This window comes from Nocardia sp. NPDC055002 (assembly GCF_053608825.1).
The window spans coordinates 689071-804413 of sequence record NZ_JBSGWE010000004.1; the positions used below are offsets into that span (position 1 = coordinate 689071).

Genomic DNA, 115343 nt, shown 5'->3' on the forward strand with positions numbered 1-115343 from the left:
AGCCGGCCGATCGTCGACTACCTGCCGCTGTCCGCGGCCGCCGCGCACCGGGTGCCGGTCGAGCGGGGTCCGGCGGCCGCGGCGGTCGAGATCCCCGAGCTCACCACCCTCGAACTGATCGAGCGCGCGGAACAGGCGACCACACAGTACGCGCACGCCGAGATATGGGCCCTGGCAGAGCGGTTGGCGGCCGAGCCGGAGCCTGGCGATCCGAGTCTGGCCGGGCGACGCGCCTCCGTGCTGGCCGGCGCGGCCTTGCGGACGACCGATCACGATCATGCCGAATCGCTGTTACGCCGGGCGGCAGAGTTATTCGCCGCGACAGGCGAGCAGGATCGCCGTCAATCCGACCTGGGCCGGCTCGGCCTGCTCCTCAGTAGACACGGCGACGTGGCGGAAGCTCTCGAGCTGCTGCGCGATTCCCTGTCGCACCTGGCGAATTCGCCGGAACCGCGGACGAGAGCGGCTGCGACGCTGAGGCTTTCCGGCGGCATGTTCGCACTGTTCGATCGCGGCGAGCTGTCCGATGGCGATGCCGCCGAGCTACCGGCGTTGCTCGACCGGGCCGCGGCCGACGCCGCCGAGGCGGGCGAGGACATCCTGCTCGGTGATGTCGCCCGGCACCGAATGTATTTGCACCAGAACAATGCTGAACTCGCCGACGCGGCAGCGGCGGGACAGGAAGCCGTCGCGGCGTATCGCCGGACCGGTCAGGCGTGGCGGGTAGCCGATGTGGCCCAGTACCTTTCCGGAATTCACCTCGACGCGGGCGATTCGACCGCGGCGCTGGAGATGATCGATGAGGCGGTTCGGCTGGTCGACGCCGACTTCCCCGACAGCGTGCGCCTCATCGTGCACGCCCGGCGCGGTGCCCTGCTCATCCACCTGAACAGGCACGAGGAGGCAGTCAGCGAGCTGTTGACCGCCATCGCGGTCGGTATCGCGGCAGGTAGTTCGCAGGTGCCGTACGTGCACTGGGATCTGGCTGTCGCCTACCGCGCCGTCGGCCAGTTGCTCGACGCCGCCGACCAGGCCGAAGAGGCGATCGCCGGGCTGGAGCGCGCCGGGGCCGTCGAGCAGGCCAGGACCTGCCGCTTCCTGCTGGTCGATCTGCATCGCCGGCTGGATGAGGACGAACAGGCACTCACCGTCCTCGACGAGATCATCGAATTCGACCGTGCCACCGGCAATCTCGGCGGCGAATCCCATGCCCTCGTCGAGACCGCCGATCTGCTCGACGTGCTCGATCGCGATGCCGAGGCCGCCGAACGCTACGCGCTGGCCGCCGAGGTCGCCGAGAGATTCGGTGATCCGGTGCGCGTCGCGTACTGCCGCTACAGCGCCGCGCTGTCGCTGCACTGGACCGGCGACTCCGCCGCCGCGATCACGGCCGTCACGGCCTCCGACGAAGCGATCGCGAAGCTCGCCACCGCCCACCCGGACACCGAACTGCTCACCTGGCACACAGCCCGGCACAACCACAACGCCGCCCGGATCCTGCGTCGCGCGCAACGCCCCGACGAGGCACTTCCGCGCGCAGACGCCGCCGCGGCGGGCTTCCGCGCCATCGAGGCAGGCGACCAGGCCATCCGTTCCGACTACGAGCGCGCCGTACTCCTCATCGAGCTGAACCGCCCCACCGAAGCCGAGAAGATCCTCACCGAGGCCGTCGCGGAATTGGCCGACGACCACGCCGCCAAGCCGATGCTGTCGGAACTGCTGGCCGAGACCCGAGCCCAGCTCGCCTGACGCGCCCCTGATCCGAAGGAACCACCCGCGATGCAACCGCTCGACCCGAACGATCCTCGGCGGATCGGCGACTACCGACTGCTGGGCGTGCTGGGTGCCGGGGGCATGGGCAAGGTGTATCTGGGCCGGAATCCGGGCGGGCGCACGGTCGCCGTGAAGGTGATCCGCCCGGATCTGATCGATGCGGAGTTCCGTGCGAGGTTCCGTCGTGAGGTCGCGGCGGCTCAGCGCGTCGGCGGCGCCTACACCGCGCCGGTGCTCGACGCCGATGTCGATGCGCGGGCGCCGTGGCTGGCCACTGGCTATGTCGCCGGGATCTCGTTGACCGACGCGGTAACCCAGTTCGGGCCGTTCGCCGAGCCCACGCTGCTGGCGTTGGCACACGGGCTCGCCGAAGCGCTCGTGGCGGTGCACGCGGCAGGCATCGTGCACCGCGACCTGAAGCCCTCGAACGTGATGCTCGCGATCGACGGCCCCAAGGTGATCGATTTCGGCATTGCCAGGGTGATCGCGGATTCCGCCCTCACCACCACCGGAAAGTTCCTCGGCTCACCGGGTTTCATGTGCCCCGAGCAGGTGAGCGGCGAAACCCTCAGTCCCGCCTGCGATGTCTTCGCCCTCGGCGGCGTCCTCACCTTCGCCGCCGCGGGTCACGGCCCCTTCGGCACGGCCGAGGTGATGCAGATGCTCTGGCGCATCGTGTACGAGGAACCCCGTCTCGAGGCTCTTCCTTCCGCCCTGCGACCGCTCGTCTCGTCCTGCTTGGCCAAAGACCCCGCTGCCAGACCGACCCCGGAACAGGTCCTTTCGGAACTGGCCCACATCGGCACTGCCGAACGAACCGGTTGGCTGCCGCCACAAGTCGTCGCGCACATCAGTACCAGCGCCGTCCGGCTGCTCGACCTGGATTTCGATCCTGCCGACCCACCCGGCGCATCGCAGCTCGATGCCGCCGCGATTTCCGCACCAGGCTGGTCGACCGGCACTTCGGTACCGAACCTGCCGGCCGCGAACCCGGCGCAGGTCTCTCCGACCGGCTCCTCGAGACCGCACGGACCGACCGTCACCAGCGGATCGCCGCCGACTCCCTATGGACAGCCCGGCGAATTCACCCCGCCGCCCTTTGTGGTCGCGCACAATTCCGCCGACACGTTCACCGGTCGCCCGCCGCCCGCGCCGGCACGTGCCACCGCGTCGCGACGAACCCGGACTCTGCTGATCGCCGCGTCCGCGATGGTGGCGGTGGCGGTGGCGGGTGGCGCCTATCTGATCGGGACCCAACTGAATGCCGGGTCCACCGGCGGCACCGGATCGAGCACCACCGCCGCCTCGACCTCCGTCGCTTCGAGCTCGACCGAGACCGCCCCCAGCTCGACCGAGACCGCACCCAGCTCGACTGCCACCGGATCGGGCGCGGCCTCCGTCCCGGCCGAGTTCGTCGGCACCTGGAAGGGCCGTGCCGCCGACGGCCCGGTCCAGTTCGACATCGAACTCACCATCGCCGCGGGTGCGGTCGGTCAGGAACTCGCGACCTCGGCCAACACCGGCGCCGTGTCCCGCGACCGCTGTGGCCGTGCGGAAACCCTCACCGAGGCCACCGCGCAGCGCCTCACCTTCCGGGCCAGACTCACCGCTGGTAGCGGATGCTTCGACGAGGGGGCTACCTCGACGGTCACTCTGCAACCCGACGGCACGCTGGCCTATCGAACCCCGGGTGTCCTCGGCGGCACCATCGCCGGCACCCTGCGGAAGGGCTGACGATGCGCTCCGACCGAACTGGAACAGGTTGCTACCGGATAGCCCGCGATGCCCGCGGCGCAGGTGCACCCGGTCGTTCGTCCAGTAGCAAACCTCTACGTGAAACGCGGTGTCGCGCCGCTGACGGGCTGCGCTGTCAATCCATACCCGCAGGTAACGTCGGTCTCGCAAACTCTCCCGTTGCGATCTGGGTCACTAATATGTCAAACTCTCGCCCACACTGTGAAGCCAGTCGGTCTCACAATGTCGGGAAAGGGAGTCGATTGAGCGGGCGGCAGGTGAGCAGAGTTGCCACCGCCTCGAAGGCTGCCCTGATGTCAGTCGAACGTGACCAGCGCCAGGGCCGCGCCGGTGAGCAGATCGACCAGCTCGTCGACGGGCGGACGCGACTCGCGCAGCAGCCATTCGTGCGCCACGCCGGTGACCGCGCCCGTGATCAGCGCGGTGGTCAGCTCGGCGTCGCCGCGCAGGCGCACCCCCACTCGCTCCAGCGCCCCCTCGATCAGTGCGGACCAGGCGTGCCTGCGGGTCCGGCGATGGGTCTCCATCCGATCGCTCACCCCGACCACCTCGATCAGCGCCACCTGCGCGCGATACGGGTCGGACCCGAGCGACTCCAGGTACGCGCCGAAGCCGGCCCGCAACGCGAGCTGCGGATCGGTCGAGCCGAGCGCGACCAGCGCGGTGCCGACCGCGGCCGCCGCGTCGTCCTGGATCCGGTCGTAGGCCGCTACCAGCACGTCTTCACGAGTTTCGAACTCCTCGTAGAACTGCCGCTTGGACAGCCCGGCTGCCGCGCACACCTCGGCGAGCGAGCACGTGGCGTAGCCACGTTCCGCGAAGATTTGCGTCGCTGCTTCCAGGAATCGCAGTCGTCGTTCGGCTTTTCGCGCGACGACCGTACGACCCCCATACCGCCTGTCCGCTGTAGTCACCTCTCCAAAGTATCTGAAACCCGGGATAACACTGACCTTTCCGGGTCGCTTCATCTATCCACCGAACAAAGGACGGCCGACCAGTGCTGAGCACCCGAGCATCGCGGACCGCATTGTCCGCCCTCGTACTAGCGGCGGGTGCGGCACTCGTGGCACCCACGCCCACGATGGCTGCCCCGCAGTCCGCCGCGACGCAGCCGAGCGTCCCCGCCATCGCCGAGAACGTCCCCTCCGAGACGCTCGCCGCGCTGGCTCCGACGATCGTAGGCGCGATCTCCGCCCCCGGCCCCATCGCCGACGGCGGACAGGCCGCGATCCTGGCCCAGGCGCGCGTGCTGCTGGCCACCCCCGGCATCCCGGCGCAGGTCAAGGCCACCCTCGAAAAGGTCATCACCTTCCTCGACGGCAGTGGCGGCGGCGGTCCCGAATTGCCGCCTTCGGACGGTCCGCGCATCGCGCAGTTCCTCTACCCGACCATCGGCAAGGGCTGCATCGGCCCGACGTCGGATTCCGTCGGCACCGCGCTGGCGGTCCCCGGCCCGGCGACGCTGCCGCCGCCCGGACCGGCCGCGGGCCAGACCGGCTTCGTCTTCACCGCGCTCGGCACGAAGACCGCCACGGTCGTGCAGAATCCGCCGATGACGGTGCAGTGGGTCAACCTCGACAACCGTCGCACCGGTACCCAGCCGCTCACCACCGAGGCGGGCATCAACGCCGACGGCCCGGCCACTCTCACCGCTATCGCCGACACCGGTCCCGGCCGGGTCGCGGCAGTGATCACCGGCTCGCTCACCACGGCCACCGCCGACGGTGACCGCACCTGCTCGTTCGCCCCGACCCTCGGTTTCTTCTCCGTCGGCTGAGTCCTCGCACCACGCAATTGGAGTTCGATCTATGAAGTTTGTCGTCCCCGGCCTGGTCAGCGGCCTGGCCGGCGCGGTCATCGGGGTGATTGCCGTACTCGGCATCACCGCGGGCGCGCAACAGAATTCGATCCCCGCGCCCGAGGAGTCCGGTGACCCGGGCTCGTCGCTGCTCGGCAACGTGCAGTACGGCTCGCGATGAGCAACGTACGCAGGCTCATCGCCTGCATCCTCGTCGGTCTCGGCGCGCTGCTGCTCGCGGCCGCGGTCATGATTCCTACCTACACGGTCGGCAAGGTCGCCAAGACCCCGCTCGACCTGCGCATCACCACGGTCGCCAAGAGCGTGCCCGGCGAGGAAAGCCTCGTGCTGGACGCGAAGTCGCTCACCGCGACCGAGGGCGCGGCCAAGGTGAACACCAATGTGCCGCTCGTTTCCCAGCGCTTCCTGACGGTCGAGGAGCCCTCCGACGCCGACGAGATGACCGTCCAGGCCGGCCAGACCCTGCGTCGCGACGACCAGGATCCCAAGGACGGCCTGCTCACCGCCTCGGTCGACCGCGTCACCATCGACCGCGTCACCGGCGCGCCGATCGACGCCTCGCCCAACGGTTCGATCGCCGTGGCTCAAGACCCCAAGTCGGGCGCCGCGATCCCCACCGAGTCGCAGCGGCGCGGCCTGCAGTACCGCTTCCCGATCGGCACCGAGAAGAAGTCGTACCCGTACTTCGACCTCAACGCCCGCGCCACCTACGACATCGATTTCATCGAGGAGTCGGAGATCAACGGCGTGCCGGTCTACCACTTCCGGCAGACCATCCCGGTGACGAACATGTGGGACGTCGTCAAGCACCCGTCCCACCAGCTCGCCCTGCCCGCCGCCAAGTGGGGCCTCGAGGGCACCGAGCCGGTCACCATGACGCGCTTCTACACCAACACCCGCGACGTGTGGGTGGAGCCGAGGACCGGCGCGGTTCTCAAGGGTGGCGAGAACCTCCACATGTACTACGGCCGTAGCGCCGGGCAGGTGGACGTCAACATCCTGAAGTCGCACCTCGTCTTCGACGAAGAGACCATCGAAGCCCAGATGGCCGTCACCCAGGAGAGCCTCGACAAGCTCGACCTGTACGGCAAGACCCTGCCGATCATCCTGGGCATCCTCGCCGCCATCTTCCTCATCGGCGGCGCGGTCCTCGGATTCCTGAGCTCGGGCTCCACCTCGGGCCGTCCGTTCGATCCCCCGACCGAGCGGATTCGTTCCTCGAACCTGTAAGCCACCTGTCCACAACTCGGCCTCCCCCGGTCCTCAACCCGGGGGAGGCCGAGCTGTTTTGCGGGCCGGTTTCCCCGGTGCGACCGCGCGGCAATCGGATTCAGGGTCGCGGTAACTGCCGAACCCGGGCCGCCTCGCGAGTGAGATGGTCGCGCTCGAGAACTGTGGTGGCCGCGCGGGCCGCCGCGGCGTACAGGGTCGCGGCCTCGTCGAGTTCGCCCGCCCGTTCGAGGAGGTAGGCCCGGGATGCGCTGTGGCGCGGTAGTTCCGGGTCGAGATCGGCGAGAGCGGCCAGGCCGGCTCGGGGGCCGTCGGCCTCGCCGACCGCGACCGCGCGATTCAGGCGCACCACCGGGCTGTCGGTGAGAAGCAGTAGTTCGTCGTACCACTCCACGATCTGTATCCAGTCCGTTTCGGCGGTGCTCGGCGCGTCCGCGTGCAGGGCCGCGATCGCGGCTTGGGCCTGGTATTCGCCGAGGCGGTCACGGGCCAGCGCGGCTTGCAGGATCGTCACGCCCTCGGCGATAAGGTGTGTGTCCCACCGGGATCGGTCCTGTTCGGCGAGCGGAATCAAGCGCCCGCCCTCGGTGCGCGACGCCCGGCGGGCGTGGTGCAGCAGCATCAGCGCGAGCAGCCCCGAGACCTCGGGTTCGCCGGTCGAGGTGGCGAGCTGGCGGGTGAGGCGGATGGCTTCGGCGGCCAGGTCGATGTCGCCGCTGTAGCCCTCGTTGAAGACGAGGTAGAGCACCCGCAGCACCGTTGCCGGATCGCTGGGACGGTCGAGCGGTAAGCCCGTGATCCGCTTCTTGGCCCGGCTGATCCGTTGCGCCATAGTCGATTCCGGAACCAGGTAGGCCGTCGCGATCTGCCGGGTCGTCAGGCCGCCGACCGCACGCAAGGTCAGCGCGACGGCCGAGCCCGGCGACAACGCGGGATGCGCGCACAGGAAATACAGCCACAGCGTGTCGTCCGTGGCGGGCACCGGGCCGGCTTCGGGCTCGGCGTCGACCGCGAATTCACGCCCACGCCGGGACGTTTCGGCGCGCGTCGCGTCGATGAATTTTCGCCAGGCGACGGCGACGAGCCAGCCTTTCGCATCGCGCGGTGGATCGTCGGGCCAGGTTTCCAGCGCCCGGATCAGCGCTTCCTGTACCGCGTCCTCCGCCGCGGCGAACTCGGCCCCGCGGCGGACGAGGATCCCGATCACCGCGGGGACGAGTTCGCGCACCAGCGCTTCGTTCATTCGGTCACCGTGGGCAATTCCGCGTAGAACGGCCGCAGTTCGAGCCACTCCTGCACCGGCTTCCCGCCCGCCCCCGGTGCCGCGGACAGCTCCCCTGCCAGCTCGAGCGCCCGGTCGTAGGTGTCGACGTCGATGATCATCCAGCCGGCGATCAGGTCCTTGGTCTCCGCGAACGGCCCGTCGGTGACCGGCGGGCGCCCCTCGCCGTCGGAGCGGACGAACGTGCCCTGCGTGGTCAGCGCCTGACTGTCGACGTACTCGCCGGTCGATTGCAGCCGTGTCGCGAAATCCTGCATGTACCGCACGTGCGCGGTCACCTCCTCGGGCGTCCACTGATCCATCGGCACGTCGTTGACGGACGCGGGAGCGCCACGGTAGTGCTTGAGCAGCAGGTACTTGGCCATGATGTTCTCCTCGGTTCGTGTGCTGTGTGGGTTGTACCCCTGGGACGGAGCCACCCACGCGTTCTCGACATCGGCCGCACAAGAATCTCGGCCGATTATTTTCGCCGTGAGTGAACGGCGCCACCTGCAGGAACAAACCGCCGGGGGTCCATGTTGAGTCAGCAAAGCTCAACTTTGGAAGGGTCGACATGACTTCAGCTCAGAACCTGCCGGTGCTGTTCCTGACCGATCCGATCGTGCTGCCGGGCATGGTCGTGCCCATCGAATTGGACGAATCCGCGCAGGCCGCCATCGACGCCGCCCAGGCGGCCAAAACCGGTTCGGTGCTGGTCGCGCCGCGCCTCGACGAGGGCTACGCGTCCTACGGCGTCGTCGCCACCATCGAACAGGTCGGCCGGATGCGCGGCGGCGCGCCCGCCGCCGTGTTGAAGGCCGAGCGCCGCGCCCGGATCGGGCACGGCGTCACCGGGCCGGGCGCCGCGCTGTGGGTGGAGGCCGAACTCGTCGAAGCGGTCGAGCCCGACGAGCGGACCACCGAGCTCGCCGCCGAGTACAAGAAGCTGGTCGTCGCCGTGCTGCAGCGGCGTGAGGCCTGGCAGATCATCGACATCGTCAACCAGCTCGACGACGTAGAGGCCATCGCCGACACCGCGGGCTACGCGCCGTACCTGTCCGATGACCAGAAGCGCGAACTGCTCGAGACCCCCGATGTCGCGGTGCGGCTGACCAAGCAGATCGACTGGATCAAGGACCACATCGCCGAGGTGGAGGTCACCGACAAGATCTCCGAGGACGTCCGCGACGGCATGGAGAAGAGTCAGCGCGAGTTCCTGCTGCGTCAGCAGCTCAACGCCATCCGCAAGGAACTCGGTGAGGACGAACCCGACGGCGCCGACGACTACCGCACCCGCGTGGAGAACGCGGACCTGCCCGAGAACGTGCGCGCCGAGGCGCTGCGCGAGGTCGGCCGGCTGGAGCGCGCCAGCGACCAGAGCCCGGAATCGGGCTGGATCCGTACCTGGCTCGACACCGTGCTCGATCTGCCGTGGACGGTGAAAACCGAGGACAGCACCGATGTCTCGGCCGCTCGTGCGGTGCTCGACGCCGATCACCACGGCCTCGACGAGGTGAAGGACCGGATGGTCGAGTACCTGGCGGTGCGAACGCGGCGGGCCGCGCGCGGTCTCGAGGTCGTGGGTGGACGCGGGTCCGGCGCGGTGCTCGTGCTGGTGGGTCCCCCCGGTGTCGGCAAGACCTCGCTGGGTGAATCGGTCGCAAAGGCTCTGGGCCGCAAGTTCGTTCGTGTCGCCCTCGGCGGCGTGCGCGACGAGGCCGAGATCCGTGGCCACCGTCGCACCTACGTCGGCGCGCTGCCGGGCCGGATCGTGCGTGCGGTGAAGGAGGCGGGTTCGATGAATCCCGTTGTCCTGCTGGACGAGATCGACAAGGTCGGCTCCGACTTCCGTGGTGATCCGGCGGCGGCCCTGCTCGAGGTCCTCGACCCCGCGCAGAACCACACCTTCCGCGACCACTACCTGGACCTGGACCTGGACCTGTCGAATGTCCTCTTCATCGCGACCGCCAACGTCATGGACACCATTCCCGGCCCCCTGCTGGACCGTATGGAGCTCATCACCGTCGACGGCTACACCGAGGCAGACAAGGTGGCGATCGCGCGCGACTTCCTGGTTCCCCGCCAGCTCGAGCGCAACGCGCTGACCGCGGAAGAGGTGTCGATCACCGACGCGGCCTTGCGCGAGATCGCGGCGAACTACACCCGGGAGGCGGGTGTGCGTCAAATGGAGCGCCTGGTGGCAAAAGCCCTGCGCAAGGCGGCGACTCGTCTGGTGACGGGCGACGCCGCGAGCGTCGGCGACGCTGCCGTGGACGCCCCGCTCGTCGACAAGGGCGCGCTGGGCGAGGGCGCGGTGCTCGGGTACGACCCCGGACTCGGCTACGACAACGTCATCGACATCGACATCGCCGCCGGTCCGCAGCCGGTCGGTCAGGTGACGAGCCTGGTGGTCGACCTCGACAACCTCACCGACTACCTCGGGCGTCCCCGCTTCACCCCGGACTCGATGGAGCGCACCTCCGTCCCGGGCGTGGCGACGGGCCTCGCGGTGACCGGTGCGGGCGGCGATGTCCTCTACATCGAGGCCAACGGCGCCGAGGGCGAGCGTTCTCTCACCCTCACCGGCCAGCTCGGTGACGTGATGAAGGAATCCGCTCAGATCGCGCTCACCTACGTCCGTTCGCACCTGGAGGAGATCGGTATCGAGCCGAAGGTCCTCGACCGCAACATCCACATCCACTTCCCCGCGGGTGCGGTCCCCAAGGACGGACCTTCGGCAGGCGTCACCATGGTCACCGCCCTGGTGTCGCTGGCCCTCGGTCGCCCGGTTCGCGGCGATGTCGGGATGACCGGCGAGGTCACCCTCAACGGCAGCGTCCTGCCGATCGGCGGGGTGAAGCAGAAGCTGCTCGCCGCTCAGCGAGCCGGCCTGAAGACCGTCTTCATCCCGGCCCGCAACGAACCGGACCTGGACGAAGTCCCGGCGGAAGTGCTGTCCGCTTTGAACGTCCGCCCCGTCGCCGACGTGGCAGACATCCTGGCCTACGCGATCGAGCCGATCGCCGAACCCGCCGCCGACGGCAAGACCTTCGCCGTCAGCGCCTGATCCCCGCCGTCAACGGGCCGTGCACAGCTGTGTACGGCCCGTTACCGTGTCCGGCTAGCGGCTGACGGTCGGCGGCAGCATCGGGCCTGCGACGGTGACCACGGCGAGTTGGTCGGTGTCGTAGTTGTCCTGGTCGTCGAGGTCGTCGTCGAGGTCATCGTCGAGGTCGTCGTCGTCGAAACCGTCCGCGTCTTCCTCGGTGGCGGGGGCGAGGTCCTTCTCGACGCGGCGGGTGGTGCCCTGGGCGACCGCGCAGAGGACAGGTTCCTCGCCCTCGGTCTCGGCGTACACGTCGCAGTGGGTGACGGCCTGGCGGCGGGTGGCGCCGAGGACGGTGGCGTGCACGCGCAGGCGCTCGCCCTGGGCGGGGCGCAGGTAGGTGATGGTGAAGCCGCCGGTGAGGACGTTGGGGCCCAGGACGGTGCCCGCGGCGAAGGTGAGGGCGTTGTCGGCGGCGTAGGCGAGTACCCCGCCGTGCACGAAGCCGAACTGCTGGCCGTGTTCGGGCTGGATGTCGATGATGAGAGTGGCTGCGCCATCACCGAATTCGGTGAGCTCGGTGCCGACCAGACGGGCGAACGGCTGCGCGGCTAGTACCTGGCGCGCCAGGTCGAGGTCGAGGGTGGAAGCTTCGGTCGGCATCGGGTGTTCCGTTCTTCGAGTTGCGTGGCCCTGCATGGTGACTATTCGGTGCCGTCGGCCCGCAGTGTCGCCCACGCGGCGGCGGCGAGCTCGGGGGCGACATCGGTTGGCGCGGTACGGATATTGCCACCAAGCCATTGGCGGGAGTATTCCTGTGCCGCACCGAGCCACAGCGCGTAGACGAGATCGAGTTCCAGGTCACGCACCGCGCCGTATCCCGCGTGCGTGCGCCACCACCGCCGGACGGCCGTGAGGAACTCCACATTGCGCTCGCTCTCCCGTACACCGGGCGGCCGCGAACCCATGAGAACCGTTGCGCGATATTGATATTCGTGCACCCACCGCAGGTGCGCACGCACCCCGGATTCGACGCCGGCGCGCGCGTCGGGACTGTCGGCGACGGCATTCCAGAAGTGTTGCTGGTAGTCGGTGAGCGCGGCCACCCAGACCTGTCGATAGAGGTCGGACTTGTCCGGAAAGTGGTGGTACAGCGCGCCGACGCTGGCATCGGCTGCGGCGCGGATATCGCTCAGGGTGGCATCGAGGACACCGCGTTCGGCGAACTGCCGCTCCGCGGCCAGCAGCAGCCGATCTCGCATCTCCATATACAGAATTTAGTTCGGTCCGGCTGGCGTGGCAAGAGTCGATGTGTCGGTGCGATGCGGTAAGACGGACCTGTGCCCCGGTGGCTCCTGCATGTGGATCTCGACCAGTTCCAGGCGGCGGTGGAATTCCGGCGTCGCCCTGAGCTGCGCGGCCGGCCGGTGATCGTCGGCGGCGAGGGTGATCCCGCGCAGCCACGCAAGGTCGTGACCTGCGCTTCTTATCCCGCGAGGGCCTACGGTGTGCGTGCGGGGATGGCGTTGAGAATGGCGCAGCGCAAGTGTCCGGAGGGTGTTTTCCTGCCGGTCGACATGGCCGCCTACGAGGTGGCCTCCGAAGAGATCATGGCGACGCTGGGCCGGGTGGCCGGCGCGGTCGAGGTCTGGGGGATGGACGAGGCGTTCGTCGCCACCGACGGCGATCCGTGGCAGCTGGCCGCCGAAATCCGTACCGCCATCATCGAACTCGGCCTCACGTGCGCGGTCGGCATCGGCGACAACAAGCTCACCGCGAAGCTGGCCACCGGTTTCGCCAAGTCCACCGGCAAGACCTCCGCCGAACCCGAGCACGACCCCGGCGCCGCCACCGGCATCTTCGAGCTCACCGCCGCCAACTGGACCGAACTCATGGGCCACCGCCCCACCGACGCGCTCTGGGGCGTCGGTGCCCGCATCGCCCACCGCCTGGCCGACCTCGACATCACCACGGTCGCCGATCTCATGTCCGCCGACCGCGCGCGCCTGGCCGCCGAGTTCGGCCCGAGCACCGGCCCCTACCTGTGGGTCCTCGGCCACGGCAAGGGTGACACCGAACTCTCCACCACCCCGCGAATCCCCGTGGGCCGCAGCAGATCCGAGACCTTCCCGCACGACCTCACCGACCCAGGGGAAATCCGCCGCGAGGTCGCCCGCATCGCCACCGAGGTCGCCGAGGAGATGCGCGAACACCACCGCGTCAGCACCCGGGTCTCGGTCACCGTCCGCACGAAAACCTTCTATACCCGCAGCAAACAGCAAAAACTCCCCACCCCCACCGACGACATCACCACCATCACCGACACCGCCCTGGCGATCATCGACCGCTTCGACCTGGACCGCCCGATCCGCCTCCTCGGCGTCCGCCTGGAACTCCTCCCACCGTGACGTGGGTCCTCCCCCGCGGGCTCGCGAACTCGTATGCTCGGGCAATGGAGTTCTCTGCGATGGTGGCTCGTGAGTCCGATGGTGGGATCGTTCTTGCCCGTGAAACGGTGGGAGACGACTTCCTCGGTAGCGGCGAGGTGACGATCAAGGTTCATTACTCGAGCGCGAACTACAAAGATCTGCTGGCGATCACGCCGCGCGGTGGGGTGGTGCGCAATTATCCGATCGTGCCGGGCATCGACCTCACCGGTGAGGTGATCGCCTCGGAGACCGATGACTTCGCCCCCGGCGACCAGGTCATCGCCCATGGCTACGACCTGGGTGTTTCCCGCAACGGCGGCTTCGCTGAGTACACCAGGGTGCCTGCCGAATGGGTGGTGAAGCTCGACGGCCTCGACACCCGCGACGCCGCCACCATCGGTACCGCGGGCTTCACCGCCGCCATGAGCGTGCAGGCCCTGCTCGACCACGGCCTGACCCCCGACGACGGCGCCGTCCTGGTCACCGGCGCGACCGGCGGTGTCGGCACCGTGGCCATCGACATCCTGTCCGGCCTCGGCTTCGAGGTGATCGCTTCCACCGGCAAGACCGACGCGAACGACCTGCTCGCCGAGCTCGGCGCCAACGAGGTGATCGGCCGGCTTCCCCTCGACCCCGACGCCAGGCCGCGCCCGCTCAACAAGGCCAACTGGGCGTCGGCGGTCGACAGCGTCGGCGGCGCCTCGCTGGCGCACGTCCTCAGCGCCATCGGTTACGGCGGGGCGGTGGCGGCCAGCGGCCTCACCGGCGGCGCCGAGCTTCCCACCACCGTGCTCCCGTTCATCCTGCGCGGCGTCAGCCTGCTCGGCATCGACTCGGTGCAGCTTCCGATCGAGAAGCGCCGCGCCCTGTGGACCGCACTGGGCAAGCAGCTTCGGCCCCAGCATCTGTCGACGATCGAGTCCTTCACGCCGATCACCGAGGTCGGCACGGTCCTGCAGTCGATCAAGGACGGCACCCACTCCGGGCGCACCGTGATCGGCGTGGCCAACGAGTTCTGAGCCCTCCAGAAGTTCGCCACACGACGACGTTACGGAGACTGTAATACTGTAACGAGCATGATGCTCCGCCCGAACGGCACCACGATCACCGACGAGTCCGCGATCGCGCTGGCCGCGTCCATTCGCGCCCGCGAGGTCAGCGTCCGCGCGGTGATCGATGCCCACATCGCTGTGCTGGAACGTTTCGCCCCCGCCACGAACGCGGTGGTGGTGGCTTGCTACGACACCGCGCGGGCACAGGCCGACGCCGCCGACGCCCACCTCGCGACCGGGCCGGAGCACCTGCCACCGCTGTTCGGCGTTCCGATCACCGTCAAGGAATCTCTGGCGGTCGCCGGCTTGCCCAACACGGCGGGCGTCGTGGCTCGTCGGCACCTGCGGCCCACCGCGAATGCCACCGTGGTGCAACGAGTTCTGGACGCGGGTGCGATCGTGCTCGGGCTGACCAACACCGCCGAGGGGTGCATGTGGCTTGAGTCGACGAACCGGGTCTACGGGCGAACCAGCAACGTGCACGACCGGGCACGGACGGCGGGCGGGTCCTCGGGCGGTGAGGGCGCCGCCGTCGGCAGCGGCGGCTCCCCGCTCGGCCTGGCCACCGATACCCTCGGCTCGATCCGGGTTCCCGCCTTCTGCAACGGCGTCTTCGGACACCGCCCGTCGACCGGCCTGCTCCCCACCACCGGCGCGTGGCCACCACCGTTCGGCGTGGCCGCCCTGTGCTCCAACGGGGTCATCGCCCTCCGCGCGGCCGACCTCATGCCCCTGCTGCGGATCATGGCCGGCCCCGACGGGACCGATCCCCTGGTCCGCGCGGCCACCCTCGGCGATCCGGCGACGACCTCGATGCGAGGTGTGCCCGTCGTGCTGCTCGACGGAACCTTCGCCCCCGGCTTCGGCCGTGAGGTGCTGGCCGCGCGCGACCGCGCCGCCGCCGCCCTCATCGAGGCAGGCGCCGAGGTCACCCGGGTACCGATGCGTTCGCTGCGGACGATCGGGCTCTTCGCCACGATCGTGCTGGCCGAGGAGACCGGGATCAGCTTCGCCGAGATCATGCGCGGCGAGGGCGCCGACATCCTCGCACCCGGACAACTCACCGCCCTGCGCGGCGACCACACCCTCGCCACCCGCCTCCTCGCGCTCGGCGAGCTGATCGCGGCCCGGCTACCCACCCGGGTGGCCCGGCGCATCACCGCCGCCGCACACCGCACGGCCGCCGAGATCACCGAGATCATCGGTGACGGTTTGCTCCTGCATCCGACACTGAGCACGGTCGCGCCGCGTCACGGCCGCACCACCGGCCGCCTGTGGCGCACGAACACGGTCGCACCGTTCAGCCTCGCCGGGCTGCCCGTCACCCAGGTGCCGCTCGGCCGCGGCACCCACGGTCTGCCACTCGGGGTACAGGTGGTCGCGGGACACAACCGCGATCACCTCTCGATCGCCGCGGCCCTCACTCTCGAGAAGGCGTTCGGCGGCTGGGTCCGCCCGCGGGGCTGACCACTCCCCTTCCGGGTGTGGTCACGTGCTCGGGAGCTACGCGATCGCCGCGCGGTATCGACGGCTCGGCCGGAAAGGACGCCGGGAACAGTTCGCCGGCGGGACGGCGTAGGTAGTCGCGCTCGGTGTAGGCCGCACGCATCCGGTCGAACAGTGACTGCGCCCGCCGGGTCATCGCAGGCAGGTCGATGCCGGGAATTACCCCGTCGCGCAACGTGATCCGCCCGGCGACCATGGAGAAATCCGCCGCGCGCCCGGTGCTGTTCATGCACAGGGTGCGGATCGGATCGTCGAGGACGCCGTCGCGCGGGTCGTCGAGGCGGAAGGCGACCAGGTCGGCGGTCGCCCCCACCGCGATCGTGCCCAGGTCCGGTCGGTGCAGCGCTTCGGCACCGCCGAGCGTCGCCGCCGAGACGTAGTCGCCGTAGGTGGCCGCGTCGAGCCGCGATGCCAGCACCTTGGCCAGGGTGACGCCGATGTCGATGCCGCGCACCAGATCCGGCGGAAAAGAGTCGGTGCCGAGGGCGATGCGCACGCCCGCTGCCCGGTACCGATCGAAGCTGTCGAGCGCCGATCCGTGTCTGGCCGAGGTGAGCGGGCAGTGCACGATCGACGCTCCCGACGCCGAAAGCGTGCCGAGATCGTCATCGGTATCGGCGTCCACGTGCGGGTTCGAGTCGATGTAGATCCCGTGGGGGATGAGCAGATTCGGCCCGAGGAGACCGGTCCGCTCGAGCACGGCCAGCGGTGACATACCGAACCGCTCGATCACGAACGCGCGTTCGTGTAGCCCTTGGAGCGCGTGCAGACGGACCAGCGCGCCGGTCGCCGCGGCCAGCGCGGAGGTCCGGTGCAGCAGATCCTCGGACAGCGTCTCGATCCGGCACGGGAGCAGTGTCCCGTGGATCAGATCGGTGTCCTGCGCCGAGGCCCACTCCAGGAACCGCGCCGCACCGTCGAACCCGTCGAGCCCGAGTTCTTCGTTCCAGTAGATGGACCGCGAGCCGTCGTCGTCGACCACGTTGACCCCGGATCGGTACGCGGGCCCGAGGTACACCCGCAGGCCGAGACGCCGTGCGGACTCGGCCATCGCCACGGCGTCGGCGTAGGTCTCCGCCCAATCGCTGTGCACCTCCGACGCGATCGGCATCGCCGTCGTCACCCCGTGCAGCAGCAGCTGGACGAACCCGTACTCACGGATGAACGCCCGCTCCTCGGCGTCGAACACCGCGCGCCGCCGCTGCGTGGCGTACTCGCGCGACCATTGCAGACCGAGGCCGAGCTCGCGCGACTGCCACGAATCCAGGATCGTGTGGTCGATGTCGGTGAGCGCGTCGAGGTCGATGAGCCCGGGCATCAAGATCGCGTCCCCGAGCTCGATCACCTCGTCGACGGTCTCCAGACCGCGCGGACCGGCGGCGACGATGCGCGAATCCTCCACCACCACTTCGCCATCGGTGAGCATCACGTGGCCACCGACGATCCCCGACGCGAGTACATGGCGTGCTCGAATACCGCGCCGCATCTCAGCTCCTCCCCCTGCCCCAACGACCGGGAATCTCGAATCCGTCCAGTGCCGTATCGACGGAAATGACACTCCCCCGATGGATTACAGTGCGCTCGGCCGGGCGGTCCATCACAGCCGAAGTCGGGCTGGCCGCGTCGACCAGGAAGAACTCGGCTGGATCACCGACCTCGAAACCTGGATGTGGCTCGCTCCGGCCGAGCGGGCGCAGACTGCGGTCGAGCACGCTCGCTCCACCCCAACTAGCGACGGCGAGAGCGTGTTCCACGTGCTCGTCGGATCCGAACCCGTTGACGAACGCGAGTTGCCAGGCGCGGTCGAGCATGTCGCCGTTGCCGTAGGGCGACCAGTAGTCCCGCTGACCGTCCATCCCGACCCCGACGCGCACACCGGCCGCGGCCAGGTCGAGCAACGGCAACGCCCAACCCTGCGCGCCCGCCGCGTGGGTGAGGGCGATGTCGAGCTCCGCCAGCTGCTCGATCGCCGCAGGCACAGCGGGCAGCCCACCGGCCAGGCACCGGGCATGGGAGATGGTCGCCAGACCGGTCATCCCGAGCGCCCGCACCCGTTCGATGATCAGCGACAGGGTGAACAGCCCCAGCTCACCCGCTTCGTGCAGGTGGATGTCGACGCCGACCTGATGCTTGTCGGCCAGCCCGAACACCGCGTCGAGATGTCGCACCGGATCGCGGTCGAGTTCGCACGGATCCATCCCGCCGACCAGGTCGGCCCCGGCCGACAGTGCCGCGTCCATGAGGTCGACGACGCCGGGTTCGAGCAGGATTCCGACCTGCGGGAACGCCACGATCTCCACATCGCACACGTCGTCGTAGCGTTCCCGCGCCGCGAGTTCGCCTTCGAGCTTGGTGAGCCCGGAATCGGCGTCCACCTGGGCGTGACTGCGAATCCTGGTGGCCCCGTTGGCCACTGCCACCGCGAGGGTGAACGAGGCGCGTTCGGCCACGGAACGTTCCGCCGACCGCCAGTGCTCGCGATCGTTCATGATCCGGCCCCACCGTCCCGGCATCCCGGTCTGGGCACGGAACGGCAGTCCGAGCCTGCTCGAGTCGAGATGCAGGTGCACATCCGACAGTGCGGGCAGGATCAACCGGCCCGCGCCGTCGACGAGCTCGCCGGCGGGCACCGGCGAACCGGTGGCCGCGGATACCGCGGCCACCGTGCCGTTCTCGATCAGCAGGTCCACCGGCGGGCCGCCCCAGGGGCGAACATCGGTGATCAACAGCGAATCACCCACGCGCTCAGTCCTTGCCGAAGGTCGCGGCGTCGACGGTGATCATCCCGTCCGCCCGCGGCTTCCAGTTCAGCGCCGGGTCCACCGCGTAGCTGGCATCGGGGGTGTAGAGGCCGAGCAGCAGCGCCTTGGAATCGTTGAGGGTGAACAGATCTCGGTAGACATCGATCCTGGCCTGTCCGGCGACGGTCCGGGTCTTGGCGACCAGGGCCTGGGTTTCCGGCAGCATCGCGTAGTCGTTCCACTGCCCGCCGAACATCGAGGCGATCGGGGCGTCGCCGTCCATGGTGGACGGCGCGTAGGTGTTGAGGTAGATGCCGGTGGCGGCCTTCTTCGTGTAGATCATCTGGGAATGGCTGCTCTGGTCGGTGCCGTGCAGGGTGATGGTGATGCCGACTTCGGCAAGGTTCGCCTGGATCGACTGGGCGATCTCGGAGCTCAGCGGGATGCGTCCGTTCGTCGCGTACTGGAAGGGGATCGGCGTGCCGTTGTAGCCCGCCGCGGCCAGCAGCTGTTTGGCCTTGGCCGTATCACGCACCGGCGCAGGATATTTCGGGTCGTAGCCGCCGACGTTCTTGGCGACCAGCTGGTTGTCGACCGTCGCGCGGCCCGCGAGCAGACTCTTGACGATGGCGTCCCGGTCGATCGACAGTGCGATCGCCTCGCGTACCCGCTGGTCGGCCAGCGGACCCGCCGTGGCGTTCATGCCGAGGAAGGTGACGCCGTTGGAGACCCGCGACTCGATGTGCACACTCTTCGAACCATCTACGGCGGCAACCTGATTAGGCGCGATCAAGGCCACATCGAGACTGCCGGACTGAACACCGTTGAGCCGGGCGTCGGCGTCGGCCACCGTCTTGAAGGTCACGGTCTCCAGTGCGGCCTTGTCGCCCCAGTAGTTCGGATTGCGCTTGACGACGTATTCGACGCCGCGCGTGTAGTGGTCGAACACGAACGGCCCCGAGCCGACCGGTGCGGCCGCGAATCCCGCGGAACCGAGCTTGGTGTAAACACTTTCGGGCACGATCGAGACGCCGGTGGTGATGGTCGGCCACGCGGAGAAGGGGGCGTTGAGGCTGAACACCACGGTATTGCCGGGACCGGCGGCGGCGGAGGTGAACATCTCCATATAGGTGGCCGGATCGCCGTTGGGTGTCGCCTTGATCTGGTTGTAGGTGAACGCGACATCGGAGGCTTTCACCGGTTCGCCGTTGTGGAACTTCGCGTCCTCCCGAATCGTGAACGTCCACTGGGTGAAATCGGCGTTGTGCTCCCACGAGGTTGCGAGCTTCGGGCCGATCACGCCTTCCGCGTCGAAGCGGGCGAGCTGGTCGAAGGTCGCGAAGTAGTAGTTGTAGCCTGCCAGCGAACCGTCGCTGATCGGGTCGGGCACGTCCGTCGGTTCGGTGACCGCGCCGACCACGAGGGTCTTCGTCGACGCGGTGTCGGTGCCCGCGGGTGCGCAGGCACTCAGGGTGACGGTGGAGAACGCGAGGATCGCGAGTCCGGTAGCCACACTGCGGGTGATCGGTCTCATGGGTTTCCTAATCTTTCGTGGAGCGGGGAAGTGGGTGCAGGCACGCCGCGACATGCCCGGCGGGGCCGAGCGGCTCGAGTTCCGGTATGCGCGTGGCGCATTCGTCGGTGGCCTGTGGGCAGCGGGTGCGGAAGGTGCAGCCGCTCGGCGGATTCGCGGCATCGGGGAGCTCGCCGCGGATCAGCGTCGAGGTGTCGCGGTGGCGTTGATGGGGGTCGGGAACGGGAGCCGAGGCGATCAGCGCGCGTGTGTACGGATGCCGGGGACTGGTGAACACGTCCTCGGTGGCGCCGATCTCGACGAGCTTGCCCAGATGCATCACCGCGACCCGGTCCGACAGGTGCCGCACGACCGAGAGATCGTGGGCGATGAACAGATACGACAGGCCGAGTTGTTCTTGTAGGTCTTGGAGCAGGTTGATCACCTGGGCCTGCACCGAGGCGTCGAGCGCGGACACCGGTTCGTCGAGCACCAGCACCTCCGGTCTCGGCGCGAGCGCCCTGGCGATCCCGAGCCGTTGCCGCTGTCCGCCGGAGAACTCGGCCGGACGCCGGTGGAGCGCGTCCGGTCCGAGCCCGACCTGGTCGAGCAGTTCGAGCACGCGGGCGCGGGAGTAGCCGCCCGCGATCCGGAGCGGTTCGGCGATGATGTCGTGCGCGCTCATCCGCGGGTCGAGGGAGGAGTACGGGTCCTGGAACACCAGCTGCACCCGGTTGCGCAGCGCCCTGCGCGCGGCCGGTCGCAGGGCGGCCAGGTCGTGGCCGAGGATGCGCACCGAACCCGCGGTCGGGGTGTTGATGCCGAAGATCGTGCGGACCAGCGTGGACTTCCCGCCACCGGATTCGCCGACCAGGCCGAAGGTTTCACCGCGTACGACCCCGAAGCTCACGCCGTCGAGGGCTCGCAGTCTGCGCTTGCCGGTGAGGCCGCGCCTGCTGGTGAAGCTCACCTCGAGGCCGTCGACCCGGATCACTTCCTCTGCGGTATCGATCACGGTCATGCCGAAATGTCCTCTCGGAGAGGGGCGGCGAGCGCGGGCGGGCAGGCGAGCGCGCGACCGTCGCCGATGGCGACGAGAGGTGGTGGGGCTGTGTCGCATTCGCGGCTCTTGCGCGCGAACTCGCAACGCGGGGCGAACCCGCACCCGGCCGGACGTTTCGTCGGTGACGGTGGCGAGCCAGGGATGGCGTAGGCGCGGCCCGCGCCCGCCTGCCCGAGCAGACTGCCCTGCAGGCCACGGGTGTACGGGTGGGCGGCGTCGTCGAAGATCTGCCACACCGTGCCGGTCTCGACCACCCGGCCCGCGTACATGATCGCCACCCGATCGGCGTACTGGGCGACCAACCCGAGATCATGGGTGATCAACACCATCGCCGCGCCGCTGCGGGCGCGAGCCTGTGCCAGCACCTCCATGAGCTGGGCCTGGATGGTCACGTCGAGCGCGGTGGTCGGCTCGTCGGCGATGAGCAACGCCGGATCGTTGGCCATCGCCATGGCGATCACCGCGCGCTGGCGCATACCGCCCGACCACTGGTGGGGATAGGCGCGCGCCCGCTCGGCCGGTTGTGGGATACCGACGGAGGCGAGGAGTTCGACTACGCGCTGCTTGCGTTTCCTTGCGTCGAGCCGCTGATGCACCGCCAGCGCGCGACCGATCTGCGTGCCGACCCGGCGCACCGGATTGAGGGTGGTCATCGGGTCCTGGAAGACCATGCCGAGTTCGGCGCCCCGCAGGCGCCGCAGGGTTTCGTCGTCGGCGCCGACGAGTTCGTCGCCGCGGAAACGCACGCTGCCCGAGAAGATCGTCAATGCCGGGGGGAGCAGGCCGAGGGCGGCGAGCATCGTCACCGACTTGCCCGATCCGGATTCGCCGACGAGACAGAGCACTTCGCCCTCCTCCAGGCGCAGGCTCACCCCGTCGACGAGCACCACACGGTCGCCCGCGGCGGTCTCGTAGCCGACGGTGAGATCGGTGATCTCCAGCAATGGGCTCATGCCACAACCTCTTTCGCGAGAGCGCCGCGACGAGCGCGTGGCGCCCGCCGAACTCGGCGCAACCCCTGGCCTTCGTCGGTGAATCGCCGGCTGGCCAGCAGGGTTCCGCCGATCACCAGCAGCAGTGCCACCGCCGGAACGATCGTCAGATAGGGCGCCTGGCGCAGGTACTTCTGTCCGTCGGTGATCATCAATCCCCAACTGGGAGTGGGTGGTTGCACGCCGAGGCCGAGATAGTCGAACGACGAGATCATGATCAGCACATTGCCGAGATCGGCGGTCGCCAGAATCAGCACAGGGACCGTGACGTGCCCGACTATGTGCTTGCGCATCACCCAGCCAGAGCGCGCGCCGAGCAGTTTCGGCGCGATCACGAAATCGCGACCGGACAGCCCGAGCGCGACCGAGCGCGCCACCCTGGCATAGCCGACCCAGAAGGTGACGCCGAGGATCGTCGCCATCAGCGCGGTACTCGGCCCGCGAATCGCCGACACCGCCATGATCACCAGCGTCATCGGGACCGCGAGCTGCACATCGGCGACACCCATCAGCACGCTGTCTGTGACACCGCGGAAGTAGCCCGACACCGTGCCGATCGTCATGCCGATCACCGCGTTGACCAGCACGATCACCAGGACCAACCCGAGCGTGATCCGTCCGGCCAGCGCCAGCCTGCTCGCCAGATCGCGACCGAGCGAATCGGTTCCGAGCGGGTAGTTCCCGGTGGTGAACGGCGCGGAGAACGCGGCCGCGAGGTCCTGCCCGTAGGGGTCGTAACCGGGGGAGAGGGGATACAGCAGGGAGAACAGCACGACTGCGAGGATCATGGCGACGCCCGCGATCGTGGCGTAGTCGCGGGGACGGATCATCGGACTCTCGCTCTCGGATCGATGACGCCGTAGAGGACGTCGATCCCGAAGTTGACGATCACGAAGATGGTCGCGATCACCACCAGCCCGGACTGGACCACCGGAAAGTCCCGGTTGAACACCGCGTCGAGCATCAATGTGCCCAAACCGGGCCAGGCGAAGACGTTTTCGACGATCACCAGACCACCGAGCAGCGTGCCGAGCGTGATTCCGGAGATGGTGAGCACCGGCAGCAGCGCGTTCGGCAGCACATCGCGCAGGAGCACCGAGGATCTGCGCTCGCCGCGCGCGTACGCGGTGCGCACGTAGTCCTGGGAGCTCTCGGCGACCAGCGAATTGTCCAGCAGCCGTGAGTAGACGACGAACTGTGCGGTGGCGATGGTGAGGGCGGGCATGATGATCGCGAGCGGGTCGGCACCGGCGAGCGAGGGCAACCAGCCGAGCGTCACCGAGAACACCAGCACCAGCAGCAGCCCGAACAGGAAGTCCGGCACCGCCAGTCGCGCCGCGCCGACACCGAGCGCTACCCCGCGCAGCGACCAGCGGCCGCTCAGGTGGATGGCGAGCACCACGGCGAAGGCGAGTGCGAGACCGATCGCGAAGCCCGCGACACCGAGTTGGAGCGAAGCGGGCAGGCGTTGCAGGACCAATGTCATCGACGAGGTGCCGGTCTGCTGGTACGAGTCACCGAAATCGCCGGACAGCACGCCGGTCACGTAGTCGAAGTACTGGGTCAGTGGCGGTTTGTCGAAGCCGAGTTCGGCTTCCAGCGCCGCGATGTCGGCCTCGCTCGCCGTTTCCGGCAGGAGAGAGGCCACGGGACTTCCGGTCGATCTGCCGAGCAGGAACGCCAGCGAGATGACGGCGAACACGGTGATCACCGCCTGGATGAGGCGGCGGATCAGATAGACGGCCAACACTGATCCTCTCTGTGTGCCGAGAATGTCATTCGGTATACAGAATTGGATTCCCGTGTATCCCCATTGTGTTCCGAAAGTTTCGGGTCCGTGAATGATTTCGATGCTGCCAACCGGCAGAAATGCCCTCGTCAAGGCTCATAGCCGACCCACGGAGCAGGCTTGGTTGCAGGTGGTCTGAGGTGGACAAAGATATTTTGGTCTACCGGATTGAATTCGGTAGGTCCGCCGCTAGACTGCGCGATCGCCGGCCGTCACCATCGGCGCGGCTTCGTAGACTGTTCGGGTGGCCCGAAACCTACGTCCGCCGGTAGAAGTCGTCGACGACACTTCGCAGACGCGACGGATATACGACGATCTGCGCCGCGCGATCATCACGGGGGAGTACCGCGAAGGCGAGAAACTGCCGGAGGCGCGCCTGGCCGCCATGCTCGGCACCTCGCGCCTGCCGGTGCGAGAAGCCCTGGCATTACTCGAATTCGACGGCATCGTCAGCGCGTTGCCGCGTCGCAGCGCGGTCGTGCGGTCCTGGGATACCACCGCGGTGGAGGAACTCTTCGATGTCCGCATCGGCTTGGAACCGCTGGCGGCCCGACTCGCCGCTGCCCGGATCAGGCAGGGGCACGACAGCTCACCCCTGCGGGCCGCGTTGCGAGAAGCGCAGGAGGCCACCGATTCTGGTGATCCGCTCCGCATCGCCGAGACGAACGCGAAGCTGCACGGCGCCATCGTGGAACTGTCCGGCAACTCGCTGCTCACTCAGCTGATGCGCACCATCCTCGCCCGGATGGCCTGGCTGTTCTTCCTCACCACCGAACGCAACACCGAGGAACAGCGCGACGAACACCAGCACCTCATCGACGCGATCTCCTCGGGCGACGAACGCCTGGCCGAATACGCCATGCTCAGCCACACCGAAGCAGGTCGCACCCCCACCCTCACGATCGTCACCGCGCTACGGCATGCCGACCATGACAATGCTCCTGGCGACGACCGCTAGCCCAGACCTTTCGCTCAGACGGTGGCAGGGGCCACCGGGTCGTCGGCGAACTGGGTTCGGTAGAGCTCGGCGTACCGGCCGTCGGCGTTGAGGAGGGTGGCGTGGGTGCCACGCTCGACGACGCGGCCGTCCTCGAGGACCAGGATCTGGTCGGCGGCGCGGATGGTGGACAGGCGGTGGGCGATGACCAGTGCGGTACGGCCGGTCAGCGCTTCGGTGAGGGCTTCCTGAACCGCGGCCTCCGAGGTGGAGTCGAGGGACGCGGTCGCCTCGTCGAGGATGACGACCCTCGGCTGCTTGAGAAGCAGGCGGGCGATGGTGAGACGTTGGCGTTCACCGCCGGAGAGTCGGTAACCGCGTTCGCCGACCACCGTGTCCAGACCGTCGGAAAGCGACTTGACCAGGTCGCCGAGCCGGGCGCGACCGAGCGCGTCCCACAGTTCGTCCTCCGTGGCCTCCGGCCGGGCCAGCAGGAGATTCGCGCGGATGGTGTCGTGGAAGAGGTGCCCGTCCTGGGTGACCAGGCCGACGGTGCGCTGGATGGATTCGGTGGTCAGGTCGCGCACGTCGGAGCCGTTGAGGCGGACCGCGCCGGAGTCGACGTCGTAGAGACGCGAAACCAGCTGGGCGATAGTCGATTTGCCCGCGCCCGAGGAACCGACCAGCGCGATGAGCTGTCCGGGTTCGGCGCGCAGCGACACCTGGTGCAGCACTTCGACACCGCCACGCCGGTCCAGCGTCGCGACATCTTCCAGCGAGGCGAGCGAGACCTTGTCGGCCGAGGGGTACCCGAAGTTCACCGCGTCCAGTTCCACCGCCACCGGGCCGTCGGGCACCGGGGCGGCGTGCGGGGCGTCCTCGATCAGCGGCTTCAGGTCGAGCACCTCGAAGACACGCTCGAAACTCACCAGCGCGGACATGATCTCCAGGCGGGCGCTCGCCAGGGCGGTGAGCGGGGTGTAGAGGCGGGTGAGCAGCAGCGAGAGGGCCACGACCGACCCCGCGTCGAGGCTGCCGGTCAGCGCGTACCAGCCGCCGAGGCCGTAGACCAGGGCGAGGGCGAGGGCGGAGACCAGGGTGAGCGAGGTGACGAACGTGGTCTGCAGCATGGCGGTGCGTACGCCGATGTCGCGCACGCGGGTGGCGCGCTCCGCGAACTCCGACGATTCCTGCTTCGGCCTGCCGAACAGCTTCACCAGGGTGGCGCCCGGCGCGGAGAAGCGCTCGGTCATCTGGGTGCTCATGGCGGCATTGAGCTGGGCCGCCTCACGCTGCATGGCGGCGAGTTTGTTGCCGGCGCGCCGGGCGGGAATCACGAACACGGGGAGAAGGACAAGGGCGAGCAGGGTGATCTGCCAGGAGATGCTGAGCATCACGGCGAGCGTGAGGACCAGGGTGACGAGGTTGGTGATCACCCCGGACAGGGTGTCGCTGAACGCGCGCTGCGCGCCGATCACATCGCTGTTCAGCCGGCTCACCAGCGCGCCGGTGCGGGTCCGGGTGAAGAACGCGACGGGCATCTTCTGCACGTGATCGAACACCGCGGTGCGCAGATCGAGGATCAGACCCTCGCCGATCCTTGCCGACAGCCAGCGGATGGCGATGCCGAGGGCCGCGTCGAGGACGGCCAGACCCGCGATGGCGAGCGCGAGCAGCACCACGGTGCGCGGCGCCGCACCGTCGACGATCCCGTTGACAACCCGCCCCGCCAGCACCGGGGTGGCCACACCGAGCACCGCCGCCACCACGCTGAGCAGCAGGAACCCGCTGATCCGGCGCCGGTGGTGCTCGGCGAAGCGCAGGATCCGCCGTGCTGTCACCATGCTGAACGGGCGCTGTTCCTCCGGTGCGTTCACGCGCCGGTACATCTGGCTGTAGGCCACTGATTCGATACTCACTGCCACTCTCCTCGAGGCTCCCCACCCATTGAACTCCTGCCCACCGACACTAAAACCTCAACAAAGGTTGACCGCAAATACTTTCCGCGCGCACCGGGTTCAGCGCACAGCGAAACCGGCGGCCGATCACCGCCGGGTGACCGGAATAGGCTGGTCGGGTGGACGACGACCGGAGCTCGGAAAAGCTGGCCGACGCACTGCGCACGCGGACCGGCTGCCCGGTCGACGCGTCGGTGCGCAGACGCGTCGAGTACTCCGCCGACGCCTCCAACTACCGCGTCCGGCCCGCCATGGTCGTGTTTCCCCGTGGCGAGGACGACGTCGCCGCCACCGTGAACTTCGCCCGGGAGAACGGGCTGCCGATCACCGCTCGCGGCGCGGGCACCTCGGTCGCGGGCAATGCCATCGGACGCGGCATCGTGCTGGATTTCAGCAGGCAGATGAATGCCGTGCGCGCGGTCGACCTCGAGGCGCGAACAGCGATCGTGCAGCCGGGGCTGGTGCTGTCGGATCTGCAACGGCGGCTGCGGCCGCACGGGTTGCGGTTCGGGCCCGATCCGTCGACGCAGGACCGGTGCACCCTAGGCGGGATGATCGGCAACAACGCGTGCGGACCGCATGCGCTGGCCTGGGGTCGCACCTCCGATACCGTGCGTGAGCTGCGCATTCTCGACGGCACAGGGGAGCGGCGGACGCTCGGTTCCGACCTGGCGGCGGTGCCCGGCTTGGCGAAGTTCACCACCTCGAATCTCGCGGTGCTGCGTACCGAACTGGGACGGTTCGATCGTCAGGCCTCCGGCTACGGTCTGGAACACCTGCTGCCGGAACGTGGTTCGTCGGCGGCGAAGGCGTTCGTCGGTTCCGAAGGGACCTGTGGACTGCTCCTGGAAGCGGAGGTCGCGCTCACGCCTGTTCCCGCCGCGACCGTGCTCACGGTGCTCGGATACCCCGATATCGCCTCGGCGGCGGACGATATCGCCGCGGTGACCAGCTGCGCGCCGATCGCGGTCGAAGGCATCGATGCCGGACTGGTCGACGTGGTCCGCGCGCATCGGGGGACGGTGCCGGAGTTGCCGCGAGGTCGCGGCTGGTTGTTCGTCGAAACGGCGGGGGCGAGCCTGGCCGAGGCGCTGGCCGCGGCCCGGCGGCTGTGCGCGGCGAGCCACGCCGATGATCACCTGATCGTCACCGATCCGGTTGCCACAGCGGCACTCTGGCGCATTCGTGCCGACGGCGCCGGTCTGGCCGGACGAACTCCCGACGGGAAGCCCGCCTGGCCCGGGTGGGAGGACGCCGCTGTCCCGCCGGAGAATCTGGGGGCGTACCTGCGCGAATTCGCCACGCTCACCGCCGAATACGACGTGGGTGGTCTGCTGTACGGACACATCGGCGACGGTTGCATCCACGTGCGCCTCGACTTCCCGATCACCGACGCACCCCGGCGTTTTCGCACCTTCCTCTTCGACGCCGCCGAACTCGTCGTGGGCCACGGTGGATCACTCTCGGGCGAACACGGTGACGGTCGCGCCAGATCCGAACTGCTCGAAGTGATGTACTCACCGGCCGCTCGCGCGGCCTTCGCGGGCTTCAAGTCCCTGTTCGATCCCGGTGACCTCCTCAACCCCGGCGTCCTCGTCGCCCCGAGCCCCGTCGACGCCGACCTGCGGGTAGCCGGGCTCGCGCCGGTCCCCTCACGGGGGTTCGCCCTTTTCGCAGACTCCGGCGATTTATCCACAGCTGTGCACAGATGTGTAGGAATCGGCAAGTGCCGCGCGGACACCGGCGGTTCCGGCGGCTTCATGTGTCCCTCGTATCTGGCCACCGCCGACGAGAAGGACACCACCCGGGCCAGGGCCAGAGTTCTCCAGGAAGTCGTCCGAGGCGAACTCGACTGGCGTGCACCGGCAGTCGAGCAATCCCTCGACCTCTGCCTCTCGTGCAAGGCCTGCGCCGCCGACTGCCCCGCGGGCGTCGACATGGCCACTTACAAATCCGAGGCGCTGTATCGGCGCTACCGCGGACGCTTACGGCCGGTGGATCACTACGTTCTCGGCCGGCTCCCGCGCTGGCTCGCCATCGCCCAGCACTTCCCACGCCTGGCCAATGCCATCGCGGCCCGTCCGCGCCTGCGCCGGGCCGGCCTGCGCCTGGCCGGAATCGACCCGCGGCGAGCAGCGCCGCGACTCGCCCCGAAGTCGTTTCGCCGATCGCTGGGCAGCGACGACCGCACAGGTCCCAGCGAGACCGCGGCTACCGAGGTCATGCTGTGGATCGACACCTTCACCGACACCTTCGACCCGGAAAACGCGGCAGCCGCGACGCAACTGATCGAGCAACTCGGCTACCGCGTGCGCATCCCCAGCCACCGGGTGTGCTGTGGCCTGACCTGGATCAGCACCGGTCAACTGGACGGCGCCCGCGCCCGGCTGCGCGCCACCGTGGACGCACTGGACACCCACGTAGCTGCCGGTGGCCTGATCGTCGGTCTCGAACCGTCCTGCACCGCCACCCTGCGCGCCGACCTCCCCGAACTGCTCCCCGGCGATCCACGAGCGAAACAGGTCGCCGCCTCGGTCCGCACCCTCGCCGAGTTCCTGCTGGAACACCCCGGCTGGCAACCACCCCGCCGACCACACGACACCGTGATCGTCCAACCGCACTGTCACCAGCACGCGGTCGGCGGCTTCGACGCCGAACGCCGAATCCTTGCCGCGATGGGCGTCACCGTCGGGGAACTGGCGGGCTGCTGCGGCCTGGCCGGCAACTTCGGCATGCAACGCGGCCACTACGACATCTCGGTCGCGGTCGCCGAGAACGCCCTGCTCCCGGCGCTGAGAAACGCCCCGGCGAACGCCGTCTTCCTGGCCGACGGCTTCTCCTGCCGCACCCAGGCCGACCAACTCGCCCATACCCCCGGCGTGCATCTGGCCAGGTACCTGCTCGATTGTTCGAGCGCACCGGCTGCCGGTTGACGCCGATCACAGGCGCACAATGGTCGGATGCGTGACCAGACCCTGGACCCGGAGCCGGCCTCGGCCTGCCTGTCCAGGACCGTCCGGTCGAGCAGGCCCTTCGACGTCGGCATCACCGTGTCGCCGCTGCGCCGCGGCGGCGGCGATCCCTGCCACCACGTCGACCCCGACGGCAGCCACTGGCACGCTTCGCGAATGCCGACCGGCGTGGTCACCTACCGGCTGACCCAGCACGGCCGTGACGGCGCCGCCGCCCGCGCCTGGGGGCCGGGAGCCGAGGAATTCCTGGCGGGTCTCGACCGCATGCTCTGCCTCGAGGAAGACCTCGACGACTTCGCCCCCGCACACCCCAAGCTGATCGAAGCCCACCGCACGGTCCCCGGTCTGCGCATGCTGAAGACCGGCCTGGTGATGGAGTCGCTCATCCCGGCCATCCTCGAACAGAAGGTGCACACGAAGTCGTCGTTCGCCGCCTGGCGCACCCTGGTCCGCGAGTTCGGGACCAGAGCCCCCGGCCCGGCGCCGACCGGCCTGATGGTGGCGCCGGACGCCGAGACCTGGCGGTTGATCCCGTCGTGGAAGTACCACCGGGCCAATGTCGGGCCGCAGCGCGCACAGACCATCGTGCGCGCGGCCAGAGTCGCCGACTCGATCGAACGCACCGCCACGCTCGACCCGGCCGAGGCCGCGCGACGTCTGCGCAGCCTGCCCGGTATCGGGGTGTGGACGGTGGCCGAGACCGCGCAACGCGCGTTCGGCGACGCTGATGCCCTCTCGGTCGGCGACTACCACCTCGCCGCCGTGGTCGGCTGGAGTCTGCTCGGCCACCCGATCGACGACGACGCGATGATCGAATACCTGCGACCGCTACAACCCCACCGCTACCGCGCGGTGCGACTGCTGGGGCTCAGCGGGCAGGCGCGCAAACCGAAGTTCGGCCCGCGCGACCCGATCACCGACCATCGCCATCACTAGCGGGTCGCGCGCGCGTCCAGGACGCAGCGGCCCGCTTCGACGAGGGTGTTGCGCGCCCGTCGGCGCACCCGGCACTCTTCGACTGTGCAGTCGAGGTGTAGTTGCATTGCGGCGTGGGCTTGTTCGGGCTCCATCGGGCCCGGATCGATGGAGCAACTCAGCAGTGCTGTGGCGACGCGCATGTTCACTTCGCTCAATTGCATGAAAACAGCACAGCACGCAAACCCCCGGCTAACGGTGAGTACACGCGCGAAAGATGGGATTTACCGCGAATTCCCAGCACGACATCCAACGGGGAGTGCAGGATTCCCCAGACTGGACGAATCCACCGCCGCAGCGGGGCATGGCGGGGGTGACGGTATGCGACGGAAGGAGTGGGGCTGTGGCAGCGAACGCATCGAACGGAACAGCGGGGCAGGCGGGCGTCTCCTCGACGTTGCCGCGCCGCCAGCTCGGTCGCTACCTGCGTGACTGGCGCACCCAGGCCGGGCTCACCATCGCCGAGGCGGCACGGCTGATGGAGTGGGGCGCCAGCACCCTCCAGCGACTGGAAAAGGGTCAGGCCGATCGCATTCGCACCATCGACATCCACGAGCTGTGCCGGATCTACGGCATTCCCGACGATCTCGCCGAAGGCTTCGCCGGTCTGGCGCAGCAGGCCGCCGTCAAGAGCTGGTGGCACGCCTACGGCGATTTGATTCCCGAAAACTTCGATATCTATGTGGGTTTGGAGGCATCGGCGCAACGGCTACGCGCCTACCAGTCCGAGCTGGTCCCCGGTCTGCTGCAGACCGCGGAATACGCTCGCGCGCTGAATCATCTGGGCTTCCCGCAGGATTCGGTCGACGAGCTCGACCGGCGAGTCGCATTGCGGCTGCAACGCCAGGCGTTGATCACCCGCAAGCATTCACCCGCCGAGATCGACGTGGTTCTGCACGAATCGGTATTGCGTAGCGTCGTCGGTGATGCAAAGGTGATGGCTGCGCAGTTGCGACACCTCGCCGACGCGAGTACCCGAAGTAATGTGGCATTGCGCATCCTGCCGTTTGCCGCCGGTGTTCCACTCGGAGTCTCTACCGGACCTTTCACGGTTCTCGAGTTCGGTACCGACAGCAAAGGGCAACCGGTCGAACCACCAGTGGTGTACGCCGAAGGCTTTACCGGTGACCTCTACCTGGAACGACGCGCGGATGTTCGAAGGTACGACCGGGCTCACGAATGCCTCCAGCGTCATGCGCTGGATATCCAACCGAGTAGACACCTGCTGCGGCAGGTCGCGAAGGAGTATGTGGCATGAGTTTCGATCTCGTCGACGCACACTGGTTCAAGAGCACCCGCAGTGGTGCGGGCAAGGATTGCGTCGAAGTTGCTTTCCTGTTCGGCGGGCACGTCGGGGTGCGCGACAGCAAGAATCCCGCCGGTCCCGCTCTGGTCTTCGACGGCGCGAGCTGGGACGCCTTCACCCGCGGCATCGACACCGGCGCGTTCGCGTGAACACCAAGCGCGACATCGACACCTCCGGTGCCACCTGGCTACGCGCGGGCACCGACGACGGCAGCGTGGAGGTCGCCATGCTGGCAGACGGGTACGTCGCGCTACGCGACAGCAAGAATCCCGGCGGTCCGGTGCTGATCTTCACCCCGAGTGAATGGACCGCCTTCACCGCGGGCGTACACGACGGCGAGTTCGATCGTCCTTGATCACGCTAGATCACAGAACGATAGATATTCGGCATAGGCCGAGGTTTGGTGCGGCGTCGGGACGGGTAACCCGGGTATATGGACCGAGGGTTGAAGAAAATGCCACCCCGGTACCGGAGGCTAGCGCCTGAGGACGGTGTGGAGCGCCTGATCGTGGTACTGCTGTTCGCGGTATCGGCGATCGGAATCTACGTACTCACCGCCTCTTTGCTGTCGGCGCTGTTCATCGGATTACTGGTCGGATTAGTCGCTGTAGGGACTGTCGCTGTCTTGTAGACAGCCGTCGCTGCGGGGTTTCGCACCCCGCAGCGACAACAGTTTCCTACCGCCGGAACAATTTATTGCCGAGCCAGACAATCGGGTCATATCGCCGATCCACGACCCGTTCTTTCAAGGGAATCAACGCGTTGTCGGTGATCTTGATGTGCTCGGGGCACACATCGGTGCAGCACTTGGTGATATTGCAATAGCCCAAACCTGCTTCCTCCTGGGCCATTTCGCGTCGGTCACGAGTGTCGAGCGGGTGCATCTCCAACTCCGTGATACGCATCAGATAACGCGGGCCCGCGAAGGAGGTCTTGTTCTCCTCGTGATCACGCACCACATGGCAGGTGTCCTGACACAGGAAGCACTCGATGCACTTGCGGAACTCCTGTGAACGCTCGACGTCGACCTGCTTCATTCGGTAGTCGCCCGGAGCGAGACCCGGCGGCGGCGCGAAAGACGGTATCTCCCTGGCCTTCTCGTAGTTGAACGAGACGTCGGTGACCAGATCCTTGATGATCGGGAACGTCCGCATCGGGGTGACGGTGATGACCTCGTCCGGGGTGAACGTCGACATCCGCGTCATACACAGCAGGCGCGGGCGCCCGTTCACCTCCGCCGAACACGAACCACACTTGCCCGCTTTGCAATTCCAGCGCACAGCGAGATCGGGGGTCTGGGTGGCCTGGAGCCGGTGGATGATGTCGAGCACCACTTCGCCCTCGTTCACCGCCACCGTGTAGTCCTCGAGGCTGCCGCCGTCGATGTCGCCGCGCCAGACCCGGAACCGGGCGTCGTATCCCATGGTTACGCCTTTCCCTCGGCTGCCGGGTGCGCAGCCAATTCTTGCTCGGTGTAGTACTTTTCGAGCTCGCTCAGTTCGAACAGGGCGAGTAGGTCATCACGCATCGGCGTCTGATCGGCCGGGGTGACGGTGACGGCGGGGATCTGCGCGTCCGAAGCCGGATCGACGGCGCAGACCAGCAGTGTGTTGCGCCAGTCCGGGTTCATGCCAGGATGATCGTCGCGGGTGTGGCCGCCGCGGCTCTCGGTACGCAACAGCGCAGCCCGCGCGACACATTCGCTCACGATCAGCATGTTGGCCAGGTCCAGCGCCAGGTGCCAGCCGGGGTTGAACGGTCGCTTACCCTCCACCGCCACGTTGGCGTAGCGGGCACGCAGCTCGCCGAGTTTGTCGATCGCCGCACGGACCTCGTGTTCCTTGCGGATGATGCCGACCAGGTCGTTCATCGTCTGCTGGAGTTCGGCGTGCAGGGTGTACGGGTTCTCGCCGGGGCCGTCCGCGGGCGAATCGAACGGCGCCAGCGCGGTTTTCGCGGCTTCTTCGATATCGGTTTCGGAGGGGGTCGGTTTGCCGGTGAGCTGCTGCACGTAGGCCGACGTGCCGAGCCCGGCCCGGCGACCGAACACCAGCAGATCCGACAGCGAGTTGCCGCCGAGCCGGTTCGAGCCGTGCATGCCACCGGAACACTCACCGGCAGCGAACAATCCGGGCACGACCGCCGCACCGGAATCGGGGTCCACCTCGATCCCGCCCATCACGTAGTGGCAGGTGGGGCCGACTTCCATCGGCTCGGCCGTGATGTCGACATCGGCCAGTTCCTTGAACTGATGGTGCATCGAGGGCAGCCTGCGCACGATCTCGTCGGCCGGCATGCGGGAGGCGATGTCGAGATACACGCCGCCGTGCTCGGTGCCGCGGCCCGCCTTCACCTCCTCGTTGATCGCCCGCGCGACCTCGTCGCGGGGGAGCAGATCGGGAGTGCGGCGCGCGGAATCGTTGTCGCGCAACCACTGATCGGCTTCTTCCTCGGTTTCTGCGTACTGGCCCTTGAAGACCGGCGGGATGTAGTCGAACATGAACCGCTTGCCGTCGGAGTTCTTCAGCACGCCGCCGTCGCCGCGCACGCCCTCGGTGACGAGGATGCCCTTCACGCTCGGAGGCCAGACCATGCCCGTGGGGTGGAACTGGAGGAACTCCATATTGATCAGCGTCGCGCCGGAGCGCAGCGCCAGCGCGTGGCCGTCGCCGGTGTACTCCCAGGAGTTCGATGTCACCGTGTAGGACTTGCCGATTCCGCCGGTGGCCAGCACGATGGCCGGTGCCTTGAACAGCACGAAGCCGCCGGATTCGCGCCAGTAGCCGAACGCGCCCGCGACAGCGCCCGCGTCGGTGAGCAATTCGGTGATCGTGCACTCGGCGAAGACCTTGATCCTGGCCTCGTAGTCGCCCGTCGCCGCGTAGTCCTCCTGCTGCAACGAGACGATCTTCTGCTGCATCGTGCGGATCAGCTCGAGGCCGGTCCGGTCACCGACATGGGCGAGGCGCGGGTAGGTGTGGCCACCGAAGTTGCGCTGGCTGATCCGGCCGTCGGGCGTCCGATCGAACAGCGCGCCATAGGTTTCCAGTTCCCACACCCGGTCGGCGGCCTCCTGGGCATGCAGTTCGGCCATGCGCCAGTTGTTGAGGAACTTGCCGCCGCGCATGGTGTCCTTGAAGTGCGTCTGCCAGTTGTCCTTCTCGTTGGCATTGCCCATCGAGGCCGCGCAGCCGCCCTCGGCCATTACGGTATGCGCCTTGCCGAACAGCGACTTACACACCACCGCCACCGAAAGCCCTTGTTCGCGTGCCTCGATCACGGCTCGCAGACCCGCGCCGCCCGCCCCGATCACCACGACGTCGTAGTCGTGCCGTTCCACGTCTGGCATTGAAATTCAAGCTCCTCGCGTTGTCGCAGCTCAGTTGACGAACCGCAGGTCCGAAATGGTGTGGCTCGCAACCAACATCACGTAGAAGTCGGTGAGCACGAGGGTGCCGAGGGTGGTCCAGGCCAGCGCCATGTGGCGGGTGTTGAGCTTGGAGATCTGGGTCCAGTACCAGTACCGCACCGGATGGGCGGAGAAGTTCTTGAGCCGCCCGCCCGCGATGTGCCTGCACGAATGACACGACAGGGTGTAGGCCCACAGCAGGATCACGTTCACCAGCAGCACGATGTTGCCGAGGCCGAAGCCGAAACTGCCACTGCTGCCGTGGAACGCGGTGATCGCGTCGTAGGTGTTGACCAGCGAGACCACCAGCGCCACGTAGAAGAAGTAGCGGTGCGCGTTCTGGATGATCAACGGCAGCCGCGACTCTCCGGTGTAGCGCGCGTGCGGCTCGGCCACCGCGCAGGCCGGGGGCGAGAACCACACCGAGCGGTAGTAGGCCTTGCGGTAGTAGTAGCAGGTCAGCCGGAAGCCGAGCAGGAACGGCAGCACCACGAAACCCAGCGGAATCCACATCGGCAGCTCGGGGAACGGGGTACCGAAGTGCGCCGATCCCGGTGCGCACGAGTCGCTCAGGCACGGCGAGTAGAACGGCGTCAGATAGTGGAACTCGGGGACCCAGTAGGCCGTCCGCACAAAGGATCTGATCGTCGCGTAGATGACGAACGCGGCGAGCCCGAGCGCGGTGAACAGCGGTGGTAGCCACCAGCGGTCGGTGCGGAGGGTGCGCGCGGAAATGCGGGCACGCGTTCTGCTGAAGACGCCGGTGCCCGCGGAGTGTGACGCGGGGGAGGCGGTCGGTGCGGCACTCACGGTGGATGCCTCGCTGATCCTCGGGTCTGCGGCAGTGATCATTACCCACCGCGATGGATTGTGATGTGGAGCACCATACGCCTGTGTTCGCGCCGCTCGCGGTGGGTCTCACCCACTCGGTTGTCACACATGCCGGTGATCTCGATCACAGCCGTGACGTCCGTGACGACCCGTCATGCCCGTGCAACAAACCTGTGGTGCCCTGTGACAGGTATTCCCCGCACCGGGGAGAGGAGCGTGACGCGTAATGAGAAGAGCCGCGATCGTGGCACCCGTCCGCACGCCCAGTGGCGTCGAGGGTGGCGCGCTGTCGGGTATGCCCGCCGAGTGGCTGGCGACCACGGTGTTGTCCGCCGTGATCGAACGCTCGGGCATCGACCCGCTACGCATCGACGATGTGGCCATGGCCTGTATCGACGGCGGCCTCTCCGACGTACCCGCGGTGGGCTCGCTCGCCGCGCGCGGTGCCGGATTACCTTTCGCAGTACCCGGTTTCGTGACCGACAAACACGGCGGCAGCGGCCTGCAGGCGGTGATCACCGCGGCGATGATGGTGCAGACCGGCGCCGCCGACGTGGTGGTCGCGGGCGGGGTGGAATGCGCGGCGACACCGGCCGGGCTGCCCGGCGGGACCGCGGGTTTGCACAATGCCGAGCGGTTGGCGCACTACTACGGGATCGACCGCAGTGCCGCCGACGAGTTCGCCGTGGCCAGTCATCGCAAGGCTGCCCGCGCCTGGCGGCAGGGTGCGTTCGCGGCCGAGGTCGTCGGGGTGGCCGCCGGTTACGGCGATCACCAGATCACCCGGGACGAGGGTGTGCGCGACGACCTGTCGACCCACACGCTGGCCGGTTTGCGCCCGCTGCTGCGCGAGGGCGTGGTGACGGTCGGGAACATGAGTTCGCATCGGCTCGGGGCGTCGGCGTGCCTGGTCGTGGCCGAGGATCGGCTCGGCGAGCTCGGGCTGACGCCGATGGCGTTTCTCGCGGGCTGGGCCGCGGCCGGGTGTGACAACGCGGGGCCGGGACTCGGGGCGGCGCCGGCGGTGTCGAAGCTGCTCGGGCGTACCGGCTGCTCGCTGGACGAGATCGATCTGCTCGAAATCAACGAGGGCTACGCGGTGGAGGTGCTCGCGCTGGCCACCGAGTGGGAACTCGACCCACTCGACCGGCTCAACGTGAACGGCTCCGACATCGCACTCGGGCACCCGGTCGGCGCCACGGGCCTGCGAATCATGACCACGATGCTGCACGAACTGGGCCGCACCGGCGGCCGCTACGGCCTGGAGGCCATCGCCCTCGGCCACGACCACGGCATCGCCGCCCTGTTCGAATCCGCCGAAATCGACGAACCGGCCGAAGTCCCCCGAGGCGCCCGCTTCCACGGCTCCCGAACCCGCAAGCTGGGCCGGCACCGAGCCGGGTAATCCCCCGTATGTCCCGCGCACCAGCGCTCCAAAAACACAGGTCGGCGCGACGACCCTGTTCGCAGGGCCGTCGCGCCGGTGATCAGGTCTTACTTTGTTCTGGGGCGCGAGTGGAACCCGAGGCCTTCGTCCTGGGCGCCCATCCATGCCGCTTCGTCGGACTTGCTGTCGGGGACGTAGATCGGCTCCGACCTGCGGGGGACGGCGAGTTCCGGCGGTGGTGCCTGCTCGAAGTCCTCGGCGTCGATGACGAGCCGCTCGAGGTCGTTCTCCAGACGACGGATGGTGGCCGCGTCGCCGTAGTTGGAGCGCAGTGCGCCTATTGATTGCCGGAGTTGGCCGACCGCGTAGCGCAGTTCCGCGATATCGCTGCGTGTCATCGTTACCTCCTGTGTATATGGCGGGCATACCGACTCGCCGGATCACGGGCACGCCCGAAAAGCCTCGGGCCGCACTGCACCGAGCCGTGTGACTCACCACACAACGTGATCTCCACCACAATAACGGATCTTTTCGGTTTACGCCCGATGTTGTCGGGGATCACAGGATTGCCATCCGGTAACTGTTGCGTTCACCCAGCGACGGCGTAGCGCGCGCGGGCGTCGATGCTCGCTCGCTCGACCAACGCGATGATCGACCGGGCGACCTCCTCCGCGCGTTCGAGGATGACGCTGTGACCCGCGCCCTCGATCCGCACCAGTTCGGCGCCCGACAGCTGCGAGGCCAGCACCACCGAGTGCGCGAACGGCACCATGAGGTCGGCCGAGCCCGACAGTACGAGGGCGGGCAGATCGCCGAAGTGGGGCAGGGTATGGGCCTCGTCGAAGTCGAGCAGCGAGCTCAGGAAGCCGGACATGGTCAGCAGCGCGGTCTCGTTGAGCACCGCCGTGGCGATGGCCGCGACGCGCGGATTCACCCGCCGGGTACCCGTGCTGGCCTCGCGGATCAGGGGCGCGAAGATCCAGCGGGACAAGCGCTTCGACGCCTGCATCACCCGCGGCGCGTGCACGACGGCGCGCTGCAGCGAGGCGACGGCGTGCCGGTTGAGCAGCCTGCCGAGGCCGGCCTCGGTGAGGCCGCCCGCGGCGCCGGCGATCAGGCCGATCCCGGCGACCCGGTGACCGATGGCCGCCGGATAGAGGCGGGCGTAGGCGAGCACCACCATCGCGCCCATCGAATGACCGACGAGCACCAGGGGCCCGGTCGGTGCGACCGCGCGCAGCACCGCGTCGAGATCGGTGGCGAGCTGGTCGATCGTGTAGGTGGTGTGATGGGCGTGCCCGGACTCGCCGTGGCCGCGGTGGTCGTAGAAGACCATGCGGGCGTCGGCGTCCCACTCCCGCAGCAGATGTTCGCGCAGGAACGACCAGGATTCGGTGTGCAGGCAGTGGCCGTGCACGAAAACCACGGTCAGGGCCGCGTCCGTGGCGCCGAAGCTGCGGACCGCGATCGGCACACCGTCATCGGCGACGACGGTGCAGCGACGGCCGTCGGTGTCGGTGATAGGGAAGGTCTTCGACATTGGAGCCTCCTCCGCCTCCGGCGGGACGCACCTCCTGCGGCGGGTCCTGCTGGTGTTTCGGAGAAGGTTTCCAGCGTGTTAGCCGGTCAACCCTCGCGTTATCCACCCGATGCGCAACCGATCCCGGGCGGGCTCATACCGTTACCCAGGAAAATCTTCGGATATCTAGTGGTTGAACTAGAAAAATGTAGATAGTTGTCGAGTAGTCGTTCGGCAGAGCTTTCTTCGACTCTCTAGGTGATTCCCTAGAAGCCCGAAGATTTTCATACGCTCCGGAGGTAGCGGCCGAAGTGGGGAACGGTGAAGCCGATGGTGCCGCGTTCGGCCGAGTAGATGAGGCCCTTCTTGATCAGGCCGTCGCGCGCGGGGGATACCGAGGCGGGTTTGCGGCCGAGCTCGGCGGCCACCGCCGACGTGGCGACCGGGGCGTCGTCGCCCGCGAGGTCGGCCATCGCGCGCATGTACTCGCGTTCGGCGGGGGTCGCGCGTTCGTAGCGGGAGCCGAAGAAGCCGACCGCGAGTTCCTCCTCGGCGGCCGGGGAGGCAACTGCGACGTCCTCGGCGGTGATCGGGCTCTCGGGTGCCTGATCCCAGGCTGCCTTGCCGTAGGCCTGCACGAAATACGGGTAGCCGTCAGCTCTTTGGTAGAGCGAATCGAGTGCGGTTTCGGTGAACTTCACGTCTTCGCGTTCGGCGGGTGCGATGAGCGCGAGGTCGGCCGATTCGCGGTCGAGGCGATCGATGCGGTGGTAGCTGAACAGTCGCTCCGAGTAGCTTTTCGAGGCCGAGAGCACCGCGGGGAGGTGGGGCAGGCCCGCGCCGACGACGATCAGCGGGGCGCCGTCCTGGCTCAGTTCGTGGCAGGCGCCGCAGATCGCGGACACGTCGGCGGGTCCGAGGTCTTGCATTTCGTCGATGAAGATGGCAATGCCGACGCCGATGTCGGAGGCAAGGGCCGCGGCCTCTTTGAACAGTTCGATCAGATCGATCTCGATATCGCCCGAGTCGGCGCGGCCGGTCACGGCGGGCACGTCGATGCCGGGCTGCCACCGTTCGCGCATGCCCTTGTCCGCGGTGGCGCGCAACGCGAAGGCCTTGAGAATGCCGAGGAAATCGTCGACCTGTTCGGCATTGCGGGCCGACATCGCGATCGCGCGCACCGCCATGTGCAGCGCCGAGGACAGCGGTCTGCGCAGATCCTGGTCGGGTCTGGCTTCGATCTTGCCGGTGCCCCAGCCGCGCGAGATGGCGGCCGAGCGGAGCTGGTTGAGCAGCACGGTCTTCCCGACTCCGCGCAGGCCGGTGAGCATCACGCTGCGTTCCGGCCGACCGCGGGCGATGCGCTCGAGCACGATGTCGAACGCCGCGAGTTGTTTGTCGCGCCCGGCCAATTCGGGCGGACGCTGGCCGGCGCCGGGTGCATACGGATTGCGCACGGGGTCCATGCCGGATAACCGTAGCGCGTGCGCACGGGAGAATCTCGGTAACTCTGGGCTGTGTCCTAGATACTGCTAGCGAACACGAGACTGTCCTTGGGTCCGAGATGGAGGGTGATGTCCGAGCAACCTGTGTCCGCCGCCGAAATGGTCGCCGCATGGCCGCTGCCGCCGGAAGCGCACCTGGCCGACGCGGTCCGGCGCAACCTGCTGGCGACGCTCGAGGCAACGCTGGAGGGGGGCTACGGCGAACTGCCGCCGGAGTCGCTCGCCCACTTGGCGCTCGGACCGATGATGATCATGCTGGGCAGGCTCGAGGTCGACCTGGCCGACGCCCGAACGCGCATCGACGAACTCGAGCGCGCCCTGCGCGAGCGGCGCACGGGGTAACGCGCCGCGCGGCGCGGACGATGAAATCGTTACTCGCGCCGACACGCCGGTGCCGTGGCCTCTGTTCTGGGCTTTTCCGGTCGCAGGAAAACAACTTGCGTGCTTCGCTGGACAGCGCTCATCACAGGCCGTAATCTTCTCGTGACTTAGTGGAGTCTGTCGGTTCGTCAGAGAAGCGGCGCCATTGGGTCACCGCCGAAAAGTCGTTGTCGCCAAGCGATTCGCGACCAGCGGCGGGAGAGTAGCAAGATCGGAGACTCGTCTCGGTGGGTAAACACAGCTTGCAGCGGGATTCTCGACTGCCGAATTCCGTCAAGGGTGCCCTCGTCATGGGCGCGGTGGCCGCTACAACCGGTGCGATGCCCGCGATTTCGCAGGCCGCCACGATCAACATTCCCGGTCTCGGTAACTTCGATCTGCCGCCAGAGCTCGAGCAGCCGGCGCAGCAGGTCGAGAAGCAGCTCCAGGCGATGGTCGCCCCGCAGGGCCAGGCCGCACCGCAGCTCCCGAGTGTCCAGTTCGACAACCCGTTCCAGCAGCAGCAGCAGACCGCGGGCAACATCGCCCTCGATGCCGCCCGTGGCAAGCTGGGCGCCCAGTACAACTGGGGTGCCGCAGGCCCGCAGAGCTTCGACTGCTCCGGCCTCGTGCAGTGGGCATACCGCCAGGCCGGTGTCGAACTGCCGCGCACCAGCTTCGAGCAGTCGCACGTCGGCGCTCCCGTCTCGTTCGACAACCTGCAGGCCGGTGACATCGTCATCACCAACGGTGGTGGCCACGTCGGTATCTACGCGGGCAACGGTCAGCTCCTCAACGCCGTGCAGTCGGGCACCCCGGTGTCCTACACCCACCTCAGCGCAGACGACGTCGTCACGGCTCGCCGTATCGTCTAAGGGGTGACCCCCCAGCACTCCGATACCCAGGCCCGCGTCGACGCGTGGACCTGGTCGGTGCGCCTGTTCAAAACACGCTCGGCCGCGGCAGAAGCCTGTCGCGCCGGGCATGTGCGCGTTAATGGGGTTACCGCGAAACCGGCGCTGACCGTCCGCCCCGGTGACGAGATCAGGATCCGCCACGCAGGGCTCGAACGCATCGTCGTGGTCGAGCGGATCATTCACAAGCGAGTCGGCCCGCCCGTCGCCGCCCAGTGCCTGATCGATCGCAGCCCCCCGCCGCCGCCGAAGGAAGTCCTCGCCACGCTGCCGCAGCGCGAGCGTGGTGCCGGGCGGCCTACGAAACGTGAACGGCGCGAAACGGATCGGCTCATGGGTCGCACCGACTAGGTGCTGGATGTAATCGGGCGTTAGCGATGAACAGCGGCGGCTCGACCGGGTCTGGTGGTCGCGGTGTGGGCGATCGCCTACGGTGGCACGTATGGGTGAGCGCACGACGATGTTATCGACTGTTCTCGCCTGCTGTATCGCCGTCGCCACCACGGGGCCGCGGCTGCTCTGGCCGCGCGGCGCCGATACCGCATTTCTCGACGGACTGGAGTGCGCTCCTGTTCCTCCCGCGCACAACACCGTTGTGCTGACCGCGCTCACGCAGGCGGAGCTGTCCGCGCCGACGACGATCGTCGCCGAGGGCGTGCGGACCCTGCGGTCGACGCCGCTGACCATGTCGACCTTCCTGATCCGCCACCCGGAAGCCACCTTCCTGGTCGACCCGGCGATCTGCGCGGGCGTGCACCAGCGGGTGCTGCCCGAGCTGCCCTTCCCGGTGCCGCTGCTGGTCGGGCCCGACAGCCCGGTGCGCGGACTGAGCGAGGTACTGGCCGCCCACGACCTCACCGGCAACGACATCGACTTCGTGCTGCCGACACATCTGCACTGGGACCACGTCGCCGGGCTGTACGAACTACCCGGCCTGGTCCCGATCCGGGTGCCCACCGTCGAATACAGCTGGGCCATGACCGGTGCGCACGCTCCGCTCGGCGTCGCCCGTGGGCCGCTGCGCGGTCGCGCGTTCGATCTCTACGAACTCGACGGCCCGCCGGTTCTGACCTTCGCCCGCAGTCACGACCTGTTCGGCGACGGATCCGTGCTGATCGTCGACCTGGCGGGGCACACCCCCGGCAGCGTCGGGATCCTGCTCGCGGTCGACGACGGCTCCCGCGTCCTGCTCGCGGGCGACGCGGTCTGGAGCACCCTGCAGATCGACCTCCTGCGCGAGAAAGCGCCGCTCCTCGGCGAACTCCTCGACACCGACCGCAACCGGGCGTTCGAGACCATCCACCGCCTGCACGCGCTCCCCGCCGAGATCGAAGTGATCCCCGGGCACGACCGCGCCGCCGTCACCGCCCGCACCGCACCCTGATCGCCGACCGGAAGGTCAGTCCGCGAGACCGGCGGCGACATCGGCGTACCTCGGCCGCCAACCCAGTTCATCGTGGGCGAGCCGACTCGAGATCCGCATCGAGGTGTCGGACATGAGGGCGCCGATATAGGGGACCGCCCACCGGATCATCCAGGCGGGCAGCCGGATCGGGCGTGGGGTCCGCTGAGCTCGGGAGACCTCCGTGAAGAACTCCCGCCAGGTGATCGGATGGTCATCGGCGATGTTGTAGGCGCGACCGGGTGTGCCGCGCTCGAGTGCGGCCACAGTCGCGGCGGCCGCGTCGTCGACATGGACCCAGGTGTTGACCCCGCCGGAACCGAGCGGCCCGACCGGGCTGTGCTTGCGCATCATGTCCGCGAACAGGTCGCTGAACGCGCCGGGACCGTAGAAGAGCCCGTACCGCAACGCGATCGCGTCGACACCGGGCGCGTCGAAGACCTGGCTCTCGCCGGCCACGCACGCGCGGACCACCTCGTCGGCCACCCCACCGTCGTACACCCCGAACTGATCGCGCTCGGTGATCAGCCGGTCGCCGTGGTCGTGGTACCCGTAGCCGAGGATCAGCGACTGGGTGACGAACCGGCCGGCGCCCACCACCGCCGCGGCGTCGAGCAGGTTGGCGGTGCCGACCGTGCGCAGCAGCCCGGTCGGATCGTCGGCCGGAATCCGGCGCTGCACCTTCGCATCGCGCAGGGCGGTGGCCTGATGGACGACGGCCTCGGCGCGCAGACCCTCGACGGCGCGCAACAGGCCGTCGCGGTCGAGCACATCGGCGGTGACCGGGGTGGCGCCGAGCTCGCGCACGAGCGGGTGCGCACCCGGATTTCGGACGAGCGCCCACACCGTATGACCGTTCGCGGCCAACGCGCGGATCAGAGGGCGGCCGATGGCGCCGGTGGCGCCCGCGAGCAGAACCTGCATGATCGTTCCTTCCGGCTGAGTGAGTGTTTCCCTGCTTCCTGGACGGGGTGACGCCAGTGTTTGTGACGGCCTGTGATCGGCTTCACGGCACGCGGGAACGGCCGTGCCGATTGGGTGATGTCACGGCGGGTCTGCGGCGTGTCGGTGTGTATCGTGCGGCTCATGCGAGTCGACGGTCGGGAGATCCCGGTCACGGGGAAACTCCTGCAGCCGATGATCCGTCGTACCAGCGACATCGTCCGGGTGGTGCTGGCGGGAATCGGCGTCGCCGTGGTGATCGCGGGCTCGCTGATCACCCGGCCGGAGTGGCTGGCGCTGGAACGCTCGGTCGCCAAGATCGTGGACTTCCTCAGCCAGGACCAGGCGACCATGGTCTACCTGATCTACGGAATGCTCATCCTGGCACTGCCGTTCGCCATCTTCATCGAACTCGTATTGCGCAGGCAGTGGAAGCTGCTGTTCGGGTACGGGGCGGCGGGCCTGCTCGCGGTGCTGGCCCTGTCGATCACCGGGGCGGGCATCTCCACGCCGAAATGGCACATGCCGGTCCCGGACCGCTTCGATACCTTCCTGTCCCAATTCCTCGACGATCCACGCTGGATCGCGATGCTCGCGGCGATGCTCACCGTGTCGAGCCCGTGGCTGCCGGTGCGGCCGCGACGCTGGATGTGGTTCCTGCTGTTGATGTTCGCGCCGATCCACCTGGTGGTCAGCTCGGTGGTGCCCGCGCGGGCGATGCTCGGCCTGGTGGTCGGCTGGCTGGTCGGCGCCGTGATCGTCTGGGTGGTCGGCACGCCCGCGCTCGAGGTGCCGCTCGACGGCGCGGTCCGGGTGCTCGCGGGGCGCGGCCACACCGTGAAAGCCTTCCGGGTCGATCGACCGGCCGGGCGCGGACCGCTGCTGCTCGCCACCGAGGTCGACGGGCCCGAAGACGAGATCATGGTCGAGCTGTACGGCAAGAACCAGCGCAGCTTCGGCGCGATCCGGCAGGTGTGGCGCTGGATCACGTTCCGCTCCAGTGAGACCGCGCCGCTGCACGGATCGATGCACCGGGCGGTGGAACATCGCGCGCTGCTCGGCATCGCGATCGGTGACCTCGGGATGGCCGACAGCCACCAGGTGGCGGTGGCCGGCCTGAGTCGCGGCTGGATGCTGTACGCGCACACCATGCCTCGCGGTACCCAGATCGCGACGTTGTCCGCGCAGGTGCTGCCCGGGGTGTGGCGGTCGCTGCTGCGGCTGCACGAGAACCAGATCAGCCTCGGCGATCTGCAACCCGACTTCGTGCGAGTCAGCCAGGGCGACACCCTGTTCGGCGGCTTCTCGGCGGCCGAATTCGGCGCGGCCGAGGCGCAACGGCAGACCGATATCGCCCAGCTGCTGGTGACCACCACCTCGCTCTACGGCAAACACGAGGCTGTCTCGGCGGCGATCGAGGTGCTCGGCGAGGACAAGGTCGCCTACGCGGCCCGGCGGCTGACGAAATCGGCCATGTCTATCGGCATCCGGAAGTCGGTGCCGCAGTGGACCAAAGTGATGGCCACCGCCCGCGAGGAGGTGCGCAGGCAGACCGGCCACGACCGCATCCAGTCCGAACAGATCACGCGATTCTCCCGCAACCAGATCATCCAGCTCGTCCTGCTGGTCGCGCTGGTCTATGTGGCGTATCCGTTCTTCAGCCAGGTGCCGACGTTCTTCAGTCAGCTGCGCACGCTCAACTGGTGGTGGGCGCTCGCGGGACTGGCCGTATCGGGGCTGACCTATGTCGGCGCCGCCGCCGCGCTCGGCGCCTGCGCGGACGGGCTGGTGAAGATGCGCTATCTGCTCGTGGAGCAGCTGGCCAACACCTTCGTGGCGACGACCACCCCCGCCGGCGTCGGCGGGCTGGCGCTGAGTGTGCGGTTCCTGCAGAAGGCGGGCATGACGACCCTGCGCGCGACCGCCGCGGTGGCGATGCAGCAGTCGATGCAGGTGCTCACCCACCTGGTGCTGCTCGTGGTGTTCAGCGTGGTGGCGGGCACCTCGACCAACCTGGCCCACATCGTGCCCGACGCGACCGTGCTGTATCTGATCGCCGGCGTCGGCGTGGGGCTGATCGGCGCGTTCATGTTCGTGCCGACGCTGCGACGCTGGGTCAATCACTCGGTGCGTCCGCAGGTCACCGAAGTACTGGGTGAACTCGCCGACCTCGCCAAGGACCCGATGCGATTCGTGGTCATCGTCGGCGGCTGTGGCGCGATCACGCTCGGCCAGGCGCTGGCCCTGTGGACGAGCGTCGAGGCTTTCGGTGGCGGCACGGATTTCGTGGCAGTCACCATCGTCACCATGATCGGTGGCACGCTGGCCTCGGCCGCGCCGACACCCGGTGGCGTCGGCGCGGTCGAGGCGGCCCTGATCGGTGGTCTCGCGGCGTTCGGCGTCCCGGCCGAGATCGCGGTCCCAGCCGTCCTGCTCTACCGCGTGCTGACCTGCTGGATCCCGGTGGGTCTCGGCTGGCCGGTCATGCGCTGGCTGGACAAGAAAGACATGATCTGAATACTTGGCGCGCTCGAGTCGCGGCCCTTCGGGCCCCGATTCTTCCTTCCCTACGGGCACTCCTTCGTCGCACCCTTCGGTCAGTCCAGAATCGGGCGGGCCGCGAAGACAAGATTCCGGGGTGACCCTGACCGGCCGGGTCAGCTCGCTCGTAGTGCGATCACGAGGCCGTCTTTCGAGCACACCTGCGGCACCTGGGTATCGGGCTGGGAGTTGCACTGCCAGCCCAGGACCACCACCGAATCCGACGGGTCGACCGTGCTCGCGGCGAGCCGAATTGTTGTCACAAGTTCCTCCCGAGATGTTTAGCTGCCCCGTTGCCTGCGTATTCAATCACGGTGTCGCACAGCGCTGTCTGATCCAGCTGAACGGCACGCCAGAAGGAAAGCCCGCTGATCGGGGACCTGGCGTCGCATCGATAGCGATGCGATCGCTGAAAGTCTCGATTCGAGCGCGCCAGCGCTCCGAGGACAGAGCGCCTAAACTGTCTGGGACGTAGCCCGATCATGACCGAGAGGTGTTGTTTCGATGGGATCCCGGACGGTGGTCGCCGACGTCGCCGATGAGTTGGCGCGCCGCGTAGCCACCGGCGAGTACCGGCCCGGCGAGCTGATGCCGTCGGTGCGCCAGGTCGCCGACGAGTTCGGGATGAACCGCGCTACCGCCCAGCTCATCCTCGGCCGCCTCGAGTCCTACGGATTCGTCGAGGCCAGGCGAGGTAAGGGCTTCACCATCCGCGATGTCCGCGTCGAGGGCGGTATGGACGTCTACCGGCACCTGTTCCGGTTCTCGATCACCGCGCCCGCGGTCGCCGCCGAGATGTTCACCGATATCGTCGAGGTCGAACGCGGCATCGTGGGTGAGGCGCTGCTGGCCTACACCGCGGGGGAGAAGGTGCTCGATCCGGCCGAGCTCGCCGCCGCCGTCGACGAGCTGGAGGCGATGGCACGCCAGGCCGTGCCCGACCACGCGCGCATCATCGCCGCCGAGATCGCGCTGGTGCGTAAGCTACTCGGCGTGCTCGAGATGAGTATGCAACGCGCGGTGCTGAATTCGATCGCCGATATGGTCGTCGAGGTGCCGGAGGCGGTCGCCGCCTATTTCGCCGTCGCGCCCGATCTGCACGTGCTCGTCTGGCGCGCGCTGCTCGCGGTGTGGGATGCCGAATCCGCGCCGAGCGAGGCACAACTCGCGCTGTTCGGGGACCTGTTCGCGCTGTACCACGAGAAGGTGATCGCCCGCTTCGGTCAGCTCGTCGGCGAGACTCCGGTCCACACCGTGCCGCTGAGCTCGGCCGTCTGAACCACCCCGGCTAGCTGTCTGAGTCGGATTTCTTCGTCGTCTGCGCGGTGTGCACCCACGGCAGATGGTGTGGCACCACCGTGTCGATGATGGTGCTCACGCGCGGTGTGTGCGCGGTGGCCAGACCCGAGCCGACCATCACGCCCAGCGCGATCGACATCACCGACAGCAGCGCCGAGACCAGCACCTCCAGCCCGCCGGTCGACACCCCCGACAGCGAATGCGTGACGAGGTCGGAGATCCCGGTGAGGCTGATCCCGCCGGGCACCAGCATCCAGAACGCGGGCAGGAACGCCACCTGGGTCGGTGGCGCGTGCTTGCGGCCCTGGATCAGATACGCGGCGTTCACGGCGACCAGCCCGCCGAGGAACGTGCCGGTCAGCGGACCGGACACGTGCTTGCCGAGGACCTGCGCCGCGTAGGTGATGTAGAGGACGAGCAGCAGCCAGCCCACCGTGTTCTGTGGTGCGCTCGATCGCCACGAATGCCCGTACCCGATCAGCAGCACCCCGACTATCGGTGCCCACCACCCCAATTGGGCACTGCTCACCGGCGGATCCGACAGCGGTCCGAGCACACTGATCCCCACGTAGGACCCCAGCGCGAGCAGGAACAGCATGTTGATGCCGTAGACGACCCGGCTGGCACCGGCCACCATCGATCCGGTCGCCAACTCGATCGTGCCGTTGGTGAGCATCGCGCCGGGCAGCAGCGTCGCGACCGCGGGAATCAGCAGTTGCTGCGGCTGTCCACCGGCGAGCGCGCCGGGAAAGCCGTACGCGAGCACCGCGACCACCGCCGACGCGACCACCGGCAACGCCATCGACAGCAGCCGCACCTTGTCGGCGAGCTGGGTCAGCACGCCGACGACCAGCCCGAGCACCACATAGCCGACCAGCGCCCGCGCGCCGGGGTTGAGCATCATGCCGATGCCGACGGTCAGCACGACCTGCCCGAGCAGGATCAGCCACGGCGGGCTGCCGGGCTTCTGGGTCAGGATCTTGTCGAGATCCCTCGATGCCCGGCTCGGCGGCGGCGCGTCCTGCTCGATCTGGTCGATCAGCCGGTAGAGGCCGTCGATCTGGTCGAGCGGCAGGGTGCCGACGCGGGCGTCGAGCATGTCGATGGCGGAGCTGTTGTCGGTGCGCACCCGGACGAACACCGCGGTGGGCAACACCATGAAGTGGATATTGGCGGTGCCGTAGCGCCGCGACAGCTTGTCGAGGATGACCTGCACTCGTGCGGAGGTCTCGCCGGCGCCGACCAGCGCCACACCGATGCGGCACAGCAGATTCAGCAGATCGGCGGGTACGGGCGGGTCGACGGGTTCGTGCTCGGTGGGTCGCGGCGCGGCCTTCGCATATTGCTCGCGGATCTCGGCGATGGCCTGGGTAACTCGGGTCCTGGCCGCTTTCCAGGTCTTGCTCGCGTACTGCTCCGAAGCCATGTCACCGCCGTCCGCAACCTTTTGGCAATGGTGCGGGGCGGTGTGCTGAACACCGCCCCGCAGGTCAGATACGCCGAGTGTAGTGGTAGCCGGCACAGTGCGCGGTCCCAGCAATCGCACCGGTTACCGCGATTTCGCAAGCACATGGGTAACTCATCGGGCACGGGCTGACCGATTCGGCTCCCGGAGCTTGCCGCGTCGCCGCCTTTCCCCGCACCTGAGCCTGGCTGCAGTTCGCGGGGAGGCGGAAGAGCTCAGCCGTTCAGTCGGGTGAGGCGGTCGTAGGCGGTGACGTACTCCTCGACGAGGCGGTTGACCACGTCGGCGCTGCGTTCGACCTTGTTCATCATGCCGACCACCTGGCCGACCGGGTTGAAGTTCACGTCCTTGGCGGCCTCGGGGTAGCGGTGTCCGCGCTTGACGCCGTCGAGGGCCACCATCATCTGCAGCGGCATCGGCAGCGGGTCGGGGGTCTCGGTGGACTCCCAGGCGTCGGTCCAGTCGTTGCGCAGCATGCGGCACGGCTTGCCGGTCCAGGAACGCGAGCGGATGGTGTCGTGGCTGGTCGCCTCGAGGTAGGTGTCCATCTGGGCGGGCGGCACATTGGCCTCCTCGACCGTGAGCCACAGCGACCCGGTCCACGCGCCCGCCGCGCCCATCGCCAGCGCCGCCGCGACCTGCGCGCCGTTGCCGATGCCACCGGCGGCCAGCACCGGCACGTCGCCGATCGCGTCGATCACCTGCGGCCACAGCACCAGCGAGGACACCTCGCCGCAGTGCCCGCCGCCCTCGGTGCCCTGGCACACCACGAAGTCGAGGCCGGCCGCCTTGTGGTTCATCGCGTGCTTGACCGAACCGCACAGCGCGCCGATCACCCGGCCGGAGTCCTGGATGCGCTTGACCACGTCGTCGGGCGGGGTGCCGAGCGCGTTGGCGACGAGCTTGGCCTTGGGGTGGTTCAGGATGACGTCGACCTGCGGTCCCGCGGTGGTCGCGGTCCAGCCGAGCAGCTCGTTGTGGTGCTCACCGTCGGGCAGTGCGGGCACGTTGTGGTCGGTGAGGATCTGCTGGGCGAAGTCGCGATGGCCCTGCGGAACCATCTGCGCCAGCTGCTTTTCCAGCTGTTCGGGGGTGAGGCCGTCGACGCCCTTGCCCTCGTATTTCGACGGAATCACCAGGTCGACGCCGTAGATCCCGGTGACGTGCTCGTCGAGCCAGGCCAGCTCCACCTCGAGCTGTTCGGCGGTGAAGCCGACCGCGCCGAGCACCCCCAATCCGCCCGCGTTGCTCACCGCCGCCACGACGTCGCGGCAGTGGGTGAAGGCGAAGATGGGGAACTCGATGCCGAGCTGTTCGCAGAATTCGGTACGCATACCGAACTGTAACACGTTCTAGTTTGGTCGAGAACGGTTAATTTCTACAGCGCGGCATCCTCGAGCGCGGCCAGTGAATCCTCGAGGTGATCGAGCAGTCGATGCAGGTCGGGCAGCGTGCGACGGCAGCCGACCAGACCGAAATCGAGGTTGTCACCGCTGGAGGTGAGCGTGATGTTCACGGCCTGCCCGTCGAGCGGGATCGACAGCGGGTAGGTGGCGTCCAGGCGCGAACCGTTCCAGTACAGCGGCTCGCGCGCACCGGGCACATTCGAGATGACGATATTGAACGGCGGCGTCGCCACCGAGGCGAACCCGGGCAGCAGCATCGCCGCCATCGGACTCAGCATCACCCCGGCCATCGCCAGCGTCTGCGCCGGGGTGAGCGAGTGGTACACCTCCTTGTTGCGACGCGTCGACTCGCTCACCACCCGCAGGCGTTCCAGCGGGTCCGCGATATCGGTGCCCAGATTGCACAGCAGCGCCGCGACTTTCACGCCCTGGCTGTCGACGTCGTCTTCCTCGCGCAACGACATCGGCACCATCGCGATCATCGGCTTGTCCGGCAAGGCGTCGCGCTCGAGCAGGTAGGCCCGCAGCGCACCCGCCGACATCGCCAGCACCACATCGTTCACGGTGGCCCCGGTCGCCTTCTTCACCTGCTTGACCCGATCCATCGACCAGCTGCGCACCGCGCACTTGCGGGCACCGCCGATCGGTACGTTGAACAGCGTGCGCGGCGCCTCGAACGGCAGGGTGAGCTGCTGCTGCACCAGACCGGTGCGGGTGGCCTTCATCAACGCGGTGGTCGACGAGCGCGCCGATGTGACGGTATCGATCAGGCTGCCGAGCCGGGATTTGCCGGGGCGCGGCGGGCCGGGCTTGCGCGGCAGGTTCCACGGCCGCATGAGCTCGGTCGCGAACGGGTCGGTGGTCAGCGTGCGCCGCATGAGGCGCTGGGCCGAAACACCGTCCACCAGTGCGTGATGCATCTTCGAGTAGAGCGCGAAGCGCCCGTCGGCCAGACCTTCGACGAAGTGCAGCTCCCACATCGGGCGGTGCCGGTCGAGCAGAGCGCTGTGCAAGGTCGACGCGTGGTCGAGCAGCTGGTCGATATGGCCGGGCCCGGGCAGGGCGCTGCGCTGCACGTGATAGTCCAGGTCGACGTCGTCGTCCTGGGTCCACGCCATCTGCGGTGCGCCCAGCCAGGTGGCGGGCCGCTTGCTGAACGTGGGCCGAACTGTTTTGTCGGCCAGCAAGGCCGCGCGGAACTCGCGCAGATAGTCGGGCCCGGCGTCCTCGGGCGGTTCGAACAATTGCAGTGAGCCGACGTGCATCGGGTGCTCGCGGGATTCCGCGAGCAAGAACAGCGCATCCAACGGCGCGATGAGATCCATGAGAGATCGCCCCCTGACGAGAGTGGATCGGTGCAAAGTCTTCAGACGATCGACCACGCTGTCGGGTTCGGCACCCCTGCGTGCCGTATATCCAAGTTACCCGTCCGTCCGGGGTCGCGTCAGCTGAACGCTCGGACCATCACGAACTCCATGGTGTTCACCGGATGTTCAGCTCGCGGAAGAGTACTGGATGCTCGAGCTGAGTGAACACGGCGGTCAGACTTTGACGGTCTGCGCTTCGCGGGTGTCGACGGCGTCGCGCGGATCATCTTCCTGCGGTGTCTCGTTCACGTGCTGCGGCTCGACCAGCTGCGGTGCCTCGGTGGGCTGTTGCGGCTCGGTGAGCGGCTCGGCCGCCTGCTCGGGCTCGGTGGGCTGTTCCTCGGCGACTTCCTCGAATGCGACTTCTTCCGACGGGGTTTCGGCGACCACCGGCTGCGGCGCCGGAACCGGATCTACACCGACCCCCTTCGAGGCGATCTCGATACCGAGCTCGATGCGCGTCGTCTCGACCAGCGCTCGCTCCTGTTCGGCGGCATGGCGCATCGCCTTCTGCCACAGCGACGCCATCTGCTCCAGCTCCTCGACCGTCGCCTCCACGTCGATGTGCAGCTTCAGCCGCTGCATCGTGATGTGCTGGGCAGCGGTGAGGGTGCGCAGCAGGTCTTCGCACTTGTTGGGAATCCGGCGATGCGCCACCACCCGAAGGCGAGTCAGCGTGCCGCCCGGGCGATCCCAGATCACCTTGTGGATCTGCGCGCTGACGCTGTCGATCTCGTCGGTGGTGACCAGATCCCATTCGCCGCAGGTGGTCAGGTCGGCGCGCACCGAGGCCGACATCTCCAGGATCGAGGCGACCGCGGCGAGCACCGCCTCGCGGCGCCACGCCTCGTGATCGCGCTGGTCACCCACCATGTTCGACAGTTCGACATTGCGCTGCGCGGCGTCGAGGGCCTGCCTGCCGCGCTCGTCGGCGGCCGCGATTCCTTCACGGTGGGTTCGGTTGTTGGCGATGACGCCGACCAGAACTGCGCCGGCGACGGGGAGCGAGCCGAGGAGTGGGAGCCACTGAGTCACCCAGCGATCATTGCACCGGTGCTCGCAACAGTCACCATGATCGGCGCGTTGGTATCGATGTCGCGTGTCAGCTCGGCGCCGGAACCCGGTGCAGAAAACCGACCAGGGGCGCGAGTTCCGGGATCTGCTCCGCGTCGGCGAGTGCCTTCTCGAGTGCTCGATCGTGGGTCGGTTTCGCCTTTTCGTAGGCGGCCCTGCCGGTTTCGGTGAGTTCGGTGTAGATGCCGCGGCGGTCGTCGGCGCACAGTACGCGCACCAGGAAGCCCCGGTCTTCCAGCCGGTTGACCAGCCGGGTGGTCGCGCTCGCCGACAGTGCGGCCGCGCGGGCCAGCTGGGAGATCCGCATGTGCCAGCCGTCCTGCCGGGCCAGTGCGTCGAGCACGGTGAACTCGACGATCGACAGCTCGTGTTCGCGCACCAGCTCGCGTTCGAGCGCGGTCTCGATGTGCCCGTGCAGCGCGGCCAGGGTGCGCCAGCCGGTCGCCCGTACCTCGATGGCGTCATCAGCAATACCCATGCGACGAGTATAGCTGGCGGTTGCAATATAGCGCGTGTGCAACTATCGTCGGTCAGCGTTAGTTGCACACGCGGGTAATCGGCCCCTGATGGAAAGAAGCGTTCACATGCCACTCGGTCTCATCGCTCTCGCGCTCGGGGGCTTCGGCATCGGACTCACCGAGTTCGTCATCGCGGGGCTGCTCTCCCCGGTGGCGGCCGACCTGGGCGTCTCGGTGCCCACCGCCGGCTACCTCATCTCCGGGTACGCGCTGGCCGTCGTCATCGGCGCGCTCGCGCTGACCCCACTGGTCAACCGGTGGCAGCCCAAGCGGGCATTGCAGCTGCTCATGGTCCTGTTCACCGTCGGCAACGCGGCCTCGGCGCTGGCTCCCGGCTACGCCGCGCTGCTCGGCGGGAGAGTGCTCGCGGCCCTCGCCCACGGCGCGTTCTTCGGCATCGGGGCCGTGCTGGCGTCCTCGCTCGTCGCGCCCGAGAAGAAGGCGGGAGCCATCTCGATCATGTTCGGCGGACTCACCGTCGCCAATGTTCTCGGCGTTCCGCTGGGGACGTTCATCGGCCAGCAGTGGGGCTGGCGGGCCACGTTCGTGGTGATCACCGTGGTCGGGCTGGTCGCGCTGGCCGGCATCACCGCGCTCGTCCCCGACGCGCCCGCCACCCGCGAACGCCCGAACCTACGGGCCGAGTTGTCGGTCTTCCGCAACACACAGGTCTGGTACTCGCTGGTCATGACCGTGCTGGTGTTCGGCGGGATGTTCGGTGCGTTCATGTACATCGAACCGCTGCTCACCCGCGTCACCGGCTTCTCCGAAGCGATGGTGCCCTGGCTGCTGGTGCTGTTCGGTGTCGGCCTGTTCTTCGGCAATCTGCTCGGCGGTCGCTGGGCCGACCGCGCACTCACCCGCACCCTGCTCGCGCTCACGCTGGCCCTCGCGCTCTCGCTGGCGGCATTCGCACTACTCGCCGACTACCGGATCGCGGCACTGCTGTTGCTGCCCGCCATGGGATTCTTCGGCTTCGGCGCCACCCCTGGTCTCCAGATGCGGGTGCTCGACAATGCCGGTGCCGCACCGACTCTCGCCTCGTCGGCCAATATCGCGGCCTTCAATGTGGGCAACTTCCTCGGCGTGTGGCTGTCCGGGCTGGCGATCAGCGCCGGGTTCGGCTGGGTGTCGCCGCTGTGGGTCGGAATGGGATTCGCGGTCACCGGGCTGCTGGTGTTGATCGCCGCGACACGCGGTGAACGCGCCGTTCGGCCTTCGGTCCCCGAACCCGTCTCGGTCTAGACAGACGAAAATCCCCGGTGCGCAGCGGATATCGCTGCCCACCGGGGATTTCGTTGTTCGTGACTAGTTGGCCGACGGGGTGGTCGTCGGGGCAACGGTGGTGGTCGGCTCGACCGTCGTGGTGGGAGCCACCGTCGTGGTCGGGGCGACCGTCGTGGTGGGGGCCACCGTGGTCGTCGGGGCCGGAGCGGCCGCCTGGTTGGTCGCCGGTTCCGGAGTGGTCGTCGACGGGGCCACTGTCGTGGACGGTGCCGTGGTGCTGGTGCCCGTCTTGGACGTGGTGGTCGGCTTGGGGCTGGTCGTCGTCGACTTCGCGGAGGCCTTGGACGTGCTGGTCGGCGCGGTGGTGGTCGTCGCCGGCTTCGTCGGAGCCGCCAGCGCGGCGGTCACCGAGGCGTCGTCCGGCGCGGCCTTCGTATCGATGGTCTCGCCCGCCTGCGCCTGCTTGGCCAGGTGCGTCAGCCAGGCTGCCGCGTACTCCGCCGAGGTCAGCGGCTTGCCGTTCGCGGCGTCGGAGTCACGCCAGTAGTCGAAGTGGTGACCGGTGCCGTTCGGGCCGAGAGTCAGCTGGTACGGATCGTTCATCACCACCGGGATCGTGTTCTGGTTCGTCACGATCAGCCCCACGATCTCGTTGAAGATCTTCTGCGGCAGGTACGCCAGCGGCGAGAGCTGCTCACCGGCGATCACGTCGGCCTTCGCGGGCGTGGTGGTCTGCCCCGGCTTGTAGTCCGGGTCCGACACCTTCAGCAGCACATCGAGGAAGGTCTCGTCGCTGGCCATCCAGTTCGGGTTCGACCCGATATCGGAGAACGCGGCCATCGCGATCCGGCCCAGCGTGAACGCCATGTCCTGGCCCATCGCCGGGGTGATTGCGGTGACGCCGTTGCGCTCGAGGTCGGCGCGCTGCAGTTCGTCGATATTGATCTGACGACCCACATTGGCGGCCAGCTGCAGCAGGGAGATGTTGTCCGGCGCCGCGCAGGTGAGGTCGCCCTCGGAGCAGAAGGAGGCGATCTTGCCGTCGAGCGCGCCGAAACCAGCGCCCGTGGTGACGCCCTGGCCCGAGATCGGCGTCTTGCCGTCCTGGTACTTCTGGTCGAAGTTGTCGGGGCGCGCGAACGGGTCGTCCGCACCGAGGAAGGTGCCGTCGCCGGCCTTGCGACCAGGATCGGCGAACATCACCACACCGAGCACGTCGTCCGGGTTCACGGTCGCGTACCCGTCGGCGGGGTCGTCGTTGCCGATGCCCTCTGCCACGCGACGCACCACATCGGCGCCCTCGCTGTAGCCGACGATCGAGAACTTGGTGTCCGGGCAGGCCGCCGAGATCTCGCGCATCACCTGCTGGGTGTTCTCCACACCCCGGTTGACCGCGTCCTCGTAGCTCGCCAGATCGGCCGGGTAGGCGATGTACACCGCCGCGTAGTCGCCCTCGGCCACGTCATCACGCGGGGCGTTCACCACCGGATCCACCCACACACTGCTGTGGTCGCCCGACAGCGCGGCGGGCAGCGGATTCCCGTTGGCATCGAGCAGCATCGCCGTCGTGCCCTCGACCGGGGTGTCGTTGCGTCCGGCCACCGAGATGGTCACCATCTCGCGGCACTCCGTCACCGACGTCGTCAGCTCGTAGCTGGGTGATTCCGGCTGCGACGTCACCGCGAAGGAAGCGGCGACAATCGCCGCGACGCCCAACGCCGCAGGCGCGGCAACAGCCGAAGCAATGCGATGTTTCGCAAGAAACTCACGCAGATTCATATGTGATCCCGTTCGAATGACCTACAGGTGGGCAGGCCCCCCGACGGGCCGCATGTCACGAACAATGTCGCGCCCACCAGCAAGATCGTTACTGACGCAAACGGGAACCCCTGCCCCCATTTCCTGGGTCATGCGCGATCGCTCTCACCGAGAAGGTCCGGCGGACGGCGTCGCGAAGCCAATGGTGGGCGCCGTCGGCGGTGTGACGGGGGTGCCAGGCCATGCCGATCGTGAGGGGCGGAAGGTCCAGGGGGATGTCGAGCAGCTGCAGGCCGAGGGCGGTCGCGTCGTCGGTGAGGGGCGACGGGTCGGCGCCGGGGAGCGCGGCGGGGACCAGGCAGACGATGTCGGAGCGGGCGGCGAGGGTCATGGCGGCCAGGTGGCTGGGCAGGACGACGCTGACCCGCCGTCGGAGGTTCTGCTCGGCCAGCGCCGCGTCGAGCGGGCCGGTGAATCGGCCACGGCGGCTGACCGCGACGTGTTGGGCGGCAGCGAGCCGGGCCGGGGTCAAGGGTTCTTCGGTCAGGGGGTGGCCCGGCCGGACGGCCGCCACCATGCGCAGCGTCACCAATTCCTCGACCTGGGTTTCGGGGTCGACGTGATCGATGGACCCGACTTCCAGATCGATCCGGCCGTCGCGCAGCGCGGATCCGGCCTCCCATTCTTCGGCCAGCAGCCGGAACGAGACCCCCGGCGCCTCCCGCGCGGCCAGCGCCAGTAATCGGGGTGCCAACGCCGCGCCGACCAGGTCGGCGGTTTGGAGGGTGAAGGTGCTGTTCAGACCGGCCGGGTCGACCCCCGTGCCGGGACTGAGCAGCGCTCCGAGGCTGCGCACCACCGCGGCGGCTTCCTCGCGCAGAGCCTCGGCGCGCGGGGTGGGCACCATGGTCTGTCCGGCCCGGACCAGCAGGGGATCTTGGAGGATGCGGCGCAGCCGGGCGAGGGTGCGGCTCATCGCCGCGGGCGAGGTGTGCAGGCGGGCGGCGGCGCGGGTGACGCTGTTCTCGGCCAGCAGGGCGTCCAGCGCGAGGGCGAGATTGGCGTCGACGACCGGATCAGGGCTGTTCACCAGCATCATTCCATTTCAGTCAATAATTCCGTGCTGAAATTCCTATTGTGGCAATACGTGGTTCTCCGCAGGATGACGGGTGTACCGATTCACCACAACCTGCGAGGCGAACATGATCGTTATTACCGCTCCCACCGGGAACATCGGCCGTCCCCTGCTCGCCCAGCTCCTGGATTCGGAGGAGGAATTACGGGTGATCGTGCGTGATCCCGCTCGCCTGCCCGACACCCCACGCGGACGCGTCGAGGTGATCACCGGCTCGCACGCGGACGCCCACGTCCTCGATCGAGCCTTCGACGGCGCGGACGCCGTGTTCTGGCTCGTCCCTCCTGATTCCTCCCGACCCCCGCACGACGGCTGGAGCGGTTTCACCAGCCCCGCCACACGGGCGCTCGCAGCCCACGGTGTCGGCCGGGTCGTCGCGGTGTCGGCACTCGGCCGCGGCACCCCGCTCGCCGACCACGCCGGCTTGGTCACCGCGTCCCTCGCCATGGACGACCTCATCGCCGAGAGCGGCGTCGCCTACCGGGCGTTGGCCAATCCGTCCTTCTTCGAGAACCTCCTGGAGGACGTCGACTCGATCCGCGACAAGGGCGTGTTCGTCGATGTCGTCGACGCCGACCGCAAGGCACCGATGGTCGCGGTCGCCGACATCGCGGCCGTCGCCGCCGACCTGCTGCTCGACCGCTCATGGACCGGTACCGACAACGTCCCAGTCCTCGGCCCGCAGGACCTGTCACCCAACGACCAGGCCCGCATCATGACCGAACAGCTCGGCCGCCCCGTCCGTTACGAACGTCAATCCCTCGACGAACTACACACCACCCTCGTGGGCTACGGCCTCGATCCGGCGTTCGCCCAGGGTGTCGTCGACATGAAGCGAGCCAAGGACCAGGGCCTCGACGCCGGGGTCACCCGTACTCCGGAAACGGCGTCTCCCACCAGCTTCGAGCAGTGGTGCGCCACAACCCTGAAGTCCGCTGTCTTCTCCTGAACCCACATCCGACCCGTACCACCAAGACCTTTGGAGACATCCTCATGCCCGCTGCGCACACCGAACCACCGGTCACGGCATTCATGCTCGTCAAGACCACACCCGAATGGCTCGCCCTGACCGTCCAGGAACGTGTGGACGCCTTCACCACCCAGGTCCTGCCCGCCATCGAAGCCGAGACCACCGGTGTGCGGTCACGCTTCTACGACACCGAGTTCTACTCCGCCCGTGTCACCGATGTCTGGGTATGGGAAGCGGAAAGTCACCACGCCTACCAACTGCTCATCGACGCCCTGCGCGAAACCCCGTTCTGGGATCGCTATTTCGAGGTCGTCGACCTCCTCGTCGGCACCGAGAACGGTTACGCGCGAACCTACGGTCTCGATACCGTGGCCACTGTCAGCACGTGAAACCGACGGCCCGAATTCGGGTTCGGGTGCGCGATGCCCTCGATGCGGTGTTGCGTCACCCGTCCGGGTGCTCGTCGCGGCTCACGGACCGGTCGGCGTCGCCGGCGCTTTCGCCGCGAGTCGTCCGGCCGCTACCGTCGCCGCCGCGATGGTGCACAGCGCCGCCAGCATGATCGCCGATCCCTCACCCGGTACGAGCACCCCCAGCTGACTGCCGACGGTCACCGCCGCGACCGGCACCCCGATCTGGGCCGCGGCGAGTGCGCCGTAGGCGACCGGCTGGCCGAGCAGTCGCGCCGCACAGTGCACGCCGAGGGCCCCGAGGCCGAGCACCAAGCCGAGCAGGATGAACCGCGGGTGCTCCCCGAACTCGCGCAGATCGAGCCGGGCGCCGAGCCAGACGAAGAACAGCGGAGCGAGCAGCCCATCGCTGATCGCGAACACCTGCTTGGCCACCCGACGCGGTTCGCCGACCCCGGCCACCGCCAACCCCGCCGCGAACCCGCCGAGCATGATCGACACGTGCATCGCGCTGGCCACCCCGCACAGCGCGAACACCAGCACCAGACTCACCCGTAGTTCCAGCGTGAATTTCCGGTCCTCGGACACCTCGTGCACCTGACGCTGCGCACCCGTCTGCTGGAGATAGCGCAGCACGAAGAACATCACGGTCGCGCAGAGCGCCACGACCACCGCGCCGATCGCGGCTCGAACCGCGTTCGCCGGATCGATCACCAGCGGCAGCGCGACGATGCAGGCAGTATCGGCGATGGCCACCTGCGCGGTGAGCGCGAGCACCGGCGGCCCACTCAACCGCATCGAGTCGATGATCGGCAACGCCATCGCCGCGGACGACGACGCCATCAGCACCGCGTAGACCGCCGCGTGCCCGACATCGAACGCCTGCGCCACCGCCCAGCCCGCCACCGCCGCCACCACACCCACCAGCACGGCCCGCGCCACCCCGATACCGAGCGCGGTACGGACCCGCGGATCACGCACCGGCACATGGGTACCCGCGGCGAACATCACCAGCGCGAAGCCCATGTCGGCGAGGAAGACGAAGATCGGATCGGTGGGGTCGAGGATGCGAAGACCGGTGGTGCCGAAGATGATTCCCGCGAGGAGCTCGCCGAGCAGCACCGGCAGGTACAGCTGTCTCGGCAGGGCGAGCAGCGGCCCGATCAACCCGAGCGCCACCACCAGCGCCAGGGTCGCGAACGTCATGGCATCGCGGCGATCTTGGCGGGGATCTCGACGTTCTCGTCGGCCCAGTACAGCGCGCACACACGGTGATAACCGTCGGCGATCAGCATCGGCACATGCGCGCGGCAGTCACCCCGCACCAGCAGGATCGGCGAGAGCCTCCTACCCTCGTTCACCTTGAGCAGGTCTCTGCGCACATGCGGGTTGTCCGGGGTGAGGGCTTCGAGCTGCGACGCCCGCAGAATATCCTTCGCCTTCTTGACCACCACCGGCGCGGCCCTGAGCTCGGCCACGATCGCATCGACCATCGCCTTGTCGCCCAGCAGATCGAGATAGTCGGCGGCAGCGGGATAGTCGTGATCTTCCGGTGCGGACTTCCACTTCACCTGCAGAATCTGGTCAGCCATCGACCCATCATCCGCCGCACCCGACCGATTCCCCGGGAGGTCGCCGGATGTCGCCGATCGGTTTCGCGATCGGTATCGGCGTCAGCGAACTCGGGCGGGAAGGTCGGCTTCCGCGTTCACCAGAGGTCGACCCAGTGCGGGCGCAGCGCCAGATCGGATCCCGCGGCCCGTCGCCGCGCGGATTCGCACCCGAGCGTATCGGCTCGGGCTCGACCGAAGTGCGTTGTGTCTCAGCCACGGTGAAGCGTCCGTGGCTCCCTTGACCTGAACCACTGTTGAGGGTCGAGAGTTTCTCTCATGAGCACGAACATGATTCTGCCCCCGGCCGTCGCAGACGACACTGTGGACCACACCGCCGACATCGCCGCGATTCGCCGGATCATCACCGACACGCAGACCGCGTACAACACCAACGACGCGGAACTCATGACCGCACAGTTCACCGCGAACGCGGTGGTCGGCAATGCCGTCGGCATGCTGATCAGCGGACACGACGCGCTGCTCGACGCGAACCGGCGTGGGCTGGCCGGATTCCTGAAGGACGAATACGTCCGATACGACGTCGTCGACGTGATCTTTCTGCGCCCGGATGTGGCCATCGCCCACAAGACCGCACGCGCCACCACCGCCGACGGCACCCTGATCGACACCGAACCGGCGATGGTCGCGCTGTACGTACTGGTCAAGCAGGACGGACAGTGGTGGACCGCCGCCCGGCAGAACACTCTGGTCCCGTCAGCGGGGTGATCCCGCTGTGGCGCGGCAGCTGGTCAGCCGCGGGCCATATCGACGAAACGGCTGAGGTGCAGCTGGTGGGCGACGGTGATCGTGGCGGTCGGACCATTACGGTGTTTGCCGACGATGAGGTCGGCCTCGCCGCCACGGGGGTCGTCGCGTTCGATGGCGTCGGGGCGGTGCAACAGGATGACCATGTCGGCGTCCTGCTCGAGGCTGTTATGGGCTGAAATGCCTTGTGCCACAAAGTTATGCGTGCCCGGGACGGTTCCGTCGTAGACGTCTTGTTCGCCGAGGCTGGTGATTTCGACGATCTTGTCCCAGAACACATCGTTCGTGGCGAGCATGTCGATATCCGCGTCATCCAGCACCGCGGCGACACGAGCAAGGCGGGAACGGCTGGGGGAGCGCTTCCACATGGTGCTGCCGCAGAAGCGAGAACCCATGGCGGCGGAGAACTCTCGGTGCGTCATCTGCTTGTCGGCCAGCAGAGTTCTGACGCGGCTCCAGACCTCGGTGGGGATAGTGTCGACATTCGTGTTGCGGGCCATCGGGGCCAGCTCGACTAGAGCGGTCTCGGCGGACTTGCCGCGGGCGCCGTGGACGCCGACGTCGCGAAGGAATGTCGTCTGGTTCTCGCCGCCGTCGATTGTCAGGTGATAGCAGTCGCGGTAGTCCGTCTTACGGACGGTTTTGATGCGACCGTGTATACCGAGGCGCAACAGCAACTGGTTCACGTCGTCGACAAGGCGTCGGCTGGTCGAGGCATAGGACACGCGAGCCTGTCGAGCTTTCGCGTCCCAGCGCACCGAGCCATCGGTTGCCCACAGGTGACGCAGGAACAGCGCGATCTGATCGTTGGGCAGCGCGAAAACCGTTTCGGGGACGAACTTTTCGTTGCTCCGCAGACCGAAAAGGCCGAGGGTGTCCAACCAGGCAGCGATCGGGTTGCGCTTGCCGTGGGTGAGTCGGTAAGGCGCAGGCAGGCGGAGAGTGGTGACGCGGGCAGCCGCGTACTCGTCACGGACCGCACTGACACCGAAGTGCTCGGCGGCGGTGGTGACGGCAGCGAGATTCTCTTCGTCGACGCTGGCATAGCGGATCGGCTGGCGCTTCACACACGAGCCGTCCCCGATCATGTGCGCGAGCATCACGATCTCGGCCTCGGGCAGCCGTGTGGTGTGTACGGGTTCCGGAACGAGTCGCGGCGTGGCGAGGCGGTCGCCGATCGCGAGCTTGTCGAGGGCGATCCAGCCGTCGACCGTCAGGAAGGGGTGGTTGCCAGTGGCTTCGACCTCGCGGCCGGAGGCTAGCTTCAGCCGGAACACTTCCTTGTGTCCGCTCGGGAACACCTTCACCATCGGGCGCGCGACCATCCGCATCCGCTCGTCGAGCGACCACACGAGCGGCTGCTCACCGCTGGCCATCAGTTCACCGAGGGTGACCTCGGCGCCGTTGTCAGCGCGCAGGATTCGCGTCGATGCGGGCATGCAGCCCGATTCGCGAAGGTCGGAGACCATCGGTCGCTTGTCGGTTCGCTGTTCCGGACCACGGTTCAGCTGGGAGATCGCGATCACGGGAACTTCGAGTTCCTTGGCGAGTAGCTTCAGATGTCGCGAGAACTCCGAGACTTCCTGCTGTCGGGATTCGACCTTCTTGCCCGAGCTCATCAGCTGGAGATAGTCCACCACAACGAGTTTCAGGTCGTGGCGCTGCTTGAGGCGTCGAGCCTTGGCTCGAATCTCCATCATGGTCAGGTTCGGCGAATCATCGACGAACAGCGGCGCCTCACTGATCTCGCTCATCCGGCGAGCCAGTTTGGTCCAGTCGTCGTCGCTCATCCGGCCGGAGCGCATGTCGCCGAGCTTGATCTTCGCCTCGGCCGAGAGCAGACGCATGACGATCTCGGTGCGGCTCATTTCGAGCGAGAAGATGACGCTGGCCATGCCGTGCTTGATCGAGCAGCTGCGCATGAAGTCCATGCCGAGCGTGGAGTTGTGTGTGGGCACCATGGTGCGGCCGGCCAGGTACATGTGATCGGCGTTGTCGACCTCGACGCAGCGAACGAGCACGGGGTCGACCTTGCGGACGTCGACGATCTGACGTGCCGCTGAACGAGCGGACCGGGGCACCATGTGGGCGAAATTGTCCCGCGGTGTGCGCAGGCTGTGCGCGATCTCGCCGGTGGTCCGGACAACCGGATGCGGTGCCAGGGTCGGGGCGAGCGTGGTCCACAGGTGCTCTTCGTCAGCGGTGATCACGGTGCCATCAGAGAATTCGACCTCGTAGCAAGGCCGGTCGGCCATCTCCTCGGTGGCTGCGAGCACCCTGGTAGGCCTGCCATCGGCCCCCAGCAGCTCGTCACCGACACGAACCTCACCCATGGTGGTCCAACCACCAGGCGTCGGCAGCGGAGTGTCCAGCGCCAGCGCCTTACCCACGCCGGGTCGGGCCGCCACGATGATCATCTGCCCGGGATGCAACCCGTTGGTGAGTTCGTCGAGTTCGGTGAAGCCGGTGGGGACGCCGAGGGAGATGCCGCCTCGGGAGGCGATGGAGTCGATTTCGTCCATGGTGGGCTGGAGGAGTTCTTCCAGCGGGGTGAAGTCCTCGGTGGTGCGGCGTTCGGTGACTTCGTAGATTTCGGCTTGGGCGCGGTCGACCACTTCCGCGACGTCCTGGCCGTCGGCGCCGGCGTAGCCGAACTGGACGATGCGGGTGCCCGCCTCCACGAGGCGGCGCAGGATGGCCTTTTCGGCGACGATCTCGGCGTAGAAGCCGGCGTTGGCCGCGGTGGGGACGGTCTGGGTGAGGGTGACCAGGTAGGGCGGGCCACCGATGCGCTTGAGTTCGCCGCGGCGGTCGAGGCCTGCCGAGACGGTGACGGGGTCGGCGGGTTCGCCGCGGCCGTAGAGGTCGAGGATGGTGTCGTAGATCGCCTGGTGCGCGGGGCGGTAGAAGTCGCCGGGGCGCAGCACCTCCACCACATCGGCGATGGCGTCCTTGCTCAGCAGCATGCCGCCGAGGACGGACTGCTCAGCGGCCATATCGTGCGGAGGCTGACGACCGAAGTCCTCGCCGGGGGGTTCAGGCGTGAACTCGGTTTGCGCGCGGTCACCGGTGGTTGTCACCAGGGGAGTCCTCTCTGCCCGCAGAACCGGGGTTTCACATCGATGTTCTCGTTGTACTCCCGGACACCGACACGGATGTCAGCAATCGGTTGCCTGCGTGATTCCCGGGGCCGCGCGCAGGGCGATGCGACGAACCTAGGCGACGTTTTCGGGACTCGCCAACCCGACATGTGCACACAACTGTGGATAACTTGGGGGTAGTTCACCCGTTGTTGTGCACCGCCTGTGGAAAACATGGGGAAAACCCAGGTCAGTACGGTAAAACGCCCTGCTAGACCCCGGTTTGCCCAACTTCGTCCCTGTGGATGAAAGAAGTTCCGGCGTGTCGGTCGAGGTGAACAGCCGGGCGTGTTGGGTTAACAGCGATGGTGCAGGCTATGACCGGAGTCACAAATCTGCCGGTCGGTTTCCGCAGTCATCCACAGGGTGAATAACCGGAGGCCAAGCAATTACCGACCGTGAGCCGCGCAACACCACCCATACCGGCCGCGACATCGGCTACCGATCAGTTATCGCAAAATCACCCTGAAAAAGGCAAGCGGAAACCACCCCTGTGCACGCACAGGGGTGGTTTCCGGCGAACTCAGTTCGCAGCAACCTCGAGGTTGAACTTCGCGGCCACGTCGGGGTGCAGGTGCACCACGATGCCGTGCTTGCCGGTCGCCTTGATGTGCGACTTCGGCAGCTCGATGCTGCGCTTGTCGACCACGGGGCCACCGGCCGCCTTGATGGCCGAAGCCACGTCGGTGGTGGTGACCGAACCGAACAGCTTGCCGCTGTCGGCGGTCTTCACGGTCAGCGAAACCGCGGCGAGGCCCTCGATGGCCTGCTTCAGCTCGTTGGCGTGATCCAGGTCGCGCACCTTGCGGGCGTCCTGGGCGCGACGGATACCGTCGACCTGCTTCTGGGCGCCACGGGTGGCCTGGATGGCCAGACCGCGGGGCAGCAGGAAGTTACGGCCGTAGCCGTCCTTGACCTCGACAAGGTCGCCGGGGGCGCCGAGGTTGTCGACATCAGCGGTGAGGATGAGCTTCATCTGTGTGACTCCCTTTCTCAGCGAGCGGTCGACACGTAAGGAAGCAGAGCCACCTCACGCGAGTTCTTGACGGCGACAGCGATGTCACGCTGGTGCTGCACGCAGTTGCCGGTGACGCGGCGAGCGCGGATCTTGCCGCGATCGCTGACGTACTTACGCAGCAGCGTGGTGTCCTTGTAATCGATATTGACGATTCCGGACTTTGCTTCCTTGCAGAAAGCACAGGCCTTCTTCTTCAGTACCTTTTCGCGCGCGGGCGCTTTAGGCATGGTTTTCTCTCCGTACTATGAGTGCCGTTCGATCAGAACGGCGGTTCGTCATCCATGCGGCCGCCGCCCCCGAAGGAGCCGGCCGCGGGCGCGCTACCCCACGGATCGTCTTCGCCACCGGCATTGCTGCCGCCGGCCGGACGTCCGCCGCCGTTGTTGGCGTTGTAGCCGCCTGCGCTAGATCCACCACCGGCATTGCCGGAACCACCACCACTGAAGCCGCCACCGCCGCCTCCGCCACCGCGACCGGCCTTGGAGACCTTCGCGGTCGCGTAACGCAGCGAGGGACCGACTTCGTCGACCTCGAGCTCGACCACAGTGCGCTTCTCACCCTCGCGGGTTTCGTAGGAGCGCTGCTTGAGCCGACCACTCACGATGACGCGAGCGCCTCGGGTCAGACTTTCGGCGACGTTCTCCGCTGCTTCACGCCAGATGTTGCAGCGCAGGAACAGAGCCTCGCCGTCTTTCCATTCGTTCGAATTGCGATCGAACACACGGGGAGTCGACGCGACGGTGAAATTTGCCACCGCCGCACCTGCGGGCGTGAAACGAAGCTCCGGGTCCGCCGTCAAGTTTCCGATGACGGTAATGACCGTGTCGCCTGCCATGGGGTTCCTCCTGCTCGGGGTGCAGTCCGCATCTCGGGGATTTGCGCTCGAGCCTAAAGCTAGGCTCTGACATCAAATTCGAGAAGGGTGCGGACTACTTGTCGTTGCGCAGAACCTTGGTGCGCAGCACCGTCTCGTTCAGGCCCAGCTGGCGGTCGAGTTCGCTCACGGTGGCCGGGGTCGCGGTCAGGTTGACGATCGCGTAAATGCCTTCGGCCTGCTTGGCGATTTCGTAGGCGAGCCGGCGGCGGCCCCAGATGTCGACCTTGTCGACGTTGCCGCCCTCGGTCTTGACGACCGTGAGCAGGGTATCCAGGGACTGCCCGACGATGCGCTCGTCCAGGCTCGGGTCGAGGATGACCATTACTTCATATTGACGCACGGACCAATCACCTCCTGTGGACTAGGAAACGGCCATGGACTCTCCATGGCAGGAGGGTTCGTTGCGTCAGCAACCCGCCAAGGCTACATGAGCGGGTAGTGACCAGCGAAATCGATGCCTGCCGTGGGTGTACCCGGGTGTTCGGGACACCGCCGCATAATGTGGTCGCCATGACCACAGTCGGCCCGCGGCAGCGCGCAGCACGACGCGGCGCGACGTGGGCCGCTGCCTTGAGCATCCTGGTGATGCTGCTGTGTGGCCTCACTCTCGCGCTGGCCTATGCCAACAAGGCCCGGTGCGCGGGCGGCGCGATCGATGAATCCGGTCGCAGTCTGGTATTCGAGGAGCGCAAGGATTCGGATGTCTGCTATTCCGACATCCAATTCCTGTGGCTCGGCCGCGATATCGACAATCACGTCTTTCCGTACGTGGACGGCGCGATCACCGAAGACGGTGCGCTGACCGGCGGTGCGGTGGAATACCCGGTGCTCAGCGGTGTGCTGATGTGGGCGGGCGCCATCGGGGTGGACAACGACGCCGACTTCCTGTGGCACTCCGCGCTGTTGCTCGCGCCGTTCGCCCTGCTCACAGCGTGGATGCTGGCCAGGCTCGCCGGCCCGGCGGCGCTGCTGTGGGCGATCGGCCCGCCGCTGGTGTTCTACGCCTTCCACAACTGGGAACTGCCGGTGGTGTGCACGGCGGTGGCGGCGGTCTACGTGATGACGATGCTGACCGGCCTGTCTGTGCGCACCCGCGGAATCATCGCCGCGGTGCTGCTCGCGCTGGGTTTCTGTCTCAAGCTCTATCCGGGAATCTTCGTGCTCCCGCTCGCGGTGTTCGTGCTCACCGAGGGCGCACCGCGCGGTCGTCGCCCGATCGGTGAGCTGGACGTGGCGGGTGCCGCGCAGACCCTGCTGGCCGCGATGGGCACGGTGGCGGCCGTGAATCTGCCGTTCGTGCTGGCCGGGGTGGAGGGCTGGCGCGCCTCGATCACGTTCCAGCAGCTGCGGCAGGCCGACATCACCACCAACTCGATCTGGTACTGGGGCCACCAGCTGATCTTCGGCCGCGCGGCGGAAACGACACAGACCTGGCACGACGCGGTGGCGATCGCCTCGCCCGCCTTGATCTTCGGCGGATTCGCGCTGGCCCTGTGGCTGGGTTGGCGGCGCTGGACCCCCACTTCGGTGTATCCGTGGGTCGGCGTGAGCGCGGCGATGCTGGCCGCTTTCATGCTGTTCCACAAGGTGCATTCACCCCAGTACACCCTGTGGATAATCCCGTTCCTGGTGTTGCTCGAGGTGCCGTGGTCGCTGGTCGCGGCCTACCTGTTGGCCGACGCGGCGGTGGGCGTCGGGGTGTTCCGGTACTTCGCCGCGCTGGGCGAGGGCGAGGGCGTCGAGTTGATGGAAGGGATCGTCCAGTTCGGCGTGTGGTTGCGCACCGCCCTGTTGATCACCCTGTTCTTCCTCTTCCTGCGGGCGAGGGTGCGCGGCCCGCGCGTCGAACCGAGCACCGCGCCCGGCCGTCAACTGCAACCCGCGTGAACGACAACGGCGGCGAATCCCCGAGGGGACTCGCCGCCGCTGTTGATCTTCGGCGGTGGATCAGCTGACCGGAGCGGACTCCTTGGCGTCCTCCACAGCGTCCGGCTCCGCCTTGCGGTTGCGCAGGACACTGGAAACGAGCGCCGCGCCGATGAACGCCACGCCGATCAAGCCCGTGATGAGCTCGTTGACGTGCACGCCGATCGAGACGAGCAGGATCGCCGCCAGCGCACCGATGGCCCAGTGGGCGCCGTGCTCGAGGTACACGTAGTCCGACAGCGTGCCCTGGCGAACCAGGTACACCGTGATCGACCGGACGAACATCGCACCGATCAGGCCGAGGCCCAGCGCGATGATGATCGGGTCGGAGGTGATGGCGAACGCGCCGATGACACCGTCGAAGGAGAACGACGCGTCGAGCACTTCCAGGTAGAGGAACAGGAAGAACGCGGCCTTACCGGTCGCCTTGACCAGCGTGGACGGGCCACCCTGGGGTCCCTCTTCGAACTCCTCGGTGTGGAACATCGAACCGAGTCCGTCGACCAGGATGTAGACGATCATGCCGAGCAGGCCGGAGACCAGCACGGTGGAGCGATCGTCGGCGTCGGCCAGGAACTCCGCGACCAGCACCAGACCGGTACCGGCGACGACCACCGACAGCATGTCGAGCTTGCCCGCTTTGGCCAGCGGCTTCTCGAGCCAGCTGAGCCAGGTGATGTCACGCTCTTCGAAGATGAAGTTCAGGAACAGCAGCGCCAGGAACATGCCACCGAACGCCGCGATCTGCGGGTGCGCGTCGGTGAGCAGGGTCTCGTAGCTCGGGCTGCCGTCAGGGAAGTAGGCGGCGTCGTCCGCCGGCGGGTTGAGCGCCAGGTCGAAGGCCTCGACCGGGTTCAGTCCCGCGGTGACCCACACGATGGCCAGCGGGAAGATCAGACGCATACCGAACACGGCGATCAGCACGCCGACGGTCAGGAAGATCCGCTGCCAGAATTCGCTCATCCGTTCCAGGACGGTGGCGTTGATGACGGCGTTGTCGAACGACAGCGACACCTCGAGAATGCCGAGGATGGCGCACAGTGCGAGAGCGGTCAAGCCACCGTAGAGGTAGGCCACGACCAGCGAGAACACCGTGATGACGATGGACAGGCCGAAGATGCGCGTTATCACGCGGAGGGACCTTTCTGTTTCGCACGAACAGGGGGCCCGATGTGCCGAGCCCCCTGTTCGCGAGGATGACTAGACGTTGACGCCGTAGTCGCGAGCGATACCGGACAGGCCGGAGGCGTAGCCCTGACCGACAGCGCGGAACTTCCATTCTGCACCGTTGCGGTACAGCTCGCCGAAGACCATGGCGGTCTCGGTCGAGGCGTCTTCGGACAGGTCGTAGCGGGCGAGCTCAGTGCCGTTGGCCTTGTTGACCACGCGGATGTAGGCGTTGCGTACCTGACCGAACGACTGCGAGCGAGTCTCGGCATCGTAGATCGATACCGGGAAGAAGATGCTCTCGATGGTCGGCGGGGTGTTGGCGAGGTCGACGTCGATGACCTCGTCGTCGCCTTCGCCCTCACCCGTGGTGTTGTCGCCCTTGTGCTCGATGGCGCCCTCGGGGGACTTCAGGTTGTTGAAGAAGACGAAGTGCTTGTCGGAGACGACCTTCTTGTCGGCGCCGGTCGCGATGGCGCTCGCGTCGAGGTCGAAGTCGGTGCCGGTGGTAGTGCGCACGTCCCAGCCGAGGCCGACCGAGACCGCGGTCAAGCCCGGAGCCTCTTTGCTCAGCGAAACGTTGCCGCCCTTGGACAGACTGACACCCATGCGGGAATCCCTTCGATTAGTCCGGTGTGTCGTTTCCCAGCATGTCCGAATCGCCGGGTACCGCTACGACAGTAATAGGTTTCGCAGATCTTGCGTAGGAACCGTCTGCAGCCCAGGTTAACGGGGTGAATCTCCTACCATCGACGGCAGTGAGTGGGCGAACCGCGGCCGTGGTTCGGAAAGGGGATGTGCCGGTGACACCTCGCAGACGCGGATGGTTCAGATCGGGGGCGGATCATGAGTGGATCAGCGGGGCGCGGGCCGCGGCGTCGACCGCCTTTCTGGATATGGATCGCAGGCAGACGGCGGCGGAGGCGGGCGTGGTGGCCAGTGAGCAGGTCTTCCCCGACCGCCGGATCGGCGCGGTCTGGGAGCCGGTGCGCGCGCGGTGCTACGCCGCGGCGGGCGCGTATCTGAGTTTCACCGAGGAGCTCGACGCCGCCGAGGCCGCGGGCACCCCGATCGCGGACGGTCAGGCCAGGGCGGACGCGTTGGTCCGGCAGCTGAACGAGGCCGCGCGTGGGGTCGACGACTTCTACAACGCGCACCGCGCCGGCCTCGCCGAAGCCGCGACCGTGCGCGCGTCGGTGCCGCAGTTGCTGACACACGTGCGGGCCGAGGGCGAGCAGGTGCTGGCCGCCGCCGCGTCGTCCGGATTCACGAATTACCCCTCGATCTCCGCGGGTGTAAGGAGGCTGAATGAGGCTCTGCTCACAGCCTCTTCCAGCGATCCCGGCACCTCGGTCGCGGCCGCGCGCGAGGCGGCGAACACCGTGCAACAGGCGACGGCGGAACTGTCGAATGCGTTGGCGCAAGCCCCTTCTCGTGCCTCGGCTGCCGCGAACGCGATCGCGTCGGTGACCACCCGCCTCGCTGCCGTCGGCAACCGCGCCGGCGCGCTCGGACCGGCCTATTCCGCGCTGCTGCGTGAGTTCAGTGCTGCGAGTTCGGCGGACTTGACCAACAATGAGCGGGAAAGCCGTCGTGGCATGGACGCCGCCGACGAAGCGCTGGTCGGCGCGCGCGTCGCGGCAGCCGATCGTGATCCGGAGACCGCCCTTGATTTGACCGCCACCGCACGCGAGTACCTCGCCGAGGCCGAGCAGTTGGTCGACGCCGTCACCCGGCGCCTCGAATTGTTACGTGAGGTACGTACCGACCCCGAGGCTCAGGCCCGCACCGTACGATTCCGGCTGCGGGACGCGCAGATGCTCGCGGTCGACCGAGGACTGGTCGCCGAGTGGGGCTCGGTTCTCGATGCACAAGCAGAGCGCCTCGATCGCATCACCGCTGGACTGACGGGTCGTCATCCAGACTATTGGGCGTATGTGACCGAACTGGGTACCGTCGCAGAGTTCATCGCCGGTGTGGTCGAGCGCATCAGAAAACACGCTTCCGAAAAGTAGAAATGACATGGGTCGACAGATGAGGTGGGGGGAATGACCGCGGGCTACGCCATCGCACCGGAAGTTTGCTTGCGTAAGCAGGTACCGCTGCGCCATTTCCAGCAGTTGCAGGGTCCCCGCCGCCGGGAATTGTTCCTGGTCGAACCGGAGCCGATTCAGGGCCACGACGACCGGGAACTGCTGGCGACCGCGCTCGGCGCGACCCTGTATGTGCCCGCGACCCGCCCCGATCTCGCCGCGACGATTCGCCGACGGGCCGCGCGCGGGGTGTGCTCGATGGTGATCGACCTCGAGGACGCGGTCGCCGATCACCAGGTGGAGGCCGCCAAACAGCACGCGGTGGACACCCTGGATCTGCTCGCACGCGGCGAACACGCGAATCCGATGTTGTTCATCCGGGTCCGCGACGCGGACTCGGTCGGCGAACTGGTCGGCGCGCTCGGACCGGGCGCCGACGTGCTCACCGGATTCGTCTTCCCCAAGTTCGACGCCGTCAGCGGGCCCGCTTACCTGGCCGCGCTCGACGACGCCAACCGCAGCCTCGGCCGTCCCGTCTACGCGATGCCGGTGCTCGAATCGTCGAACCTGGTGCACCGCCAGACCCGGGACGAGCAGCTCTCGCGCATCGCCGATCTGCTCGCCGGACACCGTGAGCAGCTGCTGGCGGTGCGGATCGGCGCCACCGACATGTGCTCGACCTTCGGCATCCGCCGCGACCGTGACCTCACGATCTACGACGTGCGGGTGGTCGCCGACGTGATCGCCGACATCGTCAACTACCTCGGTCGCGTCGACGGCACCGGCTTCATCATCACCGGACCGGTGTGGGAGTACTTCGCCGATCACGAGCGGATGTTCCGGCCGCAGCTGCGCAGCGCGCCGTTCGAAGAGTCCGACGCGGTGAAGTTCCGCCAGTACCTGGTGAGCCGTGACCTCGACGGCCTGCTGCGCGAGATCACCCTCGACCGCGCCAACGGCATCCAGGGCAAAACGGTGATCCACCCCTCGCACGTGGCCGTGGTGCACGCGCTGTCGGTGGTGACCCACGAGGAGTACGCCGACGCGCTCGACATCATGGCGGCCGATGTCGGTGGCGTCGCGGCCTCGGAATACCGCAACAAGATGAACGAGATGCGCCCGCACCGCAGTTGGGCCCGCCAGACGCTGGTTCGGGCCCGTGCGTTCGGGGTCGCGAACAAGGGAGTGTCTTTCGTGGACTTGCTGACAGCGATGATCGCCGAATGAGTACGTTCGAAACACCGTGGGCGACAGTGAATCTCGGCATCGAGCTGCACCACGGCGAGTCCTTCGCCGCGCGCTCGGCCGAGGGCGTGACCGGTGAGAGCGTCGATGTCGCCGCGACCTCGGCCGAGAGGTTCGTGGCGTTGTCCGCCGAGAGCGTGCTGACGGGTGAGCTCGCGATCGGTGCGCTGGTGCAGCCGGGTCTGCGCCGCAATCCGCGGCGGGCCCATCTGCTGGTTTCCACGGTGCTGGGCAAGCACCTGCCGACCGATCCGCGCATCGTGATCGGTGCGGGTAACCGCTTGGCCGATCTGGTGCGCGAGGTGCTGGGTGATCGTGAAGCCGTGGTGCTCGGATTCGCCGAGACCGCTACCGGTCTCGGTCACTGCGTGGCCGCGCGGATCGACGCGGGCTGCTACCTGCACTCCACCCGCAGGCACGAGTCACGGGCCACCACACTGACCGGCTTCGAAGAGGGTCATTCGCACGCCACCTCGCACCTGCTCCAGCCCGCCCCCGCAGCGATCTTCGCCAACGATCTGCCGCTGGTGCTCGTCGACGACGAGATCTCCACCGGCGACACCGCCATCGACGCGGTCCGCGCACTGCACGCGTTCGCTCCCCGCTCGCATTACGTCCTCGCCTCACTGGTCGACATGCGCACACCTGCTGATCGGATCAAATTCGAAGCCGCCGCAGCCGAACTCGGTGCGCGCATCGACACGGTCTGCCTGGCATCCGGTCGCACCGAGCTACCGGCCGGGCTGATCGACACGGTGACCGCACTGTCCGAACCGCGGCTGAATCCGATCGCCACCGAGCGGGGTTCGTACGGACGCATCGAATTGACCTGGCCCGCCGACGTTCCCGAGGGCGGTCGGCACGGCACCCTTCGCTCGGACAACGCCGCCTTCGACGTCGCGGTGAAATCCATCGCCGACGAGGTGAACTCCCGCCTCGACGCCGAGTTCGCCGGCCGTCCGGTCATCGTCATCGGCCACGAAGAACTCATGTACCTCCCCTTGCGCCTGGCCGCCGACCTGGCCGACGCAGGCATCCCCGCCCGCTTCCAAACCACCACCCGTTCACCGGCATACGTCCTCGACGAACCCGGCTACCCCCTGCGCCGCGGCTTCCGGTTCACCGCCCCGGAACCCGACCCCACCGCCCAGCGCTACCTCTACAACGCCCAGTGGCCCGACGCGGACCCGGTCCTGCTGGTCGTCATCGATCCGCCCGCCGATACGCCGGAACTCGTCGCCCCTGGCGGCCTGGTCGACGTCCTCACCGCGTCGGGCGCCGATGTCCTGATCGCAGTCGTGCCAGGTGCGGATCCTCGTGCGCTGCACGCGGGCCGGACCGCTGAGCGAGTGGCCGGGACTGCGTCACTGTCGGTGTCGTACAACGATTCCGCCACCAGCGCGAACGCGCCGAGTCGCAAGGAATCGACCGTGGCGACCGATTCCGCGGGCCGTGCGGAACACGGTGGCGGCTCGAGCTCTGCCGCGGCCCCGAAGGAGCCGGGTGCGGGGCCGTTCCCCGAAGCCCTGCACGGCCCCGCGTTCGGTTCGTATGCGCCCGAGGATGTTTCGTGGCTGCTGAAAGATCTCTCGGACGCCGATCTGGAAGCCGATGTGACGGAACGCGAACGGCGCATCCAAGCCGGTGTGGCCCATTACGCCGAGTCGTTGCCCGTGGAGTTCCAGCCCGACGCCGAATATCGCGAGCTCTTCGATCGCGTGCTGGCCGACAGCGCCGAGCGACTGGCGCTGGCCGTCGCGACCGTGGCCGAACTCGTTGTCGCCGAACGTGGTGCGAACGTGGTCCTGGTGTCGCTGGCCAGGGCGGGCACGCCCGTCGGCGTGCTCATGCGGCGTTGGCTCGTCAGCGGGATCGGCCGCGAGCCCCTGACCGTGCCGCATTACGCGGTCTCGATCGTTCGTGATCGCGGTATCGACGCCGTGGCGCTGGACTACCTCGCCCGCCATCACGATCCGTCCTCGATCGTCTTCGTCGACGGCTGGACCGGCAAGGGCGCCATCACCCACGAACTCACCGCCGCCCTGGACGACTATCACGCCGCCGGTGGCGCCCGCTTCAACGACGAGCTCGTGGTCCTGGCCGATCCCGCCAACTGTGTGCGCACCTACGGCACCCGCGACGACTTCCTCATCGCCTCGGCCTGCCTCAATTCGACGGTGTCCGGCCTGGTTTCACGGACGGTCCTCAACGACAGCCTGATCGGCCCCGGCGAGTTCCACGGCGCCAAGTTCTACCGCGACCTGATCGACGCCGATGTCTCGAACCAGCTGATCGACACCGTCACAGCGGCTTTCGACGCGATCAGCGACAAGGTTCCGGCCGCCGTCGCCGCGATCCGGGATTCCGACCGCACCCCGGACTGGTCCGGTTGGGCCTCGGTGGAGAAGGTTCGCGCCGAATACGGCATCAGCACAGTCAATTACGTGAAGCCCGGCGTCGGCGAGACCACTCGCGTGCTGTTGCGCCGGGTACCGTGGCGGGTGCTGGTCCGCGAGGCAGACGCACCGGAGCACGCCCACATCCGCCTGCTCGCCGCGGCGCGCAATGTCCCGGTGGAAGTGGTCCCCGACCTGGCCTACTCCTGCATGGGCCTGATCAAGGAGCTACCCCGGTGACCGCCGAGTCCCTCTTCGCGACCGATCTGGATCGCACGATGATCTTCTCCCGCAACGGCTTCGGTGGCGCCGAAGCCGTTGCGAAGGAATGTGTCGAGTACTACGAGGGTGAACCGCTCTCCTACATGACCAGCACCGCGATCGCGGCCTTGCGCGAGCTCGCCGCCATCGCCCCGGTGATCCCCACGACCACCCGCACGATCGAACAGTTCCAGCGCATCACCCTGCCGGGCGCCCCCTGGCGCTACGCGATCACCAGCAACGGCGGCAACATCCTCGTCGACGGCATCCCGGACCCGGCCTGGCGCGTCGCCATCGATGACCAGGTCAACGCCTCCGGCGCTACCCTCGCTGATGTGGGCGCCGAATTACGTTCCCGCATAGACGATTCCTGGGTCACCAAGTACCGCGAGGCCGACGAGCTGTTCTGCTACCTGGTGGTCCGCCCCGACGAGGTCCCCGCCGGTTTCCTCGCCGAATGGGACACCTGGTGCCGCGCCAACGGCTGGTCGGCGTCCCAGCAGGGGCGCAAGATCTACACGATGCCCGACGCCGTCTGCAAGAGTCTCGCCGTCGCCGAGGTCCGTCGCAGGTTGACGGAATCCGGCGAATTATCCGACGGGGCGACGCTGTTCACCGCGGGCGACGGCGCGCTGGACGCCGAGATGCTCACGGTGGCCGACGCCGCGATCCGCCCCCGCCACGGCGAACTGGAAGAACTGAACTTCACCGCCCCCAACCTCACGATCACCACCTCGTCGGGAATCCTGGCGGGCGAGGAAATCCTCGAATGGTTCCACGCGGCGGCAGAGCGCACCACGGTGCCGGCGTAGGCAGCCGAAAACCCGGGCGCCGCAACGGCACCCGGGTTCGACGTGCTCAGTAGTGCTGCTGCTGACCGGCCAGCTGCTGGGCGATCACACCTTGAATGCGCTGGAGCCCACCCACCGTGACGCCGCTCTGGAGCTGCCCCTCGATGGTGCGGACCAGGGCGTTGTCGCTCATGATCTTCTCGGTCGACTGGATCAGCACCGTGCCCGCGCCGGTGAAGTCGAACTGCCGTTCCTCGCCGGAGTTGGCGCCCATCCTGGCCGCGCCCGCCGCGAGGAAACTGCCGATCCAGCCCTGGTCGTAGTGGTGACTGGGCGACGGGCAATCAGCCCAGCCCACCAGGGACTCGGGGTCGACGCGCAGCGGCGGTTCGGCGAACATCACCGGCCCGTTCGACGACGCGAGGAACTTGCCGGTGCCGATCAGCGTGAGGAACCCGGGCACGATCGACTGCTTGAGCGCCAGTCGGGGCTCGAAGGCCAGCAGGTTCGCACCACGGATGGTGAGGTTGCCTTCTTCGAGGTCATAGGAATTGATGTCGTAACCGCGGTCGCCGATGATCAGCTTGCCGTGACCCTGCGCCACCACGTAGTCGCCCGCGAACAGCGGCGCGGAGAACTGGCTGCTCACCATGTGCATCAGGCCGCCCTGCAGCCCGTGCGTGAGCATCTGGAACTCGATCTGCCCGTAGTAGGCGATCATCGCGCCCTTGCGCATGAACCAGGGTCCGGTCAGGTCGATGCAGTAGGCGTAGCTGTTGCCCGGAATGTTGTCGCTGGCACCGAGATTCATCGGCGAGAGGATTTCGCTCATCGGTTCACAACTTCTCTTCGGAGGCCTGCACGTACACCACACCCTGTCCGTGGCAATGCAGTTGCATCGCCTCGCCCGCGCCGCGACCCACCGCGTCGCGCCAGCTCATCGCCGACTTCAGCTCGGTCTGCACGTTGCCGTACGCGGCGACGAACGCCTGCGGGTCGACGACGATCGGATTCGGTCCGCCCACTTGCAGTTCCAGGAAGCCGCCGTGCGCGAGCAGCACCGCCGAACCCTGTCCGCTGAGCTGGGTGGTGAACATGCCCTGCCCGGTCGCGACGCCCGCCGCGGCACCGCGCAGCGCGCCCATCAGACCGCCGCCGCCACCACCGCTACCGCCCGAACTGGCGACCGACACCACGGAAGCCTGCAAACCGGCCGACTGCGCGAGCAGGCGTGAAGCCTCGGCCCGCAACACCGCGCCCGGCTGCATCTGCACCACGTGCACCTCGAGCCCGGCGAATCCGTAATGGACCTCACCGTTGCCCTGCGCCAGCATGGTCCGCTCGTGCTCACCGGCCATCATCTGCCCGGCCATCCGCATCAGACCGCCGCCGCCCATGCCCTGACCGGCGCCGGGAATCTGATGCGGTGCGAACGCGACCTGACCCGTGTAGAACAGCATCGCGCCGGACCGGGCGACGACGCCGCCCGCCTGGCCGACGTTGACTTTGACGACCTTGCTGTTGACCTTCTCGAACATCGCCCGCCCCTACCGTTCCGCCGGCTGGATCAGCACGACACCCTGGCCGTCGAACCGCAGCGAGAACGCCTCGCCCGCATCCTGTCCGACCATCGACCGCCACGAAACGTCGGTGATGAACGACTGGTTGAGATTGCCGCGCGAGGCGACGAACGCGTCGGGATCCACGATCAGCGGAAACTGCGGCGACACCTCGAGGTGGATCAGCGGCCCACCGGCCGACAGCAGCGCCACCTGGCCCTGCCCGCTGACCGTGGTGGTGAACAGCCCGCTGCCCGCCGACATCCCGCCGACCCCGGCGAACCGCACATCGGTGCGCAGATTGCCCGCGAAGGCCAGCAGCTGCTGCGACTCGACCTGGAGCGTCTCGTTGTTCAGGTTCACCACGGTGACGTTCTGGCCGTTCACCGCCAGGAACACGCGCCCGTTGCCGTTGCACTCCATCAGTGACAGTTTCTCGCCGGTGGCGCGGCGCTTGAGGCCGTTGAGTACGCCCTCGCCGCCGCCGAATCCGGCCGATTTGAACTGGACATTGCCTTCGTAGGCCACCATCGAGCCGGAGATCGCGCGGATACTCGTCCCCGCGAGCTGCGCCTCGATCACCTTCTTCGACTGTTCGAACAATTGCGCCATGACAGGTGTGTGCCCGTCCCCTCTACGAAGGCGGTCCTACCGCCCGTTCCGACTGCGACGTCACCCTAACCGATCAGGGGAAAGTACGCCCGGGCCACAGAGCACGGACGCGTGCGGCCGGTTTCTCGTAGAGTGACAAGCACTGCCGTGGAACACCCACCAAACGACAAGCTCCATTTCACGACAAGAAGGGTCGAACTTGTCTGCAACACTCGCCAAGGGCCAGAACGGCCCGCTGGCCGTCAGTGACGTGGTGATCTCGCTCCAGGTCACCGCGCCGGCCGACCTCTCCGCGCTGCTCGTGACCGAGCAGGGCAAGGTCCGCACCGACGCTGATTTCGTCTTCTACAACCAGCCGAGTGGGCCGGGTGTCGATCTGCGCCCCGGACCGGCGGGTCAGCCTGCCTCACTTGCTGTTTCGCTGTCCGCGGTGCCCGCCGACATCGATCAGATCCGCGCGGTGATCACCCTCGACGACGCGACCAGCAATTTCGGCCGCTTCGCGCCGCCCACCGCGCTGGTCTCCGATGCTTCGGGAAACCAGCTGTTCAGCTACCAGATCGACGGCCTGAACGCCGAGTCGATCGTGATCGCGCTCGAGCTGTACCGCCGTCAGGGCAGCTGGAAGGTGCGCGCGGTCGGCCAGGGCTACGCCGGCGGTTTCGCCGCGCTGGTCACCGATCACGGTGTGCAGGTGGATGATTCACCCGCCCAGGCCGCCCCGCAGCAGGCCGCGCCCCCGCCGCCTCCGCCGCAGCAGGCCCCGCCCGCCTACCCGGCGCAGTCCGCGCCCAGCTACCCGCAGCAGGCCGCACCCGCCTACGCCCCGCCCGGCGGTGGCTACCCGCCGCCCCCCGGCCCGGCCCAGCAGCCGCCCGGTGGCGGCTACCCGCCGCCGCCCGGACAGGGTTACCCGCCGCCCGCGCAGGGCGCGCCGCAGCAGCCCGCGGGCGAGATCAGTTTGAGCAAGGATCGCCCGGTCAGCCTGCAGAAGGGCCAGCGGGTCACGCTGCGCAAGGAGGGCGGCGCCGCGCTGACCTTCGTCAAGATGGGCCTCGGCTGGGACCCGGTGCGCACGCGCGGGATGTTCGGCAACCGCACCGTCGACATCGACCTCGACGCTTCGGTCTGCCTGTTCGCCGACCAGAACCTCGTCGACGTGGCCTACTACGGCCAGCTGTCGTCGAAGGACGGTTCGGTGCGCCACCAGGGTGACAACCTCACCGGTGAGGGCGACGGCGACGACGAGATGATCCTCGTCGACCTCACCAGGATCCCGGCGCACATCACCACGCTGCTGTTCATCGTCACCTCGTACAAGGGCCACTCCTTCGAGCAGGTGCAGAACGCGTTCAGCCGCCTGATCGACGGCACCACCAACGGTGAGCTGGCCCGCTACACCCTCGCGGGCGGCATGCCGTTCACCGCGATGGCGATGGCGAAGGTGTACCGCGTCGGCGGCGACTGGAAGATGCAGGCGCTGGGCGAGGGCTTCAACGCCAAGCACCCCGGTGAAGCGGTGCCGCAGCTGGGCCGATTCCTCGGCGGTAATTGAACCAAGACAGGGCAGACACACCGTGATTCACCTGAAGGCGGGGCAGAACACTGCTCTGACTGCTGATTCCGTGCGCTTCACCGCGCAGACCGCAGGCACCGTGGAACTCGGGGCGCTGGTGGTCGGCGAGGATCTGCGGGTTCGCGACGAGCACGATCATGTGTGCGCGTCGCGGCCCGCGGCCCCTGGCGTGAGCTTCGCGGGGACGGCGGTGGATCTGACGCTGTCGCAGATCAGGTCCGACGCGCATGCCGTGCTGCTGTTCATCGCGGGCGGGCACGCGCTCGGACCGGTCACCGCGTCGCTGTACGAAAACGGTAGCCCTGCCGCGGAATTCGTCATCTCGCCGACCGCGGGCGAGCGGGCGCTGATCTGCCTCGAGGTGTACCGGCGCGGTGGTGGGTGGAAGTTGCGGGCGCTCGGTCAGGGTTACGCCGGTGGCTCCCCGCAGCTGCTCACCGCGCACGGCGTCACCGCGCCGGAGCCCGCACCCGCCCAAGCCTGGCAGGCGGCGCCGCTCGCGCCGCCAACTGCTCCCACCGAGACGGTCGCGAGACCCGCACCCACCTCGGGCATTCCACTCGAAGTCGACCACGGACTGCAACGCATGTGGATGATCTTCGAAGACGCCGCCCGCTCCGCCGCCGCCCTGGTCTCGGCGCGCGACTACGCGACCAAGCGCCTGGATCAGGAACTCTCCGAAGCGGTGTCGAACCCGGCGACCCGCAACACTCCCGCGGCCGACGCGGCCCGCGCGCAAGCGCAACGCCGGCACGACGAACTGGTAGCGCTCGCCGACGCCGACCATCGCCGCGACAGCGACCAACTCGGCCTAGAGATCGCCGAAGCCGACGCCGCCATGCCCGCCGCGCTGGCCTCCTGGCTCGCTCCCGCATGGACCACCCGCGCCGCTCGCAGCGACGGCATCCGGCTCGGCGAGCTGTACGCGCTCGACCGCGGTGGCCTGCGGGTGCCGTATTGCGTTCCGGTGCCGCTGAATCGGCCGCTCTGGGTCGATACCGAATCCACCGCCGCGGCCTCGCGCGTGGTGGGCGCCCTGGTGGCCCGGCTGGTCGCCGCGATCCCCGACAAGCCGACCAAGGTCGACCTGATCGACCTCACCGGCGGTCTGCGCACCCTCGCCGCCCCGCTCGCCCCGCTGCTGGCAGGCCCGGTGATCGCCGACCACGGCGACATCTCCGCCCGCCTCGCCGAGCTCGCCCACGCCGCCGAGCTCGCCGACATCGCCTACAACAGCGGACAAGCCGTACCTCCCACCGAACATCGCATCCTCGTCGCCGCCGACTTCCCCCACGGCTACCAGAGCAGCGACGTCGTGCGCCTGGGCCAACTGATGGTCCGCGGCGACCTGATCGGCCTGTCCCTGGTCATCGTCGGCGGCAACGGCGAATTCGGCGACGGCCCGGTCGATCTCCTCGCCCAGTCGTGCCGGCACCTCCCGACAATCCCCGGCACCCCCTTGTTCGACCCCTGGACCGGCAACGCCTGGGAGCTCGACCTCGACATGCTCCCCGCCGAACCCGAACTCCAGGCCCGCTACCTGCGGATGTAGACCGGCACGTCTCGTCACCGCGCCTGCTCGGATCAGTTCAGCACCGATATCGGCCGTGCGCTGATCGTGGCCTGTTTCGGGCGCAGGAATTCCGGGAGCCAGGGGAGTAGCGGGTCGAGGGCTCGGTCGAGGACGCCGCCCGCCGGGTCGTCGACGAAGTCACGGCGGACCACGTCGTTCTGGGGGCGCAGGATCTCGTAGACGATCAGCGCGCACAGGCCGAGCACAGCCAGGTCGCGCAGGACGACGGTGCCGGTGAACCACTGTTCGGGCAGGCCCTTGTTGTCCTCGCCGAGGTAGTAGTACATGCGTGGCGCCCAGACGAGTGCGTCGATCGTCATCCAGGCCAGCAGAATTCGTCGATGCGGCAGCGCCAGGACGGCCAGCGGCACCAGCCAGAGCGAATACTGCGGGCTCCACACCTTGTTCGTCAGCAGGAAGGCCGCGACGACGAGGAAGCACAGCTGGGTCAGGCGCGGCCGCCGCGGCGCGGTGAGCGCCAGGTAGGCGATGCCCGCGCAGGCGGCGACGAAGGCCAGCAGCGAGACCGTGTTCAGGATGGTCGGCGGTTCACCGTGCCCGATCGGCCCGTCGAAGCCGGTCCAGCCGGTGAACGAGGTGATCACGTTGTAGATCGAATCGGGGTCGGCGTGCCGAGTGGTGTTGAGCCGGAAGAACTCTCGCCAACCCTGCGGGTACAGCGCCGCGATCGGCAGATTCACGGCCGCCCACGTGCCCACCGCGGCGAATACCGTGAGGGTGGCCGCGCCCAGTGGCCGCAACGCGAAAAGGTGCGTCCTCGCCGGTGTTTCACGCAACCAGGTACGGGCGGAATCGAGACTGTCGACATCGCGCAACCGCAGCCCGGCCCGCGCGGCGGGCTGACGCTGCATCGGATCCACGCGCAGACACAGCACCACGATCGGCCCGAGTAGCAACAAGGGATACAGCTTCGACGCCCCGCCCAGCCCGAGCAGGATGCCCGCGAGCACCGGCTTACGGCGCGCCCACGCCAACAGCCCGGTGGCCGCGAAAGCGGTGGCGAGCGCATCGAAATTCGTGAACATGTGCACGATCACCAGCGGCGACACCGCGACCAGCGCGGCATCCCATACCCGTCGCCCGGCTAATCGCGACGAGGCCCACACCGTGATCAGCCACCCGACCGAAAGGCCGAGTGCGACAACGTTGAAGTACACCACCACCGACATCGCGCCGGGCAGCGGCAGGTGATCCCAGACATTGCCGATCTGCATCGCCGCGTACTGGTACAGGCCCGAAAGCACCGGATACTCCATGTATCTGGTCTCGGTGCCACCGTCGGGCGTCGATTCGGTCCAGGACTTCTTGTACGGGAACGCGCCCTCGTTGAGCCGTTCGGCGCCGTAGAGCGGCACGGTGTCGGAGTAGCACATGGCCACGTACTGGCGGCCGTTGTTCCAGTCCAGCATCAGACCGCCGTCGCCGTCGCTGGTCTGCTGGATGCAGCCGGCCTTCGCCGACCAGCCCAGCGCCAGGAAGATCACCGTGAAGGCGAACATCACCCGCAGCGGCGTCCAGAACCGCACCCGCCCGATCAGCGCGTGATCGCCGACCGGGCCGCCGACCACGGTGGACAGCTGCGCGGTCAGCGAGTCGTTGCGGCTCGGCCGGTCACGGGCATCGATCGAGCGGAGATCGGGCGCCAGCCGGGCGGGCGCAACATACCCCGCCTCGCGGCCCGGCCGGGTACCACTCGACGCCGGCTGGTCCGCGAGTTGCTGATCGGTCACGACATCCGAGGCTACCGGTGGTTACCGGGATCGGGTCGGCGTGGTTCCCGCGCCGCTGCTCTCGTTGTCGTTGCCGTTGGCTCCGTTGGTCGGTCTGGTCGACCCGCCGTTGCCGTTCCCCGGTGTCGCGGGCGAGCCCTCCGGCCCCGCCGTCGGCTGGCCGGGCAGCGGGCCCGCGCCGGTCTCGGGCGTGGCCTGCGACTGCGGCACCGCGGGCTGCTGCTGCACCCCGGGCACCGGAATCCGGATGCCGGGCAGGATCTCGACCTGCGAGGGCACGATCACCGGCGGCACGATCGCGGGCACGGTGGTCGACGGCGCGGTGTAGGGCGCCGACCACTCCGGCACACCGGCCTGGCCCTTGATCGGGGCGGGCTTGGGGAACGACTCGTTCGGCGTACCCGACAGCGCGCCGTCCATCGTCGCCTTCCAGATGTCGGAAGGCAGACCGGAACCGTAGATGCTGCCGCCGCCGTAGTTCTTGAGCGGGTCGCCCTGCTCGGTACCGACCCACACCGCGGTCGACAGCGACGGGGTGTAGCCGACCATCCAGGCGTCCCGGTTGTTGCCGGTGTCGCCGAGCTGGTGGGTACCGGTCTTGGCGGCGGACTCGCGGCCACCGGCCAGGTTGTGGTTGCGCGAGTAGGCCGCGATCGGCTTCATCGCCGCGGTGACGTTGTCGGCCACGGCCGCGCTCACCCGCTGCTCACCGGCGGGCTCGCCACGATCGAGCAGCACCTCACCCTTGGCGGTGACGACCTTCTGCACGAAGTGCGGTGCGTGGTAGACGCCCGAGGCCGCCAAGGTGGCGTAGGCCGAGGCCATGTCGAGCGGGCGCGACTGGTACTGGCCGAGCACGATGCCGTTGTTGGGGCCGACGCCACCGGGCTCGGTCAGCGTTTCGCCGACGCCGGGCAGTTCCTTGGCGATACCGAGCTTGTGGCCCATGTCGGCGATCTTCTGCGGACCGTTCTGCATGTCCAGCTGCATGCGGTAGAAGCTGGTGTTCAGCGAACGCTTGAGCGCCTCGGCGATGGTGCACATGCCGCAGCCCTCACCCTCGACGTTGCCGATCTGGATGCCGTTGACGGTGATCGGCGAGCTGTCGTAGAGCTGCGAAAGCGGAACGCCCTGTTCGAGATTCGCGGCCAGACCGATCGCCTTGAACGAGGAGCCCGTCGGCAGACCGGCATTGGCGAAGTCGTAGCCCTGGCCGTCGCTGCCGCCGTAGTAGGCGCGCACCGCACCGGTGCGCGGGTCGACGGAGACCACCGCGGTGCGCAGGTTCTCCGGCTCACCCTCCAGCTTGCCCTGCGCTGCCTTGATCGCGGCGTCCTGCGCCTTCTGATCGATCGTGGTGGTGATCTGCAGACCCTCGGTGTTCAGCTGCTGCTCGCTGATGCCCGCGGTCGAGAGCTCCTGGAGCACCTGGTTCTTCACCAGACCGGACGGGCCCTCGTCGTTGTTCTTGTCGCCGAGCGAAGCCAGTGACACCACCTGGGGGTACTGCATCCCCTGACGTTCCGTCGCGGGCAGGTTGTTCTCCGCGACCATGCCGTCGAGCACGTAGCTCCAGCGAGTCTTGGCGCCCTCGGGGTTCTTCTCCGGATCCAGCATCGAGGGCAGCTGGATGGTCGCGGCCAGGACAGCGCCCTCGGCCACGGTCAGCTCCTGCACCGGCTTGCCGAAGTAGGCCTTGGCCGCGGCGTCGATGCCGTAGGCGCCACGACCGAAGTAGATCGTGTTCAGGTAGGCGGCGAGGATGTCTTCCTTGCTCCACTGCCGCGCCATCTTGGCCGAGATCACCAGCTCGTGCATCTTGCGCGTCATCGACCGCTCGTCACCGACCAGCGCGTTCTTCACGTACTGCTGGGTGATCGTGGAACCACCACCGGCGCTTTCCTTGCCGAGGATGTTGTCGCGGGCGGCGCGGGCGAAGCCCGAGACCGAGAAGCCGGGGTTGGTGTAGAAGTCGCGGTCCTCGGCGGCGATCACAGCGTTGCGCACGTGCGGCGGGATCTGATCGATCGAGACCTCGGTGCGGTTGCCCTGCGGCGGAACCACCTTGCTGATCTCGGTGGTGCCGTCGCTGGCGAAGATCGTCGCCACCTGGTTGGTCTCGAGGTCGCCCGGCTTGGGCACCGACACCGCCGTGTAGGCGACCAGGAACACCGCGCTCGGCACGACGATGGCCAGGGCCATCAGGACATAGAGTGTCCGGCGCACGATCCGCCACGGCGATTTCTTCACCGCACCATCACTACCCGAGCCGTCGTCGCCCCCGCCACCGTCGCGGCGGTTGCGCGGACCGGTCGGCGGCGGGGTGCCGCCCACGCCTGCGGCGCGACGTTCACCGGTGGTGGGGCCACCCGGCACGGTGGCGCGACGTTCACCGGAAGTGGGCCCACCGGGGCGCCGGCCCGCGCCGGCCCGTGCGGCCGCGGCGGCACCGCCCGCGCGAGCCGTCCTGGCTACGTCGTCGTTCGCGCCGCGCACGGTCCGCCCCGGCTGGTTCGCCCGCACGGTCGACTCGTCGGGGCTGCCGGGACGCGGCAACTTCTGTGTGGCGCCCGCCGCGGGCGGCACGGCACGACCCGGCTGCGGGGGCCTGCCCTGCGGCGGCCTGCCCTGACCGGGCACACCTTGCGGAGGCGGTCCACCCTGCGGACCACCGGGACGCTGAGGCGGCTGACCCGGCCTGCGCGGCGGCATCCCACCGGGCGGCGGCCCCTGCTGACGATTCGGCGGCGGTCCCTGCGGACCGCGTCCACCAGGCACCGGACCACCCTGCGGGCGCCCGCCCTGCGCGGGAGCGCCGGGCGCACCCTGCGGGCGCGGACCGGCGGGCGGCACGGGCCGGCGCGGCGGGGGACCACCGGGCCGATCACCCGACTGCGGGGGGAGACCTGATTGCGCACCCCGAGCCGGACGGCCGCCGCGCGGATCATCGCCGTGGGGGGAGGACTCGTAGGGCGAACTCACTGACCAGATCTCCATAACTTGTAAGGTTCGGGCACACGACATCCGCGCCGGAGTACCGGCGCGGAGAGGGTGCACCCCGAACAGTGGCGCATCACGCGGTGGCCACCATCACTTGTTCGGGCCGCCCGTCACTGCGCAGCCGCGTCGCTCCACACGCCATCATTCGGCAGCAGAGCGCCGGGCTCGCGAACTCGTCCGTCGCCGGGCGGGGGCGGGCGCCGTGCCGAGCACGTACGACTGCACCAGGTGGTTCCAGCTGCACGAGCGACATACCTCGACGACATGCACCGAGAATTCTTCGTTCGACTCGGCCATCCGAATCAGTTCCTCGGGCGTTCGCGCCGACCCGGCCGCTTGGCCGAGCCCATCGCCGAACACCCACGAAACCAACGTCAGCTGCTCTTTCCGGCAGATCGGGCAGGTCGCCTCACTGCCCCGGCCGTGAAACTTCGCGGCCCGGAGCAGATACGGATTCGCGTCGCACACCTCGGCGACGCCGACCCGCCCCGCGTAGACATCGGCCAGCAGGGACCGGCGCCGGAGCGCATAGTCCACCACCTGCCGCTGAATTCGCACGATCACCAGAGTAGCGGGGTTCGGATACGCGTGCCCACGGCATCGTTTGATCCGATCTCCCGGACTAAACTCCCGATACCGGGGTTCATCCGGGTGTTTTCGCAGGTGAGGTGACCCACGGCCATGGCTGAATCCGGGCAGCGACGGGCAGCCGTCGATTCGGTGCTGCGCGCACGTGACATCGATCGCGCACAGGCGTCGACCGTGCTTGACGCGGCCTACGCCGAGGGACAACTCGGCGCGCAGGAGTACCACGATCGCGTGTTGTCAGCGAACGGCGCGCGCACGGTCGGTGAGCTCGCTCGCTTGGTCGCGGACCTGCAATCACCTGCGGTTTTCGGCGAGGATTCCGCTGTCGAACGTCCCCGTCGGCGCGCCCCCGATCGGTATCCCGCCCGCACGAGGGCGAGATCGGCAGACCGCGCGTCGACGGTCGCCGCACTCGACACAGCCCATGCCGACGGCCAACTCGACGCCGACGAACACGCCGCAATGGTCGAATTGGCCGCAGAAGCACGAACACTGGGCGATTTGTCCACCTTGGTGGCCGACCTGCAACAGCGACCGGCCGCGCCGAACAAGCCGCGCGTCCGCCGCGACCGCACTCGGTTGGTGGTCATCGCACTGGCAACGGTCACCGCCGTCGCCGGATTCGTGTGGACGGTCCGCGACGACAAGCCCGAGCCCGCGGCGGCCGTGGCCGCGACAGTCGACTACGACGCGGCATCACCGCTGGTGATTCCGACGCCGATGCTCAACACTCTCGCCGGATTCGTGCAGTTCCGTGACGACTACCGCGTCAGCTTCGGCGACACCCTTGTCGACGAGGCGGTCATGCACGACGAACACGCCTCCGCCGTGCGGCGCGCACCCGGCAACGGGAACTCCACCGTCGACTACACCTATCGCGGCGGCTTCGCCCGAACGAGTTCGCAGGTCAGCAGCCGCAAGCGCGACGCCGTCACCATCGATTTGGCACAGGTGAACGCCGAGGCGCTCGGTGTGGCACTCGCGAAGGCCGCGGCCACCGTGCGGGTACCGAACGGCGCGGTCACTCATTTCCGGATAGCGAATGACAGCTGGGCGGGAGGGCCGGGGATCACCATCTTCGTCCGGAACGAGGTCGCCCAATCAGGCCATTTCGTCCTCACGCTGTCGGGCGACGTGCTGAAGACCTACCCGTACGAAGGATGACCCAGCGATGAAGCCTCCGTCTCCGGCGCGCAACCTGCGCGCCCGCGACACCGACCGCGCCGACGTGTGCTCGGTGCTCGATGCCGCCCTCGCCGACGGCCAGCTCACTGCTGCCGAGCACGAAACCCGCACCGCGACCGCCATGCACGCCGAGAACTTCGGCGCTCTCGACCGTCTGGTCGACGATCTACAGGTCCCGGCTGACCTCGCCGCGACTCCGGTGGCACGTGGCGTTCCCCGCGCACCCCGGCGCTGGTGGGTTCCGGTCGGCGCGATCGTGCTCGCCGGACTGCTCGGCGCGGGGGTCGGCCTGCTCGGTCGCACCGTCGGCGACGCCGTCCTCGGCGCTCCGCTACCCGACCTCACCACCGGCAACGGGCTCGCCCATTTCGTCGCGGACTATCGCGCCGAATACGGCACCACCCTCGCCGACGAGCTGACCGTGTATCCGGAATACGCCCTGGTCGAACGAGATTTCGGAAAACCTGGCAAGCAAGACGAGTTGCAGTACCGCGGCGACTTCGAAAAGTGGGGTTCACAGGGCTCCCGTCCCCCCGACACTCGCTCGTTCGACCTCGCCGACATCGACCTGGCCCGCTATGCCCGCCTCATGTCCGGCGCCTCCCAGACGACCCGCGTCCCCAATGGCTGGGTCTCGCACGTTCTGGTCAGGTTCCCGCCCGGTGGCGGCAAAGACGCCGAGCTGGAAATCAGCATCTACGTCAAGAACGAGGCCGAGCAGAGCGGATACCTGAAAATCCGGCCCAACGGCGAACCGCTCGCGGTGTACCCCGCCGAGCGCTAATCGCTCCATCTCCATGACCTGCGTCGATGACGCATGCGTCACATTCGACTGTGCGTAGATGTATCGCTCCGATATAGTTGGAACTCGCATCCACGGTTAGGTCTGTTCGGCCTTTCAGGTCGTCATAGTCAGGGAGTGAGGTCGGCAGTGCTCGAATTGGCGATTCTCGGCCTGCTCCTCGACGCGCCCATGCACGGTTACGAGCTGCGCAAGCGGTTGACGGGCCTGCTCGGAGCGTTCCGGGCCTTCTCCTACGGTTCGCTCTACCCGACGCTGCGCAGAATGCAGGCCGACGGGTTGATCGCCGAGGAGCTTCCGGACGGCGCGCTCGCGCGCCGTGCGCGCCGCGTCTACCGGCTCACGCCGGTCGGCCGGGAACGGTTCTCCGAACTCCTTGCCGACACCGGTCCGCAGAACTACACCGATGACGGCTTCGGCGTTCACCTTGCCTTCTTCAGCCGCACTCCCGCCGAGGCGAGAATGCGGATTCTGGAGGGCAGACGTCGTCAGGTCGAGGAGCGCCGAGAGGGTCTGCGGGAAGCGATCAAGAAGGCCAGCGGGTCACTGGATCGCTACACCAAGCAGCTCCACCAGCTCGGATTGGAATCAAGCGAGCGCGAAGTGCGCTGGCTCAACGAGTTGATTGCGGCGGAGCAATCGACGAAGGCGGCACCACAGAAAGAGGGAAAGAGCGGCCATGAGTGATGTCAACAAGGTTGGATCCGGCGAAGTTCGCGTCGCGATCGTCGGTGTGGGCAACTGCGCATCGTCGCTGGTGCAGGGCGTGCAGTACTACAAGGATGCCGACGAGAACCAGGTCGTTCCCGGCCTCATGCACGTCAAGTTCGGCACCTACCACGTCCGTGACGTGAAGTTCGTGGCCGCGTTCGATGTCGACGCCAAGAAGGTCGGCTTCGACCTGGCCGAGGCCATCTTCGCCAGCGAGAACAACACCATCAAGATCTCCGATGTGCCGCCGACCGACGTGACGGTCCTGCGTGGCCCGACCCTCGACGGCATCGGCAAGTACTACGCCGAGACCATCGAGCAGTCCGAGGCTCCGGCCGTGGACGTCGTCAAGGCACTGAAGGACGCCAAGGTCGACGTGCTGGTCTCCTACCTCCCGGTGGGTTCGGAAGAGGCCGACAAGTTCTACGCGCAGTGTGCGATCGACGCGAATGTCGCTTTCGTCAACGCGCTGCCGGTCTTCATCGCCTCCGACCCGGTCTGGGCGCAGAAGTTCGTCGACGCCGGTGTCCCGATCGTCGGCGACGACATCAAGTCGCAGGTCGGCGCGACCATCACCCACCGCGTGATGGCCAAGCTGTTCGAAGACCGCGGCGTGGTGCTCGATCGCACCTACCAGCTCAATGTCGGCGGCAACATGGACTTCAAGAACATGCTCGAGCGTGAGCGTCTGGAGTCGAAGAAGGTCTCCAAGACCCAGGCCGTCACCTCGAACCTCACCGGGGCGCTCGCGGGCAAGGTCCACGACCGCAACGTCCACATCGGTCCCTCGGACTACGTGGAGTGGCTCGACGACCGCAAGTGGGCCTACGTCCGCCTCGAGGGTCGTGCGTTCGGCGATGCCCCGCTGAACCTGGAGTACAAGCTCGAGGTGTGGGACTCGCCGAACTCGGCGGGCATCATCATCGACGCTGTCCGCGCGGCGAAGATCGCCAAGGACCGCGGCATCGGCGGACCCGTCATCCCGGCTTCGGCCTACCTGATGAAGTCCCCGCCGGTGCAGATCGCCGACGATGTGGCGCGCACTCAGCTCGAGGCGTTCATCATCGGTGCCGATTAGTCACTGAACGAAAAGAGCCGGTGCGCACGAACTTTCGTGCACACCGGCTCTTGCCGTCTTCAGTCCAGGGAGACGTACACCTCGACCGAGGTCGGACCGGTGTAGCGCTCCAGCTCGGCCGTGTGCGAGCGGGTGATGGTGCCGGCGTTCTCGGCCTTGATCACCTGCGCCCACGCGGTGCGCAGCAGATCGTAGGGCTTGTCCGAGACCACGAACTTGGCGTAGCGACCCGCGGGGATGCGGGTGAGCACGTCGCCTTCGTCGATGTCGTCCAAGCCGGCGACCTCGTAGCCGAGCACGGCCACCGCATGATCGTTCTGACCGATGTAGGCGGCCGCGCGGGGCACCGTCTTCTCCCGCGACAGGTACCGATCCCAGGTGAAGTTCACCAGGTCGAGATCACGCGCGGTCACCTCACGCCCGGCCAACGGCACGGTGAGACCCGCGATCAAACCGTCGTCGAGGGTGACGATTTCGAAATCCACGGCCATCAGCTGTCCTTCTCCTCGGTCAGCGAAACGAAGATCTCGACCGTGCGTTCGTCGGGATACTGCTCGCAATCGCCGGTGTAGGCACGCACGAATTCACCCGCGGCCTCCGCGTCCCATACCTGGCGCCAGAGCCCGACGATGGTGTCGCCGAGGTTGTCGCCGCTGGCCACGAATCGCGCGTAGCGGCCCGCCGGAATCCGGCCGAGCACGTCGCCTACCTCCAGGTCGGCGAGAGTCTTGCACTCGTAGCCGACGATGTGGGTGAGGTAGGAGTTGATCTCCGGCGCGAAATCGACATAGCCCGTCGCGACCGGCCCCGGTAACGTCCTCGCCCGCAGGTTCGCCCACGCCTCGACCACTTTGGCGCGGCGCGGCCCCTCCACGGCGAGCGCCGGACTGCGAAGCACCGTGCCCGCGATCAGCGTCTCGGGACGGTCAACGACATTGAAATCCACCTGCGTAGCCCCTATGTCTAGTGTCGTCGCATGTCGGTACCGACCGCACATCCTCCCGTATCGGTCCGACAGGTTCCGCGCCGGGATCATTCGACCCCTGGTCGGGCGGTTCGCGCTCTGGGCAACGATGTTGCCATGTCCTCAGGGTAGTCGGGTCCGGCTGCGCCAACTCGTGATCTATCGCGGCCCTTCACCACCGAGCCCGGGGAACAGTTCACCGGGGGCAGCAGGCGTCGGTGCGGGCGGGATGATGATCAGCGGCGGCGGCGCGGGGCGCGGTGAGTTCGTCGGCGGACCGAAGATGTCGAAGCCGCCGCCCGGTGTCGGCGCCGGTCCGGTGCCCGGCGAGGGCACCAGCGGCGGGTTCGGCACCGGCTGCACTTCGAACTGTTCGACCGGCGTTCCGGCCAGCGCGGCGTCCATCGACTGCTTCCAGATGTCGGCGGGCAGCCCTGAACCCCAGATGGCCCCACCGCGACCGTTGCGCAGCGGTTGTGGGTTCTCGGTGCCCACCCAGACCGCGGTGGACAGTGAGGGCGTGTACCCCACCATCCACGCGTCCTTGTTGTCCTTGGTCTCGCCGAGCTGGGTGGTTCCGGTCTTGCTCGCCGACTGCCTGCCGTCGGCGAGGCCGTGGCCGTTGGAGTAGTTGGCGATCGGCAGCATCGCGGCGGTGGTGGCATCGGCGATCGCCGCGGTGATCCGCTGTTCGGGCTCTGAATGTCTCTTGCCTGTCGCGGTTTCCCAGCTGCGGTCGAGCAGCACCCGCCCGTCCCCGGTGCTCACCTTCTGCACGAAGTACGGCTGGTGATAGACCCCCGAGGCAGCCAGCGTCGCGTACGCCGACGCCATGTCGATGGGGCGCACCAGGTACTGGCCGAGCACGATCCCGTTGAGCGGGTAACCGTCCGGCTCCGACAGGCTCACGCCCTCGACGCCGGGAATGTACTCGGGAATGCCCGCCAGGTGCGCGGCCTCGGCGATCGAGCGCGGGCCGTCGGCCATCGTCATGGTGAGCCGGTAGAAGCTGGTGTTCAGCGAGCGTTTGAGCGCCTCGGCGAGCGAGCAGCGTCCGCACGAGTCGCCCTCGACGTTGGTGATCTCGGTACCGCGGTCGGTGATGGGCGAGCTGTCCATCGCCCGTGTCACCGGGATGCCTTGCCGCTGGGCGGCGACGAGCGCGAAAACCTTGAACGCGGAACCGGTTTGGAGCGGCGCCTGCGCGAAATCGAACCCGGTCCCGTCCTCGCCGCCGTAATAGGCCCGCACCGCCCCGCTGCGCGGATCGATCGACACCACGGCCGAGCGCAGCTCCGCTGGTTGCCACGACAGCCGCTCACGCACCGAATCGACCGCGCCTGCCTGCGCCGCGGCGTCGATGGTGGTGGTGATCTGCAGTGCGCCCGTGTTGATGTCGGCGTCGTCGAGGCCGGCGGCCCGCAGTTCGCGCAGCACCTGGGTGCGGATATGGCCCTCCGGTCCGAGCGCAGCCGACTCCGTCGGCACGTCGTCGAGCGGGATGATCGGCGGGAACACCGTCGCGTCCCGGTCGCCGGGCGCGAGCACTTTCATCTCGACCATCCCGTCGAGCACGTACTGCCAGCGCGCCCGCAGCTGATCGAGATGGTTCTCCGGGTCCAGCACCGAGGGCGAGCGGATCACCGCCGCCAAGACGGCCCCCTCCGCGAGAGTCAGCTCCGGCACCGGCTTGTCGAAGTAGGCCTTCGCCGCGGACGCGATCCCGTACGCCCCGCGCCCGAAGTAGATGGTGTTGAGGTAGGCGGACAGGATCTCGTCCTTGCTCCACTGCCGCGCCATCTTGGCCGCGATGATCAACTCCCGCATCTTGCGGGTGACGGTGCGCTCGGAGCTGAGGAAGGCGTTCTTCACGTACTGCTGGGTGATCGTCGAGCCGCCACCCGCGTTGTCCTGACCCGTCACATTGTCGCGAGCGGCGCGCAGGAAGCCGCTCGTCGAGTAACCGGCGTTCGTGTAGAAGGTGCGGTCTTCGGCCGCCAGCACGGCGTCCCGCACCGGGAACGGCACATCGGTGAGCGGGATGGGAATCCGATTACCCTGTGGCGGAATGAATTTGGTCAGCACGGTGGTGCCGTCGGCGGCGAGGACGGTCGCGGGCTGTTCGACCGCGACCTCGGCTGGTTCGGGGATCTCCGAACTCCAGTACACCGCGACGAACAGCAGCGCGGGCACACACACGAAGATCACGAAGAGCGCGAGCAGCAACCGCCGGATGCGCTGACCCCTGGTGCGTGGCTTGCGTTCCGGGGGTGGGTCGCCGGACCCGTCGGTGGCGGCCAGCCGTGCGGCCTGTGCCCGTCGCGCCGCGCCCTTGGCCGGCTTCTGCTCTTTCGCCAGCGGATCGCGGAACCCGGCAATCGAGGTATACGGAACGTCCCCATCGGAACGCCCGCGCCCGCGCTGGGAGGCCACACCATCTCCTTTCGGAGCGAGCAGAAGAACTCACCTGCACCGACGTCGATATCGGTGCAGGCGACTCTACCCGGCGATGGCGGCAGAACCCGGCAGGTCAGCTCTTGACGCCGCCCGCGGTGAGACCGGAGATGATGCGACGCTGGAAAATCAGCACCATGATCACCAGCGGCACGGTGACGATCACGCCCGCCGCCATGATGGCCGCATACGGCTGTACCAGCGGGTCGTTGCCCGAGAAGCTCGCGATGGCGACCGTCACCGGCTTGGTGTCGTCGCCCGAGAGCAACCGGGCCAGCAGGTACTCGTTGATCGAGGCGATGAACGCCAGGATCGCGGTGGTGAACACCGCGGGCGCGGCCAGCGGCAGCATGATCAACCGGAAGGCCTGGAACTTGCTCGCGCCGTCGATGCGCGCGGCCTCTTCGAGCTCCCACGGCAGTTCGGCGAAGAACGAGGCCAGGATGTAGACCGTCATCGGCAGCACGAAGGAGATGTTCGGGATGATCATCGCCTGGTACTGGCCGATCCAGCCGATATCGGTGAACAGCTGGAACAGCGGCGTCACCAAGACGACGGCCGGGAACATCGACGCCGACAGGATCAGTCCCGAGACCAGGTACTTGCCCGCGAAGGTCATCCGGGCCAGCGCGTAGGCCGCGAGCACACCGAGGATCAGCGCCACGGCGGTGGTCGCCGATCCGATGATCACACTGTTGAGCAGTGCCTTGCCGAAGTTGTTGCCGCGGCTGGTGTCGAAGGCGTTGCGGAAGTTCTCCAGCGTCACGTGAGTGGGCCACGGGGTGCTGTCGAAGGTGTGGGCCGGGTCGCGGAACGCCACCACGGCCATCCAGTAGAACGGGCCGAGGCCCCACACCAGCACGATGGCGACACCGAGATAGAGCCGCACCGTGCCGAGTCGCTTGCGCCACGACACCGGCTGCACCGGCAGCGTCTTCGCCTCCGCGACAGGTTCTTTCGTCATCGACATGCTCATCAGTTCGCCTTCCGCTGGTCTTCCTGAGTGCGAACAGCGTTGGCGCCCAGCACCTTCACCAGGATGAACGCGATCGCGAAGACGAGCAGGAAGGTGATCACCGACAGTGCCGCGGCGCTGTTGGGGCCTTGGCGTACCTGCTCGACCACCAGGATCGACAGCGTGTTCGTCGACGGGTTGCCCAGCGTCATGATCGCGGGCAGGTCGTAGATGCGCAGCGTGTCCATGGTGCGGAACAGGACCGCGACCAGCAGTGCGGGCTTGAGCAGCGGCAGTGTGATGTGGACGAACCGCTGCCAGGCAGTCGCGCCGTCGACTTTGGCCGCCTCGTACACGTCGGCCGGAATCACTTGCAGCCCAGCCAGAATCAGCAAGGCCATGAACGGCGTCGTCTTCCACACATCGGCCGCGACCACCGCGAACCGCGACGCCCACATGTCCGAGGTCCACAGGATGTGCGTGCCGAGCACCCGGTTCACCACGCCGTCGTACTGGAACATGAACTCCCACAGTCGCGCTGTGACCGCGGTGGGAATCGCCCACGGAATCAGCACGGCGGCGCGCAACAGCGCCCGGCCGCGGAAGGTCTTGCCCATCACCATGGCCATGCCGAGCCCGAGCAGGGCTTCGATCGACACCATCACCACGGTGAAGAACAGGGTGATCCCGACCGCCGACCAGAACTGCGAGCCGAGCGTGCCGGTGGGGCACGACACCGTGCCGTTCAGCGACCCACACTGCTGCAGCAGCCAATGCGTGTAGTTGCTGAATCCGGCGCTGCCGCCCTCGACGAACATCCCGGTGGCCGGGTCGATGCCGGAGTCCTTCGAGAAGGACATCCAGATCGCCTCGACCACCGGATATCCGATGACCACGGCCAGCGCGACAAGCACGGGCGCGACGAACAGCCACGCCTTGCCGGATTGTCGCAGTTGCAGCGCTAGCCCGCGCTGCTTGGCTCCCGAAGGATCCGACACCGTTACTACTCTCCTACGGTCTGGTCGGGTCCGCTGCGCGTACCGCTACGAACCGGCGGTCTCGATGCCCTTTTGCATGCCGGCGACCGCGTCGTCGACGGACTTCGTGCCGTTGAGGGCAGCATAGGCGTTGTCCTGGATGGCCTTCGACACCGCGGGATAGAACGGGGTCACCGGACGCGGCACGGCGCTGGCGATGGATTCCTTCAGCGTGGGCAGGTACGGCATCTTCGCGATCAGGGCCGGGTCGTCGTAGAGCGAGGAGCGCACCGAGGGCAGCGAGCCCGAGGCGATGATCTGCTGCGCCTCTTCGCTGATCAGGTAGCGAACGAAGTCGGCGGCGGTGGCCTTGTTCTTGGAGAACGCGCTGATCGCGGCGTTGTAGCCGCCCAGGGTGGAGGCGCCGACGCCGGTGTTGCCCGGCAGCGGGGCGACACCGAACTTGTCCTTCACCGCGGAGCCCTCGGCGGATGCCTGGGCGAACAGGTAGGGCCAGTTGCGCAGGAACAGCAGCTTGCCCGACTCGAACGCGCTGGCGCTCTCGCCTTCCTTGAAGGTGATGGCTTCCTTGGGGATGTCACCGTTCTTGTAGGCGTCGACGAGGACCTTCAGGCCCGCCTTCGACTCCGGGCTGTTCACGGTGGGGGTCTTGCCGTCGGCACCGACGAAGCTGCCGCCGAAGGCGTTGATGACCTCGGAGGTGTTCACGGTCAGGCCCTCGTAGGGGGCGAGCTGACCGGCGTAGCAGCCGATGTTGTTGTCGCGAGCCACCTGGCACTGGCCGAGCATCTCGGTCCAGGTCTTGGGCGGGTTGGGCACCAGGTCCTTGCGGTAGTACAGCAGGCCGCCGTTGGTGTTCTTCGGCGCCGCGTACAGCTTGCCGTTGTAGGTGGCGCTGGCCACGGTCGGCGCGAGCAGGGGCGCGGTGTCGATCGCGAAGCTGTCCTCGAGCGGCTGGATCCAGCCCTTGGCCGCGAACTCGGCGGTGTTCGGCACGTCGAGGGCGACCACGTCGTAGCCGTCCTGCTTGGCGCGGAAGTGCTCGGCTAGGTCGTCGTGCTGCTGGGTGCCGTCGGCCGACTGCTCCTTGAACGTCACCTGCTCGTTCGGGTGCGCGGCGTTCCAGCGGTCGATGAGCTGCTTGACCACACCGGTTTCGGTGGTGTCCTTGCCCTCGACGTAGGTGATCGGGCCGCGGCCCGTCAGGTTCTGGTCGAGTGCGTTGCCCCCGTCGTCACTGGAACAACCGCTGGCGAACGTCGCGGTGAGCAACGCGATCGAGGCAGCAGCCATCGTCGCTCTGGGGACAAACTTCAAGGCCATCGCAGACACTCCAGGGTCAAGACGTGAGCAGCAGCACACCGTGCGGTGCAACAGGCAACATACAGGATTCTCGGCGGCGCGGGCGCCGCGTGTTCTCGGCCTGGGAGGCCTCGATCTTCCCTTCCTGCGGGCACTCCTTCGTCGCACCCTTCGGTCGGTCCGGATCGAGGCGGCCGAGAACGGGCACAGACTTACACAGTTTTTCTGTCAGTGTGGTGGCTTAGGGTCATTGCTTGTGACAAGTCCCTCGCCGGCCGCTACGCCCGATCGGATGCTCACCCGCATCGGCGGTTTGCTGCGCAAGGCCGAGTCCACCGACAACGCGCACGAGGCCGAGGCCTTCCTCGCCGCGGCTCAGCGACTGGCGACGAAATCCTCGATCGATCTCGCGGTGGCGCGCTCGCATGTAGCGTCGCGTGAGCGCAGGTCGGCGCCGGTGCAGCGGATCATCCCGATCGGCGAACCGGGCCGAAAAGGTCTGCGTACCTACGTCCAGCTGTTCGTGGCGATCGCTTCGGCCAACGACGTTCGCTGCGATGTCGCCCGTACTTCCGCCCAGGTCTACGCCTACGGCTTCGCCGCCGACATCGACACCTGCGAAGCGCTGTACGCGAGTCTGCTCGTCCAGATGGTCCGCGCGTCGGACCACTACATCAAATCCGGCGCCTACCGCGAGGCGACCGTGGTCAAGATCGTCACCGAGAAGCGCCTCGGCCGTACCGTCCGTCGCAAGGTGCAGGCGCCGGTGGCGGGAGTCACCGCGCGGCTGAACTTCCAGATGGCCTTCGCCGCCCGCATCGGCGCACGGTTGGCCGAGGTGAAAGCCGAAGTCGTCGCCGAGGAATCGGTGGTCGAATCGACGGGGACGGCCCTGGCTTTGCGGGACAAAGAAGTAGCCCTCACAGACTTCTACACGGCTACCTCGGAGGCGCGCGGAACCTGGCGTGGGCCGCAGACCTCCACCGGGCACTCCGCCGCGGCCCGTCGCGCGGGCGACCGAGCGGGCCGTACCGCCCGCCTCGGCGGCTCCTCGCCGGAACTCCCTGCCGCACGGGGAAAGCTGTCGGGCCGATGAGATCGACCGGGGTATCGGCACTCGACCGGGCCGTCGGCAACCCGCTCGGCGGTGCGTTCCCGGTGCGCAGCGGCGGGCAGGGCTGTGTCGCCGGGTAGTTCGCCGCGGCCGCAGCGCGACAGCCAGCGCGCCAAGGTCTACGACGGTGAGCAGTTGGTGCGTGGGGTATTCGATCGTGCGGATGAGTTCGGCCATCGGACGGTCGACGTCTACGGCTCGCAACTGACGTTGCCGGTGGAGCGGCGCTTCGCCTCCGTGGAGTCGGTACAGAGCTACGCGGACAAGGTGCTGGCGCTGAATTGGGTTCGCGCGCAATGGGAGCGAGCCACAGTATCGATCAGGGTCCGGGCCAGGGGTGGTGCCGCGGCCGCTCACTACGAGCCGGAGAGCGCGGTCCTCGCCGTCCCGCTGCACACCGGCTCCACCGCTTGGGCGCTTCGCGAACTGGTGGTCCTGCACGAACTCGCCCATCACTTGGCGCCCGATTCGGCGCAGGCACCACACGGACCCGAATTCTGTAGCCGCTATGTCGAATTGGTGGACGGTGTGATCGGTCCGGAAGCCGCATTGCTGATCCGGACGACCTTCGCCGGGTGCGGTGTCCGGTTCGGCTAGAGATTTCTCGCTCAGCGGTCCTCGAGCAAGGCGCTGACTCGCTCGTAGCGTCGCAACCACCAGTCGACACGGTCGGGATCGGGGTGTCGGTATTTGTCCAGCAGTGCGGGGTCGGGCTCCGGTGGCGAGGCCGGGACCGGCAACCATCCGTCGACCGGCAGCAACGACTCTGTGACGAGATCGCCTTCGAACAGTGCGAGAGTGCCCAACCCGCAGGCGAATTCGAGCTCGGGCAGCGCGCCCGCCAATGCCAGCTGCGCCGACAAGCCGACGCTGGTCTCGAGCGCCGACGAGACGACGGTCGGCAGCCCGGCCGCCTCGGCAACCGCCAATGCTCGTCGGACCCCGCCCAGCGGCGTGCACTTGAGTACCGCCACGTCAGCGGCACCGGCCACCGCCACCCGCATCGGGTCCTCGGCCCGGCGAATCGACTCGTCCGCCGCGATCGGCACCGAAACCCGCCGACGCACCTCGGCCAGTTCCGCCACGGTCCGGCACGGCTGTTCTACGTATTCCAAACCCCCGGCGGCTTTGTCGATCTCTCCGATATGCCGGACGGCGGTTTCCACGTCCCACACCGCGTTCGCATCGATCCGAACGGCCCCTGATTCCCCGATCGCTTCGCGTACCGCCGCCACCCGAGCCACGTCCTCGGCCAGCGAGTCGGGGTGGTCCGCCACTTTCACTTTCGCGGTCGCACAACCGGATTCCCGAACAATCCGGCGGGCTCGCACGGGATCCACTGCGGGCACAGTGCAATTCACCGGAATTCGATCACGCACCGGGGCCGGCCACCCCGTTGTCACCTGTTCGACAGCGGTAGCCAACCACCCGGCCGCTTCGCGATCGTCGTATTCGGGAAACGCGCAGAACTCGCCCCACCCCAGCTCGCCCCGGATCAGCATCCCCTCGCGCACAGTGATCCCCCGAAACCGTGTCCGCAACGGAATCGCATAAACAAACAGTTCGGTGCTCACCCGACCGATCGTAGATCTCGCTACGCGGGTCGAGACGAACGGCGGCGCTCACGGTGAGCGCCGCCGTCCGATGTCACAGGCGTTCGATGATCGTGGCGTTGGCCAGGCCACCCGCTTCGCACATGGTCTGCAACCCATAGCGCGCTCCACGCTGCTGCATCGCGTGTACCAGCGTGGTCATCAACCGCGCCCCGGAAGCGCCCAGCGGATGCCCGAGCGCGATCGCCCCACCGTTGACGTTGACCCGGCTCATATCCACCCCGGTCTCTTTCGCCCACGCGAGCACGACCGGCGAGAATGCCTCGTTGATCTCGAACAGGTCGATGTCGCCGATGTCCAGACCGGCCCGGCGCAGCACCTTCTCGGTGGCCGGAATGACCGCGGTGAGCATCAGCAACGGGTCGTCGCCCGCGACCGAGAAGCTGTGCAGGCGGGCCAGCGGCCGCAGGCCGAGCTGCTCGGCGCGTTCGCCGGACATGATCAGAACCGCGGAACTCCCGTCGCTGACCTGGCTGGCGGAGGCGGCGGTGATCTCCCAGCCGATCTGCGGGAACCGCGCCGCCATCGCGGGGTCGTAGTAGGCGGGCTTCAGTTTCGCGAGGGTGTCGATGGTGCTGCCGACCCGGATTCCCTCATCCGTGGTCAGCCCGTTGATCGGTGCGAGTTCGGCGGTGAAGAGTCCGTCTTTGGTTGCCCGAGCGGCCTTTTCATGACTGCCGAGGGCGAATTCGTCGAGCTGGGTTCGCGTCAGGCCCCATTTCGCGGCGATCAGTTCGGCGCTGATTCCCTGCGGGACGAGGTCCTCGGGATAACGCTGCGAGAAGGCGATGCCCGACAGGTCGGTGGCGCCGATCAGGTTGGCGCCCATGGGGACTCGCCCCATCGATTCCACTCCGGCCGCGACCACGATGTCGTACGCCCCCGCGATGACTCCCTGTGCGGCGAAGTGAATCGCCTGCTGACTGCTGCCGCACTGCCGGTCCACTGTCGTGGCAGGCACGGATTCCGGATATCCGGCGGCCAGCGCGGCTCGCCGGGTCATATTCGATCCTTGTTCCCCGACCTGGGTGACGATGCCGCCGATCACATCGTCGATGAGCGCGGGATCGATCCCGCTGCGCTCGACCACCGCCCGCAGGCTGTGTGCCAGCAGATCGACCGGATGAACGTCGTGAAGTGCGCCGTTCGGCTTGCCCCGCCCGATCGGGGTGCGTACCGCTTCGACGATGACCGCGTCTCGCATGAAGTCCTCTTTCGCCAACGCTGGCTCTATCTGACAATAGCCAGCTTAGATCCTAACTATCATCGACTCAAGTCAGATTGGCTATGATGTCTCTCATGGCAGCCGTGATGGAAGGACCCCTGGCCGATCTCAGTAAATGGGAAACGGCGGGCTGTTCGATCGCCAGAGCCATGGACCTCATCGGCACCCGCTCCGCGATGCTCATCCTGCGCGAGGCCTACTACGGCACCCGCCGCTTCGACGGCTTCGCCCACCGAGTGGGCATCACCGACGCCGCCGCGGCGGCCCAACTCCGCAAACTCACCGCCGCCGGCCTCCTGGAAAAACGCCCCTACCAGGAGGAAGGAAAGCGCACCCGGCACGAATACGCCCTCACCCAGATGGGCCGGGACTTGCTTCCCGCGGTCGTGGCCCTCTGGCAATGGGGCGACGCCTACCTCCAGCCGGGCCCCCCGCCGCTCCTGCGGGTGGACGCGGAAACCGGCGAACCGGTCCGCGTCGACCTGCGCACCTCCGACGGCACCGAGATCCCCCTGGAACGCCTGGCGGTCCGAGTCAACGAGGACTACCTCCGCGACCGCGCCGAACGCCGAAAGAAGAACCTGGACAGCTAGGCGCTGAACACGCCGATCGTCACGTCCTCCGTGCCGAGGGCCTGGAACAGGCTGACCCACAGCAGGACGACCGGTTCGGTGCTGCGGGCCGTGTTGAGCGCGCCGAGGTCGATCAGCTGTTCGTCGGCCCAGCCGAAGGAGTTCAGCAGCCGCGCCACCTGGGTCTTGGCATCGGCGTCGTCACCGCTGAGGAAGACGGTGTGCTGTCCGGGAATTCGGGCCGGGTCGACCATCACCTGGTTGTTGGTGGTGTTGAGCGTCTTCACCACGCGGGTGGCCGGAAAGGCCTGCTGGATTTCCTCGGCGACGCTGCCCGCTTCGGGCACAACGAGTTTGGGCGGAAAGCCCTGCGAGAAGTCGAGGGCGTTGGAGACGTCGACGATGATCTTGCCCGCGAGGTTGTCCGCCCCGGCCGCGGTGAGCGCGGCCACCGACACCGTGCCCGACGTGGCATTCACGATCAGTTCGGCCGCCGCCGTCGCGTCGGCGAAAGTGCCGTGTGCCCCACCGGTTTCGGCTGCCCACGCGGTGGCGTCGGCATTGTCGGCGGTTCGCGACCCCATCGTCACCGTGTGCCCTACCTCGACCAGCTTGCTCGCCAGCCGTCGACCGACCTGGCCGGTGCCGAGTACTGCTATGCGCATGTCACTACCCCATGTCGACAGACCTGCCCGGCGATCACCGGAACCGAGCATCAGCATAGGGCCGGACCAGGTATCGAGCCGAGCGTCTACGCGCACAGCGCAATCGTGCGCGGGCGACTCGATCCACGAGCCGCCCGCGCATCCGGATCAGCGCAGGCGCCGGCCGTCCACGCTGAAGAAGTACACGTGTTCGGGGTCGGCGGTCAGGCAGAGGCGATCGCCCTTGCGTGGCGGGTTGCGCCAATCCACGCGCGCCACAATCGTTTCCCCGGTCTGGCCGCCGGCACCCGCCGCGAGGGCGCGACCGTAGACGTAGGCGTCGGAGCCCAGCTCCTCCACGACGTCGACCTCCAATTCGAGGCCGCCGTCGCCGACCTCGAGATGTTCGGGGCGGATGCCGAGGACCACGGAGCCCTCACCCGCGTCGGCCACCGCGCGCGGCACCCGTACCGGGTAGCCGCCGATGGTCACGGCGCCGTCGTCGACGGGGAGGGTGAACAGGTTCATCGCGGGCGAACCCATGAATCCGGCGACGAACATGTTCGCCGGATCGCGGTAGAGGTCGCGCGGCGAGGCGCACTGCTGGAGCAGTCCGTCCTTGAGAACCGCCACACGGTCGCCCATCGTCATCGCCTCGACCTGGTCGTGCGTGACGTAGACGGTGGTGGTGCCGAGCCGGCGCTGCAACTGGGCGATCTGGGTACGGGTCTGCACGCGCAGCTTCGCGTCGAGGTTCGACAGCGGCTCGTCCATCAGGAACACCCGCGGCTGCCGCACGATCGCGCGCCCCATCGCCACGCGCTGGCGCTGTCCGCCCGACAGCGCCTTCGGCTTACGGTCGAGGTACTGCTCGAGGTCGAGGAGCTTGGCTGCCTCGAGCACCCGCTCGTCGCGCTCGGCCTTGGAGACCTTGGCCAGCTTCAGCGCGAAGCCCATGTTCTCCGCGACCGACATGTGCGGGTAGAGCGCGTAGTTCTGGAACACCATCGCGATATCGCGATCCTTGGGTTCGGCGTTGGTCACGTCCTTGTCGCCGATCCGGATGCACCCGGCGTTGACCTCCTCGAGGCCGGCCAGCATGCGCAGCGAGGTCGATTTGCCACACCCGGAGGGTCCGACGAGTACGAGGAATTCGCCGTCGGCGATCTCCAGGTCGAGTGCGTCGACCGCGGGTTTGGTGGCACCGGCGTAGAGCCGGGTAGCGCGGTCGAAAGTCACGGTAGCCATGCGTAGATCAACATCCCATCCCGGCAGGAACGTGCCGGACGATCCGAGTAGTGGGTCGCTGGGATCGTAGCGGCCCACAACAGCGCCGGGTAGCCTCGGTCGCGGTGCCAACCCGAGCCGTCGAGGAGCCAGCGAGATGAGTCGTCCGGTCCGTATCGGAGTCCAGCTTCAACCGCAGCACGCGCCCGATTACGGTCTGATCCGCGACGCGGTGTTGCGGGCCGAGGACGCCGGAGTCGACATCGTCTTCAACTGGGATCACTTCTTCCCGCTCACCGGCGACCCGGCGGGCGCGCATTTCGAATGCTGGACGATGCTCGGCGCGTGGGCGGAGCAGACCGAGCGGGTCGAACTCGGCGCGCTGGTCACCGGTGGCGGCTACCGCAATCCCGACCTGCTCGCGGATATGGCGCGCACGGTGGACAACATCAGCGGCGGCAGGCTGATCCTCGGCATCGGCGCGGGCTGGTTCGAGCGTGACTACGACGAGTACGGCTACGAGTTCGGTACGCCGGGCAGCAGGCTGACCCTGTTGAAGGAAAGCATGGCGCGCATCACCGCCAGGCTCGGGAAGCTGAACCCGCCGCCGGTCCGCGACATCCCGATCCTGATCGGCGGCGGTGGTGAGCGCAAGACGCTGCGCCTGGTCGCCGAGTACGCCGACATCTGGCACTCCTTCGCCGACGCGGCGACTCTCGGCCGCAAGAACAAGGTGCTGGCCGAGCACGCGGCCGTCGTCGGTACCGACGACTCGCGGATCGAGCGTTCGGTGCAGTGGCAGGGTCGCGACGAGGCGAAGGCGCTGCACGATGCGGGCGTCACCCTGTTCACCGTGGGTGTTTCCGGCCCCGGCTACGACCTCACCGAAGTCCGGCGCGCCATCGAATGGCGTGACGAGACGAACCCGGCCGTCCTGGAGGGCCTCGCGTAATTTCGATCACGCTGCGGCAAACCCGCTTCCGGGACTCGACCGGCTGTCGTCGTGGATCGACACCGTGAGCCGCAGCCCTGCGTAACCTTCGCTGTGCAAGGTTGCGGCTAGGGTCTATCGGCATGGCAGGTGTACGAACTCGGGCGCGGATCGCTGCCCTCTTGCTCCTCGTCGGCGTCGCGGCGACCGGTTGTGGCGGCTCCGAGAGCAGCTCCGCGCGTGACCTCTGTTCGCCACCGGGACCGAGCGCCGCAGCTGCCGCGCCGACCAATCTGGCCGCGGGCGAAACCGCGGGCGCCGATCGCTACACCACCGCGACAACCGCGCCGGTCGACTCGATCGACACCACGAAACTCGGTCTGCTCAACCCGGGCACCCTGAGCGTCGGCACCCTGTCCGACGCGCCGCCCAGCATCTGCGTCAACAGCGAGGGCGCCTTCACCGGCTTCGACAACGAACTCCTCACCGCGATCGGCGCGAAACTCGGCTTGCGCGTGGAGTTCTCCGGCACCGAGTTCGCCGGTCTGCTCGCCCAGGTGTCGGGCAAGCGTTTCGACGTCGGCTCGTCCAACATCACCACCACCGATGCCCGGCGCGAACTGGTCGGCTTCACCAACGGCTACGACTTCGGCTACTTCTCCCTGGTCGTTCCGCAGGGCAGCGCGGTGAAGGGCTTCGGTGACCTGAACCAGAGCTCGCGCATCGCGGTGGTGCAGGGGACCGTGCAGGACGAATTCGTGGTGAACCAGCTGAAGCTGGATCCGGTGAAGTTCCCCGACTACAACACCGCCTACGCGAACCTGAAGTCCGGCCAGGTCGACGCCTGGGTCGCACCATCGGCGCAGGCCGAGGGCGCGATCAAACCGGGCGACGGAATCGTGGTCTCGCAGAACACCTTCAGCCTCGACAACTTCGTCGGCTACGCGGTGGCCAAGAACAACCAGCCGCTGATCGACGCGCTCAACTCCGGCTTGGACGCGGTGATCGCGGACGGCACCTATGCCCGCCTGTACGCCGATTGGGTGCCGCGTGAACTCCCGCCGGGGTGGAAGCCGGGCTCCAAAGCGGCTCCCACACCCCAGCTCCCGGACTTCAAAGCGCTCGCGGCCGAGAACCAGCCGGGGGAGACCGAACAGGTCGCGCAGAAGTCGACGCTGCAACAGTTGAAGGACACGTTCTTCGATTGGTCGTTGTACCGCAAGGCTTTTCCCGATCTGATCAAGACCGGTCTGCCGAATACCCTGATCCTGGCGTTGGTCTCGGGTGTCCTCGGCACCGTGATCGGCATGTTGCTCGCGGTGATGGGCATTTCCCGCACCCGCTGGTTGCGCTGGCCCGCCCGCGTCTACACCGACATCTTCCGTGGCCTGCCCGCCGTGGTGATCATCCTGCTCATCGGTCTCGGCATCGGCCCGGTGGTCCGCAATATCACCGGCGGCAACCCGTACTGGCTCGGCGCGGTGGCGCTGGCTCTGCTCTCGTCGGCCTATATCGGCGAGATCTTCCGCTCCGGTATCCAGTCGGTGGAGCCCGGTCAGCTCGAAGCCGCGCGCGCGATCGGCTTCGGGTACCGGCAGTCGATGACGCTGGTGGTGATTCCGCAGGGTGTGCGCCGGGTGCTGCCCGCGCTGATGAACCAGTTCATCGCGCTGATCAAGGACTCGTCGCTGATCTATTTCCTCGGTCTGCTCGCCTCGCAGCGCGAACTGTTCGCCGTCGGCCGCGACCTCAACGCCCAGACCGGCAACCTCTCCCCACTGGTCGCGGCGGGCCTGATGTACCTGGTGCTCACCATCCCGCTCACCCACCTGGTCAACTACATCGACCAGCGCATGCGCACCGGCAAACCCACTCCCGCCGACCCGATCGAGCAGGCAGTCATCACAGAAGGGCGAGGCGCATGAGCGCATCGTTGACCGGCACCGGGCTCAATCTGACGCTCGGCAACAACCACATCCTGCGCGGTGTCGACATCCATGTCGAGGCGGGCCACGCCACCACCGTCATCGGCCCATCCGGCTCGGGTAAGTCGACGCTGCTGCGCGTGCTCAACCGCCTGCACGAACCCGATTCCGGCGACGTACTGCTCGACGGCAAGTCGGTGCTGAAGGACAACCCCGACAAGCTGCGCCAGCGCATCGGCATGGTCTTCCAGCAGTTCAACCTGTTCCCCCACAAGACCGTCGCCGACAACATCGTGCTCGGCCCCCGCAAACTGCGTGGCCTGTCCGCCGACGAGGCCCGTGCCCTGGCGATCGAACAGCTCGAGATCGTTGGCCTGGCCGACAAGGCCGACGCCCGGCCCGCCTCGCTGTCGGGCGGCCAGCAGCAGCGCGTCGCCATCGCCCGCGCGCTGGCCATGAAACCGGAGCTGATGTTCTTCGACGAGGCCACCTCGGCGCTGGACCCCGAGCTGGTGAAGGGCGTGCTGGCGCTGATGGCCGACCTCGCCTCGGGCGGCATGTCGATGATCGTGGTGACCCACGAGATGGGGTTCGCCCGCGAGGTCTCCGACAGCGTCGTGTTCATGGATCAGGGCGTCGTCGTGGAGACCGGCAGCCCCGACGCCCTGTTCGACGACGCCAAGACGCCACGCCTGCGCCGCTTCCTCGATCAGGTCCTCTGACCAGGTAAGGGGCCTCGCAGCAACGCATGCGCAACTGCTAATGTCGGAAGTGCTTCAGCTCCATTCGATCAGTACCGGACCGAGTTCCGGGAAACCGGAAAGAGAGAGCCGATGACCACCACGCACGCCGAACACCCGCAGCACACCCATGTCCACGGCCCCACCTGCGGCCACGTCGCCGTTCCGCACGAGGATCACGTCGACTACGTCCACGACGGCCACCTGCACCGCGAACACGACGGCCATTTCGACGAGTGCGAGACCTCAGCACACGTCGAGCACACCGCCCACACCCACGAGCACGGCCCCGGTTGTGGTCATGTCGCGGTCCCGCACGGCGACCACGTCGACTACATCCACGACGGCCACCGCCACGCCGCCCACGCGGACCATTACGACGATCACTGACCACCAGGCCGACCCCGCCCCGGTGGGGTCGGCTGCCCGTACTACCTCTGGCTCGACGATCGATCGGTTCCCCGGATACTGTCTGTGCCTGCGGCCTGCGTCATGCCTGCCGATTCACGAATGGGGATTCTCGGTCGATGGGCAGAACAATCAGGCGCACAATGGCTTTCGGTGTCGTCGGCAGCGTGCTGGCAGCATGCGTCGCCACCTTCGGCGCGGGCAACGGCCTGGCCGACGGGCGCGATCCGATCATCGAAGCCAAGAAGCTCCTCGCGACGCCGACCACCGCGAACGGCTCGAACATCATCTCGAGCAGGGTCGATGATCGAAATCTGACCATGCTGGTCTTCTCCGCCGCGATGAACAAGGGCATCACCGTGAAGGTGCAGCGTCCGAAAGACGCCTCTGTGCCGCGCCCGGCGCTCTACCTCCTCAACGGCGCCGGGGGCGGCGAGGACCGCGCGACCTGGTGGCAGAACACCGATGTCGGCGATTTCCTCGCCACCAAGGACGTCAATGTGGTGATGCCGATCGGCGGCGCCTGGGCGTACTACACCGACTGGCAGCAAGACGACCCCGCGCTCGGCCGCAACAAGTGGCGCACCTTCCTCCTCGACGAACTCCCACCCCTGGTCGACGCGGCACTGGGCACCAACGGCGTCAACGCCATCGCCGCCAACTCGATGACCGCGACGGCCGTCCTGCAATTGGCCGAGGCCAAGCCGGGCTTCTACCAGTCCGTCGCCGGCTACAGCGGCTGCGCGCAGATCTCCGACCCGATCGGCAAGCAGTTCACCAAGCTGGTCGTGCAGACCTACGGCGGCGGTGACGTCGGCAATATGTACGGTGCCGACGACGACCCGGCCTGGGTCGCCAACGACCCGGTCGTCCACGCCGAGAAGCTGCGCGGCACCAGGCTGTTCGTCTCGGACGCCTCCGGCCTGCCGGGCCCGCACGACCGCATCGACGACCCGTACATGATGAATCCGACGCCGTTCGGCCTGGCCAACCAGCTCGTCGTCGGCGGGATCATCGAGGCCGCGGTCAACTGGTGCACCCGCAACCTCGAGTCCCGGCTCGACGAGTTGGGGATTCCCGCCACCTTCGATCGTCAAGCGAGCGGCACGCACTCCTGGGGCTATTGGCGTGATGCCTTCTATCGGTCGTGGCCGGTGCTGGCCGCGGGTCTGGGATTGCCCGAATAGCCGTTCAGTCGGTGACGGTGGCGAAGGCGGCCCAGAGCAGGGGCGAGTTCTCGGCCGCCGGAGCGTCGCGCCATGCGGACAACTGTGACCGCTGCCAGGTCAGCAGGGTGGGGACGGGTGTGGAGGAATCGTGAGCGGTGTCCACGGCGCAGATCGCGGCCTGCAGCGGGTGGCCCGTGGTGGGGGTGAGGGTGTGGAAGGCGTGGTCGGTGGGCAGCGGCCAGCGGGTGGCGGTGACGAGCTCGGCGCCCGCCGACAGGGCCGCGGTGGTGAGGCCGAGGGCCTCGGTGAAACGCAGGTCGCCGCCGCTTTCACAGGCGATGAGGGCGACGCGGCTCGGCATCGGCCACCGGTCACGTCCGGGGACGGGGGTGGGGTCGAGCGTATGGGTGCCGAGGAGGAGGTCTTTCGCCGAGAGCGGGCGATGGGTGCGGTTCGTCGCCGCGAAGCCCCGGGTGTCGGCGGTGCAGCTCAGGTGGAGCTCGGCGTGTTCGCTCCGGCCCGATTCCGGTGCGGGAGCGGTGACATGGCCGACGTAGACGAGTCGGCTCGCGCCTGCCCGCAGCACCTCGGACAACCAGTCGCGGTCGGTGTCGGCGCGCCGGAAGAGTTCGACCGCGTCGTCGACACGGGGAACCACGCGATATCCGTAGCGGCCGAAGTGTTGTGCCACCAGGGTTTCCGCCGACGGCCTGCCGAGCACCGAGCCGAGTTCGGAGTCCGCGCGAAACCCGGGCACGCGCGGATCGAGCACCGCGACCACGGGTAACTCGCGAGTATCGTTCCAGCGGTGCGCGATTCGATCCGGCGCGTGCACCACCGAGACCGGTGCGAGCAGGCTGATGTCGGCGATGTCCAGCAGCCGGATCCCCGCGTCGGGGGCGAGGATCTCCCACGGCACCTGCGCCAGCCTGGGTGAAGGCTGGATCCGCAGATGCGGCCGAATCCCACGCTGCGACAGTTCGTACAGCTGCACGGCGAGCCCATAGGGCAGCAGGGTGCGTGACAAAGCCTGTGCCAGCGCGCTTTCCGCCTCGGGATCGACCAGTGCCCCCGTGGTCATGACCCGCCGCAGATCGTCGGGTCGCGCGGGGTCGGGTACCGCGTCGGTCAGCAGTCGCAGTGTCTCGCGCACATGGTCTCGGGGCAGTACCGCTACGCCACGCGCCAACGCGTCGCCGGCCCATCGCCACGAGACGTACACGTCGCCCGCGTCGGCCAGCCTGATGAAGGCTGTCGGCACACTGCTGAGTTCGGCAGCCGAAGGCGTTCCCGTCGCCGGCTCGTTCACAGCGCGATCACCCGGCGGTCGCGGACGGGGCGTCCGTAGCGCTGCTCGGCGTGGGAGATGAAGTCCGCCAGGACGATGCGGCCGTGGTCGGTCAGCCGGGGTGGTGGCGCGACGGGGATGCCCGCGGCGGCGGCGACATCGGCGAGCGCGGCGCCGAGTTGCAGGGCCGGTGTGGTGATCTGCTCGGCGGGCTCGGGATCGAACAGCTGGAATTCGAGGGTAGGCGCCGTGACGTCGGTGTACGCGGTGGTATCGAGAGTGGTTCCAGCGCACTGCGTCTCGATCAGATCGCTCACCAGTTGACCGTTTCCGGCGAGGGCGGCGCATCGGAAGGCGACGCGCATGGCGGGTTCGGCGACGGTGCGGTGCCAGTGTTCACGTTGGTTGCCGTTGGGGAGGGTGTGGCGGACGGCATCGATGGCGAGGGCGGCGGGGACCGCCAGGGACACCGCGCGGGCCACCAGGTCCGGATCGGGTTGTGCCGCTTGCTCGATCGAGGCATGGAGGAGTTCGGCGTGCCAGTAGTCGAGCTGGGCGCAGTGCATCCCGAGGCCCTGGGCGGCGTAGGCCGCGAACGAGGTGTCCAGTAGCTGCTCGGCGCCAGCGAGATCGCCTTCCGCACAGGCGACGGTGGCCAGGCGCAGCCGCACGTCCGCCGCGTCCACCACCGCGCCGGTGGCGTCGAACCGATCCAGTGCCCGCTCGTAATACGCACGTGCCGTGGTGAAGTCACCCCGGCGTTCGGCGAGGAAACCCATCGTCTTCGACCCGATCCCGGACCAGTGGCCCAGGTCACCGGCCTCGAAGAACTCCTGACTGGCCAGTAACGGCTCCTCGGCCTCGTCGAAATGCCCGGCCCGCACCAGCATCGTGGCCAGATTCTGCTGCGACTCCGCGACCGAGGCGGCCTCGCCCGCCGCGGCGAAAGCGGCCACCCCCTGGCGCGCGAAGTCGATAGCCAGTTCCCAGCGGCCGGTCTCGAACGAACAGGCCGCCAGGTTCATCAACGGGTGACCGGCCAGCTCCGGTGCGAAACGCTCTGTCACACCGAGAGATTCGACCGCCAGCTCACCGGCGCGCGCCCACTGCTGCCGATGCAGCGCGACCGCCGTCAGCGACAACAGGCACGCCACCCGCAGCAGCCCCTGATCGGTGCTGTCGGCGAGCAGCGCACGCGCCTCCTCGAGCACATCCTGCGCGGCATCGAACTCGCCCAGATGCTGGAAGGCCTGCGACAGATTCACCAACGCCGCAGGTCGCTGATGTGCGGCATCGTCGGGCATTTCCGCAAGAGCCGTTCGGAACAGCACCACCGAGCGCCGATGCTCCCCGAGCTCGTCGGCCATACTCGCGGCGTTGATCAGCGCGGCACTGCGCAATCGCGGCGTCGCACCGTCGGCCGCCCGCTCGAAGATCTCCAGTGCCGCGATCACATCGCCACGCTGATAGGCCGCGTACCCCGCGGTGAGCTGGGCGTCGTCGCGATCGGATGTCCTGCCCGTGGCTGCCATCAGAAGTCCTCGTCTGTTTCAGCGGCCGCTGTTTCGGCGCTCAGGCGCTGGTCGCCGGTGTGTTCGGTGAGCCGGGCGCGGGCGAATCGGCGGATCCGATCCCGGGCGGCCGACTCGTCTTCCGGCGGATCGGCAGGGCCGACGCCGGGCACGAAAACGGTGATCTCCGGCGAGCTTTCCGGTGTACCGGGGATTCGCGCCGCGCCGGTCCAGGCATCGCCCCGCAGATGCAAGGGCATCTCGACATCGGGCCCCGGTGGGGCGTGCTCAGTGCCGTCGGGCAGCCGCACTCGTACGCGCGCGTGCGGGCGAAGGTGTTCGGGGACGAGTCGCCGGCAATCCGGCGCGGCGACCACGCTGACCCGCACCGTCGACACCCCGCCCGCGCGGGATACCTGCCACGACACGGCGTGCTCGCCCGCGTCGAGAATGCCGGGCGGGCAACGTCGCCAGTCCCAGCCGCCACTGCCGCGCGCCACGATCAGCCCGTCGGACGAGTCGGCGCCGCCGGCCGCCAAGGCGTAGTCCTGCGCGCGACCCCGTGATCCTGTCGACTCGCCCAGCGGCCTTCGCTCGTCGGTGGAGTCGGACAACCCGAAGTCTTCCTGCGTGCCCGGTATCGACGAGCCGGTGCCGGGCTCGTCGTCGCCGTCGACCGCCATTTCGCATTTCGCGGTGAGCAACCCGATTTCCTCGACCAGCAGCCGCGGATCCAGGGCGGGAATGCCGTCGATAGTCGACGCGGGCCACCACCGGCTCGCCCAGTGCGCGTAGGCAAGTCGCCGCAGGGCCGCCGCCGAAGCGCGTCGGGCGGGCGCGGCTGTCAGCTCTCCGGGCCGGTTGTCCGCGAGCGCCGAGGCGACCTCTTCGCCGTACACCGCCCACACCCAATCCTGTGCGGCATCGACGTCGTCGAGTACTGCGGCGGGCACCGACTCGTCGTCGAACAGGCTCCAGCTCAGATGCCCTCCCACGACCTCGAGAACCAGCACATCGAGCCCTGGCGCGGCATCGGTGACCAGTGGCGCCCGCTCCGGAGCGATCACCAGCAAGCCCGGCTCCGCATGGCGAAGGTGCACGACTGTCATCAGCTGGCCCTCGCTTCCACATCGGCCACGGTGTCGGCGGTCAGCGCCTGTTTCACCCGCGTGCGGTGGTCCAGGATCACCGACCGGGCGACACCGTCGAGGAGATCCCACAGCTCACCGGGATCGAACACCGGCAGCTCGCGCACATCCCGGCCGTGCAAACGCACCCACAACCTGCGCGAATACGGCCGCCACGGCGCGTGTAACTCGGCGGCCACCGCCGCGAGCGGTCCCGTCTGCCCGTCGACCACGTGCACCGCGTACCGGCGCGCCTGCAGCACATACCCTTCCCGCCGCCAGCGACCGTTGACCACCTCGTGCGCACGCGACGAAGGAGCCGGGTCGACCGCCGCCGGGGTACCGAAGGGGGAGAGACCCAGCGCCAGTTCGGAACCCGCCGCCGCGGCGACCCGCAGCGATTCGTCGAGCAGTCCCCATGGCGAACAACTGCGCGAGATCTCCCGCGTGACCAGCTCCGGAATCTCGGGGAGGTCGGTCCGATCGATGCTGCCCTGCAACACCGTGAAGACCCGCTCGTACACGGTCCGGTCGAAGGGCAGACCGAGACTCGCGGTCGACGCGGACGCGCCGAGCTCGGGTCGCTGTGGGCTGGCGCAGATGGTGAGCCCCAGGTCGTCGGCGCCCGCGTCGGGATGCGCGAGCCACAGGGCGATCCCGCGTCGGGTGCCGGCACCGCTGTCGACGATGTCGTCGAACAGCGGCCCCGCATCGGCCGGATCCCCCGAGCGGGCGAGCGTGCAGGCTTCGAGCAGCTCGGTCAGCTCGGCCGCCAGATCTCTTGCGCCGTAGGGGGCGAGCGGGCGGCGTGCCCAGGCGATGTCCAACAGCTCGGCCAGCCCGGGTGCTCGAGCCGGGTCGGTCACATGGCGTTTCAGCGCGGCGGTGGTGCGCCCGCCGGTGCTGTCGTGGACTTCGCGCAGCGTCGCCTCGGCCCTCGCGTGCGCGCGGTCGCCCTCCGGCGCACCGTCTACGGTCGCCAGCTCGAAGCAGCGCTGGAAGTACAGATCCTGGGCGTTCCCCTCGGTGATCCGCAGCCTGCGCCGCACCTGCTTCAGGACGACGAACCACGCCGCACACGCCCGCAGCGCATCGGACTGCGCGTGCAGCAGTGCCGTGAGCAGCGCGATCCCGTCCTCGTCGAGCATGCTCGACGCCAGCCCGGGATGCTGCATCGGCCGCAGTACCAGCGGATCGAGAATCAACTTCACCGTCCGCCGCAACGGCCCACCGTCGGCCCCGCTCAGCGCGTCGACGCCGTCGAGCCCCCGCCACACCTCATCGAGCACCATGGCGCGCGGTCTCCGCATCCGACCAGGTTATAGGTATTTTCGGCGGCCGGTGCGGCGGTTGCCGAGCACGAAAGTTGGGATCGGTAGGCGGGAAAAGATTTCTACCTTTCTCTCAACGGGTTACCAGCCCGGTCACACCGAGAGAAACGGAAACCACCATGAACACCAAGCTGATCGCCGCCCTCGCCGCTTCCGCCGCCGCCACCGCGCTGTTCGTCACCGGTTGCAGCGACGATGCCGGCACCACCTCCCCGAGCACCGCCGGATCGGCCGCTCCGGCCCCGGCCGCGGGCAAGTCCACCGCCACTGTCGACGGCAAGGAATTCACCGCGAAGTTCGACACCACCTGCGCCAAGCAGGCAGGCACCCTCGCGCTGGCGCTCACCGATACGGCCAACGCCACCTACGGCAGCCTCTCGGTGAGCGCGTCGGTCGAAGGCGAGAAGGTCCAGGCGGTCGCCATCGGCGGTAGCCAGGGCGGCGCCAACGGCCTGCCCTACGCCGTCGGCTACGGCAACGGCCAGCCCGGCGGTTCCGCGACCCTGGCCAAGGACGGCAACACCTACCGCATCACCGGCGAGGGCATCAGCGCCGACATGACCAACCCGCTGGCGGGCCCGTCGACGGTGAAGTTCGACATCACCTTCGCCTGCTCCACCAT

At 67.9% G+C, this 115343-nt stretch carries 103 protein-coding genes and 1 pseudogene (2 of these 104 only partly in view); 46 read left to right on the forward strand and 58 right to left on the reverse strand.

The window, feature by feature from the left end:
- Together ACWF99_RS19955 and ACWF99_RS19960 are read left to right on the forward strand one after the other, a co-directional pair.
- Positions 1–1749, forward strand: partial view of a hypothetical protein gene (locus ACWF99_RS19955; RefSeq protein ID WP_452537065.1) — the 3' portion only. It extends 1083 nt beyond the left edge of the window; only the last 1749 of its 2832 coding nucleotides appear in the window; the start codon falls outside the window, past its left edge; it ends in the stop codon at positions 1747–1749.
- Positions 1750–1779: 30 nt separating this feature from the next.
- Positions 1780–3507 (forward strand): protein kinase domain-containing protein, encoded by a 1728-nt coding sequence (locus ACWF99_RS19960; protein WP_452537066.1) that lies wholly within the window; start codon positions 1780–1782, stop codon positions 3505–3507.
- A gap of 317 nt (positions 3508–3824) precedes the next feature.
- Here ACWF99_RS19960 and ACWF99_RS19965 read toward each other — a convergent pair whose 3' ends face one another.
- A complete protein-coding gene (locus tag ACWF99_RS19965; RefSeq protein ID WP_378634743.1) occupies positions 3825–4442 on the reverse strand; it encodes a TetR/AcrR family transcriptional regulator in 618 nt (205 codons plus the stop codon).
- A gap of 83 nt (positions 4443–4525) precedes the next feature.
- On the opposite strand from ACWF99_RS19965, the gene ACWF99_RS19970 reads away from it, so the two are divergent.
- The 3 genes from ACWF99_RS19970 to ACWF99_RS19980 are packed head-to-tail and all read left to right on the forward strand — an operon-like array spanning position 4526 to position 6577.
- The gene (locus tag ACWF99_RS19970) at positions 4526–5305 is read left to right on the forward strand and encodes an Rv1157c family protein (RefSeq protein ID WP_378634746.1); all 780 of its coding nucleotides are present in this window, start codon (positions 4526–4528) and stop codon (positions 5303–5305) included.
- A gap of 31 nt (positions 5306–5336) precedes the next feature.
- Positions 5337–5507, forward strand: coding sequence for a DUF2613 domain-containing protein (locus tag ACWF99_RS19975; RefSeq protein WP_082844323.1), 171 nt, complete (start codon positions 5337–5339; stop codon positions 5505–5507).
- The gene (locus tag ACWF99_RS19980; protein ID WP_378653613.1) at positions 5504–6577 is read left to right on the forward strand and encodes a DUF3068 domain-containing protein; all 1074 of its coding nucleotides are present in this window, start codon (positions 5504–5506) and stop codon (positions 6575–6577) included. The genes ACWF99_RS19975 and ACWF99_RS19980 overlap by 4 nt, the downstream gene beginning before the upstream one ends.
- A 100-nt stretch (positions 6578–6677) precedes the next feature.
- Here the strand turns inward: ACWF99_RS19980 and ACWF99_RS19985 are convergent, their stop codons facing one another.
- Both ACWF99_RS19985 and ACWF99_RS19990 read right to left on the reverse strand, forming a co-directional pair.
- The gene (locus ACWF99_RS19985; protein WP_452537067.1) at positions 6678–7820 is read right to left on the reverse strand and encodes an RNA polymerase sigma factor; all 1143 of its coding nucleotides are present in this window, start codon (positions 7818–7820) and stop codon (positions 6678–6680) included.
- On the reverse strand, positions 7817–8224 hold the full coding sequence (locus ACWF99_RS19990) for a YciI family protein (protein ID WP_378634754.1): 408 nt from the start codon (positions 8222–8224) through the stop codon (positions 7817–7819). Before ACWF99_RS19990 ends, ACWF99_RS19985 begins: the two co-directional genes overlap by 4 nt.
- 188 nt (positions 8225–8412) lie before the next feature.
- Here ACWF99_RS19990 and lon point away from each other — a divergent pair, with 188 nt between their 5' ends.
- Positions 8413–10905 (forward strand): endopeptidase La, encoded by a 2493-nt coding sequence (gene lon / locus ACWF99_RS19995; RefSeq protein WP_452537068.1) that lies wholly within the window; start codon positions 8413–8415, stop codon positions 10903–10905.
- A gap of 234 nt (positions 10906–11139) precedes the next feature.
- Here the strand turns inward: lon and ACWF99_RS20000 are convergent.
- Together ACWF99_RS20000 and ACWF99_RS20005 are read right to left on the reverse strand one after the other, a co-directional pair.
- A pseudogene (locus ACWF99_RS20000) lies at positions 11140–11547 on the reverse strand (PaaI family thioesterase); the annotation flags it as partial.
- 41 nt (positions 11548–11588) lie between these two features.
- The gene (locus tag ACWF99_RS20005) at positions 11589–12152 is read right to left on the reverse strand and encodes a TetR/AcrR family transcriptional regulator (RefSeq protein WP_452537069.1); all 564 of its coding nucleotides are present in this window, start codon (positions 12150–12152) and stop codon (positions 11589–11591) included.
- A gap of 72 nt (positions 12153–12224) precedes the next feature.
- Between ACWF99_RS20005 and ACWF99_RS20010 the strand changes: the two genes are divergently transcribed.
- The 3 genes from ACWF99_RS20010 to ACWF99_RS20020 are packed head-to-tail and all read left to right on the forward strand — an operon-like array spanning position 12225 to position 15832.
- Entirely contained in the window at positions 12225–13292 is a 1068-nt protein-coding gene (locus ACWF99_RS20010; protein WP_452537070.1) for a DNA polymerase IV, read from the forward strand.
- 44 nt (positions 13293–13336) lie between these two features.
- Positions 13337–14332 (forward strand): acrylyl-CoA reductase family protein, encoded by a 996-nt coding sequence (locus tag ACWF99_RS20015; RefSeq protein WP_452537071.1) that lies wholly within the window; start codon positions 13337–13339, stop codon positions 14330–14332.
- A gap of 57 nt (positions 14333–14389) precedes the next feature.
- Positions 14390–15832 carry an amidase gene (locus ACWF99_RS20020; RefSeq protein WP_452537072.1) on the forward strand — a complete coding sequence of 481 codons (1443 nt, stop codon included), beginning with the start codon at positions 14390–14392 and terminating at the stop codon, positions 15830–15832.
- Here the strand turns inward: ACWF99_RS20020 and ACWF99_RS20025 are convergent.
- From ACWF99_RS20025 to ACWF99_RS20055, 7 genes are read right to left on the reverse strand one after another with little or no spacing between them, the layout of a single operon-like run.
- Positions 15786–17357, reverse strand: a complete 1572-nt coding sequence (locus ACWF99_RS20025; RefSeq protein WP_452537073.1) for a chlorohydrolase family protein — start codon at positions 17355–17357, stop codon at positions 15786–15788. The two genes, ACWF99_RS20020 and ACWF99_RS20025, sit on opposite strands and share 47 nt — an antisense overlap.
- 1 nt (position 17358) lies before the next feature.
- Positions 17359–18612 (reverse strand): amidohydrolase family protein, encoded by a 1254-nt coding sequence (locus ACWF99_RS20030; RefSeq protein ID WP_452537074.1) that lies wholly within the window; start codon positions 18610–18612, stop codon positions 17359–17361.
- A 4-nt stretch (positions 18613–18616) separates the two neighbouring features.
- Positions 18617–20146, reverse strand: a complete 1530-nt coding sequence (locus tag ACWF99_RS20035) for an ABC transporter substrate-binding protein (RefSeq protein ID WP_378634774.1) — start codon at positions 20144–20146, stop codon at positions 18617–18619.
- Positions 20147–20153: 7 nt separating this feature from the next.
- Positions 20154–21146, reverse strand: a complete 993-nt coding sequence (locus ACWF99_RS20040; protein WP_452537075.1) for an ABC transporter ATP-binding protein — start codon at positions 21144–21146, stop codon at positions 20154–20156.
- Positions 21143–22141, reverse strand: coding sequence for an ABC transporter ATP-binding protein (locus tag ACWF99_RS20045; RefSeq protein WP_452537076.1), 999 nt, complete (start codon positions 22139–22141; stop codon positions 21143–21145). The genes ACWF99_RS20040 and ACWF99_RS20045 overlap by 4 nt, the downstream gene beginning before the upstream one ends.
- Complete coding sequence (locus ACWF99_RS20050; RefSeq protein ID WP_378634780.1) at positions 22138–23010, reverse strand: ABC transporter permease; 873 nt, start codon at positions 23008–23010, stop codon at positions 22138–22140. The genes ACWF99_RS20045 and ACWF99_RS20050 overlap by 4 nt, the downstream gene beginning before the upstream one ends.
- Positions 23007–23927 (reverse strand): ABC transporter permease, encoded by a 921-nt coding sequence (locus ACWF99_RS20055; protein ID WP_378989299.1) that lies wholly within the window; start codon positions 23925–23927, stop codon positions 23007–23009. Before ACWF99_RS20055 ends, ACWF99_RS20050 begins: the two co-directional genes overlap by 4 nt.
- 286 nt (positions 23928–24213) lie before the next feature.
- Here ACWF99_RS20055 and ACWF99_RS20060 point away from each other — a divergent pair, with 286 nt between their 5' ends.
- Positions 24214–24927 carry a GntR family transcriptional regulator gene (locus tag ACWF99_RS20060; RefSeq protein WP_452537077.1) on the forward strand — a complete coding sequence of 238 codons (714 nt, stop codon included), beginning with the start codon at positions 24214–24216 and terminating at the stop codon, positions 24925–24927.
- A gap of 14 nt (positions 24928–24941) precedes the next feature.
- Here ACWF99_RS20060 and ACWF99_RS20065 read toward each other — a convergent pair whose 3' ends face one another.
- A complete protein-coding gene (locus ACWF99_RS20065) occupies positions 24942–26825 on the reverse strand; it encodes an ABC transporter ATP-binding protein (RefSeq protein ID WP_378634788.1) in 1884 nt (627 codons plus the stop codon).
- A gap of 158 nt (positions 26826–26983) precedes the next feature.
- On the opposite strand from ACWF99_RS20065, the gene ACWF99_RS20070 reads away from it, so the two are divergent.
- Together ACWF99_RS20070 and ACWF99_RS20075 are read left to right on the forward strand one after the other, a co-directional pair.
- Complete coding sequence (locus tag ACWF99_RS20070) at positions 26984–29797, forward strand: FAD-binding and (Fe-S)-binding domain-containing protein (RefSeq protein ID WP_452537078.1); 2814 nt, start codon at positions 26984–26986, stop codon at positions 29795–29797.
- 27 nt (positions 29798–29824) lie between these two features.
- Positions 29825–30772 carry a DNA-3-methyladenine glycosylase family protein gene (locus ACWF99_RS20075; RefSeq protein ID WP_378634793.1) on the forward strand — a complete coding sequence of 316 codons (948 nt, stop codon included), beginning with the start codon at positions 29825–29827 and terminating at the stop codon, positions 30770–30772.
- On the opposite strand, the gene ACWF99_RS20080 is transcribed toward ACWF99_RS20075, so the two are convergent.
- A complete protein-coding gene (locus tag ACWF99_RS20080) occupies positions 30769–30975 on the reverse strand; it encodes a hypothetical protein (protein WP_101465132.1) in 207 nt (68 codons plus the stop codon). The genes ACWF99_RS20075 and ACWF99_RS20080 overlap by 4 nt on opposite strands.
- A 179-nt stretch (positions 30976–31154) precedes the next feature.
- Between ACWF99_RS20080 and ACWF99_RS20085 the strand changes: the two genes are divergently transcribed.
- The 3 genes from ACWF99_RS20085 to ACWF99_RS20095 are packed head-to-tail and all read left to right on the forward strand — an operon-like array spanning position 31155 to position 32472.
- Positions 31155–32069 (forward strand): helix-turn-helix domain-containing protein, encoded by a 915-nt coding sequence (locus ACWF99_RS20085; RefSeq protein WP_452537079.1) that lies wholly within the window; start codon positions 31155–31157, stop codon positions 32067–32069.
- The gene (locus ACWF99_RS20090; RefSeq protein ID WP_378634799.1) at positions 32066–32266 is read left to right on the forward strand and encodes a DUF397 domain-containing protein; all 201 of its coding nucleotides are present in this window, start codon (positions 32066–32068) and stop codon (positions 32264–32266) included. The genes ACWF99_RS20085 and ACWF99_RS20090 overlap by 4 nt, the downstream gene beginning before the upstream one ends.
- Positions 32263–32472 carry a DUF397 domain-containing protein gene (locus tag ACWF99_RS20095; protein ID WP_378634801.1) on the forward strand — a complete coding sequence of 70 codons (210 nt, stop codon included), beginning with the start codon at positions 32263–32265 and terminating at the stop codon, positions 32470–32472. Before ACWF99_RS20090 ends, ACWF99_RS20095 begins: the two co-directional genes overlap by 4 nt.
- A gap of 322 nt (positions 32473–32794) precedes the next feature.
- Here the strand turns inward: ACWF99_RS20095 and ACWF99_RS20100 are convergent, their stop codons facing one another.
- From ACWF99_RS20100 to ACWF99_RS20110, 3 genes are read right to left on the reverse strand one after another with little or no spacing between them, the layout of a single operon-like run.
- Positions 32795–33541 carry a succinate dehydrogenase/fumarate reductase iron-sulfur subunit gene (locus ACWF99_RS20100; RefSeq protein ID WP_452537080.1) on the reverse strand — a complete coding sequence of 249 codons (747 nt, stop codon included), beginning with the start codon at positions 33539–33541 and terminating at the stop codon, positions 32795–32797.
- 2 nt (positions 33542–33543) lie between these two features.
- Complete coding sequence (locus ACWF99_RS20105) at positions 33544–35466, reverse strand: fumarate reductase/succinate dehydrogenase flavoprotein subunit (RefSeq protein WP_452537081.1); 1923 nt, start codon at positions 35464–35466, stop codon at positions 33544–33546.
- A gap of 30 nt (positions 35467–35496) precedes the next feature.
- A complete protein-coding gene (locus ACWF99_RS20110; protein ID WP_452537082.1) occupies positions 35497–36336 on the reverse strand; it encodes a hypothetical protein in 840 nt (279 codons plus the stop codon).
- A 247-nt stretch (positions 36337–36583) separates the two neighbouring features.
- On the opposite strand from ACWF99_RS20110, the gene ACWF99_RS20115 reads away from it, so the two are divergent.
- Complete coding sequence (locus ACWF99_RS20115) at positions 36584–37762, forward strand: thiolase family protein (RefSeq protein WP_378634811.1); 1179 nt, start codon at positions 36584–36586, stop codon at positions 37760–37762.
- A gap of 89 nt (positions 37763–37851) precedes the next feature.
- On the opposite strand, the gene ACWF99_RS20120 is transcribed toward ACWF99_RS20115, so the two are convergent.
- The 3 genes from ACWF99_RS20120 to ACWF99_RS20130 all read right to left on the reverse strand — a co-directional run bounded on the left by ACWF99_RS20120 (position 37852) and on the right by ACWF99_RS20130 (position 40729).
- On the reverse strand, positions 37852–38142 hold the full coding sequence (locus ACWF99_RS20120) for a hypothetical protein (protein ID WP_056824003.1): 291 nt from the start codon (positions 38140–38142) through the stop codon (positions 37852–37854).
- Between the two features lie 191 nt (positions 38143–38333).
- Positions 38334–39284 carry an alpha/beta fold hydrolase gene (locus ACWF99_RS20125; protein ID WP_378634814.1) on the reverse strand — a complete coding sequence of 317 codons (951 nt, stop codon included), beginning with the start codon at positions 39282–39284 and terminating at the stop codon, positions 38334–38336.
- Between the two features lie 263 nt (positions 39285–39547).
- Positions 39548–40729, reverse strand: coding sequence for an AAA family ATPase (locus ACWF99_RS20130; RefSeq protein WP_378634816.1), 1182 nt, complete (start codon positions 40727–40729; stop codon positions 39548–39550).
- A gap of 108 nt (positions 40730–40837) precedes the next feature.
- Here ACWF99_RS20130 and ACWF99_RS20135 point away from each other — a divergent pair, with 108 nt between their 5' ends.
- The 4 genes from ACWF99_RS20135 (at position 40838) to ACWF99_RS20150 (ending at position 43426) form a co-directional block, all read left to right on the forward strand.
- A complete protein-coding gene (locus ACWF99_RS20135; protein ID WP_378634819.1) occupies positions 40838–41110 on the forward strand; it encodes a hypothetical protein in 273 nt (90 codons plus the stop codon).
- Between the two features lie 329 nt (positions 41111–41439).
- A complete protein-coding gene (locus tag ACWF99_RS20140) occupies positions 41440–42003 on the forward strand; it encodes a C40 family peptidase (RefSeq protein WP_452537169.1) in 564 nt (187 codons plus the stop codon).
- A gap of 3 nt (positions 42004–42006) precedes the next feature.
- The gene (locus ACWF99_RS20145) at positions 42007–42393 is read left to right on the forward strand and encodes an RNA-binding S4 domain-containing protein (RefSeq protein WP_378634821.1); all 387 of its coding nucleotides are present in this window, start codon (positions 42007–42009) and stop codon (positions 42391–42393) included.
- A gap of 91 nt (positions 42394–42484) precedes the next feature.
- Complete coding sequence (locus ACWF99_RS20150; RefSeq protein WP_452537083.1) at positions 42485–43426, forward strand: MBL fold metallo-hydrolase; 942 nt, start codon at positions 42485–42487, stop codon at positions 43424–43426.
- A 15-nt stretch (positions 43427–43441) separates the two neighbouring features.
- On the opposite strand, the gene ACWF99_RS20155 is transcribed toward ACWF99_RS20150, so the two are convergent.
- A complete protein-coding gene (locus ACWF99_RS20155) occupies positions 43442–44368 on the reverse strand; it encodes an NAD-dependent epimerase/dehydratase family protein (RefSeq protein ID WP_452537084.1) in 927 nt (308 codons plus the stop codon).
- Between the two features lie 162 nt (positions 44369–44530).
- Here ACWF99_RS20155 and ACWF99_RS20160 point away from each other — a divergent pair, with 162 nt between their 5' ends.
- A complete protein-coding gene (locus tag ACWF99_RS20160) occupies positions 44531–46903 on the forward strand; it encodes a lysylphosphatidylglycerol synthase domain-containing protein (RefSeq protein WP_378634829.1) in 2373 nt (790 codons plus the stop codon).
- Between the two features lie 140 nt (positions 46904–47043).
- On the opposite strand, the gene ACWF99_RS20165 is transcribed toward ACWF99_RS20160, so the two are convergent.
- Positions 47044–47190, reverse strand: coding sequence for a hypothetical protein (locus tag ACWF99_RS20165; protein ID WP_378634832.1), 147 nt, complete (start codon positions 47188–47190; stop codon positions 47044–47046).
- A 241-nt stretch (positions 47191–47431) separates the two neighbouring features.
- Here ACWF99_RS20165 and ACWF99_RS20170 point away from each other — a divergent pair, with 241 nt between their 5' ends.
- Positions 47432–48205 carry a GntR family transcriptional regulator gene (locus ACWF99_RS20170; protein WP_358185311.1) on the forward strand — a complete coding sequence of 258 codons (774 nt, stop codon included), beginning with the start codon at positions 47432–47434 and terminating at the stop codon, positions 48203–48205.
- A gap of 10 nt (positions 48206–48215) precedes the next feature.
- Here ACWF99_RS20170 and ACWF99_RS20175 read toward each other — a convergent pair whose 3' ends face one another.
- The 5 genes from ACWF99_RS20175 to ACWF99_RS20195 form a co-directional block, all read right to left on the reverse strand.
- Positions 48216–49652 (reverse strand): threonine/serine ThrE exporter family protein, encoded by a 1437-nt coding sequence (locus ACWF99_RS20175; protein ID WP_452537085.1) that lies wholly within the window; start codon positions 49650–49652, stop codon positions 48216–48218.
- 254 nt (positions 49653–49906) lie between these two features.
- On the reverse strand, positions 49907–51025 hold the full coding sequence (locus tag ACWF99_RS20180; protein WP_301904126.1) for an NAD(P)H-dependent flavin oxidoreductase: 1119 nt from the start codon (positions 51023–51025) through the stop codon (positions 49907–49909).
- A gap of 44 nt (positions 51026–51069) precedes the next feature.
- On the reverse strand, positions 51070–52422 hold the full coding sequence (locus tag ACWF99_RS20185; RefSeq protein ID WP_378634839.1) for a WS/DGAT/MGAT family O-acyltransferase: 1353 nt from the start codon (positions 52420–52422) through the stop codon (positions 51070–51072).
- A 216-nt stretch (positions 52423–52638) separates the two neighbouring features.
- Positions 52639–53499, reverse strand: coding sequence for a hypothetical protein (locus ACWF99_RS20190; RefSeq protein ID WP_452537086.1), 861 nt, complete (start codon positions 53497–53499; stop codon positions 52639–52641).
- A 67-nt stretch (positions 53500–53566) separates the two neighbouring features.
- On the reverse strand, positions 53567–54016 hold the full coding sequence (locus tag ACWF99_RS20195) for a MarR family winged helix-turn-helix transcriptional regulator (protein WP_364402674.1): 450 nt from the start codon (positions 54014–54016) through the stop codon (positions 53567–53569).
- A 106-nt stretch (positions 54017–54122) separates the two neighbouring features.
- Between ACWF99_RS20195 and ACWF99_RS20200 the strand changes: the two genes are divergently transcribed.
- Positions 54123–55301, forward strand: coding sequence for an MFS transporter (locus tag ACWF99_RS20200; protein ID WP_449966582.1), 1179 nt, complete (start codon positions 54123–54125; stop codon positions 55299–55301).
- A 63-nt stretch (positions 55302–55364) separates the two neighbouring features.
- On the opposite strand, the gene ACWF99_RS20205 is transcribed toward ACWF99_RS20200, so the two are convergent.
- Positions 55365–57062 (reverse strand): cutinase family protein, encoded by a 1698-nt coding sequence (locus tag ACWF99_RS20205; protein WP_452537087.1) that lies wholly within the window; start codon positions 57060–57062, stop codon positions 55365–55367.
- Positions 57063–57150: 88 nt separating this feature from the next.
- Complete coding sequence (locus ACWF99_RS20210; RefSeq protein WP_452537088.1) at positions 57151–58140, reverse strand: LysR family transcriptional regulator; 990 nt, start codon at positions 58138–58140, stop codon at positions 57151–57153.
- A gap of 103 nt (positions 58141–58243) precedes the next feature.
- Between ACWF99_RS20210 and ACWF99_RS20215 the strand changes: the two genes are divergently transcribed.
- The gene (locus ACWF99_RS20215) at positions 58244–59125 is read left to right on the forward strand and encodes an NAD(P)H-binding protein (RefSeq protein ID WP_452537089.1); all 882 of its coding nucleotides are present in this window, start codon (positions 58244–58246) and stop codon (positions 59123–59125) included.
- A gap of 44 nt (positions 59126–59169) precedes the next feature.
- Positions 59170–59535: a darcynin family protein gene (locus tag ACWF99_RS20220; protein ID WP_452537090.1), complete on the forward strand. Its 366-nt coding sequence runs from the start codon at positions 59170–59172 to the stop codon at positions 59533–59535.
- Between the two features lie 81 nt (positions 59536–59616).
- On the opposite strand, the gene ACWF99_RS20225 is transcribed toward ACWF99_RS20220, so the two are convergent.
- Entirely contained in the window at positions 59617–60762 is a 1146-nt protein-coding gene (locus ACWF99_RS20225; RefSeq protein ID WP_452537091.1) for a cation:proton antiporter, read from the reverse strand.
- Positions 60759–61136, reverse strand: coding sequence for a hypothetical protein (locus tag ACWF99_RS20230; RefSeq protein WP_452537170.1), 378 nt, complete (start codon positions 61134–61136; stop codon positions 60759–60761). The genes ACWF99_RS20225 and ACWF99_RS20230 overlap by 4 nt, the downstream gene beginning before the upstream one ends.
- A gap of 309 nt (positions 61137–61445) precedes the next feature.
- Between ACWF99_RS20230 and ACWF99_RS20235 the strand changes: the two genes are divergently transcribed.
- Positions 61446–61895, forward strand: coding sequence for an SgcJ/EcaC family oxidoreductase (locus tag ACWF99_RS20235; RefSeq protein WP_452537092.1), 450 nt, complete (start codon positions 61446–61448; stop codon positions 61893–61895).
- Between the two features lie 23 nt (positions 61896–61918).
- On the opposite strand, the gene ACWF99_RS20240 is transcribed toward ACWF99_RS20235, so the two are convergent.
- The 5 genes from ACWF99_RS20240 to rpsF all read right to left on the reverse strand — a co-directional run bounded on the left by ACWF99_RS20240 (position 61919) and on the right by rpsF (position 67309).
- Positions 61919–64930, reverse strand: coding sequence for a replicative DNA helicase (locus tag ACWF99_RS20240; RefSeq protein ID WP_452537171.1), 3012 nt, complete (start codon positions 64928–64930; stop codon positions 61919–61921).
- 667 nt (positions 64931–65597) lie between these two features.
- Positions 65598–66050, reverse strand: coding sequence for a 50S ribosomal protein L9 (gene rplI, locus ACWF99_RS20245; RefSeq protein WP_378634861.1), 453 nt, complete (start codon positions 66048–66050; stop codon positions 65598–65600).
- Positions 66051–66067: 17 nt separating this feature from the next.
- Entirely contained in the window at positions 66068–66319 is a 252-nt protein-coding gene (gene rpsR, locus ACWF99_RS20250) for a 30S ribosomal protein S18 (protein WP_056823934.1), read from the reverse strand.
- Between the two features lie 32 nt (positions 66320–66351).
- Positions 66352–66927 (reverse strand): single-stranded DNA-binding protein, encoded by a 576-nt coding sequence (locus ACWF99_RS20255; protein ID WP_056823931.1) that lies wholly within the window; start codon positions 66925–66927, stop codon positions 66352–66354.
- A 94-nt stretch (positions 66928–67021) separates the two neighbouring features.
- Positions 67022–67309: a 30S ribosomal protein S6 gene (gene rpsF / locus ACWF99_RS20260; RefSeq protein WP_056823926.1), complete on the reverse strand. Its 288-nt coding sequence runs from the start codon at positions 67307–67309 to the stop codon at positions 67022–67024.
- Between the two features lie 170 nt (positions 67310–67479).
- Between rpsF and ACWF99_RS20265 the strand changes: the two genes are divergently transcribed.
- Positions 67480–68856: a hypothetical protein gene (locus ACWF99_RS20265; protein WP_452537093.1), complete on the forward strand. Its 1377-nt coding sequence runs from the start codon at positions 67480–67482 to the stop codon at positions 68854–68856.
- Between the two features lie 60 nt (positions 68857–68916).
- Here the strand turns inward: ACWF99_RS20265 and ACWF99_RS20270 are convergent, their stop codons facing one another.
- Positions 68917–70026, reverse strand: a complete 1110-nt coding sequence (locus ACWF99_RS20270; RefSeq protein WP_452537094.1) for a DUF475 domain-containing protein — start codon at positions 70024–70026, stop codon at positions 68917–68919.
- A gap of 69 nt (positions 70027–70095) precedes the next feature.
- Entirely contained in the window at positions 70096–70671 is a 576-nt protein-coding gene (locus ACWF99_RS20275) for a TerD family protein (protein ID WP_062990541.1), read from the reverse strand.
- A 287-nt stretch (positions 70672–70958) separates the two neighbouring features.
- Here ACWF99_RS20275 and ACWF99_RS20280 point away from each other — a divergent pair, with 287 nt between their 5' ends.
- Genes ACWF99_RS20280 through ACWF99_RS20295 form a run of 4 tightly spaced genes read left to right on the forward strand, consistent with a single transcriptional unit; the run spans position 70959 to position 76809 of the window.
- Entirely contained in the window at positions 70959–72077 is a 1119-nt protein-coding gene (locus ACWF99_RS20280) for a hypothetical protein (protein WP_452537095.1), read from the forward strand.
- A 33-nt stretch (positions 72078–72110) separates the two neighbouring features.
- A complete protein-coding gene (locus tag ACWF99_RS20285) occupies positions 72111–73322 on the forward strand; it encodes an HpcH/HpaI aldolase/citrate lyase family protein (protein ID WP_452537096.1) in 1212 nt (403 codons plus the stop codon).
- Complete coding sequence (locus ACWF99_RS20290; RefSeq protein WP_452537097.1) at positions 73319–75976, forward strand: phosphoribosyltransferase; 2658 nt, start codon at positions 73319–73321, stop codon at positions 75974–75976. Before ACWF99_RS20285 ends, ACWF99_RS20290 begins: the two co-directional genes overlap by 4 nt.
- Positions 75977–76014: 38 nt before the next feature.
- A complete protein-coding gene (locus ACWF99_RS20295) occupies positions 76015–76809 on the forward strand; it encodes an HAD family hydrolase (RefSeq protein ID WP_378635261.1) in 795 nt (264 codons plus the stop codon).
- Positions 76810–76855: 46 nt separating this feature from the next.
- Here ACWF99_RS20295 and ACWF99_RS20300 read toward each other — a convergent pair whose 3' ends face one another.
- The 3 genes from ACWF99_RS20300 to ACWF99_RS20310 are packed head-to-tail and all read right to left on the reverse strand — an operon-like array spanning position 76856 to position 78959.
- Positions 76856–77620 (reverse strand): AIM24 family protein, encoded by a 765-nt coding sequence (locus ACWF99_RS20300; RefSeq protein WP_452537098.1) that lies wholly within the window; start codon positions 77618–77620, stop codon positions 76856–76858.
- Between the two features lie 4 nt (positions 77621–77624).
- A complete protein-coding gene (locus tag ACWF99_RS20305) occupies positions 77625–78326 on the reverse strand; it encodes an AIM24 family protein (RefSeq protein ID WP_378634877.1) in 702 nt (233 codons plus the stop codon).
- 9 nt (positions 78327–78335) lie between these two features.
- Positions 78336–78959 (reverse strand): AIM24 family protein, encoded by a 624-nt coding sequence (locus tag ACWF99_RS20310; protein WP_378634879.1) that lies wholly within the window; start codon positions 78957–78959, stop codon positions 78336–78338.
- A gap of 199 nt (positions 78960–79158) precedes the next feature.
- Here ACWF99_RS20310 and ACWF99_RS20315 point away from each other — a divergent pair, with 199 nt between their 5' ends.
- Entirely contained in the window at positions 79159–80514 is a 1356-nt protein-coding gene (locus ACWF99_RS20315; protein ID WP_379222435.1) for a TerD family protein, read from the forward strand.
- A gap of 22 nt (positions 80515–80536) precedes the next feature.
- Positions 80537–82087: a TerD family protein gene (locus ACWF99_RS20320; protein ID WP_452537099.1), complete on the forward strand. Its 1551-nt coding sequence runs from the start codon at positions 80537–80539 to the stop codon at positions 82085–82087.
- 32 nt (positions 82088–82119) lie between these two features.
- Here ACWF99_RS20320 and ACWF99_RS20325 read toward each other — a convergent pair whose 3' ends face one another.
- The 3 genes from ACWF99_RS20325 to ACWF99_RS20335 all read right to left on the reverse strand — a co-directional run bounded on the left by ACWF99_RS20325 (position 82120) and on the right by ACWF99_RS20335 (position 87417).
- The gene (locus ACWF99_RS20325) at positions 82120–83859 is read right to left on the reverse strand and encodes a glycosyltransferase family 87 protein (protein ID WP_452537100.1); all 1740 of its coding nucleotides are present in this window, start codon (positions 83857–83859) and stop codon (positions 82120–82122) included.
- Positions 83860–83880: 21 nt separating this feature from the next.
- Positions 83881–86061, reverse strand: coding sequence for a transglycosylase domain-containing protein (locus tag ACWF99_RS20330; RefSeq protein WP_452537172.1), 2181 nt, complete (start codon positions 86059–86061; stop codon positions 83881–83883).
- A 939-nt stretch (positions 86062–87000) separates the two neighbouring features.
- On the reverse strand, positions 87001–87417 hold the full coding sequence (locus ACWF99_RS20335; protein WP_170112103.1) for a DUF5318 domain-containing protein: 417 nt from the start codon (positions 87415–87417) through the stop codon (positions 87001–87003).
- A 123-nt stretch (positions 87418–87540) separates the two neighbouring features.
- Between ACWF99_RS20335 and ACWF99_RS20340 the strand changes: the two genes are divergently transcribed.
- The 4 genes from ACWF99_RS20340 to ACWF99_RS20355 all read left to right on the forward strand — a co-directional run bounded on the left by ACWF99_RS20340 (position 87541) and on the right by ACWF99_RS20355 (position 91223).
- A complete protein-coding gene (locus ACWF99_RS20340; RefSeq protein WP_378634890.1) occupies positions 87541–88611 on the forward strand; it encodes a DUF1707 SHOCT-like domain-containing protein in 1071 nt (356 codons plus the stop codon).
- A 7-nt stretch (positions 88612–88618) separates the two neighbouring features.
- On the forward strand, positions 88619–89416 hold the full coding sequence (locus ACWF99_RS20345; protein ID WP_452537101.1) for a DUF1707 SHOCT-like domain-containing protein: 798 nt from the start codon (positions 88619–88621) through the stop codon (positions 89414–89416).
- A 147-nt stretch (positions 89417–89563) separates the two neighbouring features.
- On the forward strand, positions 89564–90121 hold the full coding sequence (locus ACWF99_RS20350; protein ID WP_056823890.1) for a PadR family transcriptional regulator: 558 nt from the start codon (positions 89564–89566) through the stop codon (positions 90119–90121).
- A complete protein-coding gene (locus ACWF99_RS20355; RefSeq protein ID WP_358066934.1) occupies positions 90114–91223 on the forward strand; it encodes an inositol-3-phosphate synthase in 1110 nt (369 codons plus the stop codon). Before ACWF99_RS20350 ends, ACWF99_RS20355 begins: the two co-directional genes overlap by 8 nt.
- Positions 91224–91282: 59 nt before the next feature.
- Here ACWF99_RS20355 and ACWF99_RS20360 read toward each other — a convergent pair whose 3' ends face one another.
- The 6 genes from ACWF99_RS20360 to ACWF99_RS20385 form a co-directional block, all read right to left on the reverse strand.
- Positions 91283–91714: a GyrI-like domain-containing protein gene (locus tag ACWF99_RS20360; protein WP_378634896.1), complete on the reverse strand. Its 432-nt coding sequence runs from the start codon at positions 91712–91714 to the stop codon at positions 91283–91285.
- Positions 91714–92169, reverse strand: a complete 456-nt coding sequence (locus ACWF99_RS20365; protein ID WP_358066940.1) for a GyrI-like domain-containing protein — start codon at positions 92167–92169, stop codon at positions 91714–91716. Before ACWF99_RS20365 ends, ACWF99_RS20360 begins: the two co-directional genes overlap by 1 nt.
- Positions 92170–92346: 177 nt before the next feature.
- A complete protein-coding gene (locus ACWF99_RS20370; protein ID WP_378634900.1) occupies positions 92347–94620 on the reverse strand; it encodes a transglycosylase domain-containing protein in 2274 nt (757 codons plus the stop codon).
- A 97-nt stretch (positions 94621–94717) separates the two neighbouring features.
- Complete coding sequence (locus ACWF99_RS20375) at positions 94718–95605, reverse strand: carbohydrate ABC transporter permease (RefSeq protein ID WP_378634901.1); 888 nt, start codon at positions 95603–95605, stop codon at positions 94718–94720.
- Positions 95606–95616: 11 nt separating this feature from the next.
- Positions 95617–96594 (reverse strand): carbohydrate ABC transporter permease, encoded by a 978-nt coding sequence (locus tag ACWF99_RS20380; RefSeq protein WP_378634904.1) that lies wholly within the window; start codon positions 96592–96594, stop codon positions 95617–95619.
- Between the two features lie 45 nt (positions 96595–96639).
- Complete coding sequence (locus ACWF99_RS20385; RefSeq protein ID WP_056823877.1) at positions 96640–97917, reverse strand: ABC transporter substrate-binding protein; 1278 nt, start codon at positions 97915–97917, stop codon at positions 96640–96642.
- Between the two features lie 271 nt (positions 97918–98188).
- On the opposite strand from ACWF99_RS20385, the gene ACWF99_RS20390 reads away from it, so the two are divergent.
- Together ACWF99_RS20390 and ACWF99_RS20395 are read left to right on the forward strand one after the other, a co-directional pair.
- Complete coding sequence (locus ACWF99_RS20390; protein ID WP_452537173.1) at positions 98189–98992, forward strand: DUF2786 domain-containing protein; 804 nt, start codon at positions 98189–98191, stop codon at positions 98990–98992.
- A gap of 84 nt (positions 98993–99076) precedes the next feature.
- Positions 99077–99607: a TIGR04338 family metallohydrolase gene (locus tag ACWF99_RS20395; RefSeq protein WP_378634906.1), complete on the forward strand. Its 531-nt coding sequence runs from the start codon at positions 99077–99079 to the stop codon at positions 99605–99607.
- Positions 99608–99618: 11 nt separating this feature from the next.
- On the opposite strand, the gene ACWF99_RS20400 is transcribed toward ACWF99_RS20395, so the two are convergent.
- Both ACWF99_RS20400 and ACWF99_RS20405 read right to left on the reverse strand, forming a co-directional pair.
- Positions 99619–100584, reverse strand: coding sequence for an o-succinylbenzoate synthase (locus tag ACWF99_RS20400; protein ID WP_378634908.1), 966 nt, complete (start codon positions 100582–100584; stop codon positions 99619–99621).
- A gap of 73 nt (positions 100585–100657) precedes the next feature.
- Positions 100658–101827: a thiolase family protein gene (locus ACWF99_RS20405; protein WP_378634910.1), complete on the reverse strand. Its 1170-nt coding sequence runs from the start codon at positions 101825–101827 to the stop codon at positions 100658–100660.
- An 83-nt stretch (positions 101828–101910) separates the two neighbouring features.
- Here ACWF99_RS20405 and ACWF99_RS20410 point away from each other — a divergent pair, with 83 nt between their 5' ends.
- Positions 101911–102441: a winged helix-turn-helix transcriptional regulator gene (locus ACWF99_RS20410; RefSeq protein ID WP_378634913.1), complete on the forward strand. Its 531-nt coding sequence runs from the start codon at positions 101911–101913 to the stop codon at positions 102439–102441.
- On the opposite strand, the gene ACWF99_RS20415 is transcribed toward ACWF99_RS20410, so the two are convergent.
- Both ACWF99_RS20415 and ACWF99_RS20420 read right to left on the reverse strand, forming a co-directional pair.
- Positions 102438–103085 carry an NADPH-dependent F420 reductase gene (locus tag ACWF99_RS20415; protein ID WP_452537102.1) on the reverse strand — a complete coding sequence of 216 codons (648 nt, stop codon included), beginning with the start codon at positions 103083–103085 and terminating at the stop codon, positions 102438–102440. The two genes, ACWF99_RS20410 and ACWF99_RS20415, sit on opposite strands and share 4 nt — an antisense overlap.
- Positions 103086–103232: 147 nt before the next feature.
- Positions 103233–104312 carry an ABC transporter ATP-binding protein gene (locus ACWF99_RS20420; protein WP_452537103.1) on the reverse strand — a complete coding sequence of 360 codons (1080 nt, stop codon included), beginning with the start codon at positions 104310–104312 and terminating at the stop codon, positions 103233–103235.
- A 136-nt stretch (positions 104313–104448) separates the two neighbouring features.
- On the opposite strand from ACWF99_RS20420, the gene ACWF99_RS20425 reads away from it, so the two are divergent.
- The 5 genes from ACWF99_RS20425 (at position 104449) to ACWF99_RS20445 (ending at position 109482) form a co-directional block, all read left to right on the forward strand.
- Positions 104449–105243 (forward strand): LLM class F420-dependent oxidoreductase, encoded by a 795-nt coding sequence (locus ACWF99_RS20425; RefSeq protein ID WP_378634920.1) that lies wholly within the window; start codon positions 104449–104451, stop codon positions 105241–105243.
- A 122-nt stretch (positions 105244–105365) separates the two neighbouring features.
- A complete protein-coding gene (locus ACWF99_RS20430) occupies positions 105366–107147 on the forward strand; it encodes an ABC transporter substrate-binding protein/permease (RefSeq protein ID WP_452537104.1) in 1782 nt (593 codons plus the stop codon).
- The gene (locus tag ACWF99_RS20435) at positions 107144–107869 is read left to right on the forward strand and encodes an amino acid ABC transporter ATP-binding protein (RefSeq protein ID WP_378634926.1); all 726 of its coding nucleotides are present in this window, start codon (positions 107144–107146) and stop codon (positions 107867–107869) included. The genes ACWF99_RS20430 and ACWF99_RS20435 overlap by 4 nt, the downstream gene beginning before the upstream one ends.
- A 111-nt stretch (positions 107870–107980) precedes the next feature.
- Positions 107981–108277, forward strand: a complete 297-nt coding sequence (locus ACWF99_RS20440) for a hypothetical protein (protein ID WP_067454945.1) — start codon at positions 107981–107983, stop codon at positions 108275–108277.
- Between the two features lie 137 nt (positions 108278–108414).
- Positions 108415–109482, forward strand: coding sequence for an alpha/beta hydrolase (locus ACWF99_RS20445; protein WP_452537105.1), 1068 nt, complete (start codon positions 108415–108417; stop codon positions 109480–109482).
- A gap of 4 nt (positions 109483–109486) precedes the next feature.
- Here ACWF99_RS20445 and ACWF99_RS20450 read toward each other — a convergent pair whose 3' ends face one another.
- The 4 genes from ACWF99_RS20450 to ACWF99_RS20465 are packed head-to-tail and all read right to left on the reverse strand — an operon-like array spanning position 109487 to position 114682.
- A complete protein-coding gene (locus ACWF99_RS20450; RefSeq protein ID WP_452537106.1) occupies positions 109487–110773 on the reverse strand; it encodes a CHAT domain-containing protein in 1287 nt (428 codons plus the stop codon).
- A complete protein-coding gene (locus ACWF99_RS20455) occupies positions 110770–112284 on the reverse strand; it encodes a tetratricopeptide repeat protein (protein ID WP_452537107.1) in 1515 nt (504 codons plus the stop codon). Before ACWF99_RS20455 ends, ACWF99_RS20450 begins: the two co-directional genes overlap by 4 nt.
- The gene (locus ACWF99_RS20460; protein ID WP_452537108.1) at positions 112284–113372 is read right to left on the reverse strand and encodes a hypothetical protein; all 1089 of its coding nucleotides are present in this window, start codon (positions 113370–113372) and stop codon (positions 112284–112286) included. The genes ACWF99_RS20455 and ACWF99_RS20460 overlap by 1 nt, the downstream gene beginning before the upstream one ends.
- Positions 113372–114682 (reverse strand): hypothetical protein, encoded by a 1311-nt coding sequence (locus ACWF99_RS20465; RefSeq protein ID WP_378635268.1) that lies wholly within the window; start codon positions 114680–114682, stop codon positions 113372–113374. The genes ACWF99_RS20460 and ACWF99_RS20465 overlap by 1 nt, the downstream gene beginning before the upstream one ends.
- A gap of 158 nt (positions 114683–114840) precedes the next feature.
- On the opposite strand from ACWF99_RS20465, the gene ACWF99_RS20470 reads away from it, so the two are divergent.
- Positions 114841–115343 carry the 5' portion of a lipoprotein LpqH gene (locus ACWF99_RS20470; RefSeq protein ID WP_378634938.1) on the forward strand. It continues 13 nt past the right edge of the window, so the window shows 503 of its 516 coding nt (coding positions 1–503); the start codon lies at positions 114841–114843; the stop codon falls past the right edge of the window.

Coding starts and splice junctions, on each gene's coding strand:
- ACWF99_RS19960 (WP_452537066.1), top strand. CDS start 1,780: ATGCAACCGCTCGACCCGAACGATCCTCGGCGGATCGGCGACTACCGA.
- ACWF99_RS19975 (WP_082844323.1), top strand. CDS start 5,337: ATGAAGTTTGTCGTCCCCGGCCTGGTCAGCGGCCTGGCCGGCGCGGTC.
- ACWF99_RS19980 (WP_378653613.1), top strand. CDS start 5,504: ATGAGCAACGTACGCAGGCTCATCGCCTGCATCCTCGTCGGTCTCGGC.
- ACWF99_RS19985 (WP_452537067.1), bottom strand. CDS start 7,820: ATGAACGAAGCGCTGGTGCGCGAACTCGTCCCCGCGGTGATCGGGATC.
- ACWF99_RS19990 (WP_378634754.1), bottom strand. CDS start 8,224: ATGGCCAAGTACCTGCTGCTCAAGCACTACCGTGGCGCTCCCGCGTCC.
- lon (WP_452537068.1), top strand. CDS start 8,413: ATGACTTCAGCTCAGAACCTGCCGGTGCTGTTCCTGACCGATCCGATC.
- ACWF99_RS20005 (WP_452537069.1), bottom strand. CDS start 12,152: ATGGAGATGCGAGATCGGCTGCTGCTGGCCGCGGAGCGGCAGTTCGCC.
- ACWF99_RS20015 (WP_452537071.1), top strand. CDS start 13,337: ATGGAGTTCTCTGCGATGGTGGCTCGTGAGTCCGATGGTGGGATCGTT.
- ACWF99_RS20020 (WP_452537072.1), top strand. CDS start 14,390: ATGATGCTCCGCCCGAACGGCACCACGATCACCGACGAGTCCGCGATC.
- ACWF99_RS20025 (WP_452537073.1), bottom strand. CDS start 17,357: ATGCGGCGCGGTATTCGAGCACGCCATGTACTCGCGTCGGGGATCGTC.
- ACWF99_RS20035 (WP_378634774.1), bottom strand. CDS start 20,146: ATGAGACCGATCACCCGCAGTGTGGCTACCGGACTCGCGATCCTCGCG.
- ACWF99_RS20040 (WP_452537075.1), bottom strand. CDS start 21,146: ATGACCGTGATCGATACCGCAGAGGAAGTGATCCGGGTCGACGGCCTC.
- ACWF99_RS20045 (WP_452537076.1), bottom strand. CDS start 22,141: ATGAGCCCATTGCTGGAGATCACCGATCTCACCGTCGGCTACGAGACC.
- ACWF99_RS20050 (WP_378634780.1), bottom strand. CDS start 23,010: ATGATCCGTCCCCGCGACTACGCCACGATCGCGGGCGTCGCCATGATC.
- ACWF99_RS20075 (WP_378634793.1), top strand. CDS start 29,825: ATGCGTGACCAGACCCTGGACCCGGAGCCGGCCTCGGCCTGCCTGTCC.
- ACWF99_RS20080 (WP_101465132.1), bottom strand. CDS start 30,975: ATGCAATTGAGCGAAGTGAACATGCGCGTCGCCACAGCACTGCTGAGT.
- ACWF99_RS20090 (WP_378634799.1), top strand. CDS start 32,066: ATGAGTTTCGATCTCGTCGACGCACACTGGTTCAAGAGCACCCGCAGT.
- ACWF99_RS20100 (WP_452537080.1), bottom strand. CDS start 33,541: ATGGGATACGACGCCCGGTTCCGGGTCTGGCGCGGCGACATCGACGGC.
- ACWF99_RS20105 (WP_452537081.1), bottom strand. CDS start 35,466: ATGCCAGACGTGGAACGGCACGACTACGACGTCGTGGTGATCGGGGCG.
- ACWF99_RS20115 (WP_378634811.1), top strand. CDS start 36,584: ATGAGAAGAGCCGCGATCGTGGCACCCGTCCGCACGCCCAGTGGCGTC.
- ACWF99_RS20120 (WP_056824003.1), bottom strand. CDS start 38,142: ATGACACGCAGCGATATCGCGGAACTGCGCTACGCGGTCGGCCAACTC.
- ACWF99_RS20125 (WP_378634814.1), bottom strand. CDS start 39,284: ATGTCGAAGACCTTCCCTATCACCGACACCGACGGCCGTCGCTGCACC.
- ACWF99_RS20130 (WP_378634816.1), bottom strand. CDS start 40,729: ATGGACCCCGTGCGCAATCCGTATGCACCCGGCGCCGGCCAGCGTCCG.
- ACWF99_RS20135 (WP_378634819.1), top strand. CDS start 40,838: ATGTCCGAGCAACCTGTGTCCGCCGCCGAAATGGTCGCCGCATGGCCG.
- ACWF99_RS20140 (WP_452537169.1), top strand. CDS start 41,440: ATGGGCGCGGTGGCCGCTACAACCGGTGCGATGCCCGCGATTTCGCAG.
- ACWF99_RS20150 (WP_452537083.1), top strand. CDS start 42,485: ATGGGTGAGCGCACGACGATGTTATCGACTGTTCTCGCCTGCTGTATC.
- ACWF99_RS20155 (WP_452537084.1), bottom strand. CDS start 44,368: ATGCAGGTTCTGCTCGCGGGCGCCACCGGCGCCATCGGCCGCCCTCTG.
- ACWF99_RS20160 (WP_378634829.1), top strand. CDS start 44,531: ATGCGAGTCGACGGTCGGGAGATCCCGGTCACGGGGAAACTCCTGCAG.
- ACWF99_RS20170 (WP_358185311.1), top strand. CDS start 47,432: ATGGGATCCCGGACGGTGGTCGCCGACGTCGCCGATGAGTTGGCGCGC.
- ACWF99_RS20175 (WP_452537085.1), bottom strand. CDS start 49,652: ATGGCTTCGGAGCAGTACGCGAGCAAGACCTGGAAAGCGGCCAGGACC.
- ACWF99_RS20180 (WP_301904126.1), bottom strand. CDS start 51,025: ATGCGTACCGAATTCTGCGAACAGCTCGGCATCGAGTTCCCCATCTTC.
- ACWF99_RS20185 (WP_378634839.1), bottom strand. CDS start 52,422: ATGGATCTCATCGCGCCGTTGGATGCGCTGTTCTTGCTCGCGGAATCC.
- ACWF99_RS20195 (WP_364402674.1), bottom strand. CDS start 54,016: ATGGGTATTGCTGATGACGCCATCGAGGTACGGGCGACCGGCTGGCGC.
- ACWF99_RS20200 (WP_449966582.1), top strand. CDS start 54,123: ATGCCACTCGGTCTCATCGCTCTCGCGCTCGGGGGCTTCGGCATCGGA.
- ACWF99_RS20205 (WP_452537087.1), bottom strand. CDS start 57,062: ATGAATCTGCGTGAGTTTCTTGCGAAACATCGCATTGCTTCGGCTGTT.
- ACWF99_RS20210 (WP_452537088.1), bottom strand. CDS start 58,140: ATGATGCTGGTGAACAGCCCTGATCCGGTCGTCGACGCCAATCTCGCC.
- ACWF99_RS20215 (WP_452537089.1), top strand. CDS start 58,244: ATGATCGTTATTACCGCTCCCACCGGGAACATCGGCCGTCCCCTGCTC.
- ACWF99_RS20220 (WP_452537090.1), top strand. CDS start 59,170: ATGCCCGCTGCGCACACCGAACCACCGGTCACGGCATTCATGCTCGTC.
- ACWF99_RS20225 (WP_452537091.1), bottom strand. CDS start 60,762: ATGACGTTCGCGACCCTGGCGCTGGTGGTGGCGCTCGGGTTGATCGGG.
- ACWF99_RS20235 (WP_452537092.1), top strand. CDS start 61,446: ATGAGCACGAACATGATTCTGCCCCCGGCCGTCGCAGACGACACTGTG.
- ACWF99_RS20240 (WP_452537171.1), bottom strand. CDS start 64,930: ATGGCCGCTGAGCAGTCCGTCCTCGGCGGCATGCTGCTGAGCAAGGAC.
- rplI (WP_378634861.1), bottom strand. CDS start 66,050: ATGAAGCTCATCCTCACCGCTGATGTCGACAACCTCGGCGCCCCCGGC.
- rpsR (WP_056823934.1), bottom strand. CDS start 66,319: ATGCCTAAAGCGCCCGCGCGCGAAAAGGTACTGAAGAAGAAGGCCTGT.
- ACWF99_RS20255 (WP_056823931.1), bottom strand. CDS start 66,927: ATGGCAGGCGACACGGTCATTACCGTCATCGGAAACTTGACGGCGGAC.
- ACWF99_RS20265 (WP_452537093.1), top strand. CDS start 67,480: ATGACCACAGTCGGCCCGCGGCAGCGCGCAGCACGACGCGGCGCGACG.
- ACWF99_RS20275 (WP_062990541.1), bottom strand. CDS start 70,671: ATGGGTGTCAGTCTGTCCAAGGGCGGCAACGTTTCGCTGAGCAAAGAG.
- ACWF99_RS20280 (WP_452537095.1), top strand. CDS start 70,959: ATGGATCGCAGGCAGACGGCGGCGGAGGCGGGCGTGGTGGCCAGTGAG.
- ACWF99_RS20285 (WP_452537096.1), top strand. CDS start 72,111: ATGACCGCGGGCTACGCCATCGCACCGGAAGTTTGCTTGCGTAAGCAG.
- ACWF99_RS20290 (WP_452537097.1), top strand. CDS start 73,319: ATGAGTACGTTCGAAACACCGTGGGCGACAGTGAATCTCGGCATCGAG.
- ACWF99_RS20295 (WP_378635261.1), top strand. CDS start 76,015: ATGATCTTCTCCCGCAACGGCTTCGGTGGCGCCGAAGCCGTTGCGAAG.
- ACWF99_RS20300 (WP_452537098.1), bottom strand. CDS start 77,620: ATGAGCGAAATCCTCTCGCCGATGAATCTCGGTGCCAGCGACAACATT.
- ACWF99_RS20305 (WP_378634877.1), bottom strand. CDS start 78,326: ATGTTCGAGAAGGTCAACAGCAAGGTCGTCAAAGTCAACGTCGGCCAG.
- ACWF99_RS20310 (WP_378634879.1), bottom strand. CDS start 78,959: ATGGCGCAATTGTTCGAACAGTCGAAGAAGGTGATCGAGGCGCAGCTC.
- ACWF99_RS20330 (WP_452537172.1), bottom strand. CDS start 86,061: ATGGCCCTGGCCATCGTCGTGCCGAGCGCGGTGTTCCTGGTCGCCTAC.
- ACWF99_RS20340 (WP_378634890.1), top strand. CDS start 87,541: ATGGCTGAATCCGGGCAGCGACGGGCAGCCGTCGATTCGGTGCTGCGC.
- ACWF99_RS20345 (WP_452537101.1), top strand. CDS start 88,619: ATGAAGCCTCCGTCTCCGGCGCGCAACCTGCGCGCCCGCGACACCGAC.
- ACWF99_RS20355 (WP_358066934.1), top strand. CDS start 90,114: ATGAGTGATGTCAACAAGGTTGGATCCGGCGAAGTTCGCGTCGCGATC.
- ACWF99_RS20360 (WP_378634896.1), bottom strand. CDS start 91,714: ATGGCCGTGGATTTCGAAATCGTCACCCTCGACGACGGTTTGATCGCG.
- ACWF99_RS20375 (WP_378634901.1), bottom strand. CDS start 95,605: ATGACGAAAGAACCTGTCGCGGAGGCGAAGACGCTGCCGGTGCAGCCG.
- ACWF99_RS20385 (WP_056823877.1), bottom strand. CDS start 97,917: ATGGCCTTGAAGTTTGTCCCCAGAGCGACGATGGCTGCTGCCTCGATC.
- ACWF99_RS20390 (WP_452537173.1), top strand. CDS start 98,189: ATGCTCACCCGCATCGGCGGTTTGCTGCGCAAGGCCGAGTCCACCGAC.
- ACWF99_RS20405 (WP_378634910.1), bottom strand. CDS start 101,827: ATGCGAGACGCGGTCATCGTCGAAGCGGTACGCACCCCGATCGGGCGG.
- ACWF99_RS20410 (WP_378634913.1), top strand. CDS start 101,911: ATGATGTCTCTCATGGCAGCCGTGATGGAAGGACCCCTGGCCGATCTC.
- ACWF99_RS20415 (WP_452537102.1), bottom strand. CDS start 103,085: ATGCGCATAGCAGTACTCGGCACCGGCCAGGTCGGTCGACGGCTGGCG.
- ACWF99_RS20420 (WP_452537103.1), bottom strand. CDS start 104,312: ATGGCTACCGTGACTTTCGACCGCGCTACCCGGCTCTACGCCGGTGCC.
- ACWF99_RS20425 (WP_378634920.1), top strand. CDS start 104,449: ATGAGTCGTCCGGTCCGTATCGGAGTCCAGCTTCAACCGCAGCACGCG.
- ACWF99_RS20430 (WP_452537104.1), top strand. CDS start 105,366: ATGGCAGGTGTACGAACTCGGGCGCGGATCGCTGCCCTCTTGCTCCTC.
- ACWF99_RS20435 (WP_378634926.1), top strand. CDS start 107,144: ATGAGCGCATCGTTGACCGGCACCGGGCTCAATCTGACGCTCGGCAAC.
- ACWF99_RS20440 (WP_067454945.1), top strand. CDS start 107,981: ATGACCACCACGCACGCCGAACACCCGCAGCACACCCATGTCCACGGC.
- ACWF99_RS20445 (WP_452537105.1), top strand. CDS start 108,415: ATGGGCAGAACAATCAGGCGCACAATGGCTTTCGGTGTCGTCGGCAGC.
- ACWF99_RS20455 (WP_452537107.1), bottom strand. CDS start 112,284: ATGGCAGCCACGGGCAGGACATCCGATCGCGACGACGCCCAGCTCACC.
- ACWF99_RS20460 (WP_452537108.1), bottom strand. CDS start 113,372: ATGACAGTCGTGCACCTTCGCCATGCGGAGCCGGGCTTGCTGGTGATC.
- ACWF99_RS20465 (WP_378635268.1), bottom strand. CDS start 114,682: ATGGTGCTCGATGAGGTGTGGCGGGGGCTCGACGGCGTCGACGCGCTG.